The sequence below is a fragment of the Cloacibacterium rupense genome, from assembly GCF_014645495.1.
In the GTDB taxonomy this organism is placed as follows: Bacteria; Bacteroidota; Bacteroidia; order Flavobacteriales; family Weeksellaceae; genus Cloacibacterium; species Cloacibacterium rupense.
Genome location: NZ_BMLV01000004.1, coordinates 1 through 115,343 on the forward strand (window position 1 = coordinate 1; position 115,343 = coordinate 115,343).

General features: G+C 33.6%; 81 protein-coding genes and 1 tRNA gene (1 of these 82 running past the window's edge). 44 read left to right on the forward strand and 38 right to left on the reverse strand.

Going from position 1 to position 115,343, the window contains the following annotated elements; translation table 11 throughout:
* Positions 1-629 precede the first annotated feature (629 nt).
* The 25 genes from IEW40_RS09305 to IEW40_RS09425 all read left to right on the forward strand — a co-directional run bounded on the left by IEW40_RS09305 (position 630) and on the right by IEW40_RS09425 (position 48,352).
* Positions 630-1,355: an NUDIX hydrolase gene (locus IEW40_RS09305; protein WP_188617825.1), complete on the forward strand. Its 726-nt coding sequence runs from the start codon at positions 630-632 to the stop codon at positions 1,353-1,355.
* A 13-nt stretch (positions 1,356-1,368) separates the two neighbouring features.
* Complete coding sequence (locus tag IEW40_RS09310; protein ID WP_188617826.1) at positions 1,369-2,853, forward strand: xylulokinase; 1,485 nt, start codon at positions 1,369-1,371, stop codon at positions 2,851-2,853.
* A 122-nt stretch (positions 2,854-2,975) separates the two neighbouring features.
* Positions 2,976-4,304: a xylose isomerase gene (gene xylA / locus IEW40_RS09315; protein WP_188617827.1), complete on the forward strand. Its 1,329-nt coding sequence runs from the start codon at positions 2,976-2,978 to the stop codon at positions 4,302-4,304.
* Between the two features lie 61 nt (positions 4,305-4,365).
* On the forward strand, positions 4,366-7,227 hold the full coding sequence (locus tag IEW40_RS09320; protein WP_188617828.1) for a SusC/RagA family TonB-linked outer membrane protein: 2,862 nt from the start codon (positions 4,366-4,368) through the stop codon (positions 7,225-7,227).
* A gap of 12 nt (positions 7,228-7,239) precedes the next feature.
* Complete coding sequence (locus tag IEW40_RS09325; RefSeq protein ID WP_188617829.1) at positions 7,240-9,186, forward strand: RagB/SusD family nutrient uptake outer membrane protein; 1,947 nt, start codon at positions 7,240-7,242, stop codon at positions 9,184-9,186.
* A gap of 235 nt (positions 9,187-9,421) precedes the next feature.
* Positions 9,422-11,896 carry a glycoside hydrolase family 95 protein gene (locus tag IEW40_RS09330; RefSeq protein WP_188617830.1) on the forward strand — a complete coding sequence of 825 codons (2,475 nt, stop codon included), beginning with the start codon at positions 9,422-9,424 and terminating at the stop codon, positions 11,894-11,896.
* A gap of 12 nt (positions 11,897-11,908) precedes the next feature.
* Positions 11,909-13,654 (forward strand): glycoside hydrolase family 43 protein, encoded by a 1,746-nt coding sequence (locus IEW40_RS09335; RefSeq protein ID WP_188617831.1) that lies wholly within the window; start codon positions 11,909-11,911, stop codon positions 13,652-13,654.
* A 65-nt stretch (positions 13,655-13,719) separates the two neighbouring features.
* Positions 13,720-15,291 carry a glycoside hydrolase family 43 protein gene (locus IEW40_RS09340; protein WP_229663421.1) on the forward strand — a complete coding sequence of 524 codons (1,572 nt, stop codon included), beginning with the start codon at positions 13,720-13,722 and terminating at the stop codon, positions 15,289-15,291.
* A 71-nt stretch (positions 15,292-15,362) separates the two neighbouring features.
* Positions 15,363-17,288: an alpha/beta hydrolase-fold protein gene (locus IEW40_RS09345; RefSeq protein ID WP_188617833.1), complete on the forward strand. Its 1,926-nt coding sequence runs from the start codon at positions 15,363-15,365 to the stop codon at positions 17,286-17,288.
* Between the two features lie 49 nt (positions 17,289-17,337).
* The gene (locus IEW40_RS09350) at positions 17,338-19,782 is read left to right on the forward strand and encodes a glycoside hydrolase family 31 protein (RefSeq protein WP_188617834.1); all 2,445 of its coding nucleotides are present in this window, start codon (positions 17,338-17,340) and stop codon (positions 19,780-19,782) included.
* A 15-nt stretch (positions 19,783-19,797) separates the two neighbouring features.
* On the forward strand, positions 19,798-21,165 hold the full coding sequence (locus IEW40_RS09355; protein ID WP_188617835.1) for a glycoside hydrolase family 43 protein: 1,368 nt from the start codon (positions 19,798-19,800) through the stop codon (positions 21,163-21,165).
* 15 nt (positions 21,166-21,180) lie between these two features.
* Positions 21,181-23,202 (forward strand): NPCBM/NEW2 domain-containing protein, encoded by a 2,022-nt coding sequence (locus tag IEW40_RS09360; RefSeq protein WP_188617836.1) that lies wholly within the window; start codon positions 21,181-21,183, stop codon positions 23,200-23,202.
* 25 nt (positions 23,203-23,227) lie between these two features.
* The gene (locus tag IEW40_RS09365) at positions 23,228-25,183 is read left to right on the forward strand and encodes a glycoside hydrolase family 97 protein (RefSeq protein ID WP_188617837.1); all 1,956 of its coding nucleotides are present in this window, start codon (positions 23,228-23,230) and stop codon (positions 25,181-25,183) included.
* Positions 25,184-25,193: 10 nt separating this feature from the next.
* Positions 25,194-27,776 (forward strand): glycoside hydrolase family 31 protein, encoded by a 2,583-nt coding sequence (locus IEW40_RS09370; RefSeq protein ID WP_188617838.1) that lies wholly within the window; start codon positions 25,194-25,196, stop codon positions 27,774-27,776.
* Positions 27,777-27,788: 12 nt separating this feature from the next.
* The gene (locus tag IEW40_RS09375; protein ID WP_188617839.1) at positions 27,789-29,186 is read left to right on the forward strand and encodes a glycoside hydrolase family 43 protein; all 1,398 of its coding nucleotides are present in this window, start codon (positions 27,789-27,791) and stop codon (positions 29,184-29,186) included.
* Between the two features lie 38 nt (positions 29,187-29,224).
* Positions 29,225-31,168: a glycoside hydrolase family 97 protein gene (locus IEW40_RS09380; protein WP_188617840.1), complete on the forward strand. Its 1,944-nt coding sequence runs from the start codon at positions 29,225-29,227 to the stop codon at positions 31,166-31,168.
* Positions 31,169-31,231: 63 nt separating this feature from the next.
* Positions 31,232-33,754, forward strand: a complete 2,523-nt coding sequence (locus tag IEW40_RS09385; protein ID WP_188617841.1) for a glycosyl hydrolase 115 family protein — start codon at positions 31,232-31,234, stop codon at positions 33,752-33,754.
* Positions 33,755-33,952: 198 nt separating this feature from the next.
* Positions 33,953-36,667, forward strand: coding sequence for a T9SS type A sorting domain-containing protein (locus IEW40_RS09390; RefSeq protein WP_188617842.1), 2,715 nt, complete (start codon positions 33,953-33,955; stop codon positions 36,665-36,667).
* A 106-nt stretch (positions 36,668-36,773) separates the two neighbouring features.
* Positions 36,774-39,401: a glycoside hydrolase family 3 C-terminal domain-containing protein gene (locus IEW40_RS09395; RefSeq protein ID WP_188617843.1), complete on the forward strand. Its 2,628-nt coding sequence runs from the start codon at positions 36,774-36,776 to the stop codon at positions 39,399-39,401.
* Positions 39,402-39,457: 56 nt separating this feature from the next.
* A complete protein-coding gene (locus IEW40_RS09400) occupies positions 39,458-41,446 on the forward strand; it encodes an alpha-L-arabinofuranosidase family protein (RefSeq protein ID WP_188617844.1) in 1,989 nt (662 codons plus the stop codon).
* A gap of 127 nt (positions 41,447-41,573) precedes the next feature.
* On the forward strand, positions 41,574-43,256 hold the full coding sequence (locus IEW40_RS09405; protein ID WP_188617845.1) for a ribulokinase: 1,683 nt from the start codon (positions 41,574-41,576) through the stop codon (positions 43,254-43,256).
* The gene (locus IEW40_RS09410) at positions 43,249-43,950 is read left to right on the forward strand and encodes an L-ribulose-5-phosphate 4-epimerase (RefSeq protein WP_188617846.1); all 702 of its coding nucleotides are present in this window, start codon (positions 43,249-43,251) and stop codon (positions 43,948-43,950) included. Before IEW40_RS09405 ends, IEW40_RS09410 begins: the two co-directional genes overlap by 8 nt.
* 36 nt (positions 43,951-43,986) lie before the next feature.
* A complete protein-coding gene (gene araA, locus IEW40_RS09415) occupies positions 43,987-45,483 on the forward strand; it encodes an L-arabinose isomerase (RefSeq protein ID WP_188617847.1) in 1,497 nt (498 codons plus the stop codon).
* A gap of 12 nt (positions 45,484-45,495) precedes the next feature.
* Entirely contained in the window at positions 45,496-46,659 is a 1,164-nt protein-coding gene (locus IEW40_RS09420; RefSeq protein ID WP_188617848.1) for an aldose epimerase family protein, read from the forward strand.
* A gap of 4 nt (positions 46,660-46,663) precedes the next feature.
* The gene (locus IEW40_RS09425; RefSeq protein ID WP_188617849.1) at positions 46,664-48,352 is read left to right on the forward strand and encodes a sodium:solute symporter; all 1,689 of its coding nucleotides are present in this window, start codon (positions 46,664-46,666) and stop codon (positions 48,350-48,352) included.
* Between the two features lie 73 nt (positions 48,353-48,425).
* On the opposite strand, the gene IEW40_RS09430 is transcribed toward IEW40_RS09425, so the two are convergent.
* The 8 genes from IEW40_RS09430 to IEW40_RS09465 all read right to left on the reverse strand — a co-directional run bounded on the left by IEW40_RS09430 (position 48,426) and on the right by IEW40_RS09465 (position 58,699).
* Positions 48,426-49,223 (reverse strand): Cof-type HAD-IIB family hydrolase, encoded by a 798-nt coding sequence (locus IEW40_RS09430; protein WP_188617850.1) that lies wholly within the window; start codon positions 49,221-49,223, stop codon positions 48,426-48,428.
* Positions 49,224-49,364: 141 nt separating this feature from the next.
* Complete coding sequence (locus IEW40_RS09435; protein ID WP_188617851.1) at positions 49,365-50,318, reverse strand: transketolase family protein; 954 nt, start codon at positions 50,316-50,318, stop codon at positions 49,365-49,367.
* Between the two features lie 13 nt (positions 50,319-50,331).
* Positions 50,332-51,180, reverse strand: a complete 849-nt coding sequence (locus IEW40_RS09440) for a transketolase (RefSeq protein WP_188617852.1) — start codon at positions 51,178-51,180, stop codon at positions 50,332-50,334.
* A 14-nt stretch (positions 51,181-51,194) separates the two neighbouring features.
* Positions 51,195-51,848, reverse strand: a complete 654-nt coding sequence (gene fsa / locus IEW40_RS09445; RefSeq protein WP_188617853.1) for a fructose-6-phosphate aldolase — start codon at positions 51,846-51,848, stop codon at positions 51,195-51,197.
* Positions 51,849-51,897: 49 nt separating this feature from the next.
* Positions 51,898-53,256: a glycoside hydrolase family 43 protein gene (locus IEW40_RS09450; RefSeq protein ID WP_188617854.1), complete on the reverse strand. Its 1,359-nt coding sequence runs from the start codon at positions 53,254-53,256 to the stop codon at positions 51,898-51,900.
* A 7-nt stretch (positions 53,257-53,263) separates the two neighbouring features.
* The gene (locus IEW40_RS09455; protein ID WP_188617855.1) at positions 53,264-54,382 is read right to left on the reverse strand and encodes an endo-1,4-beta-xylanase; all 1,119 of its coding nucleotides are present in this window, start codon (positions 54,380-54,382) and stop codon (positions 53,264-53,266) included.
* A 14-nt stretch (positions 54,383-54,396) separates the two neighbouring features.
* A complete protein-coding gene (locus IEW40_RS09460) occupies positions 54,397-56,316 on the reverse strand; it encodes a sialate O-acetylesterase (protein WP_188617856.1) in 1,920 nt (639 codons plus the stop codon).
* Positions 56,317-56,332: 16 nt separating this feature from the next.
* A complete protein-coding gene (locus tag IEW40_RS09465) occupies positions 56,333-58,699 on the reverse strand; it encodes a glycoside hydrolase family 127 protein (RefSeq protein WP_188617857.1) in 2,367 nt (788 codons plus the stop codon).
* Between the two features lie 631 nt (positions 58,700-59,330).
* On the opposite strand from IEW40_RS09465, the gene IEW40_RS09470 reads away from it, so the two are divergent.
* On the forward strand, positions 59,331-60,017 hold the full coding sequence (locus tag IEW40_RS09470; protein WP_188618061.1) for an NUDIX hydrolase: 687 nt from the start codon (positions 59,331-59,333) through the stop codon (positions 60,015-60,017).
* A gap of 82 nt (positions 60,018-60,099) precedes the next feature.
* On the opposite strand, the gene IEW40_RS09475 is transcribed toward IEW40_RS09470, so the two are convergent.
* Positions 60,100-62,256, reverse strand: a complete 2,157-nt coding sequence (locus IEW40_RS09475) for an alpha-glucuronidase family glycosyl hydrolase (protein WP_188617858.1) — start codon at positions 62,254-62,256, stop codon at positions 60,100-60,102.
* Positions 62,257-62,310: 54 nt separating this feature from the next.
* Positions 62,311-63,345: a LacI family DNA-binding transcriptional regulator gene (locus IEW40_RS09480; RefSeq protein WP_188617859.1), complete on the reverse strand. Its 1,035-nt coding sequence runs from the start codon at positions 63,343-63,345 to the stop codon at positions 62,311-62,313.
* Positions 63,346-63,491: 146 nt separating this feature from the next.
* Between IEW40_RS09480 and IEW40_RS09485 the strand changes: the two genes are divergently transcribed.
* From IEW40_RS09485 to IEW40_RS09495, 3 genes are all read left to right on the forward strand, one after another.
* Positions 63,492-64,940, forward strand: a complete 1,449-nt coding sequence (locus IEW40_RS09485; protein ID WP_188617860.1) for an MFS transporter — start codon at positions 63,492-63,494, stop codon at positions 64,938-64,940.
* Positions 64,941-64,970: 30 nt separating this feature from the next.
* On the forward strand, positions 64,971-65,942 hold the full coding sequence (locus IEW40_RS09490) for a glycoside hydrolase family 43 protein (RefSeq protein WP_188617861.1): 972 nt from the start codon (positions 64,971-64,973) through the stop codon (positions 65,940-65,942).
* Positions 65,943-66,103: 161 nt separating this feature from the next.
* A complete protein-coding gene (locus tag IEW40_RS09495) occupies positions 66,104-66,994 on the forward strand; it encodes a L,D-transpeptidase (RefSeq protein ID WP_188617862.1) in 891 nt (296 codons plus the stop codon).
* Here the strand turns inward: IEW40_RS09495 and IEW40_RS09500 are convergent.
* From IEW40_RS09500 to IEW40_RS09535, 8 genes are all read right to left on the reverse strand, one after another.
* Complete coding sequence (locus IEW40_RS09500) at positions 66,991-67,500, reverse strand: hypothetical protein (protein WP_188617863.1); 510 nt, start codon at positions 67,498-67,500, stop codon at positions 66,991-66,993. The genes IEW40_RS09495 and IEW40_RS09500 overlap by 4 nt on opposite strands.
* Entirely contained in the window at positions 67,500-68,837 is a 1,338-nt protein-coding gene (locus IEW40_RS09505; protein ID WP_188617864.1) for an aspartyl protease family protein, read from the reverse strand. The genes IEW40_RS09500 and IEW40_RS09505 overlap by 1 nt, the downstream gene beginning before the upstream one ends.
* Before the next feature lie 90 nt (positions 68,838-68,927).
* Positions 68,928-69,506 carry a TMEM175 family protein gene (locus IEW40_RS09510; protein WP_188617865.1) on the reverse strand — a complete coding sequence of 193 codons (579 nt, stop codon included), beginning with the start codon at positions 69,504-69,506 and terminating at the stop codon, positions 68,928-68,930.
* Positions 69,507-69,629: 123 nt separating this feature from the next.
* Positions 69,630-70,943, reverse strand: a complete 1,314-nt coding sequence (gene ahcY / locus IEW40_RS09515; RefSeq protein WP_188617866.1) for an adenosylhomocysteinase — start codon at positions 70,941-70,943, stop codon at positions 69,630-69,632.
* 144 nt (positions 70,944-71,087) lie between these two features.
* On the reverse strand, positions 71,088-72,527 hold the full coding sequence (locus IEW40_RS09520) for a TolC family protein (protein ID WP_188617867.1): 1,440 nt from the start codon (positions 72,525-72,527) through the stop codon (positions 71,088-71,090).
* Complete coding sequence (locus tag IEW40_RS09525) at positions 72,511-75,687, reverse strand: efflux RND transporter permease subunit (RefSeq protein ID WP_188617868.1); 3,177 nt, start codon at positions 75,685-75,687, stop codon at positions 72,511-72,513. Before IEW40_RS09525 ends, IEW40_RS09520 begins: the two co-directional genes overlap by 17 nt.
* A 21-nt stretch (positions 75,688-75,708) precedes the next feature.
* Positions 75,709-76,797 (reverse strand): efflux RND transporter periplasmic adaptor subunit, encoded by a 1,089-nt coding sequence (locus IEW40_RS09530; protein ID WP_373283791.1) that lies wholly within the window; start codon positions 76,795-76,797, stop codon positions 75,709-75,711.
* Between the two features lie 119 nt (positions 76,798-76,916).
* Positions 76,917-77,294 carry a hypothetical protein gene (locus tag IEW40_RS09535; RefSeq protein ID WP_188617869.1) on the reverse strand — a complete coding sequence of 126 codons (378 nt, stop codon included), beginning with the start codon at positions 77,292-77,294 and terminating at the stop codon, positions 76,917-76,919.
* A gap of 143 nt (positions 77,295-77,437) precedes the next feature.
* On the opposite strand from IEW40_RS09535, the gene IEW40_RS09540 reads away from it, so the two are divergent.
* Positions 77,438-78,079, forward strand: coding sequence for a 4'-phosphopantetheinyl transferase family protein (locus IEW40_RS09540; RefSeq protein WP_188617870.1), 642 nt, complete (start codon positions 77,438-77,440; stop codon positions 78,077-78,079).
* Here the strand turns inward: IEW40_RS09540 and IEW40_RS09545 are convergent.
* From IEW40_RS09545 to porU, 4 genes are all read right to left on the reverse strand, one after another.
* On the reverse strand, positions 78,076-80,307 hold the full coding sequence (locus IEW40_RS09545) for an FUSC family protein (RefSeq protein WP_188617871.1): 2,232 nt from the start codon (positions 80,305-80,307) through the stop codon (positions 78,076-78,078). The genes IEW40_RS09540 and IEW40_RS09545 overlap by 4 nt on opposite strands.
* A gap of 80 nt (positions 80,308-80,387) precedes the next feature.
* Positions 80,388-80,711, reverse strand: coding sequence for a YegP family protein (locus tag IEW40_RS09550; protein ID WP_188617872.1), 324 nt, complete (start codon positions 80,709-80,711; stop codon positions 80,388-80,390).
* Between the two features lie 44 nt (positions 80,712-80,755).
* Positions 80,756-81,919 (reverse strand): type IX secretion system outer membrane channel protein PorV, encoded by a 1,164-nt coding sequence (porV, locus tag IEW40_RS09555; RefSeq protein ID WP_188617873.1) that lies wholly within the window; start codon positions 81,917-81,919, stop codon positions 80,756-80,758.
* Positions 81,920-81,938: 19 nt separating this feature from the next.
* Positions 81,939-85,874: a type IX secretion system sortase PorU gene (gene porU, locus IEW40_RS09560; RefSeq protein WP_188617874.1), complete on the reverse strand. Its 3,936-nt coding sequence runs from the start codon at positions 85,872-85,874 to the stop codon at positions 81,939-81,941.
* Positions 85,875-86,036: 162 nt separating this feature from the next.
* On the opposite strand from porU, the gene gldJ reads away from it, so the two are divergent.
* Positions 86,037-87,653, forward strand: a complete 1,617-nt coding sequence (gene gldJ, locus IEW40_RS09565) for a gliding motility lipoprotein GldJ (protein ID WP_188617875.1) — start codon at positions 86,037-86,039, stop codon at positions 87,651-87,653.
* Between the two features lie 63 nt (positions 87,654-87,716).
* Positions 87,717-88,991, forward strand: coding sequence for a UDP-N-acetylmuramoyl-tripeptide--D-alanyl-D-alanine ligase (locus tag IEW40_RS09570; protein WP_188617876.1), 1,275 nt, complete (start codon positions 87,717-87,719; stop codon positions 88,989-88,991).
* A gap of 41 nt (positions 88,992-89,032) precedes the next feature.
* Here IEW40_RS09570 and IEW40_RS09575 read toward each other — a convergent pair whose 3' ends face one another.
* The 6 genes from IEW40_RS09575 to IEW40_RS09600 all read right to left on the reverse strand — a co-directional run bounded on the left by IEW40_RS09575 (position 89,033) and on the right by IEW40_RS09600 (position 94,766).
* Entirely contained in the window at positions 89,033-89,671 is a 639-nt protein-coding gene (locus IEW40_RS09575) for a Mur ligase domain-containing protein (protein ID WP_188617877.1), read from the reverse strand.
* Between the two features lie 74 nt (positions 89,672-89,745).
* Entirely contained in the window at positions 89,746-90,561 is an 816-nt protein-coding gene (locus IEW40_RS09580) for a lysophospholipid acyltransferase family protein (RefSeq protein ID WP_188617878.1), read from the reverse strand.
* Between the two features lie 93 nt (positions 90,562-90,654).
* Positions 90,655-91,284, reverse strand: coding sequence for an NUDIX hydrolase (locus tag IEW40_RS09585; protein ID WP_188617879.1), 630 nt, complete (start codon positions 91,282-91,284; stop codon positions 90,655-90,657).
* A 132-nt stretch (positions 91,285-91,416) separates the two neighbouring features.
* Positions 91,417-92,490 carry a hypothetical protein gene (locus IEW40_RS09590; RefSeq protein WP_188617880.1) on the reverse strand — a complete coding sequence of 358 codons (1,074 nt, stop codon included), beginning with the start codon at positions 92,488-92,490 and terminating at the stop codon, positions 91,417-91,419.
* 199 nt (positions 92,491-92,689) lie between these two features.
* Positions 92,690-94,240, reverse strand: coding sequence for an Rne/Rng family ribonuclease (locus IEW40_RS09595; protein ID WP_188617881.1), 1,551 nt, complete (start codon positions 94,238-94,240; stop codon positions 92,690-92,692).
* Positions 94,241-94,475: 235 nt separating this feature from the next.
* Positions 94,476-94,766, reverse strand: a complete 291-nt coding sequence (locus IEW40_RS09600; protein ID WP_188617882.1) for an HU family DNA-binding protein — start codon at positions 94,764-94,766, stop codon at positions 94,476-94,478.
* A 98-nt stretch (positions 94,767-94,864) separates the two neighbouring features.
* Between IEW40_RS09600 and mutY the strand changes: the two genes are divergently transcribed.
* The 6 genes from mutY to IEW40_RS09630 all read left to right on the forward strand — a co-directional run bounded on the left by mutY (position 94,865) and on the right by IEW40_RS09630 (position 101,936).
* The gene (gene mutY / locus IEW40_RS09605; RefSeq protein WP_188617883.1) at positions 94,865-95,854 is read left to right on the forward strand and encodes an A/G-specific adenine glycosylase; all 990 of its coding nucleotides are present in this window, start codon (positions 94,865-94,867) and stop codon (positions 95,852-95,854) included.
* A gap of 125 nt (positions 95,855-95,979) precedes the next feature.
* Entirely contained in the window at positions 95,980-96,537 is a 558-nt protein-coding gene (gldD, locus tag IEW40_RS09610; protein ID WP_188617884.1) for a gliding motility lipoprotein GldD, read from the forward strand.
* A gap of 48 nt (positions 96,538-96,585) precedes the next feature.
* The gene (locus IEW40_RS09615; RefSeq protein ID WP_188617885.1) at positions 96,586-97,506 is read left to right on the forward strand and encodes a PfkB family carbohydrate kinase; all 921 of its coding nucleotides are present in this window, start codon (positions 96,586-96,588) and stop codon (positions 97,504-97,506) included.
* A 113-nt stretch (positions 97,507-97,619) separates the two neighbouring features.
* Positions 97,620-99,440 (forward strand): peptidylprolyl isomerase, encoded by a 1,821-nt coding sequence (locus IEW40_RS09620; RefSeq protein WP_188617886.1) that lies wholly within the window; start codon positions 97,620-97,622, stop codon positions 99,438-99,440.
* Between the two features lie 66 nt (positions 99,441-99,506).
* Positions 99,507-100,874, forward strand: a complete 1,368-nt coding sequence (locus IEW40_RS09625) for a peptidylprolyl isomerase (RefSeq protein WP_188617887.1) — start codon at positions 99,507-99,509, stop codon at positions 100,872-100,874.
* Between the two features lie 129 nt (positions 100,875-101,003).
* The gene (locus IEW40_RS09630) at positions 101,004-101,936 is read left to right on the forward strand and encodes an NAD(P)H-dependent flavin oxidoreductase (RefSeq protein WP_188617888.1); all 933 of its coding nucleotides are present in this window, start codon (positions 101,004-101,006) and stop codon (positions 101,934-101,936) included.
* 59 nt (positions 101,937-101,995) lie between these two features.
* Here IEW40_RS09630 and IEW40_RS09635 read toward each other — a convergent pair whose 3' ends face one another.
* Positions 101,996-102,286, reverse strand: a complete 291-nt coding sequence (locus IEW40_RS09635) for a rhodanese-like domain-containing protein (RefSeq protein WP_188617889.1) — start codon at positions 102,284-102,286, stop codon at positions 101,996-101,998.
* Positions 102,287-102,409: 123 nt separating this feature from the next.
* Between IEW40_RS09635 and queG the strand changes: the two genes are divergently transcribed.
* A complete protein-coding gene (gene queG / locus IEW40_RS09640; RefSeq protein WP_188617890.1) occupies positions 102,410-103,342 on the forward strand; it encodes a tRNA epoxyqueuosine(34) reductase QueG in 933 nt (310 codons plus the stop codon).
* A 215-nt stretch (positions 103,343-103,557) separates the two neighbouring features.
* Positions 103,558-104,241, forward strand: a complete 684-nt coding sequence (locus IEW40_RS09645) for a TIGR02117 family protein (RefSeq protein ID WP_188617891.1) — start codon at positions 103,558-103,560, stop codon at positions 104,239-104,241.
* Here IEW40_RS09645 and IEW40_RS09650 read toward each other — a convergent pair.
* The 5 genes from IEW40_RS09650 to IEW40_RS09670 form a co-directional block, all read right to left on the reverse strand.
* Positions 104,238-104,642: a YceI family protein gene (locus tag IEW40_RS09650; protein ID WP_188617892.1), complete on the reverse strand. Its 405-nt coding sequence runs from the start codon at positions 104,640-104,642 to the stop codon at positions 104,238-104,240. The two genes, IEW40_RS09645 and IEW40_RS09650, sit on opposite strands and share 4 nt — an antisense overlap.
* Before the next feature lie 156 nt (positions 104,643-104,798).
* Positions 104,799-106,106, reverse strand: a complete 1,308-nt coding sequence (locus tag IEW40_RS09655; RefSeq protein ID WP_188617893.1) for a hypothetical protein — start codon at positions 106,104-106,106, stop codon at positions 104,799-104,801.
* Between the two features lie 41 nt (positions 106,107-106,147).
* A complete protein-coding gene (locus tag IEW40_RS09660) occupies positions 106,148-106,684 on the reverse strand; it encodes a YceI family protein (RefSeq protein WP_188617894.1) in 537 nt (178 codons plus the stop codon).
* A 331-nt stretch (positions 106,685-107,015) separates the two neighbouring features.
* A tRNA-Leu gene (locus IEW40_RS09665) sits at positions 107,016-107,095 on the reverse strand.
* Between the two features lie 67 nt (positions 107,096-107,162).
* On the reverse strand, positions 107,163-107,930 hold the full coding sequence (locus IEW40_RS09670) for an MBL fold metallo-hydrolase (RefSeq protein WP_188617895.1): 768 nt from the start codon (positions 107,928-107,930) through the stop codon (positions 107,163-107,165).
* A gap of 46 nt (positions 107,931-107,976) precedes the next feature.
* Between IEW40_RS09670 and IEW40_RS09675 the strand changes: the two genes are divergently transcribed.
* Complete coding sequence (locus tag IEW40_RS09675; protein WP_188617896.1) at positions 107,977-109,410, forward strand: TonB-dependent receptor; 1,434 nt, start codon at positions 107,977-107,979, stop codon at positions 109,408-109,410.
* Between the two features lie 15 nt (positions 109,411-109,425).
* Positions 109,426-109,872: an XrtF-associated fRMsr-like GAF protein gene (locus IEW40_RS09680; RefSeq protein WP_373283792.1), complete on the forward strand. Its 447-nt coding sequence runs from the start codon at positions 109,426-109,428 to the stop codon at positions 109,870-109,872.
* 12 nt (positions 109,873-109,884) lie between these two features.
* On the opposite strand, the gene IEW40_RS09685 is transcribed toward IEW40_RS09680, so the two are convergent.
* The gene (locus IEW40_RS09685; RefSeq protein WP_188617897.1) at positions 109,885-110,454 is read right to left on the reverse strand and encodes a pyruvate decarboxylase; all 570 of its coding nucleotides are present in this window, start codon (positions 110,452-110,454) and stop codon (positions 109,885-109,887) included.
* Positions 110,455-110,630: 176 nt separating this feature from the next.
* Here IEW40_RS09685 and rpsO point away from each other — a divergent pair, with 176 nt between their 5' ends.
* Positions 110,631-110,900 (forward strand): 30S ribosomal protein S15, encoded by a 270-nt coding sequence (gene rpsO / locus IEW40_RS09690; protein WP_188617898.1) that lies wholly within the window; start codon positions 110,631-110,633, stop codon positions 110,898-110,900.
* A gap of 229 nt (positions 110,901-111,129) precedes the next feature.
* Positions 111,130-113,316, forward strand: a complete 2,187-nt coding sequence (locus tag IEW40_RS09695) for a polyribonucleotide nucleotidyltransferase (RefSeq protein ID WP_188617899.1) — start codon at positions 111,130-111,132, stop codon at positions 113,314-113,316.
* Positions 113,317-113,349: 33 nt separating this feature from the next.
* Here IEW40_RS09695 and IEW40_RS09700 read toward each other — a convergent pair whose 3' ends face one another.
* The 3 genes in view from IEW40_RS09700 to IEW40_RS09710 are tightly spaced (at most 7 nt apart) and all read right to left on the reverse strand, a layout consistent with a single transcriptional unit that may run on beyond the window.
* On the reverse strand, positions 113,350-114,411 hold the full coding sequence (locus tag IEW40_RS09700; RefSeq protein ID WP_188617900.1) for a DNA polymerase beta superfamily protein: 1,062 nt from the start codon (positions 114,409-114,411) through the stop codon (positions 113,350-113,352).
* A 2-nt stretch (positions 114,412-114,413) separates the two neighbouring features.
* Positions 114,414-115,163 (reverse strand): nucleotidyltransferase domain-containing protein, encoded by a 750-nt coding sequence (locus IEW40_RS09705; protein ID WP_188617901.1) that lies wholly within the window; start codon positions 115,161-115,163, stop codon positions 114,414-114,416.
* Positions 115,164-115,170: 7 nt separating this feature from the next.
* Positions 115,171-115,343, reverse strand: partial view of an RtcB family protein gene (locus IEW40_RS09710; protein WP_188617902.1) — the 3' portion only. The gene runs 1,204 nt beyond the window's last position; 173 of the gene's 1,377 nt are visible here — the last part of the coding sequence; its start codon lies off the right edge, out of view; its stop codon occupies positions 115,171-115,173.

A 115,343-nucleotide genomic window follows, 5' to 3' on the forward strand; every position in this document is an offset into this window, starting at 1 on the left:
TAATTCTTTTGTGTTTTTTATCAAAAAGGTACATTTTTTTATTGTCTAAATTTAAGGGGTGTTTTATTTTTTTTAATAATCAATTAGTTAAGGTATAGTTTTCGATATGGGAATGTTTTTATTATTATTTCTCATTTTTTTCATGTTTTTTTGTTTTGAATTTTGTTTATGAAATCTCAATTTTTTTATTTTTTTAGACATATAAACATATTCATTATTTTATTTTTTTGTGTTAGTAATGATTTTTGGATTCTAGACGCAAAAAAAGGGAGTTTTTTATCGTGTATTTTAACTAAAAATTAGCTCTATAAAGCCTTTTTTTTCCCATTATATGAAGAATTAGAAAAAAAATACAAAAAAAAGTGTAAAAAAAACATTTATACTTATCATTTTTTTAGGGATAAGGATTCAATGTCATTGATGTTAATTTTTCTTAAATAAACTCTAAATTTTAATGTTTTTTAGTTGAAAAAGGTTTTTTTGGGGGTGGGCTTATCATTAAATTTAAGTAATACTAATCATAGACTGTAGATAACTAAAGTATTGATATGCAGTACATCATGTCAAAAATATTTTTTTATTTCATTTAGATTTTTATATTTGTTGTGTTACGTTAATGTTAACTAATTATGAGTCCTAATTTTATACATACTTATTTATCTGTAGATTGTGTTGTTTTTGGCTTTGATCATGATAATAAACTTAATATTTTACTAGTAAAAAGACGTTTAGATGATGTTCCAAAAGAGATGCAAAGTAAACTACCTGGAAGTTTAATTTTTAGTAACGAAGATGTAGATGTAGCAGCACAGAGAGTGCTTTTTGAACTTACTGGAATTAAAAAAATGGTGCTTAAGCAATTTAAATGTTTTGCAGATCCTTTACGTGCAAGTAGCCCAGATGATATTAAATGGATGAGCAAAGAGTACAAGCCTAATATAGACAGAATTGTTACAGTAGCTTATTTATCTCTTTGCAAAATAGATCATAAAATTAATAGTGTAAAATATGTAACTGTAGATTGGTGTCCTATTGATAAAATACCATCGCTTCCTTTTGATCATAATAAAATTATTAATGAGTCATTTCTAGAAATTAGAAGATGGATTGAAACAGATTTCTCAATCGTTTTTGAACTTCTTCCAAAAAAATTCACCATCAGGCAATTGTATCAATTGTACAGTGCAATAAGTGAGAAGAAAATTGATAAAAAGAATTTTCACAAAAAAATATCTTCATTTAATTATATCATTCCATTAGATGAAATAGAATCAAACGTAGCGCACAGAGCTGCGAGATATTATAAGTTTGATAGTAAATTATTTAAAAAAAGTAATACAAAATTGTTAAAATAAATTAAAGAATATTATGTATTTGTTAGGTTATGACATAGGAAGTTCTTCAGTTAAAGTTTGTTTGATAGAAGCATCAAGCGGAAAGATTATTGCATCTGATTTTTCGCCTAAAAAGGAAATGAAGATTACAGCAGATCAACCAGGTTGGGCAGAACAAAATCCACTAGAGTGGTGGATCAACCTAAAACTTGCTAATGAATCTGTACTACAAAAATCTGGAGTAAATGCTGAGGATATAAAAGGAATAGGAATTACTTGGCAAATGCACGGTCTTATTTTAGTAGATAAAGATCAAAATCTTTTAAGACCATCTATTATCTGGTGTGATAGCAGAGCAGTTCCTTATGGCGAAAAAGCTTTTACCACAATTGGTGAAGAAAAATGTTTATCACACTTATTAAATTCTCCGGGAAATTTTACCGCTTCTAAACTAGCTTGGGTAAAAGAAAATGAACCAGAAATTTTCGAAAAGATAGATAAAATAATGTTGCCAGGTGATTATATTGCAATGAAATTGTCTGGCGAAATAGGAATTACCATAGAAGGTTTATCAGAAGGTATTTTCTGGGATTTTAAAAATAATTGTATTTCAGAAGATGTAATCGATTATTATGGCATCCCAAAAAGTTTCTTTCCAGAAATTGTACCTACATTTGGAATACAAGCCACTGTTTCCGCTTCTGCAGCAGCCGAACTAGGTTTAAAAGAAGGTACCCCTATTTCTTACAGAGCAGGAGATCAACCTAATAACGCACTTTCTCTCAATGTATTTAATCCAGGAGAGATTGCTTCTACCGCAGGTACGTCTGGTGTGGTTTACGGCGTACTAGATACCTTAGATTATGACAAACGCTCTAGAGTAAACACTTTTGCCCACGTAAATTATACACCAGAGCAAATAAGATTAGGTGTTTTGCTTTGCATCAATGGTACAGGAATTCTCAATTCTTGGTTGAAAAATAATTTTGCCACTTCACTGTCTTCTTATGGTGATATGAATGAATTGGCATCGCTTTCTCCTATTGGTTCTAAAGGATTAAGCATTATTCCTTTCGGAAATGGCGCCGAAAGAGTTTTAGAAAACAAAGAAGTTAATTGTTCTATCCAAGGCATTAACTTTAATATACATACAAAAGGAGACGTATTACGTGCGGCTCAAGAAGGAATAGTATTTTCTTACGAATACGGAATGGATATTATGAGAAATATGGGAATGGACATTCAGGTAATTCGTGCAGGAGATGCCAATATGTTTTTAAGTTCTATTTTCCGCCAGACATTATCCAGTGTTAGCAATGCTGTAATAGAACTTTATGATACAGATGGTGCTGCAGGTGCTGCCAGAGCTGCAGGTATGGGAGTAGGTTTTTATGCAGATTCTAAAGAAGCATTTTCGGCATTAGAAAAAATAGCGGTTATAGAACCAGAGTTTGATAAAAAAGAACAGTATTTAGAAGCTTATGAGAGATGGAAAAGTCGTCTTAATCTACTAATGTAATCCCCATTTATAATAAGTTAAATTTTAATTAGCCTGCTATCAAAAAATATAGTGGGGAAGGGATTTCTTATTCTGTAATTAAACAAAAAAATAAAATATAATATATTAAATCTAAAAAAATTATGAACGTTTTAAAAGGAACTAAAGAGTTTTTTCCTAGTGTAGAGGAAATAAAATTTGAAGGAAAAGCAAGTACCAATCCTTTGGCATTTAGGTATTATGAAGCAGACAGAGTAGTTATGGGGAAACCTATGAAAGATTGGTTGCGTTTTGCGATGGCATGGTGGCATACACTATGTGCAAATGGTAGCGATCCTTTCGGAGGAGCTACAATTCACCATCCTTGGGATATTGGTAGTGATGCTGTTTCTAGAGCAAAATATAAGTTAGATGCTGGTTTTGAATTTATGAATAAAATAGGTTTTGAATACTATTGTTTTCATGATGTAGATCTAGTAGAACCAGGTAATAGTTGGGTAGAATACGAAAGTAACCTACAAGCTGCTGTAGAATATGCAAAAGAAAAACAAGCAGAATCTGGTATTAAACTACTTTGGGGAACTGCCAATGTTTTCACTCACGAAAGATATATGAACGGAGCTTCTACCAACCCTAATTTTGATGTATTAGCTTGCGCTGGTACTCAGGTTAAAAATGCAATTGATGCTACCATAGCTCTAGGTGGAGAAAACTACGTATTCTGGGGAGGAAGAGAAGGTTATATGAGCTTACTAAACACCGATATGAAACGTGAAAAAGAACATCTTGCACGTTTTCTTACTATGGCAAGAGATTATGCTCGTCAACAAGGTTTCAAAGGGACTTTCTTAATAGAGCCAAAACCTATGGAGCCAACCAAACATCAGTATGATTATGATGCTGAAACGGTAATAGGATTTTTAAGAAACTACGGTTTAGATAAAGATTTTAAATTAAATCTAGAAGTTAACCATGGTACATTAGCAGGTCATACTTTCGAACACGAATTACAAGCCGCTGTAGATGCAGGATTATTAGGAAGTATAGATGCAAACAGAGGAGATTACCAAAATGGTTGGGATACAGACCAATTCCCAATAGATTATTATGACCTTGCTCAGGCTTGGCTAGTTATTTTACAAGGTGGAGGTCTAGGAACTGGTGGAGTAAATTTTGATGCAAAAATCAGAAGAAATTCTACTGACCCAGAAGATTTATTTATCGCACACGTATCTGGTATGGATGTATTTGCAAAAGGACTATTGGTAGCTGCAGACATCTTAGAAAAATCAGATTACAAAAAGTTAAGAACAGAAAGATATGCATCTTTTGATGCAGGAAACGGAAAAGCTTTCGAACAAGGTTTACTTACATTAGAAGATTTAAGAAAAATCGCTCACGAAGTAGGAGAACCACAAGCTAAGAGCGGAAAACAAGAATTGTTTGAGGCTATTGTAAATATGTATATCTAATTTATAATAGATTCAAATTAAAATAATCAATGAAATTATTACCCATTAATGAATGTAAATTATGAGAAACTTTGCTTTAACAAAGAATAAAGCTGCGATATTTTTCGCAATGACTTTATTACCTTCAGGCTTTATGTACTCACAGGCTAAAAAAGATACTGTGAAACAGAAGAATATTGAAGAAGTTGTTTTGATTGGTTACGGCCAACAGAAAAAAGAAGCTGTAACGGGTTCTGTGGCATCTGTAAGTGGTAAGGCTTTGAAAGAAGTGCCAGCTGCTAACATTACTGATGCATTACAAGGGCGTGCTGCTGGTATTGATATTGGTAGAACATCTACTAAACCAGGGGCGTCATTGCAAATACGTATTAGAGGTGCTAGATCTCTATCAGGAGATAATGATCCTTTGGTAGTACTAGATGGAATTCCATTTGCAGGTTCTATTGGTGATATTAGCCCGAATGATATTAAGAGTTTAGATATCTTAAAAGATGCTTCTGCTACTGCTATTTATGGTTCTAGAGGAGCTAATGGTGTTATCTTAATAACTACAAATAGAGGAACTAAAGGACAAAAAGCTAAGCTTTCTTATAATGGATTTACAGGTATTCAGACATTATTTTCTGAATATCCATTGATGGATGGGCCTCAATTCGTGGCATTGCGTAAAGCAGCCAACCAATATACAAATGGTACAGATGAATTTGATAATATAAATACCAATTGGCAAAAATTATATTACAAACCAGCGATGATGACAAGTCATGATGTCGGTTTAACTGGTGGTAGCCAAGGAGGTAACTATAGCGTAGGTTTAGCGTATTTTAAACAAGATGCTTTAATTCCGTTACAAAGTTATGAAAGATTGTCTTTCAGAACATCTGTTGATCAACAATTAGGAGAAAGATTTAAAGTAGGATTTACATCTAATAATAACTTTGCCACTACTAATGCTAATGGTATGAGTGCAGCTCCTATTTTAGGATATTCACCAATTATAGATCCTTATACAGCAGATGGCAATTTTAAAAGAGTAGTTTATAGTGCAATAGACCAAACTTGGATTTATACTAGAAATGGTATTGAGAATTTAGGAAATAAATATGTAGATAAGACTAGAGCTTTTAGTTCATATAACAATTTTTATGGTGAATTAAGTATTTTAAATGGACTGAAATACAAACTTAACGTAGGTTTAACCTATCGTACTTCTAATAGTGGTAATTATACAGGTGTAGGTGTGTTTTCTACTAATGATGCTGCTCCTTCATCTGCTGGCATTGGTAATAATCAAACATACCAATGGGTATTAGAAAATTTATTAACCTACGATCGTACTTTTGGAAAACATAAAATTAATGCCACTGCGTTATATTCTTCTGAGCAAACTACTTTTAATAGCTCATACATAAGTGCAAAAAATATCCCAGCAGATTCTTTCCAATTTTACAATTTAGGTCAAGCTCCGCAAACAGATATTACTATTGATCCTAATAATCAGAATTATTTTAAAACTGGTCTTATTTCTTGGATGGGACGTGCAATGTACACATTTGACAATAAGTATATGATTACTGCTACAGTGCGTTCAGATGCTTCATCTAGATTAGCGCCAGGTAATAAATGGCATACCTATCCTGCAGTTTCATTAGGTTGGAACATTACCAATGAATCATTTATGGATAATTTGAAATTTATTAATTTATTAAAATTGAGAGCAGGTATTGGTCAGACATCTAACCAAGCAGTAACTCCATATTCTACACTTGGTAGATTATCAGTAGTACCATACAATTTTGGTAATAATGGTAATAATTCTTATGCAGTAGGTAATTATGTAACTTTGTTACCAAACCCTAATCTCGGTTGGGAATTCTCAAATACACAAAACTATGGGGTAGATTTTGGATTCTTTAATAATAGATTAACTGGTACTGTTGAGGTTTATAAAACCACTACAAAAGATATCTTATTATCTAAAAACCTTCCATCTACAAGTGGTGTAAGTAGTGTAGTTGTAAATGCAGGAAAATCAGAAAATAAAGGTATAGAATTTACTTTGAATGGAGTAATTATCGAAAACAAAGACGGATTTACTTGGGAAGCGGGTGTAAACGTTTATGCTAATAGAAATAAAATTTTAGCATTAAATTCTGGACAGCTAAGAGATGAAGGTAACCAGTGGTTTGTAGGACATAGTATGAATTCTATCTATGATTATCAATATATGGGATTATGGCAGCAAGGTGATCCATACTTAAATATCCTAGAACCGGGAGGAAATGTAGGTATGATTAAAGTGCTTTATACCGGCGAATATAATGCAGATGGTAGCCCAAAGAGAGCTATTGGACCGGCTGATAGACAAATTATAGAAACTGATCCTAAATGGCAAGGTGGTTTCAATACTCGTTTAGCGTACAAAAATTTTGATTTAAGTGTAGTTGGTGCTTTCCAAAATGGTGGAGTATTAATTAGTACCATCTACGGATCTGCAGGTTATCTTAATAGATTAACAGGTAGAGGTAATAACGTAGATGTAGATTATTGGACACCAGATAATACAGATGCTAGATATCCAAAACCAGGTGGAATTCAAAGTGGTGATAACCCAAAATATGGTTCCACACTTGGGTATTTTGATGCTTCTTATCTTAAAGTACGTACAATTACATTAGGGTATAGTTTTGAGAAAGATTTACTAGATAATCTTAAATTAAGCGCAGCTAAGATTTATTTTACAGTTCAAAATCCTTTCGTAATGTTTTCTCCATATTACAAAGAAACAGGAATGGATCCAGAACCAAACTCACGTGGTAATGAAAATCAAGCGGTTAACTCTTACCAAGGTCGTCAGTTGATTATTGGTACTAATAATCCAACTACAAGAAATTACTTAATGGGTATTAATTTAACTTTCTAAAAATTTAAAGTCATGATAAAATTTAATAAAAAATTTATTATAGGGGCCATACTACTTTCTTTATCTCTATCAAGTTGTAATGAGATTCTAGAAGAGGAGCCAAGACACATATATACTCCGAGTTCTTTTAATACTGAGCAAGGTGTTAAGCAGGGTGTAACTGCATTATACAGACATTTACGTTTGTTATATGGGAATGGTTATTTTATGAGTAATTGTGTAAACGGGACAGATGAATCTACATATGCTCAAAGTGCAGATGGAAACTTCAAAGAAATGGATTTTTCTGGAAACGGGAATCTTACTCCTACTACATTTCCTCCTAGTATGGTTTGGGGAAGCGTATTTCCATACATTAATACTGCCAATGGAATTATTCAAAATGGTGCTTCTGTTGGGGTTGCAGAATCTTTAATCTCAGAAGCAAGATTCTTTAGAGCATTTGATTATTTTCTATTGGTACAGACTTATGGTGGAGTGCCACTAGATTTAGGCTCAGGAGATTTAGCATTTAATACCTCTGCTTCTACTGTCTCTAAAAGAAATACAGTACCAGAAGTTTACACTAAAGCTATTTTCCCTGATTTGTTAAAAGCAATAGATAATCTTCCTAGCTCACCTAGAGTTACTGGTGGAGTGACCAAGAATGTTGCACGTTTGTTTTTAGCAAAAGCATATCTTACTTATGGTTGGTGGTTACAAAACCCAAACGGTATTCCTACTTATCCAGATACACCTAGAACTGATTTAGATGGCAAGACAGCACAATGGTATTTCCAAAAAGCTTATGACATTGCTATGGAAGGAATTAACAATCCTGGTCCTTATGCTCTTCAACCAACTTATTATGATGTAAATGTAGGTTCTAATGATAGAAATAATGAGTGTATGTTATATGCAGATCACACACAAGCTAGTGCTTACTATAACGAAAGTGATCCTGTAGGTTTTGGTTCTGGTTGGTCACCTGATAACTTTGCAGCTTGGATGCAAACTTGGAACTATACCAATATTAGAAGTAGTTCTTCTGCCACTACTTGGTCAGCAGTAAGTTCTGTTCAGCGTGCTGCTACACAACCATTAGGAAGACCTTGGACTCGTATGTGTCCTACTATCGGAGTTATAAAAAATACTTTTGCTGATAAAACTCTCGATTCTAGATATGACGGTACATTTGTAACTAAATATAGAGGAAACTGGGACAAAGCTGGTCTTAAAAATGCAGAACTTTATAATGCTAATAATCTACCAATTAAACCAAATGATGTAGTATTATCTTTCTTAGATGATGATTCTCAGCTTTCAAGTATTACTTATCCTTCAGGAGCAGGTAAAAGTAATATCGGTGCTGGTGAGATGCCAGGTAGAGCAGATTATGTAATCACTCCAAGTGGAATTAGTAGAATTGTATATCCTGGATTATGGAAAATTGGTACTTATCGTACAGATGATCCAAATGGATTAGGATATCCAAACGCAGGTCTTACTCGTCCTTTTAACGTTGCAAAATTCTCAGAATTTTACTTTATTGCTGCAGAAGCTGCTGTAAAAGGGGCTACAGGTTCTATGAGTGCTAGAGACTTAATTAATGTAATCAGAGCCAGAGCAGGTAAATGGAGATGGGATAACAATGGTAATGTTGCTAAAATTCAAGACAATAGTGCAGCTATGATTGCTGCTACACCAGCTACAATTACTGTTGATTATCTTCTTGCAGAAAGATCGCGTGAATATTACGGAGAATTTTACAGATGGTATGATTTAGTAAGAACTCAGAAATGGGCTGAATATGCGGGATCTTATCAAATAGGAAGCGCTAGTTATGGTGATCATACGGCTAAAACGTACACCCGTAATATCCAGCCATTCCATTATTTAAGACCAATTCCTCAAGGACAATTAGACTTAATGGAAATTACTGCAGAAGAAAAAGCAAAATTCCAAAACCCTGGATACTAATCTAGAAATTGGAATGAAAATTATAGAATTTTAATATACATTAAGAAATCTTATAAGAATAAAAATATTAATTGAAGAATTTTCTTAATTCCTATGATAAACTCTATAATTATAAGAAATGAAATTAGTTTCTTTCACATAAAATAGATATTTTAGGAGATTGGCTTCACAGGTTAATCTGTGGAGCCTTCTTTTAAAATAAATCAATACAGAATACAAACCCCAAAGGAATCATATGAAGCTCAGGAATACTTTTATAAAGTTATTATTCAGTTTTGTACTCTGTAATCTTAGCTTTGCACAGCAGAGTGATAAAAGATTAAAATTATGGTATAACCAACCTGCAAAACAATGGGTAGAAGCTCTGCCAATAGGAAACGGCAGAATCGCAGCCATGATTTTTGGTAATCCTTCTAAAGAAAAACTTCAACTTAATGAGAGCACATTCTGGTCAGGTAGTCCTTCCAGAAATGATAATCCAGATGGTGCCAAAGTGCTAGACTCTGTTCGTTATTATATTTTTGAAAAAAATTATAAAAAAGCCGAAAATCTAGCCAATAGAGGTCTTACCGCAAAAAAACTACACGGTTCTAAATTTCAAAGCATAGGAAATCTTAATATTGATTTCGAAAATGCAAATAATTTTACCAACTTTTACAGAGAATTAGATATCGAAAAAGCTCTTGCAACTACTACATTTACAGCAAATGGAGTAACTTACAAAAGAGAAGTATTCGCATCAGAACCAGATCAAGTAATTGTAATAAGACTTACAGCTAGCCAAAAAGGCAAGCTATCTTTTACCACATATTTTGATGGAGAATTACAAAAAATATCAAAAGCTTTAGATAATCATACTTTAGAAATGACGGGGATTTCTAGCTCACACGAAGGAGTTTCAGGACAAGTAAAATACAATGCCACAGCCAATATTATTACCTTCGGCGGTATAAAAACTGTCAAAGAAAATGGTATCAATGTAAGCCACGCAAACGAAGCGCTTATTTTGGTTTCTATGGCAACCAATTTTACAAATTACAAAACTCTCGATACTAATGAGACTTTAAAATCCAATAATTTTCTAGCTAAAGCCTCCAAAAAAACTTATCAATCGCTCTTAGAAAATCATATCAAAACTTATCAAAAATATTTCAAAAGAGTGGATTTTGATTTAGGAACTTCTGAAGCTGCAAAATTACCAACAGACCAAAGAGTTAAAAATTTTGCTACATCTTACGATCCGGCTTTGGTTAGTCTTTATTATCAATTTGGACGTTATCTTCTCATCAGTTCTTCTCAACCAGATGGTCAAGTTGCCAATTTGCAAGGAATTTGGAACGGTAGCATAAATCCAGTTTGGGATAGTAAATACACCATCAATATTAACACGGAGATGAATTACTGGCCTGCCGAAAAAACCAATCTCCCTGAAATGCACCAACCTTTAATTCAAATGGTTAAAGAATTAAGCGAAACAGGAGCTGAAACTGCAAAAGTAATGTACAAAAGCAGAGGTTGGGTAGCACATCATAATACAGATATTTGGAGAATTACAGGTGTTGTAGATTTTGCCAATGCAGGACTTTGGCCTATGGGCGGAGCTTGGCTTTCCCAGCATCTTTGGGAAAAATATTTATATAACGGAGATAAAAATTATTTGAAATCTATTTATCCTATTTTGAAATCTGCTAGTATTTTTTACGAAGATTTTTTAATAGAAGAGCCAACTCATAAATGGTTAGTAGTAAGTCCTTCTATGTCTCCCGAAAATATTCCGCAAGACCACCGAGGAAGTGCTCTAGCAGCAGGAAATACAATGGATAATCAACTGGTTTTTGACCTTTTAACTAAGACTATTCTTGCTGCAAAAATTTTAAATCAAGACCAAGAAAAAATCGTAAAATGGGAGAAAATTATAGACCGTCTTCCGCCAATGCAAATTGGTAAATATGGTCAGTTGCAAGAATGGATAGAAGATTGGGATAATCAGAATGATAAACACAGACACGTTTCTCATTTGTATGGTTTGTTTCCTAGTAATCAAATTAATCCAATTACTACACCAGAACTTTTTGATGCTTCTAAAACGGTTCTAATTCACCGTGGTGACGTTTCTACTGGTTGGAGTATGGGCTGGAAAGTCAATCTTTGGGCAAAATTATTAGACGGAAATCACGCTTACAAATTAATTAAAGACCAATTATCTTTGGTAGAAAAAGACGGTTGGGGCGAAAAAGGTGGCACGTATGCCAATTTGTTTGATGCACATCCACCATTCCAAATTGATGGTAATTTTGGTTGTACTTCTGGTATTATAGAAATGCTTCTTCAAACGCAAAATGGTAGCATCGATATTTTACCAGCTCTTCCTGATGAATGGAAAAAAGGGAAAATTACTGGATTAAGAACTTATGGTGGCTTTGAAGTGAATTTAGTTTGGAAAGATAATCAAATTACAAAGATTACCATTACATCAAATTTAGGAGAAAATTGTAGAATTCGTGTTCCTAATGAAGTAGAACTTCTCGGAAAATTAAAATTGAAAAATGCAAAAGGAGATAATCCTAATCCATTTTTTAAAATACCAAAAATTAAGAAACCTATCATTTCTGCTGAAGCTAAGCTGAATGAAGTGATATTAAAACCTACATTTTTGTATGATTTTGATACAGAAGCTGGTAAAACTTATACTTTAATAATTAAGAAATAAAATATTTTTAAAATGAAATTTAAAATAGAAAAACCAAATTTTTTAAAAGCAAAAACTGTTGCTTTAACGATGTCTGCATTGCTTTCATTTAATTACGCATCTTCACAAAAAATTACAAAAAATGTAAAAGATGCGCCTGTTTTTTCCAATTTTACATACAAAGGAAATGATAATATTTATAATGAAAATCCATTAAAACCAGACGAGTTTTACACACCTATTCTTCAGGGGTGTTATCCAGATCCTAGTATTACCAGAAAAGGAGAAGATTATTATTTGGTGAATTCTTCGTTTTCTATGTTTCCAGGTGTGCCTATTTTTACTTCTAAAGACTTAGTAAATTGGAAACAAATTGGTCACGTTTTAGACAGACCCTCTCAGTTATTAGTAGAAAAGTCTGGTGTTTCTCACGGGATTTATGCTCCGGATATTAAATACAATAAAAATAACGATACTTTTTATATGATTACCACTCAGTTTGCTGGTGGAATCGGGAATATGGTGGTAAAAACCAAAGATCCTGCGAAAGGTTGGAGTGAAGTTCAAAAACTTAATTTTGACGGAATTGACCCTTCACTTTTCTTTGATGATGATGGGAAAGCGTATGTAGTTCATAACGATGCTCCGCCAAAAGGAACTGAATTGTATAATGGTCACCGTGTGATTAAAATTTGGGATTATGATTTAGAAAAAGACCAAATAGTAGCAGGTTCTGATAAAATTATTGTGAATGGTGGTGTAGATCTTTCTCAAAAACCAATTTGGATTGAAGGGCCACATATTTACAAGAAAAATGGAAAATATTATCTAATGTGTGCAGAAGGTGGAACTGGAGATTGGCACAGCGAAGTTGTTTTTGTGAGCAATAGTCCGAAAGGTCCATTTATTCCAGCAGCTAATAATCCTATTCTTACGCAACGTTATTTTCCGAAAGACCGAAAAAATAAAATGGATTGGACTGGTCATGCTGATTTGGTAGAAACTCCAGACGGAAAATATTACGGTGTATTTTTAGGAATTCGTCCTAACGAAAAAAATCGTGTGAATTCTGGTAGAGAAACTTTTATGCTGCCTGTAGATTGGAGTGGAGAATTCCCAGTTTTTGAAAACGGTTTGGTTCCTTTAAAACCAAAATTGAAACTGCCAAATGGTGTTACCAATCAGACTGGACAAAACGGATTCTTCCCGAACGGAAATTTCACTTTCTCAGACCCTTTAAACAAACCGAATCTTGATTATAGATGGATTGCAATGAGAGGGCCAAGAGAAGAATTTGTTTCCGTGTCAAAAGATGGGACAAAAGTAATCCCTTTTGAAAACAATGTTAAAGCATTAGCACCAATTTCTGCATTATTCCATAGACAACAGCATTCGTCGTTTGACGCTTCCGTTACAATGAAATATAAACCAAAATCCGAAAAAGATTTGGCAGGAATTACTTGCTACCAAAGCGAAAGATTTAATTATGTATTAGGAATTACCAAAAAAGATAAAGATTTTTATGCTGTTTTGGAGAGAACCGAAAAAGGAAACTCAACCATTATTGCCAGCGAAAAATTACCATCTTACACAGCAATTCAATTGCAAGTAATTGCTAAAGGAGATGAATATACTTTTGCCTATTCGCTAGACGGTAAAAATTATAAAAATATCGGTGGAACCGTATCTGGGGATATTTTATCTACCAATGTAGCAGGCGGTTTCACAGGAAGTCTTATTGGTTTGTATTCTACATCATCTAATGATATTAAACCTTAAGAAATTTTAAAATGAAGTGTTTTTCAGTACTATTTATTTGTATCATTTTTACAAGTTTTACTGGGTTGCAAAATTGTGCAGCCCAGATAAAACCTGTAAATAAAGAAAACGTTACCACAAAATTTACCAATCCCATAATTTGGGCAGATGTTCCAGATTTATCTATTACCAGAAATGGAGATGATTTTTATCTCATCAGTACTACTATGCATTTAATGCCAGGAGCTCCAATAATGCATTCTAAAGATTTGGTGCATTGGGAAATGGTGAGTTATGTTTTTGATACTTTAAATGACAATTCTAAATATGATTTATTAGACGGAACGGTATATGGTCGCGGACAATGGGCTTCGTCTATTCGTTATCACAAAGGGAAATATTATGTGCTTTTTTCGCCTAATGATGAACCTTTCAAATCATACATCTACGTAACAGAAAATCCTGAAAAAGGAAATTGGAAACTGATTACCAGAACCAGACATTTTCATGATGCTTCTTTGTTTTTTGATGAAGATGATAGAGTGTATGTCTATACTTCTAATAAAGTTTTTGAATTAAGTTCAGATTTTAAAAATGTTATCGGCAATCAGGAAGGTACAGAAATTTTTCAACGAGATGCAGAAGAAACAGGTCTTTTAGAAGGAAATCAAGTGATAAAAAAAGACGGTAAATATTATCTGATGATGATTTCTTGGCCTCAAAAAGGAAAGAGAAGACAACTAGTTTACAGAGCAGATAAAATAACGGGGCCTTATGAAAAGAAGGTTTTAATTGAAGATAATTTTCTAAATTTTCCGTATGTAGGTCAAGGTGCTTTAATTGATGATAAAAATAACAATTGGTATTCTTTGATTTTTCAAGATAGAAATGGAGTAGGTCGTGTTCCTATTTTGTTGCCTGTAAAATGGAAAAATGATTGGCCTGTTTTAGGAGAAAATGGTAAAGTTCCACTTCATGCTGAGGTTTTGCTTCCGCCATTTAAAGCTAAAAATCATTTGGTGGAAAGTGATCATTTTTCTTCTGACCAACTCAAAATTCAATGGCAATGGAATCACAATCCTGTTAAAAATGCTTGGTCTTTATCAGAAAGAAAAGGTTTTATGAGATTAAAAACCAGCAGAATAGTAGATAATCTATATGCTGCTCCCAATACTTTGACTCAAAGAATGGAAGGTCCTAAATCCAGAGGAGTTGTAGCTATAGATTTAAAAGGAATGAAAGATGGTGATGTTGCTGGTTTCAGTGCATTCAATGGTGATTCTGGAGTTTTGTCTGTGGTGAAAGAAGGCAAGAAAAAGTACATTGTTTTTTCTACAAATTCGGTGAGTTTAGATAATAAAACCAAAACCATTACTGAGGTGAAAAAAGAAGAAAAAAAACGCATTCTTTTGAGTGCTGATAAAGTTTTTCTTCGCATAGAAGCAGATTTTAACTTGGGTAAAGATTTGGCTAGTTTCTCTTACAGTACAGACCAAAAAAACTGGACGGAAATGGCGAAAGATTACAAAATGATTTTCGATTATAGAAGATTTTTTATGGGATCTAAATTTGCAATATTCAACTATGCTACTAAGAATTTGGGTGGTTATATAGATGTCGATTTTTTCGATTATAAAAGAATTGATGTAGAAGATTAATTCTTTAAATTTTAGAAAATAATATTTTTTTTATCCTAAACAATAAGTGTAAAAAATACAAATAAAAAATTATGAAAAATTTATTTCTTTTAGCTTTAGCTTTTTCTTGTGTAGGAATTTTAGCTTCTGCGCAGAATTTTCAAAAACAAGCTCCACAAGGTTTTGATGTTCTTAAAAAGGAGATTCCTCATGGTAAAATTGATAGCATTCAATATCCTTCTAAAACGGTAGGAACGGTAAGAAAAGCTTTGATTTATACACCTCCAGGATTTAATAAAAGTAAAAAATATCCTGTTTTATATCTTCTTCACGGGATTGGTGGTGATGAAAAAGAGTGGTACAAAAACGGAACACCTCAAATTATTTTAGATAATCTCTATTCCGAAGGAAAAATAGCTCCTATGATTGTCGTTTTACCGAATGGTAGAGCCATGAAAGATGATAGAGCTACTGGTAATATTATGGCGAAAGATAAAGTAGAAGCTTTCGCAACCTTCGAAAAAGATTTATTAAATGACCTGATTCCTTTTGTAGAAAAGAAATTTCCTGTAAAAAAAGATAGAGAAAACCGCGCCATTGCAGGATTGTCTATGGGAGGCGGACAAACCCTTAATTTCGGACTAGGAAACATCGATAAATTTGCTTGGGTAGGTGGTTTTTCTTCAGCACCCAATACCAAAGAACCTCAGCAATTGCTTCCTAATCCTAAAAAAGCTCTTGATTTAAAACTTCTTTGGATTTCTTGTGGTGATGCAGATGGATTGATGTCTTTTAGCAAAAGAACTAGCGATTATCTTAATCAAAATAAAATCCCACATATTTTCTACATAGAACCAGGTGGTCACGATTTCAAAGTTTGGAAAAACGATTTGTATATTTTCTCTCAGTTGATTTTTAAACCTGTTGATAAAACTACTTTTTCAGATTTTACTGTTTACGGAACGCCAGCAGAATCTAATATCAGAAATGCTCAATTTCCTCAGATTTTATCTAATGGAAAAGCTATTTTTAGAGTAAAAGCACCTGAAGCACAAAGAGTTCAGATAGATTTAGGCAAAAAATATGACCTTAAAAAAGAATTAGATGGCGTTTGGACTGCCACTACAGATTCCTTGAGCGAAGGATTTCATTATTACTCTTTATTGATTGATAATGTACCAGTTGCAGACCCTTCTAGCAAAACTTTTTATGGAATGGGAAGATATGCCAGTGGAGTTGAAGTTCCGTTTTCGGGAGATGAATATTATGCTCTAAGAGATGTACCTCACGGTGATATTAGAATTCAGAATTTTTTCTCAAAAGTGACTAATTCTTGGCGAAGAGTTTTCATCTATACACCACCCAGTTACGACAAAAATTTGAGTGAATCTTATCCTGTTTTATACATTTTGCACGGTGGCGGCGAAGACGAAAGTGGTTGGGCTACCCAAGGAAAAACCAATTTAATCTTAGATAATTTAATTGCAGATGGTAAGGCAAAACCAATGGTGATTGTGATGCCAGATGCTAATATAGGGCCAGCTGGTTTAGGAAGTTTCGGAGCTAGAAATCTTCAAATGTTCGAAAAAGAATTGAAAGAATCTGTAATTCCTTTTACAGAAAACCAGTTCAGAGTGAAAAAAGATGCTGCAAACAGAGCTTTGGCAGGGCTTTCAATGGGCGGAATTTACACCCTTTACACAGGAGTGCATAATTCTGAAATGTTCTCTTCTTTGGGCGTTTTCAGTTCCGGATGGATGCTTCCTTTGTTACAAAATGTAGCAGATAATGAGTATAAAATTCTAAACGAAAACCCATCTAAATTTAATTCAAATATCAAAAATTTTTGGATTTCAATGGGCGGAAAAGAAGATATTGCTTACAAAAACTGTCAAATTATGATCAAAAAATTAGACGAATTAGGCATTAAATACTCTTATTCTGAATATCCTGGTGGTCATACTTGGCCAGTTTGGAGAAATAATTTGTATCAGTTTGCACAGTTGCTTTTTAAATAAGAAATTGAGCTAAACAGACTGTCAGCTTTCTAATTCAAAATCATACACAATGAATTTCAATAAAATAAAAATCAAAACGCTTATTATAACGATTGTAATTGTATCAGGAAAAATCTATGCGCAATCGTATCAGAAGACAGATTCAGGATTGAAATTTTCTACGGATAATCTGAATGTTGAAGTGAAATTGTACGGTGAAAATACGATTAGAATTATTAAATATCCTTCAGGAAAATCATTTGAGAAAAACAGTCTTTCGGTTATTAAAAAAGAAGAGAAATCCAAATTCTCGGTTTCAGAAAGCAAGAATATTATTTCATTAAAAACGAATGATTTAAATGTTTTTATTGACGCTAAAAATGGAACGATTACTTATAAATCATTCTCGGGAAAAGAATTGTTGAAGGAAGTTGGAAGCAATTTCCAACCTTTTAATGATGCCGGAAATCAAACCTATTCTGTTTCACAATCTTTTCAGTTGGAAAAAGACGAGCCAATTTATGGTTTAGGAATTCTACAAAACGGAAAAATGTCTCAGCGAAATACAGATGTTAAAATGATTCAAAATAACACTTGGGATTTTGTACCTTTTTTTCAGTCTGTGAAAGGTTATGGTATTTTTTGGGATAATTATTCTCCTACACAATTTACAGACACGCCGCAGAAAACATCTTTTTCTTCTGAAGTAGGAGATATTGTAGATTATTATTTTATCTACGGAAAAAATGCAGATGGTGTGGTAACCGGAATGCGAAATTTGACAGGAAAAGTACCGATGATTCCGTTGTGGACTTATGGTTTTTGGCAAAGCAAAGAACGCTATAAAAGTCAAGATGAATTGGTAGATGTCGTTAAAAAATACCGTGATTTACAAGTTCCTTTAGACGGAATTATTCAGGATTGGCAATATTGGGGAAATAATTATCAGTGGAATGCAATGGATTTTATCAGTCCAGATTTTCCCGATGCCAAAAAAATGATTCAGAATATTCACGATATGAATGCACATCTTTCCGTTTCTATTTGGTCTTCTTTCGGACCAATGACCAATCAATATCGTGAAATGGATAAAAAAGGAATGCTATTCAATATCAATACCTGGCCAGAATCAGGTAGAGAAGTTTGGCCTCCTGATATGAATTATCCTTCAGGCGTGCGTGTTTATGATGCCTACAATCCCGAAGCGAGAAATATTTATTGGAAATATTTGAGTAAAGGTGTTTTTAGCCTTGGCATAGATTCTTGGTGGATGGATTCTACAGAACCAGACCATCTCAGCCAAAAACCAAAAGATTTAGATACCAAAACCTACCTTGGTTCTTTCAGAAAAGTGAGAAATGCGTATCCATTAATGACGGTTGGCGGGGTTTATGACCATCAGCGCGAAACTACCAATGATAAAAGAGTTTTTATTCTTACAAGGTCTGCTTTTGCTGGTCAACAGAGGTATGCAGCCAACACGTGGTCGGGAGACGTTAATTCTTCTTGGGAATCTTTACGAAATCAAATTCCTGCTGGTTTGAATTTTAGTTTAACTGGTAACCCAAATTTTAATTCAGATATCGGCGGTTTCTTTGCTGGCGTTTATAAAAGAAATGGTGGTGCCAAAAATCCGATGTTCCAAGAATTGTACGTTCGATGGTTGCAATACGGAACTTTCACACCAATGATGCGTTCGCACGGAACGGATGTGCCAAGGGAAATTTACCAATTTGGGAATAAAGGTGATGTGGTTTATGATGCGATAGAGAAATTCATCAAATTGCGTTACAGTATGTTGCCTTACATTTATTCTACTTCTTGGGATGTTTCTAAAAATAATTCGAGTTTTTTGAGAGCACTTTCGATGGATTTTTCATCAGACAAAAAAACTTGGGATGTCAATAATGAATACCTTTTCGGGAAATCATTCTTAGTGGTTCCGATTCTCAATCCTCAATATACTCCAGAAAAAATTGTAAAAACCGATGAAAATGAAGGTTGGGACAAAACTGACGCTAGTAAAAAAGAAAATTCACTTTCCGATATAGATTTTACCCAAAACAAAACTGTAAAAGTTTATCTTCCAACAGGTTCAGACTGGTTTGACTTCTGGACAAATGAGAAATTTAATGGCGGTCAGGAAATTCAAAAAAACGTTAATCTTCAAAGTATTCCGTTGTATGTGAAAGCAGGAAGTATCATTCCGTTTGGTTCAGATGTGCAGTACGCAACCGAAAAAAAATGGGACAATCTCACATTGAAAATTTATCCTGGAGCTGATGCAGATTTTGTTTTATACGAAGATGAATTTGATAATTATAATTATGAAAAAGGAGATTATACCGAAATCCCTTTCCATTGGAACGAAAAATCAAAAACCTTGACAATAAATTCTCGAAAAGGAAATTTTAAAGGAATGATTGATAAACGAAATTTCAATCTGATTCTTCCTGATGGTCAACCAAAATCGGTGAGTTATTCAGGAAAAAAAGTGACTATTAATTTTAAATAATCTTAAAATCAGACGATGAAATTTTTAAGTTTAATAATCATTTTAGGATTTTTTCAGATTTCCTTCGCTCAAAATCCAATCATCCAGACCAAATTCACAGCCGATCCTGCGCCGATGGTTTATAAAGACACGGTTTTTCTATATACCAGTCACGATGAGGACGATGCTTTCGGATTTAAAATGAAAAACTGGCTGCTGTACACTTCCACAGATATGGTCAACTGGACTGACCACGGAATCGTAGCTTCCCTAAAAGACTTTAAGTGGACCGACCCGGAAAACGGAGCGTGGGCGCCACAAGTCATCGAAAGAAATGGCAAATTTTATATGTATTGTCCGATGCCTGGACAAAGAGGAATAGGCGTTTTGGTGGCGGACAGTCCGTATGGACCTTTCAAAGATCCTATCGGAAAACCTTTGGTAAAAAATTCCAGCGATGATATTGACCCGACTGTTTTCATTGATGATGATGGACAAGCCTATCTCTACTGGGGAAATCCAAATTTATGGTATGTGAAACTGAATGAAGATATGATTTCCGTAAATGGTGAAGTAACAAAAGACGCTTCAATTGCCAAAGTGAAGGATTCACCCGACCCGTTTCATTATCAAGAAGGACCTTGGGTTTGGAAAAAAAACGGGAATTATTATCTGGCTTATGCATCTACTTGCTGTCCAGAAGGAATCGGTTATGCAATGGCAAAATCCGCAACCGGACCTTGGGAATTCAAAGGAATGATTATGGACAGCGACAAACGTTCTAACGGAAATCATCCCGGAATTATTGATTATAAAGGAAAATCTTACGTTTTCGGATTCAATTATAACATTGGTAAACAGACGATGAGCAAACATTATGAGCGCCGTTCTGTTTGTGTAAGCGAAATGAAATATAATGCTGACAGAACTATCCAGAAGCTCCCTTTTTGGAATCCTGATGGTGTAAAAAGAATCGAAACTCTTAATCCGTACAAGAGAGTAGAAGCCGAAACCATCGCTTTTAGTGAAGGCTTGAAAACCGAAAAAATGACGGAATGGGAAAGAAATAATCCTTACGATACAGGCAAAAAAATTACAGACAGAATCGTTGTTTCATCCATCAACAACGGTGATTATATCAAAGTTCAGGGTGTAGATTTTTCTAAAGGAACACAATCTATAGAAGTATCTGTAGCAGCTTTGTACGGTGGAAATATAGAAATCAGAACTGATTCTTTGGAAGGACAGCTTTTAGGAACTGTAAAAGTCATCGGAAAAGCAGAAGGCGATATTTTTAAAACCATTACAACTCCAGTAAAAAATATCAAAGGCATTCACGATTTGTATTTTGTTTTCAAAGGCGAAAAAGACCTTTTCTATTTTGATTGGTGGAAGTTTAATTAAAATTTAAAGAAGAAAATGTTGAAGCATCAATTACTTTTAATCACCGTATTATTTGCCTTATCATCGAATATTTATAAAGCGCAATCTGTGGTTTGGCTGGATAAATTAGACTTGAGCGTTGCCACGCAAGGAAACGGAAAACCTGGCGTAAATACCTCTGTTGATGGTAGAAAAATAACAATTGCAGGTGAAACATTCGACAGAGGTTTCGGGACACACGCCGAAAGTTCTTTATTAATTAAATTAAATGGAAAAGCTAAGAGTTTTTCCGCATTTATTGGATTAGATGATGAAATGAAAGGACAAAATCCAGCCGTTGAATTTGAAATTTATGGAGATAATAAAAAACTTTGGTCAAGCGGAATAATGAAATTGGGAGACAAAGCAAAACCCGTAAATATTTCTTTGCAAGGAATCAAACAATTGGAATTAATTGTTACAGATGGTGGAAATGGGCCATATTATGACCACGCAGATTGGGCAGACGCTAAGTTTGAAACTTCAGAAGGTACAAAATTGATAACATTTAATCCTATTTCATCAATACCTTACATTTTAACTCCAAAACCAAGTGATAAACCTAAAATAAATTCAGCGAGTGTTTATGGCGGTCGCCCAAATTCACCTTTTTTGTTTAGAGTTGCCGCAACAGGAGAAAGACCGATGACTTTTTCTGCAAAAAATCTTCCAGATGGTTTAACAATAGATTCTAAAACAGGAATCATTATTGGAAAAGTTGATACGAAAGGAACTTATGAAGTTGTGTTGAATGCTAAAAATGCAAAAGGTTCAGCCTCAAAAAAATTAAAGATAGAAATAGGAGACAGAATCGCGCTTACACCAACGATGGGTTGGAACAGTTGGAACTGTTTTGGGCACGAAGTTTCTGCCGATAAAGTGAAACGTGCTGCCGATGCTTTAGTGAAATCTGGACTGGTAAATCACGGCTGGAATTACATCAATATTGATGATTCTTGGCAATACAATAGAGACGGAAAAGACCCTTCTTATACTGGCAAAATGCGTGATGAGAAAGGTTATATTTTAACAAATTCCAAATTTCCAGATATGAAAACTCTTGGAGATTATATTCACGGAAATGGTCTTAAAATGGGTATTTATTCTTCGCCTGGTCCTTGGACTTGTGGTGGATGCGCAGGAAGCTATGGTTACGAAAAACAAGATGCTGAAAGCTACGCAAAATGGGGCGTTGATTATCTGAAATATGACTGGTGCAGCTATGGTGGCGTATTGGATGGTCTTCCAGAAAATGACCCAAACAAAGTTTCTTCACTCAATTTTCAGGGTGGTGGAGATTTAGATAAAGGCGTGAAACCATTCAAATTAATGGGAAATCTTTTGAAACAGCAATCAAGAGATATTGTGTATAATCTTTGTCAATACGGAATGGGCGATGTTTGGAAATGGGGTGATGAATCTGATGCTCAGTCTTGGCGAACTACCAATGATATTACGGATACTTGGGCAAGTGTAAAAAGTATTGCATTGGCTCAGGACAAAGCTGCTCCTTATGCAAAACCTGGAAATTGGAACGATCCCGATATGTTGGTGGTAGGTGTTGTAGGCTGGGGAAATCCGCATCAAAGCAAATTGAAACCAGACGAACAATATCTGCACATCAGTCTTTGGAGCATCTTTTCAGCACCGTTATTAATTGGCTGCGATCTTGAAAAACTAGATGATTTTACCTTAAATCTTTTAACGAATGATGAGATAATTGCTGTAAATCAGGATGCTTTAGGAAAACAAGGTGTTTGTTTACAAACCATTGGCGAACTTAGAATTTATGTCAAAGAATTAGAAGACGGAGGAAAAGCAGTTGCTTTTGCCAATTTCGGGAGAGAGAAAGTAAAAATGTCTTACAAAGATTTCAAAAAATTAGGAATTACTGGTAAACAGATAGTGAGAGATCTTTGGAGACAAAAAGATATAGCAAAAATTAATTCAGATAAAGGAAATTTAGCGTTGGATATTCCTGCACACGGCGTTTCTTTTTATAAATTCATGTCAAAATAATTCAGTTAGAAAGTTCCAAGTCAAAATGAATAATATCAAAAATCATATCAAAACATATATTTTATCAAAAGCAATTTTGATAATTGTTTTGTTGAGTTTTTCTAATTGGTTTTTAGCAAAAAATTTGATGGTAAAATCTCCCAACGAGAAAATTGTAGTTGGTATTTTCAATTCAAATAATACCGAAAAAGGGAAATGGTTTTTGAATGTAAAATTGAATAATAATGGTATAATTACAAATACCATTTCTGCAATCGATTTGGGATTAATGCTTTCGGAAGGTGTTTCTTTTGATGAAATGAAATTAATGAAAACTTCTAAACCATTGTTAATAAAGGAAAATTATTCAATGCCTCACGGAAAATCTTCTCAGAGACAAAATATAGGGAATGAAGTGGTTTTTACTTTTGAAAATAATGAAAACAGAAAACTAAATTTGATTGTACGGGTTTATAATGATGGAATTGCTTTTAGATATTCTTTATCTGGAAAAGGAAATTTAACGGTTCAAGATGAATTAACTTCTTACACCATCGATAAAGAAACCACACGCTGGAAAGAAAAATGGAATCCCGCGAATGAAGGACTCTATTCTTCAATGGTTGGCGAAAAAATCCAGCAGGAAGAATGGTGCTATCCTGCATTATTTCAGACTAAAGATAATTGCTGGTTTTTATTGCACGAATCTGCTGTTGATGGTAATTATTGTGGTTCTAAACTGAGCAATAAATCAGATAAAAATAAATATAAAATTACTTTTCCAAACCCGAAAGATGGTCGCGGAAAAGGAGAATCATTGCCAAAAATTGCATTACCTTGGATGTCTCCTAGGAGAGTGATTATCCTCGGAAATCTTAATGATATTGTGGCTTCCACTTTGGTAGAAGACGTTGCACCGCCTTCCGTTATAAAAAATACGGATTGGATAAAACCTGGCGCAGTTTCCTGGAATTATTGGTCTGATAACCACGGAACAAAAGATTTTAAAACCATTTGTGAATTTGCTGATTTGGCTGTTAAGATGAATTGGCCATATACTTTACTAGATTGGGAATGGGATGCCATGGGAAATGGTGGAAATCTGGAAGATGCCTTGAAATATATTCATTCTAAAGGAATAAAACCACTGATCTGGTATAATTCGGGTGGTGATCATACTTGGGTTGCTTCTACACCGAAAGACAGAATGCTTACCCACGAAAATCGAGTAGAAGAATTTTCTAAACTTAAAAAACTCGGCGTTGCAGGGGTAAAAGTAGATTTTTTCGAGAGCGAGAAACAGAATATGATTCAATATTATATTGATATTCTGGAGGATGCTGCCCAATTTAATATGATGGTCTATTTCCACGGCTGTCTAGTTCCGAGAGGTTGGTCTAGAACTTACCCAAATCTGATGACTTATGAAGCGGTTCGTGGTGCAGAATGGTACAACAACGGTCCAGAATTTACAACAACTGCACCTATTCATAATACCATTCTTCCATTTACCAGAAATGTAGTCGGTTCTATGGATTATACGCCAGTTACATTTACCAATTCACAGTTTCCGCATCTTACTTCTTATGGTCACGAATTGGCTTTAAGTGTGGTATTTGAATCTGCATTGCAACATTTTGCAGATAGGCCAGAAGGTTATGATGAATTGCCAGATGAGCCGAAGAATTTTTTAAAAGAAATTCCTACTCATTGGGAAAAAACAATTTTGTTGCAAGGTTTTCCTGGGAAAGATGTAGTTATAGCAAGAAACAAAAATTCGAAATGGTATGTTGGAGGAATTAATGGAGAAAATATTGAAAAAAACATCAAAATTAATTTCGATTTTTTAGATAAAAACAAAAAATATAAGCTAAGATTAATAAAAGACGGAAAACACGATAAACAAATTTTAACCCAAGATTCTGTGATAGAAAGTACAGATTCTGTCGAGGTAAAAGTTTTGAGAAGAGGAGGTTTTGTAGCAGTAATTTCTCCATTATAAGAGTTTAATTATGAAATTTAAAATATTAACATATTGGCTTACCATATTTCCCATTTTAGTTTTTGGGCAACACTATATATCCTACAGCAAGAATGCTGAAGAGGTTTCTATGAAGCTCTCTGATGGTTATTTAGTCCTAAGACCTTTAAACGAAAATGCGGTAAGAATAAAATTCATAAAAGAGCTAAAACCAGAAGAAAATCAGTTTGTTTTTGTCAATGAAAAAAGTTATTTAGATTTTAAATTCGAAGAAAATGCTTCTTCTTTAAAACTAAAAACTAAAAATTATGCTGTTCTATTCAACAAAAAAACGGCTCAGCTTAGCTTTCTAAAAAGCAATGGTAAAGTTTTACTTTCAGAAGCTGCAAATAGTAGAAAACTTATAGAAAGTACCGTGTCTTCACAGCCTTGTTATATTGTAGAACAAAGTTTTATCAATGATAAAGATGAGCAACTTTTTGGGTTAGGTCAGTTTCAGGATGGTCATTATAATTTAAAAAATATCAGCAGAAAACTGATTCAGGTCAACAGTCAGATTGCTTTGCCTTTTTTGTATTCTTCAAAAGGATATGGAATTTTGTGGAATCAGTTTGGATTAACTTGGTATAATCCAGCAGATGAATCCGTTCCTTTAGAAAAAGAATCTATTAAAAATGATGAAGAGAGGGAAGTAACAGGTACTTCGGGAACCATAAAAGTTTCTCAGCAACAAGCTTTGTATAAAGGTAAAATTTCAATTAAAAAGAGTGGAGAATATACTTTTATGCTAGATTTGGGAAATATGGATAACCGTCATTTTCTTACCATTGATGGAAAACCAGTAATAGACCAGTCTAATCTGTGGCTTCCTCCTGCTGTGAGTACTAAAGTTTTTCTTACCAAAGGGGAACATCATTTTGAAGTAGTTTGTAGAGCGACCAACACGCCTTCTTTACAATATAAATTTGCAGAAGATATTACTACATTTCGTTCACCGCACAGTAAGTCATTAGATTATGTTCTTTTTGTAGGAAATAATGCAGATGAGGTTATTTCTTCTTACCTAGAAATCACGGGTAAAGTACCAATGCTGCCAAAATGGGCTTTTGGATATTGGCAATGCAGAGAAAGATATACTTCTGCCGAACATTTAGTAAAAACTGTAGAAGAATTTAGAAAGCGCAATTTGCCTGTAGATGTTATTGTTCAGGATTGGCAATATTGGGGCAAATACGGCTGGGGTGTACCTAAATTTGATGAACAAAATTATCCTGAACCCGAAAAATTTATTGAAAAATTACATCAGCTTCATTTCAAATTTTCAGTATCGGTTTGGGAAAATTTAGATAAAAAATCTGAAGTTGCCAAAGATTATGAAGGTCTGTACCTACCAAATAGTCCTTGGATTGATATTTTTAATCCGAAAACACAAAAAATACATTGGAATGCTTTAAACAAAAATCTTTTCCAGAATGGAGTAGATTCTTGGTGGATGGATGCTACGGAACCGGAAAATGATGCATTGGTTGGCAAAAATACTTTCTTGGGAATTGGAGAATTTTACAGACTAACGTACCCGTTTTTCGTAAGCAAAGCAGTTTACGAGGGACAGAGAGCAACTAATCCTGATAAAAGAGTAGTCATTTTAACCAGATCCGCTTTTCCTGGGCAACAGAGATTCGGGACGATTAATTGGTCTGGTGATATTGGCTGGGATTGGGATGCTTACAGAAGGCAAATTGTAGCGGGACTTAATTATTCCATCTCTGGAATGCCTTATTGGACAACCGACATTGGCGGATTTTTCCGTCCTGGTTCTTCCCAATATTCTGACCCGAAATATCACGATATTTTAATGAGATGGTTTCAATGGGGTGTTTTCAGCCCGATTTTTAGAATGCACGGTTACCAAACCGAAACAGAACCTTGGAAATTTGGCGAAAAAATAGAAAGCAATATGCGTGATTTGATGAATCTTAGATATCAATTATTGCCTTACATCTATTCTCAGTCTTGGGAAATTTCAAAAAATAATTCTACGATGATGCGACCTTTGGTAATGGATTTTAAAAACGATAAAAAAGCAATTGAACAATCTTATCAATATATGTTTGGAAAATCTATATTGGTTGCTCCTGTGGTAAAACCAAACAAGGAAAATTGGGAGGTTTATCTTCCTATAGGTTATTTCTGGTACGATTTCTACACCAACCAAAAAAATAATGGTGGAACAATCGTTTTAGCAGATGCTACTTACAATAAAATTCCACTTTTTATAAAATCAGGTTCTATAATTCCTTTTGGTGAAGTAATGCAATACACTTCGGAAAAATCTAATCAAGAACTTACCATAAAAGTATATGCTGGCAATGATGGCGATTTTACACTTTACGAAGATGAAGGAGATAATTATAATTATGAAAAGGGAAATTATACGCTTATTTTTTTTAAATGGAAGGATAAAGAAAAAAAATTACAAATTGATAAACGTATAGGTAATTACATTGGACAAAACAATCACAGAATTTTTAATATCCAAATTATAGGAATCAATAAGGAAATCATTACCCAAAAAGCCTCATATGAAGGAAATGAATTGACCATTAAATTTTAAAATAAAAAGAAAATGAAAAAAATATTAATTACACTTAGTCTGTTATATGGTGGTTTAGGTACTTTATTTGCCCAAAATCCAGTAATTCAAACTCAATTTACACCAGATCCTGCACCTATGATTTATAAAAATAAGTTGTATGTTTTTACAGGAGACGATCAGCCTGGATTTGATTTTTATACAATGACCAAATGGCGCATTCACTCATCAGACGATATGGTAAACTGGACAGACCACGGTTCGCCGATTTCTTTAGAATCTTTTTCTTGGGCTAGAGATAGAGCTTGGGCAGCACAATGTATCGAAAGAAACGGTAAATTTTATTGGTATATCTGCGCTCAAACGGTTGATAACAATATGGCAATTGGAGTTGCGGTTTCAGACAGTCCAACTGGTCCATACAAAGATGCTTTAGGCCAACCTTTAATTTCTACAGGAAGTTGGGATAATATAGACCCTACCGTTTTTATTGATGATGATGGACAAGCTTATTTGTATTGGGGAAACGGTCATCTTTTTTATGTAAAACTCAATAAAGATATGACTTCTTACGAAGGAAAAGTTACAGAAGTACAACAATCTGTAGAAGCTTTCGGCGGATTAAGACGTCCCGGAAAGAGTGAAGAAGTTTTACAAAAACAAGAAAAATTTGAAGATGTATATGTGGAAGGACCTTGGTTTTACAAAAGAAATAATCTCTATTATCTGATGTATGCAGGGATGACTAATAGAACAGAATGTCTTTCTTATGCAACAAGTCCGTCTCCAATCGGGCCTTGGAAATATCAAGGAAAAATAATGACCGACCAACCTACCAATAGTTTTACCAATCACGGTGGAATTATAGATTATAAAGGAAAATCTTATCTATTTTACCATACAGGTCTATTGCCAAAAGGTGGAAGTTATGGACGTTCTACTGCTATTGAAGAATTCAAATATAATGCAGATGGAAGCATCCCGAAAATAACAATGACCAAAGAAGGCGTAAATGCTGTTGGAACCTTAAATCCTTACCAAAGAACTGAAGCCGAAACAATGGCGTGGTCTGAGAAATGCAACACCAAAGAAAATAAAAAAGTAGGAGTGTATGTGTCAGATATTAGAGTTGGCGGACATATAAAAGTTCGCGCAGTAGATTTTGGAAAGGGAGCTTCAGAATTTTCAGCTTCTGTGGCAGCAGGAGTAGATGGCGGAATTTTAGAAGTGAGATTAGATAAAATTGATGGAACTAAAATCGTCCAAATTGAAATCCCAAGAACTGGCGGTTGGGAAGAATTTAAAACTCTAACTACAAAAATTTCAGAATCTGTTTCAGGTGTTCACGATGTGTATTTTGTGTTTCAAGGGAAAAATATTACCGCCGGAAGACAACTTTTCAACTTTGATTTCTGGAAGTTTAATCCATAATTTTTTAATCTAAATCTTAACTCAAATAATTAAAAATAATGAGAAGCTTACATAAAATAATATTTTCAATTTCGATTTTACTATCCGTTATTTTACAAGCGCAAGTTGCTGAATTGGTAAGTCCAGATGGTCAATTGAAGCTCAGCGTTTTTTCGGAAGATGGTAAAGCATTTTATTCTGTAGCATTTTCAGGAAAGACCGTTTTAGAGAAGTCGCCTTTAGGTTTGGTGACCAATGAAACTGATTTTTCTAAAAACTTGAAATTCATCAATGCCGAAAAAGGAAAAACTGAAAAAAAGTACACCAATCAGAAAATTAAAAAATCTGAAGTAAATTATAACGCCAATACATTGATTTGCACTTTTGAAAATGCTCAGAAAAATAAAATTTCAGTAGAATTTCAAGTTAGTAATTATAACATTGCGTTGAGGTATCAGATTGCTCCTATCGGAGAAAGAATGAGTGCTGTAGTGCAATCAGAAGTAACAGGATATCAATTTCCGAAATCTACCACTACTTTTCTTTCGCCGATGATGAGTCCAATGAAAGGTTTTGCACGTACCGCACCAAGCTATGAAAGCGGTTATGAAGCAGATGCACCTTTAGGAAAACCCGCTTCTAACAAAGAAGGTTACGTATTTCCTGGATTGTTTAATATTGGTAATGAAGCTTGGGTTTTACTTTCAGAAACTGGCGTAAACAGTCAGTTTTGCGCATCACATTTAAGCAACGGAACATCAGACGGACTTTATACCGTAGAATATCCAAATCCAGCTCAGAACAACGGTTTCGGAAGTTCTGGTGCCGCTATTTCTCTGCCTGGGAAAACACCTTGGCGAACCATTACTGTAGCAAATTCCCTGAAACCAATTGTAGAAACTACCATTCCTTTTGATGTGGTAGAACCACTTTATGAACCATCTCAGAATTATAAATTTGGGCGTTCTACTTGGAGCTGGATTGTTTGGCAAGACCCAAGTATGAACTATGAAGACCAAGTAAAATTTGTAGATCTTGCATCTTCTCTTCGATATGAATTTATTTTAATTGATGCACTTTGGGATGCCAATATTGGTAAAGAAAGAATGAAAGAACTCGTTCAATATGCCAAATCCAAAAATGTGGAAGTAATGCTTTGGTACAATTCCAATGGTGCTGCGAATGATTCACCAATGGGACCAAGAAATAAAATGAGCTCTTCCATCGAACGCAAAAAAGAAATGAAATGGCTGAAAGAAATTGGTGTAAAAGGATTAAAGGTAGATTTTTTTGGTGGAGACAAGCAAGAGACGATGCGTTTGTACGAAGATATTTTGTCTGATGCCAATGATTTTGGCTTGACCATTATTTTCCACGGAGCAACTTTGCCTAGAGGTTGGGAAGTAATGTATCCTAATTACGCAGGAAGCGAAGCCGTTTTAGCCTCAGAAATGCTTATTTTTTCTCAGGATGTCAGAAATTCTGAAGCTTTTTTTGCTACACTTCATCCGTTCATCAGAAATTCTGTAGGTAGTATGGAATTTGGCGGCGTTTTGTTGAACAAATATTTAACAAAATCTAATCAAAACAAAAACAAGAGATTAACCACTGATGCTTTTCAGTTGGCTACAGCCGTTTTGTTTCAAAATCCTATCCAAATGTTTGGTATTACTCCTAATAATCTAACAGATGTTCCCGCTTTTGAAATCGATTTTATGAAAGAAATTCCTGCACTTTGGGATGAGACGGTTTTCATAGACGGTTATCCTGGGAAATATGCCATTATTGCAAGAAGACATCAGGATCAATGGTATGTAGCAGGCGTAAATGCCGAAAAAGAAGTTTTGAAAAAGAAATTGAAGCTCCCCATGTTAACAGGAAAAACCGTAAAATTTTATAATGACGATAAAAATAGAGAAATCAATTCTAAAGATTTGAAAATCAATAAAAACGGAGAGCTAGAAATAGAAATTCAGCCTAATGGTGGATTTGTATTGAAGTAAATTTCAATAATCAACAGAATTTAAAAAGATTTTAAATTTTTCAAAATTAAAAATAATCTAACAATGAGACTTTTTTCAAGAATTATCACAACTGTACTCGTTTTCTTTGTTTTTACAGTGGAAATATCTGCTAAACAACCCTTTATTACTACAGAAAAAAATTCTGATGTACTTGTACTCAAAGAAAAATCTGTAAATCTTTCTATTTTTACCAATGCAGGGATAGATGCAGGAATCATGAGAGCTGTTAAAAATTTACAGTCAGATTTTCAAAAAGTTACAGGGAATCAACCAACGATTTTAAATCAAATTTCGGGAAATAATACACCTTTGATTATCATAGGAACGGTCGGAACAAAATCTGTGATAGATGATTTGATTAAGCAGAAAAAAATTGATGGAAAAGCTTTAACAGGTAAAAACGAAAAATTTATCATCCAAAACATCAGTAATCCTTTTCCGGGAGTTTCTGAAGCGATTGTGATTGCTGGAAGCGATAAAAGAGGTACTATTTACGGAATTTATGAAGTTTCGCAGCAAATTGGTGTTTCGCCGTGGTATTATATGGCAGATGTTCCTGTAAAAGTGAAAGAAAATATTTATTTCAGAAAAGGAATTTATACTGATGGAGAACCTGCTGTAAAATACCGAGGAATTTTCTTAAATGACGAAGAACCTTCGCTAGGAGGTTGGGCTAGAGCTACTTTTGGCGGAGTAAATTCTAAATTTTACGAGAAAGTTTTCGAATTAATTTTACGTATGAAAGGCAATTACATTTGGCCTGCAATGTGGGGAAAAGCGTTCTATGACGATGATGCTTTAAGCGGACCATTAGCTAATGAAATGGGTATTATAATGGGAACTTCTCACCACGAACCAATGGCGCAAGCTCAGGAAGACTGGCACAGATATATTAAGAAAAATAATCTACCAAATGTTTGGGATTATTCTAAAAATGCCGAAGTTTTGCAAAAATTCTGGAAATCTGGTATTGAAAGAAGTGAAAATTGGGAAAAATTAGTAACTGTAGGAATGCGTGGTGATGGTGATGAAGCAATGGGAGAAGGAACTAATATTGCTTTGCTGGAAAATATAGTAAAAGATCAGAGAAAAATTATAGAACAAGTTACAGGCAAAAAAGCTGAAAAAACTCCTCAGGTTTGGGCTTTGTATAAGGAAGTTCAAGATTATTATGACAAAGGAATGAGAGTTCCGGATGATGTAATTTTGCTGTTTTGCGATGACAATTGGGGAAATGTAAGAAAATTACCAGATCTTACAAAACCATTACACAAAGGCGGCTACGGAATTTATTATCATTTCGATTATGTAGGAGGCCCTAGAAATTCTAAATGGATTAATATCAGCCCGATACAGAGAATTTGGGAACAGATGAATCTTTCTTACGAGCATAAAGTAGATCAACTTTGGGTAGTAAACGTTGGCGATTTAAAACCAATGGAATTCCCGATTAGTTTTTTCTTAGAAATGGCTTGGAATCCGAAACAATTTAATTCTAAAAACCTTTTAGAATATACCGAGAAATGGTCTGCGCAGCAATTTGGTGGAAAATATGCCAAAGAAATTGCCAGAATGATTAATCTCTACACCAAATACAACCGAAGAGTTACACCAGAAACGTTAGATAGCAAAACTTTTAGCCTAAATAATTACCACGAATTTGAAACGGTCTTGAATGATTATAGAGCTTTGGCTATTGATGCATTACGTTTAAAAGAACGTATTCCTGCTGAATATCAAGATGCTTATTATCAGTTGGTTCTATATCCTATTGATGCGTGTAGTAATTTGTATGAAATGTATTATGCGGTTGCTAAAAATAGAGAATTAGCCGCTAAATATGACCTTAAAGCTAATTATTATGCAGACAGAGTAAAAGAATGTTTTGAGAGAAATGCATATCTAGACCATAAATATAATAATGAAATTGCTGGTGGAAAATGGGTAAATATGATGGACCAGATGAAGATAGGATACAAAGCTTGGTTTGACGGAAAAGTAAATGTAATGCCAGAGGTAACCTATGTATATGATGATAATGCTTCAAAAGAAAAAGTATTTAAAGAAAAAGACGGTTATGTTTCTATAGAAGCTGAGAATTTTGCAAGAATGAATAATTCTGACCGAATTCATTGGGAGGTGATTCCTGATTTTGGCAAAACCAAATCTGGAGTAACTACTTTTCCGCAAAGTGCTGACCCTAAAACCAGCGAAAACATCTATCTAGAATACGATATTAATTTTGAATCTAAAGGAGAGTTCGAAGTTCAACTGCTTTTAGCTCCTACTTTAAATTATAATCACAATAAAGGATTGCGATACGAAATTTCCTTTGATGGAGGAACTCCACAAATCATCAATTTTAATGGCCATTATAAAGGTGAATTGGGAAGATGGCAATCAGAACATATCATTAAATCTATCACAAAACATCAGATTTCACAACCCGGTAAACACACTTTACGTTTCAGAGTTTTAGAAGCTGGTATTGTCTTAGAAAAGATTTTAATAGATACAGGTGGACTTAAACCAAGTTATCTGGGCGCGCCAGAGAGTAATTTTTAAACAAACAAATCCCAAAAATTAAACTTCACTATGAAAAAAAACAACAGTCTTTAAACATTTTCTTAAACTTTAGTCAGATTTATTTTTAACAGATTTAAGAAAAAATTATACGATGATTTCAATGCATTTTTTAATGTATTGAATGAGTTTTATGCTTAAAAAATAACCAATTGTCCCCCCCCAAAAAAAAAAAAAATTATGTTTAATCTTAGAAAAATATTAGCATTGTTTTCGGTGCTTCTTTTTATAGCTCAATTCAATGCTCAATCCTCAAAAGTTAGAATTGATAATACCACTCCAAGGCAAAAAATTACTGGTTTCGGTGGTTTTGTTTGTAGTCCTCAGTTTGCTTATAACCATATGACAACTGCTGAAATACAAAAAATGTGGGGAGCAAATAGCGAAGCAGGCTATAATATCATGAGACTATACATCCCTACAAGTAGAGATAATTGGAATTTGGTTCTAGAAACTGCTCAATTAGCCAAATCTTTAGGTCTTATCATTTTTGCGAGCCCTTGGTCGCCACCTGCAGAATGGAAAACCAATGGCAATGATGCTGGAACTTATAACGGAGTAGAAGGTTTTTTAAAACAAGAAAATTATGCAGATTTTGCCAATTATTTGAATGATTTTGTGGTATATCTCAGAAATAACGGAGTAGAATTAGATGCTATTTCGCTTCAAAATGAGCCAGATTATGTGGTTACTTATGCAGGATGCTCTTATACGCCAGCTCAAATGACCAATTTTCTCAAAAATTATTCAGATGTAATTTCTTGTAAAATTATAGCGCCAGAAACAGTAGGGATGTCTAATACTTTTGCCACTGCATTACAAGCTGCTGATGTATTACCCAAATTCGAAATTTATGCTGGGCATCAGTACGGAGGAATTGGTTCTACTTATAAAGGTTTTCAAAATACGGATAAAGAAATTTGGATGACCGAATTCTTAATCAATTGGAATTCTAGTGGCGGTAGCAGAAATTTCACTTGGAATACAGATGCTTTTGATTTTGCAAAAAGTATCAATGATGTAATGGTAGGCGGAGGAAATGCTTGGATTCATTATGCTACAAAAAGATACTACGGAATGCTAGGTGATGGGCAATACGGAACTACCACAGGTGAAATTACCAAAAGAGGTTATATTCTTTCTCATTTCGCTAAATATACTACAGGTTACAGAAGATTAGATGCTATCTGGAGTGATCAAGGTTCAATGCAAGGTTCTGCTTATATAAATAATACGGGCGATAAAGTAACGCTTATGGTTTTCAATTCTTCTGCAAATACATATAATCTTAAAGCAGATTTGCCTTTTTATACTACTTCGGCTCAGAAAATTTTGACTAATGAGACTACTAATATGAGCTCTTCTAGCCTTAGTTTTACGGAAACATTTCGCCCAACTATCCAGATTGCACCATATAGTGTAATTACCTATGTTTTTGATAAAAGTAAAACGAGAGAGGTTTCTAATATGACTGGTCAAGATGTAAATTATAATAAAATAGAATCGCAAACTACTACAAATGCTGCATTTGGAACGGCTTATCAGTTGAGTGGTAAAACAGCTACTTTATATAATCCAACTCCATTAATCAGTGCTAATACTACAGCAGCAAATGGATATTTAAGTTTAGATGACCGTTATAATAAATTAGTTTTCCATGTAAACAGCTATACTACGAGTAATTTACCTACTTCTTCTAATACAACTCTTTATTATGTAGATAATGCAGGAGTAGTGAAATCTTACAATTACGGAACGCTAAATTTACCATCATCTGGTTCTAGTAATTTTGATTTGGTTTTTGATATTTCTAGAGCGGTACTTTCCACAGGTTGTAAAGGGATTTTAGGACTTAGAAATGGTAATTACAGTTCAGTTCTTACCTTTAATTTTGGAGATGTTTATTTCAGTATTTCTAATGAAAAAGCGATGAAATTTGCTGGTGTTTATTCTGATGGTGATAGCAATCTAATGGATGTTTATGAAAACAGTTATTATACCACATTAGATTTTACCAATACTACCAATATCAATACCAGTGCAAATTGGATTGATAAAGTACTCAACAAAAACAGTATTTTTTATGTAAGTAATGGTTCTGGTTTCCGTAGTAGTTCAGCAAATTCTACTGTAAATGCTAATGTAGTTTCTGGTAGTACATGTGCCAGCTTAGAATTATCTGATCAAGGCGGAGATTTTAATGCACCAGTTAATTTCACGGCTACTACAGCTTCTTATACCAAAACAATTACTAGTTACACCGTTCTTGTTCTTCCTTTTGAGGCAGATATACCAAGTGGAATTGAAGCATATACTATGTTGCCTTCTGCTACCAAGGTAGTTTGTACACCTATTGCAAACGGAAAAATCCCAGCTAATACACCTGTATTAATAAACGGAAATGGTACTTTTACATTTACAGGTTCAGGAAATGTATCAACTCCAAAAGCAATTACAGTCAATCAATTCAACGCAGATTATAGTTCTGTTAAAGCATACACTGGTGGCTATGTATTGAAAACTGTAGGAGGAACTACTGGGCTTTATAAAATAACTAGTGGCAGTGAGGTAGTGCCTGCTTTCAGTGCTTATATCTCTGAAGAAAATATGTATTCAGCTACAATGTTACCAATTGAATTCCAAACATTAGCAGTAAAAGATTTTTCTGGTTCAAAAATACAGTTATATCCAAATCCAGCTAAAGATGAAATTTTCGTAACCGTAGGAAATGGAGCGGATTATAGAATTTTTGATGCAAAAGGAAGCTTAATACTTAACGGAAAATTTTCTTCAGGTAAAAACAGAGTTGATGTTTCTAAATTAGCATTAGGAGTTTATTTCATAGAAGTAGGAAACTCACAAAAAATAGAAAAAAGTAAATTTATCAAAAACTAAAAACTTGTTTTTTGATTTATTGCATAAAAGTTATAAACTAAGCATAGCTATCATTCATTTGATAGCTGTGCTTTTCCACTCAAAAGATTTAAAATAAATTGAGCTTATGAAAAAAATATTATCAGGAATTTTAATTTTAGTTTGTGCTTTTTCTCTTGCGCAGAATTATAAATATCCTTTCCAAAATCCAAAAATATCAGTAGAACAGAGAATTGAAAATCTTCTCGGATTATTGACGGTTGATGAAAAAATAGGAATGATGATGGATAATTCCAAAGCAGTACCTCGTTTAGAAATTCCAGCTTATGGATGGTGGAATGAGGCACTTCACGGAGTCGCAAGAGCTGGAACAGCTACTGTTTTTCCTCAGGCAATTGGAATGGCAGCAACTTGGGATGCACCAGAACACCTCAAAACTTTTGAAATGATTTCTGATGAAGCCAGAGCAAAATACAATAAATCTTTTGATGAAGCCAATAAAACTGGGCGCTATGAAGGTCTCACGTTTTGGACTCCTAATATCAATATTTTTCGTGATCCAAGATGGGGAAGAGGTCAAGAAACTTATGGTGAAGATCCATATTTAACCTCAGTTCTAGGAGTAGCAGCTGTGAAAGGTTTGCAAGGTGATGATCCACAATATTTTAAAACCCACGCTTGTGCCAAACATTTTGCCGTACACAGCGGTCCAGAATGGAATAGACATTCTTATAATGCAGAAATTTCTAAAAGAGATTTATACGAAACTTATCTTCCAGCCTTCAAAGCATTGGTTTTAGAAGGAAATGTAAGAGAGGTAATGTGTGCTTATAACGCTTTTGAAGGACAACCGTGCTGTGCTAATAATACTTTGCTTAATGACATCCTTCGTGGTAAATGGAAATATTACGGAATGGTGGTTTCTGATTGTTGGGCCTTGGCAGATTTTTATCAAGAAAAATACCACGGAACGCATCCCGACGAAAAAAGTGCTGCCACAGATGCTCTGAAACATTCTACAGATTTAGAATGTGGAGATACATATAATAATCTCAATAAAGCTCTTGCAAGTGGATTAATTACAGAAAAAGATTTAGATATTTCGATGCGCAGAATATTGAAAGGGTGGTTTGAACTAGGTATGCTAGACCCGAAATCTTCTGTCCATTGGAATAAAATACCTTATTCTGTAGTAGATTCTGATGAGCATAAAAAGCAAGCGCTAAAAATGGCACAAAAATCAATAGTGCTGATGAAAAATGAGAAGAATATTCTTCCTTTAAATAAAAATATTAAAAAAATTGCAGTGGTAGGCCCAAATGCTGATGACGGATTGATGCAATTGGGAAATTACAACGGAACACCTTCTTCTACAGTCACTATTTTAGACGGAATTAAAACTAAATTTCCAAACGCCGAAATCATCTTCGAAAAAGGTTGCGAAGTAGCAGATCCTTCTTCCAAAACTTCTCTTTATCAGAATTTTATGAGCCAAAAAAATGGCGAAAAAGGTATGAAAGTGGAGTTTTTCAACAATAATGAATTTAAAGGTAAACCAGTAAATATATCTGTTAATAAAACGGGAATTAATTACAATAGTTTTGGCGGAACTCAGTTAGCTCCAGGTGTAGCAAGAGAAAATACATCGGCAATAATTTCAGGAATTTTTAAAAGCAGCTATTCTGGCGATGTGGTATTTTCTGCTTTTGCATCTGATATTTACACGCTTTTTGTTGACGGAAAAGAAATTGCTACCAGAAAAGGGCCAGATGCCAGACATCCTTCTGAATTTCCTATAAAAGTAGAGAAAGGCAAAGAATATCTAGTAGAGTTACACCACAGTCAAAAAGGAAAATACGTAAACATCGGCTTTGAAGTCTATAGAAAAGACCTCGTAAATTTTGTATCAGTAAAAGAAAAAGTGAAAGATGCTGATGTTATTATTTTCGCTGGAGGATTATCACCTAGTTTAGAAGGCGAAGAAATGTTGGTAAATGCTGATGGTTTTAAAGGTGGTGATAAAACCACGATAGAACTTCCGAAAGTTCAGCGTGAATTGTTAGCAGAATTAAGAAATACAGGGAAACCTGTTGTTTTTGTGTTATGTACAGGCAGTGCACTTGGTTTAGAGCAAGACGAGAAAAATTATGATGCTTTGCTCAATGCTTGGTATGGCGGACAATCTAGCGGAACTGCCGTAGCAGACGTTTTAGCAGGAGATTACAATCCTTCAGGAAGATTACCGATTACATTTTACAAAAATTTGGAACAATTGGATAATGCTCTTTCTAAAACCAGCAAGCATCAAGGTTTTGAAAATTATGATATGCAAGGCAGAACCTATCGTTATATGATAGAAAATCCTTTGTACGCTTTCGGGCATGGTTTAAGTTATTCCAAATTTACTTATGGAGATGCTCAATTGAGCAAAAATATCATCAATTCTAATGAAAAAATCACCATAACCGTTCCTGTTACCAATATTTCTAATAAAGATGGAGAAGAAGTAGTGCAGATTTATGTGAAAAGAAATAACGATGTTTTAGCTCCAGTAAAGACATTAAGGGCTTTTGAAAGGGTTTTAATTGCATCAAAAGAAACAAAAAATATTCAATTGACGATTTCTGAAGATTCATTCAAATTTTATGATGAAAAAACCGATGATTTGGTTTCAAAATCAGGAGATTATACTATTTTCTACGGAGGTACTTCAGAAAATTCTGGTTTAAAAAGTTTACCAATAAAAGTGAAATAGTCTTGTTAAAATTTTAAAATAATTAAAATTCAATTAATCATAAATATCATTAGTATATGAGAACAAAAAATAAAATTTACGCTGCTTTTTTCACCGTTTGCACTACGTTTTTGTTGGCGCAATCTGGCATTCAATCTAAGCATATACTTGATTTAGATGGCGCTTCTACTCATATCAAAATTCAGCCTACGATGTACGGAATTTTTTTCGAAGACATCAATTTTGCGGCTGATGGAGGTTTATATGCAGAACTTATTAAAAATCGAAGTTTTGAGTTTGATGAACCTTTAACTGGATGGAAACAACCCAATACAAAAACACTTTCGCCTAATTTAGATTCTGGTTTTTTAATCATTCATACAGACGCTTCCAAAACCAATAAAAATTACGCCAGAATTACTGTACTTAATGATAAAAACTATCTTTTAGAAAACGAAGGTTTCAGAGGAATAGGAATTCATCAAGGCGAAAAATACGATTTTAGTTTTTATTTAGAAAATGTTTCTGGGAATATAAAAGAAATGAAGGCGGAGCTAATTGATGAAAAAGGACAATCAATAGTTGCGGTTAGCATTCCTGTTTCGGGTAAAGGATGGCAGAAATATGCTGCGGTATTTTCTCCGAAAAGAACGGTTGAAAAAGCCAAATTGCAAATTACTTTTGTTGGTAATGGTGTTGTAAATATGGATATGATTTCACTCTTTCCACAAGATACTTGGAAAGGCAGAAAAGGCGGTTTGCGCAAAGATTTAGTTCAAAAATTATATGATTTGAAGCCTGGTTTTTTACGTTTTCCGGGCGGTTGTATTGTAGAAGGAAGAACTCTTGCGGAACGCTATCAATGGAAAAAAACTATAGGTAAAGTGGAAGACAGAGAAAATCTTATCAACAAATGGAATAATGGTTTTGCTCATCGTCTCACACCTGATTATTGGCAGTCTTTTGGTTTAGGATTTTTTGAATATTTTCAACTTTCAGAGGATTTAGGAGCAGAACCGTTGCCAATTTTGAGTTGTGGAATGGCGTGTCAATTCAACACCGCCGAACTCGTGAAAATGGAAGATTTAGACCCTTATGTTCAAGATGCTTTAGATTTAATTGAATTTGCTAATGGCGATATTTCGACACCTTGGGGAAAAGTGAGAGCAGAAATGGGACATCCGAAACCATTTAACTTAAAATTTATTGGTATAGGGAACGAACAATGGGGAGAAGATTACATAGAAAGATATAAAGTTTTTGAAAAAGCTATTCACGCTAAATATCCAAAAATTACCATCGTTTCTGGAAGTGGACCATCACCTGATGGAGAATTCTTTGAATACGGATGGAAAGAACTCAAAAAACTAAACGCACAAATTGTAGATGAACATTATTATAATTCACCAGAATGGTTTTTAGAGAATGCTACCAGATATGACAAATATGATAGAAAAGGACCAAAAGTTTTTGCAGGAGAATATGCTGCTCAGTCTGTAGGTGTTGTAAAACCAGAAAATAAAAACAATTGGTTAACCGCTCTTTCTGAAGCAGCTTTTATGACGGGGCTAGAACGTAATGCAGATGTGGTGACTATGACTTCTTATGCGCCGCTTTTAGCTCACGCAGATGGTTGGCAATGGACTCCAGATTTAATTTGGTTTAATAATCTTAGTACTTACGCTACGCCTAATTATTATGTTCAAAAATTATTTTCGAATAATAAAGGAACAGATTTACTTAAAATTACTGAAAATGGTAAAGCATTAACAGGACAGAAAAAATTATATTCTTCGGCAGTTTTTGATGAAAAATCCAAAGAAATAATTATCAAAATTGTAAATGCAGATATACAACCAAAAGAAATGAATTTGAATACCAAAAACCTTCGTTTTGGCGATAAAATGATTAAAATCATATTGTCTGCAGATACCTTAGATACTGAGAATAGTTTCACTTCTGAGCCCATTCAACCAAAAGAGAATTCTGAAAGCATAAAAAGGGGAAAAATTTCTACCGAAATACCTCCAAAATCAGTGGTAATCCTTAAAATTAATAAGCTGTAAGCCCCATCAATAAAGGAAAAATAAAAATTAAGTGTAATTTATACATTTATTTAAAATAGTATGTTATATTTGTTATATACAATATGAATAAATTGTTAACTATTCTTAAAATTAAATTTCAAGCGAAATGAAAAAATACGTCATCGGACTAGATTACGGAACAGATTCGGTAAGAGCAGTCCTAATTGATACAGAAAACGGTTCTGAACTAGCAGCGAATGTTCATTATTACCAAAGATGGAAAGAAGGGAAGTATTGTAATCCGGGCGAGAATAGGTTTCGTCAGCATCCATTAGATCATTTAGAAGGTCTAGAAAATACCATCAAATCTGTGGTTGCTACAAGCAGTGTAAATCCAGAGCAAGTAGTGGGAATTTGTATAGATACTACTGGTTCATCTCCAATTCCAGTGAATAAAGAAGGAGTTCCTTTGAGCTTAACTTCTGGTTTTGAAGAAAATTCTAATGCAATGATGGTTCTTTGGAAAGATCATACTGCTATTGCTGAAGCCGAAGAAATTAATAGACTTGCCAGAACATGGGGTGGTGTAGATTACACAAAATTTGAAGGAGGAATTTATTCATCAGAATGGTTTTGGGCAAAAATTCTTCACATCAATAGAGAAGATGAACTTATAAAAAATGCAGCTTACAGTTGGATAGAACATTGTGATTATATCACCTTTGTATTATCAGACCACAAAGATTTGGCAACATTCAAAAGAAGCCGTTGTGCAGCAGGTCATAAAGCAATGTGGCATGAAAGCTGGGGCGGACTTCCATCTAAAGATTTTCTCAACAGATTAGATCCTTCTTTAGCAGAACTTAGAGACAGACTCTATGAAAAGACTTATACTTCTGATGAGGTTGCAGGAAATCTGAATGAAGAATGGGCTGCTAAACTAGGTTTAACTACCAATACTGTGATTACAGTAGGAACTTTTGATGCACATTCTGGTGCAGTAGGTGCCAAAGTAGAAGAAAATACACTCATCAGAATTATGGGAACTTCTACCTGTGATATTATGATTGCGCCAAGCGAAATTATAGAAGAAAGAACAGTTAAAGGAATTTGTGGACAAGTAAACGGTTCAGTAATTCCTGGATTTATAGGTTTAGAAGCTGGGCAATCTGCTTTTGGTGATGTATTGGCTTGGTACAAAGATATTTTGATGTGGCCAGTTCATCAATTATTGATGAAATCTACGGTAATAAACGATGAACAAAAAGCTCTGCTGAAAGAAGAAATCGAAAATAATATGATTCGTACGCTTACTTTAGAAGCAGAGAATATTCCACTTTCAGATGCAGTTCCAGTTGCATTAGATTGGATTAATGGTAGAAGAACTCCAGATGCTAATCAAGAATTAAAAAGTGCAATTACCAATTTATCTTTAGGAACCAAAGCTCCTCATATTTTTAAAAGTTTGGTCAATGCCATTTGTTTTGGGTCTAAAAAAATTGTAGATCGTTTCGAAGAAGAAGGTGTTAAAATAAACAAAGTAATCGGAATTGGTGGAGTTGCCAGAAAATCTCCTTTCATAATGCAGACTTTGGCAAATGTTCTCAATATGCCAATTGTAGTAGCAGATTCTGACCAAGCTCCCGCTTTAGGTGCAGCTATTTATGCAGCAGTTGCAGCTGGAGTGTATTCTAATGTAATAGAAGCCAGCCAGAAAATGGGTTCTAATTTCGAGGCAGAATATTTCCCACAGGCTGACAAAGTAGAGAAATATGCAGAATTTATGGAGCAATACCAGAATATTGCAGATTTTGTAGAAAATAACATTAAAGCTAGAAAAAATGAGTAATCATTATAAAGAATTACAAAGAGAATGCTACGAAGCCAATATGCAATTAGATGCATTAAAATTGGTAGTTTACACCTTCGGAAATGTAAGCGCAGTAGATAGAGATAAAGGAGTTTTTGCGATTAAACCAAGCGGAGTACCTTATGCAGAATTAAAACCAGAAGATATGGTAATTCTGGATTTTGATGCCAATATCATCGAAGGAAAACTAAGACCTTCTTCAGATACCAAAACCCACGCTTTTCTTTACAAAAGCTGGGAAAAAGTAGGCGGAATTTCTCATACTCACGCTATTTATTCGGTAGCTTGGGCGCAATCTCAGTTAGATATTCCTATTTTCGGGACTACACACGCAGATCATTTAACCTCAGATATTCCTTGTGCGCCACCAATGCGAGATGATTTAATTGAAGGAAATTATGAATACAACACCGGAATCCAGATTCTAGATTGTTTCAAAGAAAAAGAATTGTCTTACGAGGAAGTAGAAATGGTTTTGGTAGGCAATCACGGGCCATTTACTTGGGGTAAAAACGCAGATAAAGCGGTTTACAACAGTAAGGTTCTGGAAACCATCGCAGAAATGGCGTATCTCACCAGACAAATCAATCCGAATGCCCCTCGTCTTAAAGATTCACTCATCAAAAAACATTATGAACGTAAACACGGCAAAAATGCATATTACGGACAATAAAAATCATTCCAAAAAATAACAAATAATCTTATCACAATGTTAGTAAATTTAAATACAAAAGAAATTTGGTTCGTTACAGGAAGTCAACATTTATATGGACCTGAAACTTTGGCTCAGGTAGCAGAACATTCTGGGAAAATAGTAGAAGCGCTTAATGCATCTTCTTTAATTCCTGTAAAAGTGGTGTATAAACCAACCGTAAAAACTACAGACGAAATATATGATACTTTAACGGCTGCCAATCAAAATCCAGATTGTATAGGTGTAGTAACTTGGATGCATACTTTTTCGCCAGCTAAAATGTGGATTCGTGGGCTTACAGCTTTGCAAAAACCATTGCTTCATCTTCATACTCAGTTTAATCAAGATATTCCTTGGTCAACGATGGATATGGATTTTATGAATCTGAATCAAGCTGCACACGGAGACAGAGAATTCGGGTTTATGGTAAGTCGTCTTCGCAAAAATAGAAAAGTAGTAGTAGGACATTGGTCTGATGAGCGAGTGCAAAAACAAATTGGCGAATGGTCTAGAGTAGCTGCAGGTTGGGACGATTGGCAAGGTGCTAAATTTGCTCGTTTTGGCGATAATATGAGATTTGTAGCCGTAACAGATGGTGATAAAGTGGAAGCAGAAACTAAATTCGGATTTTCTGTAAATACTTGGGGAATTGGTGATTTGGTTGGTGTAATAGATTCTATTGGCGAAGGAGACGTAAAAACTTTAATTGAAGAATATGAAGCTTCTTACACTATGGCAGCTTCTTTATTGGCAGGTGGCGAAAATCGTAAATCTCTAGAAGTAGCAGCAAAAATTGAATTAGGTTTAGAGAAATTTTTGAAAGAAGGAAATTTCAAAGGTTTTACTGATACATTCGAAGACCTTCACGGTATGGAACAACTCCCAGGAATTGCAGTTCAGAGATTAATGCAAAAAGGATACGGTTTTGCAGGAGAAGGCGATTGGAAAACCACAGCACTTGTTCGTGCGATGAAAACAATGGGGCAAGGTCTAGAAGGCGGAAACGCTTTTATGGAAGATTATACCTATCATCTTAATCCTTCTAATCCTTCTATTTTAGGTTCACATATGTTAGAAGTTGACCCCGTTTTAGCAGTAGGAAAACCATCTTGTGAAATTCATCCTTTAGGAATTGGAGGCAAAGCAGATCCAGTTCGTTTGGTGTTTAATTCTAGAGGAAATATAGATTCTCTTAATGCAGCTTTAATGGATTTTGGCAATCATTTCAGATTATTGATTAATAAGACCAGAGCATTAGAAATTACAGAAGAATTACCAAAACTTCCTGTAGCACGTGTTCTTTGGAAGCCGCTTCCAGACCTTTATACCGCAGCACAAGCTTGGATTTTGGCTGGTGGAGCTCACCACACTTGTTATAGTGAAAACATCAGTGTAGAGCAGTTAGAAGATTTTGCAGAAATGGCAGGTATAGAATCATTAGTTATAGACGAAGATACTAAAATCCGTGATTTTAAAAATACACTTCGCTGGAACGAAACCTATTATAAATAAACACTAATTAATATGAAAAAAATTATTAATTATTTAGGTTTTGCTCTTTTAACAGCCTTACTTTTTGTGGGTTGTAAAAAAGAAAATCAATCAGAAAAAGCTCAATCAACTCAGATGGAAAATATTCAAGTTTCAGATTACGGAGTTACTGCTAAAGGTGATTCTATCAAAAAATACACTTTGACCAATAAAAACGGAATGAAAGTGGAAGTCATCAATTTTGGTGGCATTATTACTTCTCTTACTGCCCCTGATAAAGATGGTAAATACGAAGATGTAGTTCTAGGTTTTACAAAACCTGAAGGTTATTTTAACGGTAATCCTTATTATTTTGGAGCTTTAATCGGAAGATTTGGAAACAGAATAGCCAATGCAAAATTTATATTGGATGGTAAAACGTATGATATTGATAAAAATGATGGACCAAATAGTCTTCACGGCGGGAAAGAAGGTTTTCATACCAAAATTTGGACGATAGAGCCTATCGGAAATGCTGAAGCTCCTTCTTTGAAACTTACTTATGTAAGCAATGACGGAGAAGAAGGCTATCCCGGAAAATTAACCACCACAGTAGTTTATACTTTAACAAAAGATAATGCCTTGGAAATCGCTTATGAAGCTACCACAGATAAAACGACCGTTGTAAATCTTACGCAGCATTCTTATTTCAACCTTTCAGGGAAATTTACTCAACCAATTACAGATCACGAATTACAATTAGATGCAGACCAATTTTTACCTGTAAACGGCACTTTAATTCCAACAGGTGAGCGTAGAAATGTGGCAGGAACTCCATTTGATTTTAAAACTCCGAAATTAATTGGCAAAGACATCAATTCTGATGACGAACAAGTAAAATTAGGAAAAGGTTTTGACCATAATTGGATTCTAAACGGAACAGGTTTAAGAAAAATAGCTACCGTTTATCATTCAGGTACTGGCAGAGTGATGGAAGTAAGTACAGACCAACCTGGAGTTCAATTCTATTCTGGGAATTTCTTAGATGGTAAATTTGATACCAAAACAGGAGGTAAAAACGAACACCGAACAGGATTTTGTTTAGAAACTCAGCATTTCCCAGATTCGCCCAACGAAACATCTTTTCCTACAGTGGTTTTAAAACCAGGAGAAAAGTTTCAGTCTAAAACGATTTATAAATTTTCAGTAAAAAAATAAAGATATGAATTGGAATTCACACGAGTTTATTTGGCTAGATTGGGCCATAATAGGCATAGGTATAGCCATGATTACCTATTTTGTATGGCGTGCAGTAAGCAAGCAAAAGAAACTAGCTGGGGAATCTAGCCGAGATTATTTCTTGGGAGGAGAACCTTGGTATGTAATGGGAGCTGCCATTTTTGCAGCCAACATTGGTTCAGAGCATTTAGTAGGATTAGCAGGTGCAGGTGCAGAAACAGGAATGGGAATGGCACACTGGGAAATGCAAGGCTGGATGATTCTGGTTTTAGGATGGCTTTTTGTACCATTTTATAAACACAGTGGCGTATTTACAATGCCAGAATTTTTGAATAGAAGATATACTCGTAAAACCAGTTCTTGGCTTTCAGTAATTACTTTAATTTCTTATGTATTAACCAAAGTAAGTGTAACCGCATTTACAGGAGGAATTTTTATGGAAAGTTTATTAGGACTTCCTTTTTGGTATGGTGCTATTGGTTTGGTATTATTAACTGGGGTTTTTACCGTTTTTGGTGGAATGAAAGGCGTAATGACACTTTCTAAAATCCAAACACCTATTTTGATTGTAGGTTCTTTTATGGTACTGCTTTTAGGATTAATAGCCTTGGGCGAAGGTTCTATGGCACAAGGTTGGACTAACATGATGGAACATGCCAAAAGTATGAATAATGGTTTCGGAACCAATCACTTAATGCATTTTGATAAAAATGATCCATTATATGATAAATTCCCAGGACTTTGGGTGTTTTTAGGAGCGGCTATTATTGGTTTTTGGTATTGGTGTACAGACCAGCACATTGTACAAAGAGTACTAGGAGGTAAAAATATGAATGAAATGAGAAAAGGAACCATCCTTGCCAGCTATTTTAAAATTTTACCTGTATTTATGTTCTTAATTCCGGGGATGATTGCAGTAGCATTGGCAGCAAAACCAGAATCTGGATTTGTGATGGGTTCTACTGATGAAGCTTTTGGTTCTATGGTAAAATTTGTTTTGCCAGCAGGCGTAAAAGGAATAGTAACAGTCGGTTTTATAAGTGCTTTGGTAGCATCATTAGCAGCATTTTTTAACTCTTGTGCTACCTTATATACCGTAGATTTTTATAAACCAAAACATCCTGAAGCTAGTGAAGAAAAGTTAGTTTGGGTAGGTAGAATTGCAACTTGGGTAGTTGTCGTTTTAGGGCTAATCTGGATCCCTGTAATGATGGGATTAGGTAGTTTATACGCTTATCTGCAAGATGTACAATCATTATTAGCTCCGTCTATTGTAGCGGTATTTTTATTGGGAATTTTCTCCAAAAAAATTACACCAAAAGCTGGTGAATATGGTATTGTAATAGGCTTTATTATAGGAATGGTGAGATTATTCTGTAATATTTTTAAAGATAATTTAAACGCTATAGATTCTTTGAAAGGAATTAGCTGGTTTTGGCAAACCAACTGGCTTATTTTCGAGATTTTCCTTTTGTTATTCATCATTGTAATGATGATTTTAGTAAGCTTCTTCACGCCACAAGCTACAGAAGAAAGCTTAAAAGGAATTACTTTCTCTACTCAAAGTGAGGAGCAGAAAGCAGAGACAAGATCAAGCTGGACTTGGGTAGATGTAGTTGCATCTCTAGGTGTAGTGTTGTTCTGTGCTTTATTCTATTGGTATTTCTGGTAAGAAATTAAGATACAAAGTTTGTTTTTCATGTAAGAGAGGTGCTTTTTAATAAAAGTATCTCTCTTCTTTTTTGTTATTTATTCAAATAATTTTTAATGACTTCTATTACCCCAAAATCATTGTGAGAAGGAGCTTCATAATGAGCGATTTTTTTCACCGAAGGATGCGCGTTTTCCATTGCAAAACTATATTTTGCATTTTCTAGCATTTCTATATCATTCATATAATCGCCAAAAGCCATTGTTTGTTCTGGTGTGATTTTTAATTCTTTTTGAAGTATGCTTAATGCTTTTCCTTTATTGATATTTTTATTCATAATATCCATCCAAAATTCACCAGAAACTACTACTTCCAGCCCATATTTTTCAAAATGTTTCAGAAAAGGATAAAGATTTTTTTCTGAACCTTCGGGATGATAAATCGCTATTTTGAAAGCACTATCATCTACCATTTCGGTAAGGTCTTTCATTTTCTTATTTTTGGTGTAATATCTGGTGAAAAAATCTACAAAATTTTGGTCTTCTGTCTCGTAATAAGCATATTTTTTAGCAGAAAGTACAGCTCTAGCTCCAGAAATTTCTCTTACTGCTTTTATGATTTCTGAGATATGAGAATGCTCCATTTTATCAGCAAAAAGTTCTTGACCTTGATACACCACATAACCGCCATTTTCCGCGATAAAACCAATCTCGTGTTCTATTTCTTCAAAATATTTTGTAATTCCGGGCATTTGTCTTCCGCTTGCTGGTACAAATAAGATGTTTCTTCTTTTTAATTCTGTATAAATTTCTTTAAAATCTGAGCTTACTTCGTAATTAGAATTTAGAAATGTACCGTCCATATCGGTTACAATTAGTTTAATGTCTGTCATAAAAATATTTTCTTTAGAAGAGATTTTTTGAGATTGCAAATTTAGCTACTTTTATATTCATAATAAAGCACCAGCAAAAAAGCTGATGCTTTGGGGTAAATGACAATAATGTATTGAAAATATGAATTGTTTTTATTGATTTTATTTTCTTGCCATCACTTTTTTTACGGCATTTACAATGGCTTGTGCATTTAATCCGTATTTTTCCATTAATTGTTCTGGTGTACCACTTTCTCCGAAACTATCGTTTACTGCCACATATTCTTGCGGAGTAGGAAGTTCTGTAATCAAAAGTTGCGCTATACTATCTCCTAAACCACCTAATCTATTGTGTTCTTCGGCAGTTACCACACAACCCGTTTTCTTCACAGAATTTAAAATAGCTTCTTTGTCTAAAGGTTTAATGGTGTGAATATTGATTATTTCTGCATCTATGCCTTGTTCTTCTAAAATTTCTCCTGCTTTTATAGCCTCCCAAACCAGGTGACCAGTTGCTACAATGGTTACATCTTTGCCTTCGTTTACCATCCAAGCTTTTCCGATTTCAAATTTTTGATTTTCATCTGTAAAAACAGGAATTACAGGTCTTCCGAAACGAAGATAAACTGGGCCGTGATGGTCTGCAATGGCGATGGTAGCTGCTTTGGTCTGATTGTAATCGCAAGTGTTAATTACCGTCATCCCTGGTAGCATTTTCATTAAACCAATATCTTCTAAAATCTGGTGAGTAGCCCCATCTTCGCCCAAAGTAAGACCAGCGTGAGAAGCACAAATTTTTACATTTTTATCAGAATAAGCTACAGATTGGCGAATCTGATCATACACTCTTCCTGTAGAAAAGTTAGCAAAAGTACCTGTAAAAGGAATTTTACCATCGATGGCAAGACCAGCAGCAATCCCAATCATATTGGCTTCGGCAATCCCAATTTGGAAAAAACGGTTAGGGTTTTCTTCAATAAATTTCTCCATTTTAAGAGAACCGATTAAATCTGCACATAATGCCACCACATTTTCATTGGTTCTACCCAATTCTGCCAATCCTGCTCCAAAACCAGATCTGGTATCTTTTTTTTCTGTATAAGTATATTTTTTCATAATCGAGTTCGTATTAATAGTCTCCTAAAGTTTCTTCTAATTGGTCTAAAGCACGTTGCAATTGTTCATCATTAGGCGCTTTTCCGTGCCAAGCGTGTGTACCCATCATATAATCTACACCAGCTCCCATTTGAGATTTTAGCAAAATACAAATTGGTTGACCTTGATGTGCTAATGATTTAGCTTCGTCTAAAGTTTTTAGAATTTGTTCCATATCATTACCATTTTCTACTTCAAGAACCTTCCATCCAAATGCTTCGAATTTTCCTTTTAAATTTCCTAAAGAAAGAACTTTGGAAGTAGGCCCATCTATTTGTTGACCATTATAATCTACGGTTGCAATTAAATTATCTACTTTATTATGAGCAGCAAACATTAATGCTTCCCAGATTTGTCCTTCTTGTAATTCGCCATCACCGTGAAGCGTAAAAACTAAGTTAGAATCATTATCTAGTTTTTTTCCTAAAGCGTGACCAATAGCTACAGAAAGACCTTGACCAAGAGAACCAGAAGCCACTCTTACCCCAGGTAAACCTTCGTGTGTGGTAGGATGCCCTTGTAATCTAGAATTTAATTTTCTGAAAGTTGCCAATTCGCTTTTATCAAAATATCCTGCATGTGCTAAAACACTGTAGAATACTGGCGAAATGTGACCGTTTGAAAGATAGAAAACATCTTCTCCTTTTCCTTTCATATCAAATCCGGGATTTCTTTTCATTTCATCAAAATAGAGGGCAACCAAGAAATCTGTACAGCCTAATGAACCACCAGGATGCCCAGATTGACAAGCGTGTACCATTCTTACAATATCTCTTCTTACCTGTGAAGCAACATTTTTTAGTTTTGTAATATCGTGTGACATAATTTTTTTCTTGATTAAATCATTTTTTGAGAATCTTTGATAAACTGCTCTAAACCGCTATCAGTAAGAGGATGTTTGAGCAGAGATAAAATAGGCTGTAACGGACAAGTTACCACGTCTGCACCAATTTTAGCACAATTAATGATGTGCATGCTGTGTCTTACCGAAGCTGCTAAAATCTGAGTAGAGTAGTCATAATTGTCGAAAATTAGTCTTATTTCTTCAATCAGATTGAGACTATCAGTAGAAATGTCATCTAATCTTCCTAAGAATGGTGAAACATAAGTTGCACCAGCTTTTGCAGCCAAAAGAGCTTGGCCAGCAGAGAAAATTAATGTACAATTGGTTTTGATTCCTTTGTCTGAAAAATATTTTAAAGCTTTTACACCGTCTTTAATCATCGGTATTTTTACCACAATATTGGGATGAATTTTCGCAAGAGTTTCGCCTTCTGCAATCATTTCTTCATACGTAGTAGAAAGAACTTCTGCCGAAATATCACCATCTACAATGTCACAAATGTCTTTATAATGTTGAAGAATTGCCTCGTTTCCGCTGATGCCTTCTTTTGCCATTAAAGATGGATTGGTTGTTACACCATCCAAAATTCCCAAATCATTGGCTTCTCTTATCTGCTCTAGATTAGCAGTGTCTATAAAAAATTTCATATAAGTTATATTAGTTAAATTATTTAAGTTTTTCTAAAAATTGATTTTATTATTCAAATTTCCAATAATCAAAGAAGGCTAAATCTTCGGTAATGGTATCTTTACCTTTAAAAATAAAATACAAATCGTGAACCTCCGTAATTGGACTTATTTCTGTGGTTTTTATACTCCATCTATCACTGCCACCAGTTCTAGGTATGGTCATAGTTCCTAGAAGTTTTCCGTTTACACCATCAATTCTTATCTCAAGAGAGACATCATTATGTACTGTTCCTACTCTGGCGGTGAATTTTTTAGCTCCTTTTTTCTGAAAATCTACTCCTTTAATTTTGGTATAGCTTCCATTTTTGTTGGCTTTAATAAAAACACCTACTTGATTATTTTGTTGAGATTTTATTCCTTCAGACCAAGCGATGGTTTCTCCTTCATTTTTAAGGAAAGGATTGATATTACTAATTCCTTGAGCAATTCCGTTGCCCATTTTCATAGGAGAAATAGAGCCATCTTTATTAAATTTGAGTTCATCTACACAGACAGAACGTGTAAAACCACTACCACCAGGAAGCGCACCATTATGATAAAAAAGATAGGTTTTTCCTTTGAAATCTAGAATTCCGGGATGGTTGGTAAAACTTCTTCCTTCGGTTGGCATTAGTGTTCCGCTGTATTTCCAAGGTCCAGTTGCACTGCTGCTTGTAGAATATCCTAAATGCTCAGGAATAGGACCGCCTGCCCAAAAAAGATAATACAATTTATTGCGTTTGTAGAGCCAAGGTCCTTCTTCATATAATGTAGCACGCTGAGGATTATTTTCTCTTTTAGCAAAAGATGTTTCAGTCATGGGAATACTTGTAATTTCTCCACTAAAAGAAATCATATCTTCATTCAATTTTATGTAATAGCAATTAGGATTTCCCCAGTACAAATAGGCTTGTCCGTCATCATCAATAAAAACTGTAGGGTCTATATCTCCCAAACCACTTTGTGCCAATGGTTTTCCTAAAGGGTCATAAAAAGGACCATAAGGACTGTCTGCTACTGCTACACCAATGGCAGGTTTATTATTTTCTGAACTTATTACAGGACAATAGATATAAAATTTTCCGTTTCTCTCTACACATTGTGCAGCCCAAGCATCTGCCTTAGCCCAAGAAAAAGTTTTGTAAGAAAGTGGAGAAGGATGTTCTGTCCAGTTTACCATATCTTTGGTCGTGTATAGTTTCCAATCATTCATTGTAAACCAAGTAGAATTATCCTCGTCATGACCTGTGAAGAGAAATACTTGATCATTATATACCAGTGGAGCAGGATCTGCAGTATAAGCTGTTTGTATAATCGGATTTTGTCCGAATATATAAGCAGATAAAAATACAAAAGAAAAAATAGCGGTTTTAAATGAATTTCTCATTCTCTTATTATTTAGTGAGGTCTATTAACTTTTGTACAACAGGTTTAGCTTTGTAGTTTCTGTCAAAAAGCAAAGGATAATCTGTTCTGCCTCTTACAGGAAAGTCGTTTTTCCAAGATTGTAAATCGGTAACGCCCCAAAGTGTCACTCTTCTGATTCTGTCTTGATGTTTAAGATATAGTTTGAATAAATCTAAGTAACGGTTTTCCCATACTTTTTCAGCTTCTGGAGTAAGACCAGTTTTATAAGGATCTAATTCTTTTTTGTATTTATTTACATCAGAAATATTGGCGCTGGTTCCCCAAGGTGAAGGCAAAGCACTTACATCAAGCTCAGTAATACTTGCTTTAAGTCCTAAATCTGAGTAAGTAATAATTGCTTTTTCATATTCTTCTAAAGAAGGGGTTTCTATGCCAAGGTGAGATTGCATTCCTATACCATCTATTCTTAAACCTCTTTCTTTCAATGTTTTTACTAATTTTACAATAGCTTCTCTTTTGCCAGGAAACCATTCGTTATAATCGTTATAATAAAGCTCTGCATCAGGATCAGCTTCGTGGGCGTACTGAAATGCCAATGGAATGAATTCTTCTCCTAAAATTTCGTAGAATTTACTTTTTCTGTATTGTCCGTCATCCAAAATGGCTTCATTTACAACATCCCAACCCTGAATTCTTCCTTTGTAATGAGTAACAATGGTAGTAATATGATTTTTTATACGCTCTTTCAAAACTTCTGGAGTTACATTTTTACCGTCTTTATCTGTAAAAAACCATCTCGGAGCTTGTGAATGCCAAAGTAAGTTATGCCCAATAATGAACATTTTATTTTTCTCGCCAAACTCTACAAATTTGTCTGCATCATCAAAGAAAAATTTACCTTCTTCTGGCTGCAGATACATACTTTTCATGCAGTTTTCAGCGACAATAGAACTGAACTGAGATTTAACAATCTCTACAGATTGTACATCTTTACCATGAATTTGGTCTAAATTTAATGCAGTTCCTATGAAAAATTTGTCTTTGTAAGCATCTTTCAATGTTGTATTTTTAGATTTTTGTGCAGTACAAGAAAAAAGGGCTAATAATAGCGTGGGTAATAAAAGTAATAATTTGTATGTTCTCATTTTAATGTTCTTTTTTAATTTTCTGTACTGAAAGATGAAGATGGTAAACCACTTTTATTTTTTAGGTTTCCATCAGGATTATCTGCCCAATCGTATCTTACAGCAATTGGTTCTTTTATTTCATTGTTCCAAACAACAACTTTATTGCCTTCAATTTTAGCTTTTGCCCATTCGTATTTTCCATCTTTTCCTTTTATTGAAAAGCCTTTTAAATCAGTAGTTGGTTGTAAATTATCTGTTCCTTTTTTGAAAGTAAGAATAATTTTGTTGCCTTCAATTTTCATAGATTCATAGACTGGTCCGTCTGCAATTACATTTTGTTTGTAAGCAATTTTTTCCGCTTGTAGTGCTAATCGGTCTCCTACAGATTTTTTGTTGAGCGGATGAATGTCATTCCATTCTCCTAAGTCTATGGTTACGGCAAGTCCTACATTGGGTACATTTTTAGAAACTAATCTTTGTTGATCTCTTAATTCTGCCCAATTGCTTTCTAAAGGCAATTTTCTAGCTTCCATAAAATTTGCCAATTGTACAATTAAGAAAGGCATTTCTTTTTGATTCCATTTATTTCTCCAATCCAGAATCATTTTGGTTAATAAATCTCCATATTCTTTAGGTTTTCCGGTATTGCTTTCACCTTGATACCAAAGTGCACCTTTCACATTATAATTAATTAAAGGATGAATCATAGCGTTATAAAGTCCAGTTGGTTTCCAACGAATAAATGTTTGTCCGGGAGCCATTTTTTCCATTTTAGCCCCTATTTTATACTTCCATTCACCTTTTAAATCTATTTTTTGTCCGTCAATTTCCAAATAATAAGGTTTATCTGCTATGAATTGACCTTTTCCGCTTCCGTTAGAAACCCTAACAGCGATGATGTTTTTTCCTTCTCTCAAAACACCAGCAGGAATATCATACCAACGTGGAGGATACTCATACGTTACATTTCCTACTTTAGTTCCGTTAATATAAGTTACATCTGCATCTTTTATTCTTCCTAAATTAAGAAATGCTGCTTTTTTGTCTGCATCTTTTGGTAGTGTAATTTCTCTTCTAAGCCATGCAGAACCGTCAAAGAAGCCTTCTTTGTCTTCCCAAGAACCTGGGATTTGCATGGTTTTCCAATCAGAATCATCTAGTTCATAATTTTGCCAATGTTGATTAAGACCGATATCACTTTGGTCTAGCTCTGCATACCAAGCTTTGCTTAGGGCAAATTCTGTAGATTCTGTAGATTTTATTAAAGCATCATCTTGCCATTTTTTAGCTTCTTCTAGATATTCTGGATAATTTTTTAGAGAATTTTCATCCATCCAGGCTTGTACTGGTGAACCACCTAAACTGGTGTGGATAATACCAACAGGAACATTATTTTTCTTGCTTATTTCTTTAGCGAAAAAATACGCAACACCAGAAAAATTAAGAATCGTTTCAGGGTTGGTAGCTTCCCATTTTCCTCCGTCTAATTCTGTTTGAGGAGCTTTAAAATTGTATTTCTGAGGAACGGTAAAGAATCTGATATTTTGATTATTAGCATTTTTGATTTCATCTTCGTATAATGGTTTTAGTCTTCGCATAGGCAATTCCATGTTAGATTGTCCAGATGCAATCCATACATCACCAATTAAAATATTCTTGATGGTAATTTCGTTAATCACCATTTCAAAAGGACCGCCAGCTTTCATTGGCGCAAGCTTTATTTTCCAATTTCCGCTGTTATCAGCAATGGTTTGGTATTTTTTATTCAGAAATTTTAAATTTACTTTTTCTCCAGAATCTGCACTTCCCCAAATGGTAATATTTTGGTTTCTTTGAAGAATCATTCCATCCGTAATTAGCGTTGGGAGTTTTACTTTTGCCTCAATAATTATACTGCTTATCAGTATTATGAATAAGGTGAAAACAATTTTGAATTTCTTTAAATTTTTCATTTTTATGATGGGATTTTTATTTGAATTCTTTGTTTAATAGTCTAACTTCTACAATTTGAGCAGTGGTAGATTTTTCTGAAGCAGTAAACTTAACCGTTAAAATTTCTTTATCTTTTTCGGTTTCTGGTATTGGTATTACAGCGTATTGAAGATTTGCTCCCGAATTTCCTTCTAATGTTTTTGAAAAGATGTTTTTATCATTCAATTCAATAGTTAGATTTCTATTTTTTTGAGTATCAAAATAAGTAACATAAATGTATTTTGAGGATTTATTTTTATTGATTAATTGATAGCTGAACCATCCTTTTGCATCTCTGAAATGAAGATCTTCTGCATATCCTGTATTAGAATCTTTACTTTGAACAAAATGGTCAGATTCTGGTTGTTGTTCTCCAGATTTTACTTTATCTGTGGTTATGGTGTCTAGTGCTCTGGTTTTTTCTTCTTCTAAAGTTTTAGCTTTTTGGATGGTTTCAATTTTATTGGCATCTGCCTGAGGAAAATATAAAATATAGCGTTGTTCTTCAATTTTATAAAAAGGCATCATTTGAAGTCCGTTCTTGTAATTTTTTTCGGGATAAAGCCCTGATATTTTGAAATTTAGTGGTGTGTTTTCATCTTTTTTAATATGTTCTAAAATAGACGAAGCATCTCCTAAAATGGTAGGGATTTCATTCAAAGGAATTTGAGGGCCATGCGCAATATGTCCGCCTCTGCTAGAATCTGCGTAAAGTCCTGTTTGGTTTTCATTTCCGAAAGGTGCTGCCAAAACGATAGGACCATATTTGAAGGAATAATAATCTGATTGATCTGGCAATTGTTCTACCGTAATGTGCATTGGCAATTTCATTATAATAACATCACCTTTTTTCCATTTTTTTTGAATGATAAAGTATCCTTCAGCGTCTTTTTTTGTAAAAATTTCTTTACCATTGATAAGAATTTTCACTTCATTAGCATTTGTCCAATTAGGACATCTTAACTTGATTGAAAAAGGTAATTTACCAATTGAGTTGATTATTAATTTGGTTTCAGGAACTTCTGGGAAATTATTTTCTTGAGTTAAAACTACTTTTTTCTCTGCCCAAGTTACTTTAGAAGGAATGAAAAGATTAATATACAAATCATTATTGCTGTGTGCATAAATCATTTCGCCATATTTAGAATGATTTTCCATTCCAGAACCTACACAACACCAAAAACTGGTTTCTGGCTGAGAATAAACTCTGTAATGACCAGGTCTCATTGGTGTAAAATAAACGTAACCGCCAGTTTTGCTATTTTGAGATGATAAAATATGGTTATAGAGCGCCTTTTCGTAATAATCTATGTAAGAAGAATTTGGCGAATCTGCATAAATTTCTTTGGTAAGCTTCAGCATATTGTATGTATTGCAGGTTTCGGGACCTTCTATACTTTTAATCATTCCACTGAAATCATTTACTGCATTAAAATGTTCGCTCACACTGTTTCCGCCAATAGAAACTGACCTATTTTCGGTAACTGTATGCCAAAAAAAATCTGCGGCATCGCTCCATTTTTGATTATGTTCTACCTCTGCAATTTTCTTAAAACCAATCACTTTTGGGATTTGTGTATTGGCGTGGATACCAGTCAATTTATCTTGCTTTTCTAAAAGTGGGTCTAGAATTACACGATGTGAGAATTTATGGGCAAGGTCTAAGTATTTTTTATTTCCTGTAATTTCGTAAACATCAGCAAAAATTTCGTTGAGACCACCGTGTTCACTTCTCAGCATTTCCTGAATTTGCGCATCAGATAAACCAGAAACTTCGTTGCTCATCCAATCGGTAAGTTTTATGAGCATTTTTTTTGCTTTTTCACTTTTCGTATAATAATAAGCATCTCGCAAACCAGCATAAGTTTTGTGTATATTGTACAAAGGAACCCAACGATTATTAAGTCCGAAACTATTGGCTTTTATATTTCCTTCGGCTATTTCTTTCCAGATTTGTTTTCCGTTTGGTACTCCAGTGAGATAGCCATTTCCAGACGCATTTTGACAAATTTCTAATTCATCAATCATATAATCTAGCTTTTTTTTGATAGCCAAATCGCCTGTAGAAGCATACATAAGAGCAAGAGCAGAAACATAATGTCCGCCAATATGACCATCAAGTCCTGTGTTTTCCCAATTGGGATAATTTTCGGCTTTTGGTTGTAGCCCAGCTTCTTTCATGTAAGGGGAGAGTAGTCTATCGGCATTTATAGACAATAGATACTTTTTATTGGTATCTGTAGCATTACTAAATATGCTATTAGAGAGTTTTACAATTTCAAGAGGGAAAAAACTCACTTTCTGCTTCACCTGAGCAAGTGAAAAAGTGGATATACACAGAAAAAGTATTGTAAATTTATTCATTTACAAAATTTAGGTTATAATTATTTATACAACAATATCGCTTAACATTTAATCTTTTAGATTCTTAAGAAAAGTATTCAAAAGATTTAATAAGTGTTGTTTTTACATTTATAAAGTTACTCTAAAGATTTGAAATATGAAATACCTTTTTCTATAATTGCTAAAAATGACGATTTTATTGTTATGTAAACATATGAATATGGTATTAAAAATGAGTTTACTTATCATAAAAATTATGCTATTTTATATCACTTTTGCAATTATATATAAGCATAGAGTAGTTTTACAAATTATGTAATCTTAGATATTTTTGTATCTGTTAGATTTTAAGACTGTTTTAAGTTATCGTATTTATTATGCAAAGCAAGTAAAATAAACGCATCTATAAATGTACGATAAGTACTTTTAATTTTAACATAACATTAACATTTTATTAACAAATATCACTTCTGTTTTAACAAAAATTTCAGAATCAAATGCTGCAAAACCCCCCAAAAATTTATACTTAGGGTTATTAATTTTATAGGAAAGTTAATTTTAGATAAATAAGTGTGTTTGTAACATTTATTTTATAATTATGATTATTTCAATGCATAAAAGAATTATATTTGTAATTACTTATGAACTTATGATGAAAAAAAACTACTCACAATATCCTAAACATCTTCTGGCAGTAGATTGTATTATTTTTGGATTTGATGGCAATAACCTAAAAATTCTACTCATAAAAAGAAATTTTGAACCTAAAAAGGGAGAATGGTCTTTGATGGGAGGTTTTATTGGTGATAATGAAACTCTGGATAGTGCAGCAAATAGAGTATTAATTTCTCTTACAGGCTTAGAAAATATTTATCTAGAGCAATTGAGAGTTTACAGTGAGGTAGAAAGAGAACCTACTGCAAGAATTATTTCTGTTTCTTATTATGCCTTGATTAATATTGAGAATAATTTTGAAATTAATGAAAAATACAATGCGCAGTGGTTTGATTTGAATGATTTTCCAGAATTGATTTTTGACCATAATTTAATGGTTAATCATGCAGTAGCTAGACTTAGATATAGAGCTTCTACGCAACCTATTGGTTTTGAGTTGCTTCCAGTTAAATTCACCATGAGAGAATTGCAAAGTCTTTATGAAGCTATTTTTGATGAAACTTATGACAAGAGAAATTTTATCAGTAAAATCAATAGTTTGGATATTTTGATAAAAACGAATGAAAAAGATATGAGATCTTCAAAAAAAGGCTCTTTTCTCTATCGATTTGATGAAAAAAAATACCGCAATAAAATAGCGAAAGGATATATTTTTAAAATTTAAAATTAAAAAAACAGATAGTGGAAAACGCTATCCGTTTTTTTTTTAAGAAAAGAGTAGATTTAATTTTTTCTACATTCCTTAATTACCAATGTGGTTTAATACCTGGTGCAAAAGGAAATTGAAGAGATTTATAATATTCTAAATCGTGTTTTGGGGTTTCCATTTCTTTTGGGAATGGTAGATTAGAAAATGTCTGGAAATAAGTCATACAAGCGTCTTTCCACCAGATAGCTTCTTTTAATTGAATGGTCAATAACTGGGCAACTTCTTGATGTCTTTCGGCATCTATGTATGGTTTTGCAGATTCCCAAGTGGTAATCATATTTTTTACTTCGTTTACACCTTCTTGGTATTTAATCCCAAGATTATCCCAAAGGATTTTTCCGTTTTTCATTTTATAATCCCAAGGTAAATGATGAAACCATAAAAGATATTCTTCTGGACAGGTTTTTAAATCACCATAATATTGAGCAATTTCTGGTGAATATTGTGCTAGAGCATTGCTTCCTGTTGCAGTTCTATCAAAACCAATTCCGTTTTTATCTGCTTTATGATAGTAAACAGGATTCCATTCTGGTCTTGCTAAATCATTTACCCAAGGTCCAGGACCATAATGATGATTGGTCGCCATAATATGATGTAAACCAAGCGGTGTCATATATTTTACAACGCTTTCTCTAGATTGAAGCATTATTTTTGAAATCGTTTTCACAAAATTAGAATCTTTAGAAAATGTTTGTTGAAGCCATTCTTCAGCTATTTTTTCTGAACTAAGTTCGGGATTCCATGCTAATCTGCCGAAACCATACCAATTGGCTTGAGCAAATGGATGTCCTGTCCAATTCAAATCACTCCCAATATTGGCTACACCAGCCATTCCGCTTAATTCATTAGGTTTTCCTTCAATAATTTTGGCAACGGTGCTCCCTTTTCCTTGTTTATAAGTGTCAGATTCTAGAACTTCTTCATACAATTTCGGTAGAAAAACCAGATGCGAACTAAATCCTAAATATTCTTGAGTAATCTGATATTCCATCATTAATTTAGATTTTGGCATTGCCCCAAACATTGGGTGAAACGGTTCTCTTGGCTGAAAATCTATCGCTCCGTTTTTTACTTGTACCAAAACATTATCTTCAAATTTCCCATCATAAGGTACAAATTCACTGTAGGCTTGTTTTGCTCTGTCGCTAGAATCGGTTTCAGAATATACAAAAGCGCGCCACAATACAATTCCGTGGTGAGGTTGTAGTGCTTTCGCCATCATATTAGCTCCATCTACGTGGTTTCTTCCATAATTCTGAGGGCCAGGTTGTCCTTCGGAATTGGCTTTAACCAAAAAACCGCCAAAATCTGGTATAAATTTGTAGATTTCATTTACTTTATTATTCCACCATTGTTGCACTTCTTGGTTTAAAGGATCTGCGGTTTTAAGTCCTCCAATTTCAATGGGAGCAGAAAATCGAGCGGTAAGATAAACCTTGATTCCATAAGGTCTAAAAGCTTTTGCCAATGCACTTACTTTTTCCAAATATTGAGGAGTGAGGATAAGTGCGTTAGAATTTACATTAATTAATGCAACTCCGTTTATCCCGACAGAAGCATTAGCACGAGCGTAGTCTATGTATTTTTTATCGATAAAATCAGGAAGTTTCTGCCAATTCCAGATAGAACTTCCTGCGTAGCCGCGTTCTACTGTTCCGTCTAGATTATCCCAATGATTGAGCATTCTTACTTTTAATTTAGGCTCATCAGCTATGCTAAAATGTTTTTTAGAAGGATCGATTTGTAGTTCTCTCAAAAGTCTAAACGTTCCGTATAATAATCCCAAAGAATTTTTAGCGGTAATTAAAACTGTCTTTTTTCCTTTATTTTGAATGGTTTCTATGGCAAAACCTTCATCATTCAATGCGTTTGCTTTGTTAATGATATTTTTTTGAGTAGGTTCTAATTCTGAAAACTTCTTGATGATTAAAGTAGCATTTCCTGAATTTGAAAAAGTAGGAGAGTACTGAAACATTCTTTCTGAAGCGGTTTTCAATTCATCTTGTATGGCTTTATTGGTTTCGTCTTTAGTATTTAAAGCAATGTTTTTGAAAATATCATTAGCAACAGATGATTTTTGATATTGAAGCCAAAGGTCATAATCTTTTGTAATTTGCGCACTTGCTGTAAAACTGTTACATAGCAAAAGCACGGTAAAAAGTGGTAATATTAGCTTTTTATAGAAGTAATTCATGAGGTAATGATTTATATGAAATCGATTGTAGATTTTAACGCAAAATAGCCAGAACTATCTTGTAGAATCTCTTTCAATTAAACTGGTTTTTAATATGGTAATTTCAGATACATCTGTATCCATTTCTGTATTTTTATTGAGGTGTTGTAATATTTTTTCGGCAGCAATAATTCCCATTTTTTCGGCTGGATGTGCAATAGTGGAAAGCGATGGCTCTACAATGGTGGAAATATAATCATTGTTGAATCCTATGATTTTCAATTGCTTAGGAATACTAAAGCCTATTTTTTTTGCGGTAATAATTGCAGCAGCGGCAGCAGTGTCATTGGTAGAGAAAATTCCATCAGGTGGATTAGGAAGACTCAATAGTTTTTTGGTAGCCTTTTCACTTTCTTCTGTGCTTAGTGTTTTTAGCATTAATATTAGGGATTCATCTACAGGTAAATTATTGTCTAATAAAGCTTGTACATAGCCATTTTTACGATCAGAATATACGTTTCTTTGCAATGAGCCTACCAATAATGCAATTCTCTTGCAGCCTTTTTTTATAAGATGTTGCGTGGCATTATAACCAGCTCTGAAATCATCAGCAACTACTTTATGAGAATCTAAATTAGGCACTCTATCAACAAAAACCACTGGTGTTTTAGCATCAAAAAAAGATTGAAAATGATCAAAATTTTCGGTTTCCATACTTAATGAAGCTATTAAACCAACTACTCTGCTTGATAAGAGAGCTTCTGCTCCTGTAACTTCGTTTTCGTAAGAATCATTTGATTGACAAATAATTACATTGTAGCCAGCTTGTCTGGCAGTTTTTTCTACCCCACTAATTAAAACAGAATTAAATGGTCTATTGATTCTAGAAATTAAAATTCCAATGGTGTTACTTTGGTTGTTTCGAAGCCCTACCGCAAAAGAATTAGGTTTATATCCTAATTTTTCGGCCTCATCTTTTACCAATTTTTTGGTGACTTTGTTTACGTATTTTGCGTTGTTTAGTGCACGAGAAACAGTAGAAGGAGATATTTTCAACTTCGCAGCAATGTCGTAAATGGTAACTTGTTTATCGTTTTCAGCAGGTTTCACTTTTAATTTTTTTTATAAAGGTATATGATTTTTTCACAACAAATATAAAAAAAATAAGAAATCGATTGCAGAAAAAATTGTTTTTTCTAACTTAGCGCCACAAAATTAATTCACAAAATATTATTAATAACTCTAAACCCAAAATAATGGAACAAGGTAATCAAAAAATTTCAGTCATTGAAAAAATCGGCTATAGCTTAGGAGATTTAGCTGCTAATCTCGTTTTTCAAACACTCGTAACATATCTGGCTTATTTTTACACTGATATTTATGGATTAAAGCCGGAAGATGCGTCTATCATTACGCTTATTGTAGGTTTAATTGCTGGTTTTGGTTTCAATCCTATTATTGGAGCTATTGCAGACAGAACGCATTCTAGATGGGGTAAATTCCGTCCGTGGATTTTATTTACGGCTGTTCCACTTGGTGTTTGTGCTTTATTAGCTTTTAGTACGCCAGATTTTTCTTACAAAGGGAAAATGGTCTATGCTGCGGTTACTTATTCTCTATTATTGTTACTTTATGCTGCTAATAATTTACCATATTCGGCATTAAGTGGAGTAATTACTGGTGATATGGGACAGCGTAACAGTATTTCTTCTTATCGTTTTGTAGCGGTAATGTTTGCGCAGTTTTTTGTGCAAGTATTTATGTTACCTATCATTTTGTCTGTAGGACACGGTGACAAAGCTGTAGGTATAGAAACCGTGATGACTTGGCTGGCGATTATAGGAACAATAATGTTGTTGATTACATTTTTTACTACCAAAGAAAGAGTAATACCAACTGCGGAACAAGAATCTAGCTTAAAAGAAGATTTGAAAGATTTATTCCAAAATAGACCATGGATTATAATGTTGGTGGTTACTACTTTGATTTTTATTACTTTGGCAATGAAAGGAGGTTCTTATGTTTATTATTTTAATAATTATGTAGATGCAGAAAGTCTAAAAAGTTTTATTTCTCCTATTACCGGATTTTTTAATTCTATTGGAATGAATTTCTTTGGTGAAGATCCTAAATCTGCAGGTTTTGGACTTTTTAATGCTGGCGGAATTATTATGATGATTGTGGGAATTACTTTTTCTAAAAGATTTGCAGATAAATATGGGAAAAGAGATGTTTTTTTTGCATCACTATTTATTTCTACGCTTTTTGTGCTGTTCTTTATATTTTATCCGTCTAAATCTGTAGGATTAATGTTTACTTCACAAATTTTGCACGGTTTTTTCTATGGAATTAGCACCCCAATTCTATGGGCAATGATTGCAGATGTAGCAGACTACTCTGAATGGAAAAACAACCGAAGAGCTACTGCTATTATTTTCTCTGCAATGATGGTAGGATTAAAAGTAGGATTAAGCGTTGGTAGTGCTCTCGTTTCATCTATTATCGGGCATTATGGTTATATCTCAACAGAAGGAACTCAAAATGTAGTGCAACCAGAAACGGTAGCAGCAGGTGCTAAAATGCTGGTAAGTATTTTTCCAGCTATTCCATTTTTCATTTCTTGTGGTTTATTATTTTTATATAAAATTGATAAAAAAATGGAACTTCAGATTGAAAAAGACTTAAATGAAAGAAGAAAAAAATAAAATAAAAATTTAATTCAAATATATTATTAGATGAAAGAGCCAAGATATTTAGTAGATGATTTGTATATGGCAGATCCTTCAGCTCATGTTTTTAATGGGAAAATATACATTTATCCTTCTCATGATTATGATTCTGGGCAACCAGAAAATGACAACGGAGACCATTTTGATATGAAAGATTATCACGTATATTCTCTTGACAATATAGAAAATGGCAAAGCGGTAGATCATGGTAAGGTTTTAGAAGTAAATGATATTCCGTGGGGAGGAAGACAACTTTGGGATTCTGATTGTGCCGAAAAAAATGGTAAATATTATCTGTACTTTTCTTTGAAAGACAAAACGGATATTTTTAGAATAGGAGTGGCAGTAAGTGATAAACCAGAAGGTCCTTTTATCCCAGAGAAACATCCTATAATAGGAAGCTATAGTATAGATCCTTGTGCTTTTGAAGATAATGGAGAATACTATCTATATTTTGGCGGAATTTGGGGCGGACAATTACAAAGATATAGGAATAATAGAGCTCAAGAAGTAGGCGTTTTACCTGCTGATAATGAACCAGCATTATGTGCTAAAGTAGCTAAACTTTCTGGGGATATGTTAGAATTTGAAGAAACTCCGAAAGATGTAATTATTTTAGACGAAAACGGGGAACCTTTGAAACAAGGTGACACAGAAAGGCGCTTCTTCGAAGCTTCTTGGATACATAAATACAATGGGAAATACTATTTTTCTTATTCTACCGGTGATACACATTTGCTATGTTATGCAGTAGGTGATAATCCTTATGGCCCGTTTACGTATCAAGGCGTAATTTTAACTCCCGTTGTAGGCTGGACAACTCACCATTCAATCGTAGAATTTGAAGGGAAATGGTACTTATTTCATCACGACTGTGTACCTTCTAACGATATTACCTGGCTTAGAAGTATGAAAGTAGTGGAGTTAGAATATGATGAGAATGGTAAAATTATAACCATAGAAGGAACTGCGAAATAATAGAAAAGTATAGATATATCTAGTAAAAAGTTTAATTGAATGTGAAAATCCCAACTTGGGATTGTAAAAAGCTTTACAAATTTTTGTAAAGCTTTTTTGTTTTTCTTATCATTGCATAATAAAATCATTAACCAAAAATGCGTCCTACTCAATTTTTTCTTATGTTTTTAACACTCTTTTTAATTATTCAGTGTGATAAAATTACACCTGAGGAAGTGAAAGAACCTTTACGAGAAAAAAAATCGGATTCTTTAATAAAGAGTGAAGAAAATAAAAAAGAAATTTCTTATCACGCTGAAATTATCAATCATCAAGATTCTGCACTTTCGGTTTTTGAAAAAAAATATTCTGATGAGGAAGTTCATAATATATTGGCAATTAATAGACTAGATTTTAAAAACAGATGGCGCGCAGATACTTTGGTAGTTCCAGATAAGATGGAAAAGGATTTTAAAGCATACAGTCCATTTCCTAGTAATATATCTTTGGCAAAAGACATTCATAAACTTGCTCTTTTCAGTTATCCTATTCACGCTTATGCATTGTACGAAAACGGAAATCTCATCAAATGGGGGCCTACAAGTATGGGTAAAAAAAGTTCGCCAACTAGAATTGGACTTGGATTTACCAATTGGAAGAAAAAATTGGCCATAAGTACCTCTAATTCAGAATGGAAACTCAGATGGAATTTTAATGTTTTTAATTTTCAAGGGATAGGGTGGCATCAATATGACTTACCAGGATACCATGCATCACATTCTTGTATGAGACTTTTAGAAGAAGATGCAGAGTGGATGTACAATTGGGGAGAACAATGGATTTTAGACGAAAAAGGGATTAAAATATTAGCCAAAGGAACGCCTGTAATTATTTTTGGTGAGTCTAATTTTAAAACAAAACCGTGGAAAGAGCTGCTGAAATCTCCCAAAGCGAATGACTATTCTGAAGCTCAAATAAATAACGAAATAAAACCTTTTTTAGAGGAAATTCTGACTCAACAAAAGAGAAGAACAGAATATTTACAAACTAAAAAAGATTCTCTTAAAAATTAACTTTTTAAATTTTCTAGCGTACTTTCTGCAAAATTTCTCAATTCTTCCATTTCTTTTTTTGCTTTCTGCTGACCAATTTTTGTGGCAATAAAGGTTAGTGCCAAGCAAATAGCTGAAGAAATCGCAAGATAAATAGCATAAGGAAAATCACTGCTTTTTATTTGTTTAGTGATTAACCAAAGAGTGATGAAAACCATGAAAATAATCCCAAAAATAAAATACAAAAACATAAAAAACGTCCAAACAGCAGAGCTAGGACCGAAAATTCCTCTTATAACGGTTTGGTCTTCTTCTTTTTCGATTCTAAGTGAGAGATAAGGTTTCCAATATTCATTATGCTGGGTTTTCACCCAAATATTGGCAACTTCAGTATTGATGTTTCCTTGGAAAATCTGGTTCTCAACTTTTAGTTGAGATTTTAATTTTTCGGCACAAGTATTTGGTTCTAAATCTGTGTAGATTTTGAATCTTGGGCGAGTTCTTATAGGATTTAGTCTTTCAGGCATTAGTTTTCTTGATAAGGAATAGGGTCTTTTAAAATAAATTCTTTGATGAGAGTTTCTGAGTTTCTAACCAAGCTGAGCTTTATTTTTCTGTTTTCTTGAGACGCAAAAATTTCATTGATTTGCTGTAAGTTCATATCCGAGGTTTTCTTTCCATTGATTTCGATTAATTTATCCCCTTTTCTAATGTCTACTAAAAATGCAGGAGAGTTCTCTCTAACACCTACAATAGAATATTCAGGTTTTAGTATAAATTTATACTGAAAATCACTTTGTGCAGTGTATACCGTGTTTTCATTATTTGCGTTTTCTTTTGGCTTTGGAAGGTCCACTTTTACCAAGTCACTTTCCCATTTCATACCGTCATGTTTTATATCTAGTCCGCTCATATTAAATTTAAAAGCGTCATTGACGGTTTTCGTTTTTTTGATGTAAAAGTTTGAAGCTTTATAGTCTAAAATCACAGTGAATCTTTTCAAAATATCAGAACCTATAGAACCAATTCTGTCTTTTACAAAATTCATAGATTGTACAGATTCATTACTTGGCATAGAAACTATGGGTTCTTTTAGAGTGTTTTGGCCTAGTTTTATGGTGTTTATTCTGCTTCTTTTTCCGTAGATATCACCATTGAATCCTCTGCCTAAAAAATCGTCTATATTAGGCCTGTTGTAATTAAAATTAGGGATTCTATTAGGAAATAACCATAATGCATCACTATTTCCTAAATCGATTAACATTTTTGCTGGAAAAATTTCTTTGGTTTGTTGGATGTCTGTAATGATATAAGGTTTTTGATTTTCAATGGAAATTGGGAGTTTTTCGAAGTTTTTAAACTTTTTTTTGTTGAAATAATTTTCGTTATAAACCGTAATCAGATGATGTGTAAAATCTATTTTAATAGGATGATTTTTAAAAAAATGATATCCTAAAATACCGTTTACAGGGATGCCTACATGTGACGAGAAATTGAATTCTTCATCTAGAATAATATAGATTGTATGGTTTTTGTCTTCTAGATGATTATGAATATTTATTTTGTTTTTAGATGACTTTATTCCTTCTACAAAAGTGCTACCTCCTAAGCCTGTAAATTTTACTTTTTCTATATTTTCAAATGAAATTTCTTTATTGTCAAGACTAAATAATAAAGTCTCTGAGACTCCGGTATCAAGCAAAAAAGTAAGGTCTACATTATTAATTTTTAAATCAATAAAGACCAAATTATTAATCTGCCTAAATGGAATGTCAATTTTTTTCTTATTATTCAAAAGTTGAAATCCGTCTTGAGCATTGATTAATACAGCAAAAAACAAAAAAAGTAATTTCAAATACTTCATTTTCTGAATTTACAAAGAATTTAAATATCAATGCTAAAATCTTTTATAAATTTCTATAAAAATGAAAAATTTAGTTTATGAATTAGAGTGTTATTCTTTATATAATTTTTCAATTCTTTTATCAGGAATAAGCCACATCAATGCTACAATGGCATACATTAAAATCCCTAAACCAGAGTGGAAGAAAGAAAAAATGATTCCTAAAATATAGAAAACAATTGATATTTTTCCTTTAATATCCTTACCAATTGCTTTTGCAAAGTGAGAATCTTTTCCTTCGTTTTTGATAATTAAATTTGCCAAAATCCAATAACTGATGGCATTCATTAGTAAGACAAAACCGTATAGAATAACAGGATTTTTTTCAAAATTATGTTCCCCCATCCAAGCTGTTGCAACAGGGATTAAGGATAACCAAAATAGTAAAGTAAGATTACTCCAAAGTATATTTCCTTTCACTCCTTTTTTCACTGCTTGAAACATATGATGATGATTGTTCCAATAGATGCCAACATAAGCAAAACTGAGAATATAACTTAAAAATTTGGGTAATAATTCTAATAATGAATGCCATTCTGTAGATTCTGGAGGTTTTATTTCTAATATCATAATAGTAATGATAATGGCAAGAACTCCGTCTGAAAATGCTTCAAGTCTAGATTTCGTCATGTTTGTGTTTTTTTCAAATTTAATAAAAAATAGTATAATAAAAACTCCCCAGAATTTTCTGAGGAGCTTTGTATAAATTTTTAGTCATCTAACTTCCGTCTTCTGACTTCTGTCTTCCGACTTTTAGTATCTGTAATATTCAGGTTTGAAAGGTCCTTCTACTTCTACGCCAATATATTTAGCTTGGTCAGGAGAAAGAGTTTCTAGTTCTACACCAATTTTTTTAAGGTGAAGAGCTGCTACTTTTTCGTCTAATTTTTTAGGAAGCATATATACTTTGTTTTCGTAAGCTTCAGAATTAGTCCAAAGTTCTATTTGAGCTAAAGTTTGATTAGAGAAAGAGTTAGACATTACGAAACTTGGGTGTCCAGTTGCGCAACCTAAGTTTACCAATCTACCTTCTGCAAGGATGATAATATCGTTACCATCAATGTTATAGATGTCAACTTGAGGCTTAACTTCAGTTTTAGTGTGACCGTAATTTTCGTTTAACCAAGCCATATCAATCTCGTTGTCGAAATGCCCAATGTTACAAACGATGGTTTTATCTTTCATTTTTTTGAAATGCTCAGCTCTTACGATATTGAAGTTACCAGTTGTAGTAATTACAATATCAGCATTTTCGATTACGGTGTCTAATTTTTTTACTTCATAACCTTCCATTGCAGCTTGTAAAGCACAGATTGGATCAATTTCTGTAACGGTTACAATAGAACCAGCTCCTCTGAAAGAAGCAGCAGTACCTTTACCAACATCACCAAAACCACAAACTACCACTCTTTTTCCAGCCAACATTACGTCAGTTGCTCTTCTAATCGCATCTACTGCAGATTCTCTACAACCGTATTTGTTATCGAATTTAGATTTAGTAACAGAATCATTTACGTTAATTGCAGGCATTACTAGAGTTCCGTTTGCCATTCTTTCGTACAATCTGTGTACGCCAGTAGTAGTTTCTTCTGATAAACCTTTGATTCCTGCAGTTAATTCTGGAAATTTATCAAAAACCATATTTGTTAAATCACCACCATCATCTAAAATCATGTTCAATGGTTTTCTATCTTCTCCGAAGAAAATAGTTTGTTCGATACACCAATCGAATTCTTCTGCATTCATACCTTTCCACGCATAAACTGGGATTCCAGCAGCAGCAATAGCCGCAGCAGCGTGATCTTGAGTAGAGAAAATATTACAAGAACTCCAAGTAACTTCAGCACCTAAAGCTACCAAAGTTTCGATAAGAACAGCAGTTTGAATCGTCATGTGAAGACAACCAGCAATTCTAGCACCTTTCAATGGTTGTGATGGTCCGTATTCTTCTCTAATTGCCATTAAACCTGGCATTTCTGCTTCTGCAAGCATAATTTCTTTTCGTCCCCATTCTGCTAGGGAAATGTCCTTAACTTTATAAGGAATGTATTGAGTTTTAGTTTCCATCTATTGATAAAATTTTTGCAAAAATACAATATATTTTTCTAAAAAAAATTCAAAATTAATAAGTTATAATCTATGATGATGATAAAAAAGCTCCACTACAAAAAAAGATTGTAGCAGAGCTAAGTTAAAAAGAAAAAAATGATGTTATTTCCAGCCACCACCTAGACTTTTGTAGATATCTACTACGGTTCCTAGTTGGTTTTTCTTAGCTTCTATCAATTCCATTTTAGCATCTAATAAATCTCTGTTGTTCATTAAAACTTCTAGATAATCTGCTCTAGAGTTTTTGAACAAAAGATTGGCAATATCTATAGATTTTTCTAAGGCTTGGGTTTCCTGATATTTTAAACCATAATATTGGTCTAGATTTTTAATTTTAGACATCAGATTGCTTACTTCTAAATAAGAATTAATGATGGTTTTGTCGTATTCATACAAAGCTTCTATTTGCTTGGCATCGGCAGCTTTGAAATTAGCTTGTATGGCACTTTTGTTAATTAAAGGTCCTGCAATTTCTCCTGCTAAATTGTAAGCTACAGATTCTGGCATTTTTACCAAATAATTCGGTTTGAAGGCTTCTAAACCTAAAGTAGCAGAAATACCAAGTGAAGGGTAAAATTCTTTTCGTGCAGCTTCTACATCTAATTTTGCAGATTTTAGTTCGAATTCTGCTGCTCTAATATCTGGTCTATTTTCTAGCAACTGAGAAGGAATGCCGAAATATACATTCTGTGGAATGATAGATGTGTAGTTATCCTTGGTTCTTTCAATAGGTTGAGGAAATCTACCAAGAAGAGCATTGATAATGTTTTCTTTTTCAGCAATTTCTTGTTTTACATTGTATTCTTCGGCTTTAGATTTTGCTAATTCAGCTTCAAATTTTTTCACGGCCAATTCTGTAGTTGCTGCAGCTTCTTTCTGAATTTTTGCGATTTCTAACGCCTTTTCATTAATTTTAATGTATTGATGAATAATATCTAACTTATTATCAAGTGATAGCAATTCATAATAATTATTAGCGATTTCTGCAATTAGGTTAGAAAGGATAAAGTTTTTTCCTTCAACAGTAGAAAGATAATGTGCAACTGCTGCATCTTTTTCGTTGCGAAGTTTTTTCCAAATATCAATTTCCCAGCTTGCATTGAGTCCGCCTTCGAAATTCATCAAAGGATCAGGAATTGGCTTGTTGTTTTCCATGTTAGTACTAGCATCACCAGCTCCTTCACTGGTGTATCTTCCTGCTTTTTTTACGCCGATAGAACCACCAGCATTTATAGTAGGAGTTAGCATTCCTTTTTTGTAGAGAACATTACTTTTTGCAATTTCAATTTCTTGAAAAGTCTTCATTAATTCTTGATTATTTGCTAAAGCAATCTCTATCAATTTTTGAAGTTGAACATCCGTAAAAAACTGTTTCCAAGGCGTAGTTCCAGTATTTTGAGTCACATTATTATCTTGATTTTCAAAATTTTTCGGAACGTTTTCTTTTATTTCGTCTTTAATAATTGTTGGCATTGGTGCTTTACAACCCATCAAAAACAAGGCGAAAGTTGCCAAATAAAAATATTTATAAAATCGGTGCATTGTTGTCAATTTCTTCGGTTAAAGGATTTTCAGATTCGTGTTCAGCCATTCTTAATTTATCGGAAATAGTCCCGAAAATATAATATAATCCAGGGATGATAATTAGCCCGAAAACAGTACCAATAAGCATTCCTCCTGCTGCTGCAGTTCCTATGGTTCTGTTGCCAATGGCGCCTGGTCCTGTGGCGATTGCTAAAGGAATTAAGCCTGCAATAAATGCAAAAGAAGTCATTAAAATAGGCCTAAAACGGAGTGACGCAGCTTCTATACCTGCTTTGTAGATTGGTACGCCTGCTGCTCTTCTGTGAACTGCAAATTCTACAATTAATACTGCATTTTTACCTAATAAACCAATGAGCATAATCATGGCAATTTGTGCGTAAATATTGTTTTCTAAACCAAATAATTTAAGGCTTAAGAATGCTCCACAGATCCCAATAGGTAATGATAAAATAATTGGAAGCGGTAGCACAAAACTTTCGTATTGAGCTGATAAAATAAGGTAAACAAACCCAAGACAAACTAAGAAAATGTAGATTGCTTCGTTACCACGGCTTACTTCGTCTTTAGAAATACCTGCCCAATCAATATCAAAACCTCTAGGTAAAGTTTTTTCTGCAACTTCTTTTATGGCATCTATAGCTTCACCACTGCTATATCCTTCTGCAGGATTACCACTTACTTCCGAAGAATTATAGAGATTATGTCTTGTAATTTCTGATAGACCATACACTTTTTCTAAGTGCATAAAATCTGAATAAGGCACCATTTGATCTTTATCGTTTTTGGTGTAAAGCTTTAATAAATCTTGTGGTAAAGCTCTATATTTAGGATCTGCTTGTACAATTACTTTGTAAGGTCTATCAAATCTAATAAAACCTGTTTCGTAATTAGAACCAATGAGTGTAGAAAGGTTGTCCATCGCTTTTCCTACACTTACTCCTTTTTGTTCTGCAATTTCGTTGTCAACTCTCATCATATATTGTGGAAAACTAGCAGAATAAAAAGAAAAAGCATTTCCTAATTCTGGTCTTTTTTTGAGTTCATCTACAAATTGCTTGCTCACTTCTTCCATTTTATGGTAATCTCCGCTTCCTGCTTTGTCTAGTAATCTCAGTTCAAAACCGCCAGCAGCACCATAGCCAGGTATAGAAGGTGGTTGGAAGAATTCTATATTAGCACCAGGGATTTGTTTCGCTTTTTGTTCTAGCTCTTCTATGATTTCTGTAGCAGAATGTTTTCTTTCGTCCCAATTTTTTAGATTGATGAGACAAGTACCCGTGTTAGAACCTGTACCTTCCGTTAAAATTTCGTAACCAGCTAAAGATGAAACAGATTCCACTCCATCAATGTCTTCGCAGTGTTTTTGTAAATCTAATGCTATTTTATTGGTTCTCTCTAAAGTAGAACCTGGTGGAGTTTGTATGATGGCATAGATCATCCCCTGATCTTCACTTGGGATAAATCCTGAAGGTATCTTATTGCTCAAGAAAAAAGTGCCTAAACAGAAGATTAACAATAATGGTAAGGTTATCATTTTTTTAGTGATAAACCTATTGAGCATACCTTCGTATTTCAGAGAGCCCCTATTAAATAATGCATTGAATTTATCTAAAAATCGATTAATAGGAGTTCTTTTTCTAGGTTTTCCATGATTGTTTTTCAGAATAAGTGCACAAAGAGCAGGTGTTAAAGTAAGCGCTACTAAACCAGAAAGGATGATAGACGAAACCATGGTAATTGAAAATTGTCTGTAAAATATACCAACAGGTCCAGACATAAATGCAATTGGGATAAATACAGATGCCATTACTAAGGTAATTGCGATAATTGCTCCGCTGATTTCATGCATTGCTTCTTCTGTGGCTTTAAGTGGAGAGAGATTTTTTTCTTCCATTTTGGCGTGTACGGCTTCTATTACCACAATTGCATCATCTACTACTACACCAATTGCCATTACCAAAGCAAACAAAGATATAAGGTTTAAGGTAATGCCGAATGCAGACATTACAGCGAAAGCTCCAATTAATGAAACGGGTACTGCAATGGTAGGAATAATGGTAGAGCGTAAATCTCCTAAGAAGATAAATACAACAATAGATACCAAGATAAAAGCTTCAAATAAGGTATGAACCACTTTCTCCATTGATGCATCTAAAAATCTAGACACGTCATAGCTTATTTCGTAGTGCATTCCTTTTGGGAAATCTTTTTTCTCTAATTCTGCCATTAAAGATTTAATGTCTTTTATTACTTGACTTGCATTAGAACCATAAGATTGCTTAATGGTAATGGCTGCAGAAGGTTTACCGTTTAGCGTAGAGTAGATATCGTACATCATACTGCCAAATTCTATATTGGCAATATCTTTCAGTCTAACAAATTCTCCGTTAGCATTAGCTTTTACAATAATGTTTTTATACTCTTCTTCTTTGTTGAATCTGCCAGGATATTTAATAACATACTCGAAACTTTGAGAAATTTTACCAGAACTTTCACCAGTTCTACCAGGAGATGCTTCTAAGCTTTGTTCGTTTAGTGCTTCCATTACTTCGTCAGCAGAAATATTGTAAGCAGTCATTCTATCTGGTTTTAACCAAATTCTCATGGCGTATTGTCTGTCTCCTAAAATATCTGCAAAACCTACACCATCTATTCTTTTTAATTCGGGTAAAATATTGATATCAGCATAATTAAATAAGAATTTTTGGTCGGCTTTTTTATCATCACTGTATAAATTTACATAAAGCAACATATTTGGCTCTTCTCTGGTAATTTTTACCCCTTCTCTTATTACAATGGGGGGTAGTTTGTTAACCGCCGAAGAAACTCTATTTTGTACATTCACCGCAGCAATGTTAGGGTCTGTACCGAGGTTAAAAACTAATTGTATTGAACCTTCTCCGTCGTTTCCAGCATCAGAAGTCATATATTTAAGTCCTTGAATTCCATTGAGTGATTGTTCTAGAGGAATAATCACAGACTTAATCATCAATTCATTATTAGCACCAGGGTATTCTACTGTAATATTTACTTTGGGTGGTGAGATTGAAGGAAATTGAGTGACGGGTAATTCTACAAGCGCTAGCAATCCTAAGAATACTACGATCAAAGAAATAACGATAGAAAGTACAGGTCTTTTTATAAAACTATTAAACATAAATTTTCAAATTTTAAAAAATTAGTTGGCTTTGAATTTTAAATTTTTCATCACCACTTCAGGGTTTTGCATTTTCACATTCACCTTTTGGTTATCCTTTACTTTTTGTATACCATCTACCAAAAATTTTTCATTAGCTTGTAAACCACTTGCTATAATATAGATGTCTTCTAATTCTTGTGCTACGGTAATTTCTCTAGATTTAGTTACGCCATTTTTATCGACTACAAAGACATATTTTTTGTCTTGAATTTCGTAAGTAGATTTTTGAGGTATTTCTAAAACATTATAGAGCGGTATTCTCATTTTTATTTTACCCGTTTCTCCGTTTCTAAGCAATTGATTAGGATTAGGAAACTTAGCTCTGAAAGCGATATTGCCTGTTTCGTTATCAAATTCACCTTCTATATTTTGGATAACTCCCTTTTCAGGAAACAACTCACCATTTGCCATCACTAGAGCAACTTGTTGGTCTCCTCTTTCAGCAAGATGGGTTTGGTAGTTAAGATATTCTGGTTCAGAAAGATTGAAATAAGCATAGATTCCTGAATTATCAGAAAGAGATGTCAATAATTCTCCCTCATCTACCAAGCTTCCTAATTTTAAAGGAATTCTATTGATAATTCCTGAAAAAGGAGCTCTAATTGTGGTAAAAGAAAGTTTGGTCTGCGCCAATTTCAACTCTGCTCTTGCTGCATCTAGTTTGGCTTTAGCCATTCTTTGCTCATTTCTAGAAACCACGTTGTTGGTAGATAATTTAGTGGCATTTTCTAATTCTATTAAAGATTGATCTACTTCTGCCTTGGCCTTCATTACCTCGGCTTGTAAAATTTGTGGCATAATTTGGAACATTGGCTGTCCTGCCCTTACAAATTGCCCTTCATCTATATATATTTTTTGTAGAAAACCTTTCTCTTGAGCTCTAATTTCAATATTCTTAGCAGATTGAATTTGAGCTACATAATCTTTAGTAATTTCAGTATTGGTTTTGTATGGTGTAGTTACCGGATACACCGTATTTCCGATTTTTTCTTCTTTTTTTTCTGAGCAACTTAATGCCAGCAAAACTATCATTAGACTAGCTAATGATGCTAATTTTTTGATCATCATTTTTTCTTAAAAATAGTTTGAATTAAACAATAGAATGCACATTTTCATAGAAAAGCGCAAAAAAGAATGTTCATCTCTTACTTAATAAAAGATGTTTACAAAATGTTGAAATCGAGAAATCAAATTCTGAGATTACGATTTAAAATAAAGATTTTATTCTTTAGAGTACCTAATTGTAGGTTTTTGAACGCAATTTTTTGCCACAAAAACGACTCAACTAACTTAGAATAAGTTGAATAGAAGTTGTTTTCAAATGAAAAATCAGAGAAATGATGAGATTGAGAAAAATCTTCTTCATCTAATTCTACTAGAATTTCTTCAGAGTCCGCTGCTTGGTCTATATTTAGAATAAGACTTTTGTCTTCAGCTTTATTTTTTAATGTTTTTTTTGCCGAAGAAAGATTCAAAGAATTAAATGAAGGTTCAGAATGAAATCTACCACTCACTAAAATAATTAGTGAGAGACTTAGAAGTAAATATTTTAACCAATTCTTCATCGATAATTAATGCGCAAATTTATATTTATATTTTATGAATCAATAATGATTAACAAAAATTAACATTCATCTGTTTTTAAAATCATCTTATTCTAAGCTTTTAAAATAAAAAATTATTAGTAATTTTATCATAAATTATTTGTATGCCATTTTACAAGGATTATTCTGATAAAAATGCAACCATTCTTTATTGGAAGTATAGCGAAGAAGACCATTTCGATGCTGAGGAATTGATAGAACCTGAAAATCTGGAAAAAGCTAAAGATTATCATCCTAAAAAGTTAATTGAGCACTTAATGGTAAGGAAATTGCTGAAAATGGTGCTTCCAGACCGAAAAATTCTTTATAAAACAGCTGGGGAGCCCTATCTTTGGCCTCCTGCAGCTCAGATTTCTATAACTCATTCTTTTCCTTTTGCAGCTCTAGCAATTTCTAAAAATAGAGTAGGGATAGATTTAGAAAAAGTAAGTGATAAGATTCTAAGAATCAAGAAAAAGTTTCTACATCCTAATGAAATAGCATGGACAGAAGGCCAAGAAAACGAGGTGGAACTTATTACCATCATTTGGGTGATTAAGGAAAGTCTCTACAAAGTACACCTTTCTAAATATTGGTCTCTAAAGGATTATTATGAAGTTTATCCTTTTGATGTCAATAATATAGGAGAAGTGAAATGCAGGGTTTTTGATGATTTTTTTAATCATGAATTTACCGCTAAAGTAACTAAAGTTGAAGATTTTTACTTTGCAATAGTAGAAGAAACCAGAGATTTAAATGATGTTTAAACTAGTTTTTTAGCAATTTTTCTCTGTTCTCTAGCTTCATTGTAGATTAATTCTAGCAGTTCTTTTATGTTTTTTAGTTCGGTAAGATGGCTTATTGCTTTCGGGTCTCTTCTGTCTAAAAACTCTTCTTCTTTGATTTCTTTTTTTCTTTTTTCTAAAAGCTCATCTACAGTATCATGTGTTACAATCGATTTAGATTCTAGTGTCAATTGATTGTTTTGTTCTATTTCTAAAATAGATGTAGCAAGATTTACTTCATGATTAATTTTTTGTTTCCAGCCCTGAAGGTCAATTTCTGAATAGTTTTCTCTTTTCTGAGCGTACTGAGAAAGCGATGCTACATAGGCTGTAAATAGATGTGAAGTCGTTACAAAAAGATGTATGTTTTCTAAATTTTTTTGTTGGTCTTTGGGGTCAGAAAGCATTTTTTGGAAATTATCAGAAAGATTGGCCAAAGAGATAATGGCGTTTTTTCGACTCATTTTGTATTCTTGAATTTCTACATTTTCTGAATTTAGAATATCTATCACTTTGTTGAAATATTCTTGGTTGGCTTTTAAATAATTAAGAATTAAAGTTTTATTTTTTTGATGTTCCCAAACAGGTAAAACCAAATAAGAAACTAAAAAAACAATAATCGCTGCCAAGAAAGTATCATAAAGTCTTTCGAAGAAAATATCTTGAAAATTGCCAGGTTTCAGAAAATCAAAAATCAGGAAAATATAGATGGTCATAAAAAAAACAGCCCAAGCATACTTGTCTTTCAAAAGACTAAAAGTAAGCATGAGACAAACTAAAAATATAATCAATAAGACAAGAGGATTAGAGATGTAATTAACAATTAAAAAACCTACGATAGCACCAGCTACAGTGCCGTAAATTCTGAGAATATTTCTGCGTTTGGTAATGCTGTATGCTGGTCTCATAATAGCCAAAATGGTAATGAGAATCCAATAAACTTTATGAATTTCTAGAAACGAAAACTTAGAAATGGTATACCCAATTAGCATAGCCAGAGTAATTCTAATGGCATGTCTGAAATGGTTAGATTTTAATGAGAAATTATTAATAAAAACTTTGTAATTAAGCTTTTCTTCTTTGGTGACAAATTTTTCTAAATCTAAACCAGATGAAAGACTTTTTACAAGTTTTATGTCTTGAGCTTTTATTTTATAAATAGTTTGTAATTCTTCAGAAATTTCTGTTATTCTCAAGAATATTTGTCTTAGAATCATAAAATTTTCTAAAGTTTCTGCATTCATTTCTTTGTTTCTGAGTTCAAAATAGTCTTCATGAAGCTGGTGAAGTTCATCACTAATGTTAATGATAGGCGCGGCCTTCATGCCTCCTTGTATAGATATACCTATGTTTATAAGTTCATTAGAGAGTTTGTTTAGATAAATATTTATTTTTTCTAGAATTTCTTTGTCACCGAATGATTTTTGTAGTTTTCTGTAATCATTGGTAGAGAGAATGAGCATCTCATGAAGGTCAAAACTATTAAGGAATAACTGCATCAAAAGTCTACTAGTAGAGGTAGATTCTTTTACCATTTGTCTGGTTTTGAAAACTACTTCTCTTGTGGCTTCTTGGTGTTCCTTAATTCTCACTTCAAGCCCGAAGATTTCTTTATAAATTCCTTCAAAATCTGGATTTTTGAGGTAAAATTTAGATTTTATTCGGAGATATTTACCGAGTTCTATATAGTTTTCACCAATCATCTGTTCTGCTAATTTGTAAGGTTTCAAAACAGTAACAAGTAAAAAAACGATGAAAAACCAAGTGGCTCCTAGCGTAAATATTCCTGCATTCCAGATGGCCGAATGGAAGCCGGGTGCCCCATCAATAAAAATGGCAAACACCACTAATGTGAGAGAACCTACAATATCTAGACGTTTTCCGTAAATGCCCAGCATGGTAAAGAACAGCCCGAAAATGATGATTTCTAGAAAAATGAGGATAGGGAAGTCTTTGAGTAATCCCGCAATTAAGGCTACGAAAAAATAGAAAAAGAGAGCAAGGATAAGAGAATTTCTTCTTCTGTGAAATGGGCCTGGCATATCTGTTAGTGCCAAGAAAATAGTACCTAGTGGAAATAAGAAATATTGTTTAAGTACCCCTAAATAGGCTAGTATAATACTTGGTATTACTACTGCTAGAGCAATTCTTACACCAGAATAAATATATTGACTGGTTACAAATTTCTTAAGTTCTGAGGTATAATTCATTTTGCAAAGTTATGCATAAGCATTTAAATAAAAAACCACCGAAAAATTTCGGTGGTTTCTGTTTTTTGTTTTTTTGAAAATTATTCTTCTACTATTTCAGCTTCAGGTGCATTTTTCTTTACAGATTCTATGCCATTTTCTCTAGCTGCTACAGATTCGTATAATTCACTAGTTCCTATGATTTGACCATTAGTAGCTTTTAAATTAAACATTGGTTTACCATTGGTAGATTCTTTTCTTTCGTATTTAGAATCATCTGGTGCATTTTTCTTTACAGAATCTATACCGTTTTGGCAAGCAGCTTTGGTGGTATATACCTCACTGGTTAAAATTACTTGTCCATTACTAGCTTTTAAGTCAAATTTAACTCCTGTAGCGGTGTTTTTGATTACAAATTTTCCCATTGTGTAGATTGATTTAATTGTCTATCAAATATATAGAATTATTTTTAATAATCATCATTGTTGTAAGATTCTTCTCCAATATTCCATGTAAGACCAAATCTAAGAGTATTGTCTAAAGCAGAATTAACTTTTGAGGTGTTGATTAAGTAGGATAAATCTAAGCCAAAAGATTGGTATTTAAGACCTAGCCCTACAGTAGCAAATTGGCGGCCTCCTTGTTCTGGACTTTCAAAAAAATACCCACTTCTGATAGCAAAAGTATTGTCATAAGAATACTCTAATGAGCCACTATACATTAAGCTTTTTTCGTTTTTAAAAGACTTGCCAATTCCCGAGATTACTCCCACATTTGGTACATCGTAAATAGGGTTGTTGTTTGTGTCATAACCTGTAATTTCTGGTCCAGGAACCAATAGTTTTGAAACTTCTGCAGTTACTCCCACTTTATTAGCATCATCTAAAAATAAATCATATCCTGCACCTACTCTAAGAGAAGTTGGGAGATATGAACGAGATTCTTCGTCACCTGTATAATCTAGTCTAGGTCCTAAATTTTGGATAGCCCAACCTGCTCTTACCCTGCCTTCATAATCCCCAAAACTTTGATGTTTATAAGTTTGTAAAAATCCTGAAACGTCTACAGCAAATGAATTGGCTGGTTTCAGTGAACTGTCTGTATTGAATCCGCCAGATAAATCTGACCTTATAAATCTACCTGTTACCGCCATAGAATAGGTGTCAGAAAGTTTTAGAGCATAAGAAACATCTAATGAAAATTCATTGGGTTTCGCTGTTCCTTCAGAAACTACTTCGGTTCCTACCAATTTAGTAAGATCTACCGAACCCATATTGAAATAGTAAAGACTTACCCCAAGAGAAGAACGGCCTTCTTCGCCTAAAGCGGTATTAAAAGCTCCATATAAAAGAAATACATCATTGGTTAACTTGCTCATGTAAGGGGTGTAGTTTACAGCCACCGAAGAGGTATTTAAACTAAATGGATATTTAGAAGCGTTCCAAAATTGAGAAAAAGCATCTGCCGAAGTGGCTACCCCTTGGTCTCCCATACCTCCAGCTCTGGCGTCTGGGGAGATTCTGAGAAAAGGTGCACCAGTAAGTACAGGCCTTATATTTGATAAATCTTGAGCGTAGTTTAAAATTCCTAATCCTAATCCTAGTCCTAGGGCAATTTTTTTAGTTATATTCATGTTTTGTTTTTATTTCTTTTTATTTTAAGATGACTAATTTTTCTACTAATGAAGCAGTTCCTTTGCATTTTTCTTGGTTTTGGCTTCTTACCAAAACTTTGTAGATGTAAGTTCCTTTTCCTACTGGAGACCCAAAGTCATCATTTCCATCCCATTCAATTGCTGTTCTATTGGTTCTGTAGCCTTCTAAAAAAGGGTCAGAGGTTACCGTTGTACTTATTGTTCTTACTAATTTTCCTGTAATGGTAAAAATCTGAACATTAACATCTAAAATGTCATCACAGTTATGCTCGAACTGTACAAATGTTTTGTTGGTAAAAGGATTGGGCCAATTTAATAATTTTTTTATTACTAAATTTTCTGTATTTGGATCTTTTACTATAAAGTTTAACGTTTGAGTTGTAGAATTATTATTAATGTCCCAAACTTTAAATGTTAATTGATGTTCGCCTGGTGTCAAATTTTGAAAAGGATATAGTACAGACCCTTTTTGATAGTCTAAAAATGATGAGTTAATACATCCATTTCCACTTCCAGGAGCATAAAAATCATTCAGAACAGTGGTGTTTACCACTTCACCATCTAAGATTACCGTAATGTCGTGACCAATACCAGACCCTGTAGAGTTAATTCCTGTATTATCTGTTACACATGCCAATAGATTTGGGTTTGTATTGGTGATTCCTCCATCTACAAAATTGGTGTTATTTAGGTATAATTGTACTTTTGGTGCTTCGTTATCATTAATTCCTGTAGGGTTGATATCTCCAATTTTTTGAGTTTTATTATTAAATACATCAAATACATTATTATCTGCATAAATTAATATTCTTCCGTCTCCTAAGGTGTAATTGATGTCTTTTGGCATGTAAAACTCTATAGTAAATGTTCCATTGGTAACTGTTCCAGATGATTTTACAATAGGGCTTCCTTCTTCTGAGTAATTTAAAATTGGGGTTAATCCACCGTCATTATTTAAGGTTTTTTTGTTTAATCTTTTGTCAAAAATATTGATTACCACTTTTCCATTAAAGGTATTGTCAACCGTTCCTCCGCTGTTATTAATATGCCCTGTGATTTTAATAAAATCTAATGCTCTTAGTTGCCCAGTAACAGGAGACTCTATATTGTCAATAATTACTAGGTTTTTAGGCCTGCTCAATTTAAGAGCAGGGTCGCCCAATAGGTTTACTTTCAGGTGATTAGAGTCTGTTCCGTATTCTCTCTTTGCAGCTAAAAATGCATCTCCAATTGTAGAAAAATCATTATTACTATTTAATTTAAAAAAATTAGAGGTAAAGGTGTTAGAGAAGAGCCTTCCGTAAACTGTGGCAATTGCTCTACTAGAAGTAATCATAGCATTTGCACCGCCTTGTGGTAATTTTAACAATTGTTCACCAGCAGATGTGGTATTATGATCGTCCCACAAAGTAAATTCACAAGTAATAGTGGTTACAAAAGGGAATCTACTGTAGGCGTTATTAAAATTATTAAATGAGTTGATTTCTTGTAAAGTAAGTACTCTCTCTTGTGACCATCCGTTAATGCCACCATGCCCGAAGTATGATAAGTAGAGGCTATTACTCATAGCATTAGTAATTCCTTGGTTTACCTGTGGATATCTTTGTCCACCAGCAGTGCTTTGTGCAGGGAATGAGTCTAAATACAGTTTTTTTATGTTGTATTCAGGTTTATTGGTATTTCCTTCGAAGTTATTGGCAATTACAAGATTCATCACGTCATGAAAAGCTCCTCTCATATATGGGTTACTACTTGCATCAACTCTACTATCAGCGTCGTCATCTACCACAAAATTCATCTTCATTCTCCAATCTCCAAAAGGTGATGCTTGCCCTGGGATTGCATTGTAATAAGAAAGGGTTTTATCTACCAATAATTTGGCCTCTTGTATATTTTGAGCGGGCAATCTACCAATGGGAACATCTGGAAATAACGCGTAAATATAAGAGCTATTCTGTGGAGCGGTCATTGCTATGTAATCATCTGTTACAAAAGACGTTTCGAAGTTTTCGCTGTAATCACTTTCATAGCTTGGGATTAAATTTTTATTATTGGTGGTTTTATTTCTAAAATCAAAAGAAGTGTCTCCTAAAATTAAAATATATTTGAGGCTTCCAGAAGGCGTGTTTAGTTTTCTTGCAAAATCTCTGAGTGCGGTTAAATCTTGTCCACCAGAACTAAATTCATTATAAATTTTTCTTACATCTACCACTTCTGCTTTGTAATTTTTGGCTGTTCGGTAGTAGTTCGCAATTCTCTCGGCTTGGCTAGAAAAATCTTTGGTGGTAAGAATTAGATAATCAATATTTTGAAGTGAAGATAAATCTTGATTTTCAGTTTTTTCTACAAAATTAGGCTCATATGCCGCACTTGCTTTGAACGCTACAAATTCATTATTGAACACAAAACTATCTGCCAAATATCCAAAACTAAATTCTGAGCCACTAGATTTATTAGTTACTTTTTTAGCATTGGTGATATCAGAAACATCCCATATTTGCTCTAGCTCAGAGATATTGTTTAAAGTGAAACCGTAGTTGTCACCTGTACCTTCATAAATATCAAAAACTCTAAAATTCATCTGTGAATTATTGAATTTTAAGTCTTGTTTATATTGTAATTCTACATAATCTAAATTATATGATACCAGAGGATTAGTACCCGTAGGATTGAAATCAAACTTTAAAGTGCTTCCGCTAATATTTTGCACATCGGTTTGCAAAGAAATTTCTCTAATTTTATTATCTACAGTGTTTGATACGGTATAATTTCCTATTTCTTGCCCATTAAGATTAATTTGTATTTTGTCATTGTTGGCATTTTGTACATACAGCGAAGTTTTTAATTTGATGTTATCACTTGCTAAAATAGGAGTGTTGGTAGTAAAACTAACAGATTTTGCTGAGTTAAAAGGTTCGCCTACCCAAAGTCTTCCAATATTTAAGAAATTAATTTTTTCTTCATTTAAGAATTGATAGTCATCATAACTAGTAAAAATATTAGAATTATCTGACGGAAGATCGATGTCAGAACTTTGAACTCTTTTTCCTGGTCCTTTATCAAAATTGATAAAGTAATATGAATAGTCTTCATATACATTCACGTAGTTTTGACTAATATGAGAAATTCTAGTTTCTTGTCTTTTGTTTCCATTTCCGTTACTATTGTCAAATAGATTGTATCCATGCGGACCTTGAGCATAGAAAAGAGCATAATCAGCATCATCCCATTTTCCGTCATCTTCGCCTACTACTTGTATTGCATTTTCTTGTAGTGCAGAGTATCTAGGGTCTTGATTAAATTCAGGCAACATTATTCCGCCATTTCCGTAGATTCTAAAATTTTTAGGATTAATACTAGAAGGATTAATGCCATTATCTCTAAGGAATTTTGTGGTAATCCTAAAAACTCCCGACTTATCTACTTTAATTTTATAAAAAGTACCAGATTTCAATGGGTTTTCGGTATCTCCCATCGTAGTTCTGCTGCCAAAAGAATTTCTCTTAGATGTGCTGCTCTTTTTTACAATATCGAAAGAAATTAATTTATAAACCCCTTTATTGTCTTTTTTGAAGGCAGAAACTACCACATTGCTGAGGAAAAAACCGTCTATTGGTTGATTAGAAGTATTAATTTCTGAGACTTCTCTTTGTGGAATAAAATCTGAATTGAGTTCAAAAAGCTCTTTTGAGTTAATTTTTTCCCAAACTAAATTTTTAATTTCTAATGATAAAAATTCTTTATCCTTTTGTGTAAAGGTGAAAAACGGACTTCCGCTAATTACAGAATAGTTGCCATTTTTAAAAAAAGGCAAGTTCTTTTTATAACTACCGTAATCAAATTCCTTGCTGTTATCCCACTCTAGAGTTACCTTTTGTGAATATACACTACCGAAACAGAATAAAAATAAAAGAAAAAATCTAAATGTCTTCATAATTTGTATTGAGCTACAAAATAAACGAAAAAAATAAAATTTTCATATCAAACAATAAAATTTATTATAGAACGTTAAGAAAATCATAAAAACTTAATAGTAGAATTTTGTTAGGTAAAATAAATTATTTTTCTTTGTAGCTTGAAATTATCTAGATTAATTATGAAAAAACTAAAGTTTATTTCATTGCTTTCACTAGGCGCGGCACTTGTACTTACAAGTTGCGGTGGTGGTGGCGGTCATGTAAAGAGTGGCGGTGGTACCAAAAAATTTACCAGTAAGACCGGTTGGAAACCAAATGACCAAAAAGGTTGGTTCTTTACAGGTAAAAAACAAAAACCAAAAGGTTGGCCAGGTATGGTCTATGTAGAAGGTGGTACTTTTACTATGGGATTGGTAAAGGATGATGTAATGCATGACTGGAACAATACTCCTAGAAGAATGCAAGTAAGTTCATTCTTTATTGGTGAAACCGAAATTACCAACTATGAATATAGAGAATATGTAACTTGGTTGAAATTTGTATTTCCTCCATCAGACCCAAGCTATAAAAATATCTACAATGGTGCATTGCCTGATACACTAGTTTGGAATAACAAACTCTCTAGAAATGATTATGCCGAAACTTATTTCCGCTCACCAGAGTTTGACTATTATCCGGTAGTTGGGGTTTCTTGGCAACAAGCTTCTAGATATTGTGATTGGTTGACAGACAGAGCCAATGAAAGAGAATTAATGAATCAAGGGTTGATCAATAAAGATTTTTATACCAATGATGCCAATAATCAAGGCCCTAATTCTTTTAACTTAGATAAGTATAAAGCTAACGATCCAGAAATGGAAAGCTACCTTAATAAGCAGAGAATGCAACAAAAATCTGGTATCAGAACTTCTAATGCTAGAATACAAGCTGCCAATAGAAATGCTACAGCTGGTTTAGTGACCAAGTTCCGTCTTCCTACAGAAGTAGAATGGGAATATGCAGCTTTGGGCGTTCAAAAAAATAGAAATTACAATGCTATTCTTGGTAAAGACCCTCAAATTGAAAAACTAAGAGGTAAAAAAGGTAGTCAAAAAGGAATGTACCTTGAGAACTTTAAACAAGGTAGAGGTGATTACTCAGGTGTTGGCGGTTGGAAGAATGACGGTTCACCTACCACTGCAGATGTTAGACAATATCCTTCTAATGACCTTGGCGTTTATGGTATGTTTGGTAACGTAGCAGAATGGACTGCAGATGTTTACAGACCAATCATAGATGATGAAGCTAGTGATTTTAACTATTACAGAGGCAATATGCCACAACAAACTGTTAAAAATGCTGACGGCACTTATAAAAAAGTAGACCCTAAAGACATGAAGTTTGATAGACTTGCAGACGGAAGAGAAGTTTATAAAGGATTGCCTGGTACTTACGAAAAAAATACAGTGGCCGACCAAAGAAACTTCAGAGATGGTGATTTTATGTCTTCTTTAGAAGCAGGTTACGGAAAAGAAATTGATAGTTCAGCTACAGATTACAGTATTTATAATTCTCCTAGAAATCAATTTATAGTAGATGATAAAGGAAGAGTAATCTTACAAAAAGATAACAAATCTAGAACTACCAGAGTGTCTAATACGGTAAGAGTTATCAAAGGTGGCTCATGGTTAGATACAGCTTATTGGTTAGACCCAGGGCAAAGAAGATATCGCGAAGAATCAAAATCTTTCGGTTGGGTAGGCTTCCGTGTAGCACAAGATGCTAAAAACAATGGAACCAAAAGAACAAAAAGATAAATTAATTTAGAAATATTTTATAATCCTTTCCTTTTTTGGAAAGGATTTTTTTATTTTTGACCCATGAATATTTCAGATTTTTATACTCTTTATTTAACCTCAAATAAAGTAACCATAGACAGCCGAAAAATTGAAAAAAACGATATCTTTTTCGCTTTTTCTGGTGATAATTTTAATGCAGCTACCTTAGCTGAAGATGCCATTAACAAAGGGGCCAAAGCAGTAATAGTAGAGGATAAAAACTACGAAAATAGCAACAAAAACATCTTTTTCGTAGAATCTACATTGTTTTTTTTGCAAGAATTAGCAAAATATCACAGAGCACAACTTAATATCCCTATTATTGCACTTACAGGCAGCAACGGAAAAACAACTACTAAAGAACTAATTCACGCGGTCCTTTCTCAAAAATTTAATGTACAATATACTTTTGGGAATCTCAATAATCACATTGGGGTACCACTTACACTTCTTTCTATAAAGCCAGAACATGAAATGGCAGTGATAGAAATGGGGGCCAACCATCAAAAAGAAATAGAATTTTTAAGCCAAATTGCTAGACCTAATTTCGGGTATATTACCAATTTTGGTAAGGCTCATTTAGAAGGATTTGGTGGGGTAGAAGGCGTAATTAAAGGAAAATCTGAACTCTATGATTTTTTAAAATCTAATGACCAATTTATAGTGGTTAATGAAAACGACCCTATCCAAGTTCAGAAAACCGACGGTTATGATTTGGTAATCCCTTTCGGAAGAAGAGATTCTGAATTTTATTTCGAAAAAATTGTAGAAAATAATTGTGTAGGACTTATTTATAATCAAATAGAGGCGGTTTCTAACCTGACAGGAGAGTACAATTTTACCAACCTTTGTGCTGCGGCAACATTTGGGTTGTATTTCGGGGTAGAATTCACTTTAATTAAAAAAGCGATTGAAGACTACACTCCAACCAATATGAGGTCTCAGATTGTGAAAAAAGGAGAAATAACTTTGGTTCTAGACACTTATAATGCCAACCCTAGTTCTATGAAAGTTTCTCTAGAGAATTTTAATCATTTTGAAGGTTCTAAGACCATTATCATTGGTGATATGCTAGAGCTAGGAGAGGAAAGTGCAACCGAACATCTACAAATTTTAGATTTGGCAAAATCTTTAAATTTTGATGAAATTATTACCGTAGGCCCACATTTTAAAAATGCTGAAGCTGGTGTTACTTCTTTTTTAACTACAGAAGATTTAATTGCATTTCTAAAAGAAACTAAAATTAACTCCCAAAACATTCTCCTAAAAGCATCTAGAGGAATAGCACTAGAAAAAGCACTAGAGTTTATCAACTAAAATTTAAAATAGACTTTTCTGAAATCGGAAAAGTCTATTTTTTATAATGTAAGTAGAGCCTCGAAAAAGTTTTCTTCTAAAATGCCCAGTTGTTGGCAAATATACCTAGCACCTTCTAGATGATTGACCAATTCTAAATCAGTGTGTTTTAGTGGAATTTCTCCCAATTCAGTATCAAGGTAGATTTTTTCGTTTTTGATTGTGGTAGAAGGCCTTTGGTAAGGGAACTTTCTGAAGTAATTTTCGGAGTTGTCTGCTAAATTTTTTAAGGTGCTATTTTCTTCATTAAAAACTAAAACACCACCTGCAGTTATTTTACGGATGAAGTTTCTATAGTTTTCTTCATTTTCGTCGTTTGTAATATCTGTGATTAAAGCAATATTGGCATGTAAATACTGTAAATTTTCGTTGGGATTTGCTTCTATAATTACAAAATCATTTTCTGTACTAAGACTGGCGTTTTCAAAATTTTCTCCGAAAATTATATCTGTTTGAATATCATGAAAATTGAGAACATGAAGAATCAGAGACGTAATTTCACTTCTTTTTTGGTCACCAGAAATGACCACTCTGGTTTTATTTTTCGTAGCATCGGAAATGGTCTTTTCTGTGTTTTCTGAATCTTTTGAATATTGAATTCCTAATTCTAATAGCGCATCTGCTAAATTTTTAAATGCCATTTTTATTCGAAAATTGGGTTAGCATAAAACTAATTGAAATCTAAAATCGTAAATCAAAAATCTGAAATCTCAAATTAATATTGAGATTCTTCGTCTTTTGCTTGTTGTTTTTTTCTTTCTTGGTATTCTTTATCGTAGTCGTGTAATACGTTGTGCTCTGGGGTTTGCTCTATAGCATTCATGATTTTATCTAGAATCTCTTGCGCAGATTCATTATCATAATCTATATCTAGAGCGGGTTTGAAACACAAAGTTGGTTCTACACCAGTCACTTTTACCCTGAGACCTTTTTTATCAAATGCTCTACGGAAACCATTTATTTTAATAGGAATTACAATAGAGCGCTGCTGTTGAATTAATTTTGCGGTACCTTTTCTACCTTGCGCAAATGCAGAAGTAGTGCCTTGCGGAAAAGATATTACCCAACCATTATCTAGCGCTTTTAGAATGTTTTCCACCTCTTTTAGGTCTACTTTTCTATTTACATTTTTGCCTTCTGCACGCCAAGTTCTTTTTACGGTAACAGCACCTGCTAATTTGAAAATTCTAGCCAAAATCCCTTTATTCATAGTTTCTTCTGCAGCTACGTAGTAGAAATCTACTTTGGGATTGAGAAGGTAAACTGGGTTTTTGATGGTGTTGAGGTAGCCGTTGTTTACCGCGCAAAAAACGTGGTACATAGCAGCTACATCTGCAAAATAGGTTTGGTGGTTAGATACAAAAAGTACATTGGTTTTCGGGAGATTAACCAAGTTTTCACTTCCAGTAATTTTTAATTTGTTAAAGCCATTAAATCTTCTATAAGATATTAATCCTAAAACAAAAATGATGAATCTTTTTAAAAAATAAATATTACCAAAAGAATCCGTAAAAATGCTTTTCTTCGCCATTTTTCAGTCAGCTATAAGCCGAATTATATTAAACACAAATGATTGAAATTTTCCATTTCATTTTCTTACAATAAGATGAAACGGTTTGCAAAGTTAAACATTTTTTAACAATTGATTCAGCTCACTTAAAATCATAGAGGTGGCACCCCAAATTTTATGTTGATTGAAATCTAAATAAGGAACTTGGTAGCCTTTGCTTTTGGGGAGTTCCATAATTTCTGGAGGATTGGGCATATTTTGTATCACTGAAAGTGGAATTTCTAATATTTCTTGAACTTCTGTTTCTTGGAATTTAAAAACCGGAGTTTCTTCTAAATACGATAAAAATGCATAAACAAAAAAGTTGCTTGGCGGAATGTAAATAGGAGAAAGCTCTCTCAGAATTTTGATATCAGTTTTTTCTACGCCTATTTCTTCCCAAGTTTCTCTAATAGCGGTATCTGAGAAATCTTCGTCTGTGTCATCTTTTTTACCACCAGGAAGCGAAATTTGCCCAGAATGTCTATCATTTTCATTATGTGTTCTGTGGATGAGTGGTAGGTGCCACTTTCCGTTTTTGAGATAGAGTAGAATGTTTACAGCAGCATATTTAGGATTTCTGGCCAATATTTCTTCATCTGAAAGTAACGAACGATAAGGTGGCGCATAGATTTTTTGCGCATCGAAACCGCCTAATTCTGCTTCCTGCAATTGCTGCAATAATATTTCTGCTGAAATCTTCATCTCTCAAAAGTAATGATTTTTTGGGAGAGATTTTTTTAAGGATGTGTTAAATGTTGTGTGTTTGATTGACCAAAAACTTGGCGCAATCCTTTTTGTTTGTTTTATTTTTTTATTAAATATAAGCTAATACGATTATCTGATTGGAAGTGTAAATTGAATTTTATCATTGCTATTTCCTGTATGAGCCTGAATGTCAAATAAGATTTGGATGAGATAAAGAACATTTTGTGAACTGATATCTTCATTTTTAATATAAAACCAATTGTTGTACAGATAGACTGCGGTATTAGCATCATTAGGGGCTGTTTTGCTATTGTAAATATGTAAATACCCACTTTCTGGTGAAATGTTGCTTTTCCAGACTCTTTCTTGGTGCTCTTTTGGGACTTCTACATAGTTTGATAAATAATTAATCAATGCCAAAAAAGAACGGGTGTTCACTCCAAATACATTTTGGGTGTTATTAAAACCAATTTTTATTTCAAAGGTTTCTGTTTTAGGTTTCAAATCTAGTTCTTTTATCAAAAGTTTGTATTCTTCGGTTTCGAAGGCTTCTTTACTGATGTCTATTAATATTTTTGGCTCAATATCGGGGGAAGATTCTTTTGTTGTGGATAGATTTATGAGCCTTCTTTTATATAGATTGTTAAGTGAACGAACTATTATTTTAAATTCATTTCTAGAACTTTCATTGGCGTTTCTGCTGTTGGTTTTTCCATTGATATTGATAATCATCAAATCAGCGATAACTTCTAAATCAAATCCATTGTTTAACATTAAGAAAAGATTGATAATTCCCATGGGCATCAATAATTGCTTTGAATAATCTGTTCCCATCAATGGTGAGTATATAATGTTTGGGGATTCTCTGTAAACTAATCTTGGGGTAATGGCAGAATAGCCAGCATCTTTCAGATTGAAAGAAGTGTCTTCTGTACCGAATTCTAAAGTAGGATTAGCACTTATGGTTTTTATTTTTAAAAATACTGGTGGGTCATTGTATTTTGATCTGATGATGTTTGCCAGCATTTCTTCTTTATCAGTTTGTGATAGAGCTTCCATATACGCTCCTCTGTTAGATTTAATAGAATTGGGCCCAAGAGATTTACAACTTATAATCAATAGACATAAAGATACATAAAAAATGCCCTTAATTACTTTTTTTTGATTGATGAAATTTTTTTCTAAGAATAATTTTGTTTTCATAGAATATCTGTAGTTAATTAGAAATCAGTTGTAAATTGATAGCCGAAAAATAGAGCTTAATAGTCTTACTAATTTTACACTAAATTAATAAAAACTTTTATTATGTTAAATTTTATTTGCAGTTCTTAAAGTAAATAAAAAAATCGTTGCATCACTGCAACGATTTTGTACTTTTCAATTTTCTACTCTTCATTTTCAATTAATTAGAGTAGTTCATCAGTTCTTCTCTATCAGCATTGTAGATTTTAAACTCTAAATACTTAAAAGAATCTCTTGGGATTATGGTAACCCATTTTTTGTACTTCATAAACCATTTCATTTGATGGCTCATAAGACCTTTGGTAAGGTATGCTTCTACAAACGGATGCGTGTGTAGGTATAATTTGCCCTTGTGTTTGGTCAGTAATGCTTTTATGTGTTCTTCCATACGTTCTACCACAAAAATAGGGGCCAAGATTTCGCCGTCTTTATTCGGGTTTTCTTCGGTGGTGTCTATTTGTTTTTCGGGTCTTACACGTTGTCTGGTAATTTGTATCAATCCAAATTTACTAGGAGGAAGAATTTTGTGCTTTGCTTTATCGCGTTTCATCTCTTCGCGCAGATGTTCGTAGAGGTCTTTCCTGTGGTCAGGATTGGGCATATCTATAAAATCTACTACGATAATGCCACCCATATCTCTCAATCTAAGTTGTCTTGCAATTTCTGTAGATGCCATTTTGTTCACGTTTAGGGCGTGTTCTTTAGAGGCAGAGGAAATGTTGTTTCCAGAGTTTACGTCTATCACGTGTAGGGCTTCTGTGTGTTCTATCACCAGATAAGCACCTTTAGAACTTGGGATGTTCACGTGTTTCCCGAAGGATTGTTTCAGCTGTTTTTCTACATTGTAATATTCCAGAAGCGGAATGTGAGAGTCATAAAATTGTACAATGTTTTTTCTTTCAGGAGCTATTACTTCTAGATAGTTTTTCATATCGTTTACCATTTGCTCATTATCACAAATGATAGAAACGAAATCCTGATTGAAATTGTCTCTTAGAATGGCTGATGCTTTGTCTTCTTCGCTTAGAGCTTTGGCAGGTACTTTATTTTTTTGGATATTTTTGAAGCAAACATTCCATTTGTCAACCAATTGGTTCATATCATTATGGAGTTCTGCTACCTTTTTACCTTCTGCCACTGTTCTAATGATTACCCCGAAGCCTTCTGGTTTTATGCTTTCAATTAAAGTCTTTAACCTGGCTTTTTCTTCGGTGGTTTTAATTTTTTTAGAAATAGAAACCTTATTGTCAAAAGGAATTAATACCAAGAATCTACCAGTAAGAGAAATCTGGGTAGAGATTCTAGGACCTTTAGTAGAAATAGGTTCTTTGGTAATTTGTAATAAAACTTCGTCACCCGCAGACATTACTTTGTCTATGGTGCCATTTTTATGAATTTCTGGCTGTATGCTGAAGTTTTTTAACGAAGAAGTTTGTTGTTTTTTAGACGTAGTGTCGTACAGAAATTTTTTGTACGTAAGATATTGCGGACCTAGGTCCTGATAATGCAAAAAAGCATCTTTTTCGTAACCGATGTTTACGAAAGCAGCATTAAGATTAGGAGCTAATTTTTTAATTTTTCCCACGAAAATATCACCTACCACAAAATCGGTTTTCTGTTCTATTTCGTGTAGCTCAAATAATCTACCTTCTTCAATAAGGGCAATTTTAGAAGCATCCTCTTCATAGGAAATCAAAAGTTCTTTCTTCATTTTTTCTAAAATTATTCTTTTTAAAGTTAACTAATCTAAACAAAAATATAGTTAGTGAAATTTATCAAGATAAAAACACCAACTATATTGTATTGTATTTCAACAGAGAAAATTATTTTTTCTTATGTCTGTTTGCTCTTCTTCTTTTCTTTCTTTTGTGGGTAGCCACCTTGTGTCTTTTTCTTTTCTTTCCGCTTGGCATAGTTAGAAATTTTTAATAGTTAATATTCTTTAATTATTTTACAGCAACTTTAGTTTTTACTTTCTCTACGAAAGTTTTAGATGGTTTAAAAGCTGGAATGTTGTGAGCAGGGATTTCAATTGCAGTGTTTTTAGAAATGTTTCTACCTGTTTTTGCTGCTCTAGTTTTAATGATAAAAGATCCAAAACCTCTTAGATACACATTATCACCATTATACATAGATGTTCTGATTTCTTGCATAAATGCTTCGATAACTTTTTGAGTATCATTTTTTTCGATCCCTAGTTTGTTTGATATTGTGTTTACCAATTCTGCCTTTGTCATTTCCTTTTTTGTTTATAATTTTGGTGTGCAAATATAAAAAATATTTTTTGAATAAAACGAATACAAAAACTGATTTTCTAAACATTGGTTTAAAAATCATGAAATGGTACGATTTGAATGCTAGAGAATTACCTTGGCGAAGCACTAAAAATCCGTATCATATCTGGATTTGCGAAATCGTACTTCAGCAGACCAGAGTAGAACAAGGTAAAAATCATTATCTCAACTTTATAGAGCGGTTTCCAGAGGTGAAATCTCTAGCCTACGCGCATACAGATGAGGTTTTACTCTATTGGAAAGGTCTAGGATATTATTCCAGAGCCATTAATCTACACACTGCGGCTCAACAAATAATGACTGATTTTAATGGAATTTTTCCCAATCATTTTGAGGAGATTCTAAAATTAAAAGGAGTAGGCAAATATACTGCGGCAGCAGTGGCAAGTATCTGTTTTGATGAGAAAATTCCTGCAATTGACGGCAATTTCTATAGAGTGCTGAGCAGAATTTTTGCTGATGATTTTGATATTTCTTCTTCTAAAGCATATCAATATTTCTATAATTTGGCATTATTAATTATGCCAGATGAAAGACCAGGTGACTTCAATCAGGCTATAATGGATATCGGCTCTGAAGTTTGCAAACCTAAAAATCCAAACTGTGAAGTGTGTCCTGTTAGAGATAATTGTCTGGCTTTTGGGATAGGAAATGTTCAAGATTTCCCTCTAAAGTCTAAAAAAGTGAAAGCTCAAGATTTAAAACTTCACTATTATCATATAAGATATAGAGAAGAGTTTCTCATTAAACAAAGAGATGATTCTTTTATTTGGAAAAAATTGTATGATTTTCCTGAAAAAATTCCTTCACATTTCGAAAAATGGATTACTCACGAAAAAACAATCCATCATAAACTTACTCATAAGAATTTAGAAATTGTGATTTCTGAAGTAGTATTAGATAATAAAAAAGAGTTTCAAAAGTTTTCAGAAGAGAATCATTTTATAATCACCAATTATGAAGAGTCTCACCTAAAGTCTTTCCCAAAACCGTTAGAGAATTTTCTGAAAAAAGAATTTGAGGAATCGTAAAGCGAGAAAATGATAAACGATTCAAAACATATCAAACGAAATCAAACATTCAAACAAAATCAAACCACTTCAAACAAAATCACTCTCAGATAATTTTCTTCATATAAAATTCATATTTTTGCAAAATGTTTAAGAACCTAGCTTTTACACTTTTAGCGCTTTTGGCAGTGGCTTGTAGTGATGATGTAAAACCGAAACCCAAAGGTGAATTGCGTTTAGAATATCCTACACCAAATTATCAGGCATTCAAAAACAATTGTGCCTATACCTTTGAGTATTCTGATTTTGCACAAATTCACGATGCTAAAAACGCATGTTGGTACAATCTTACTTATCCAAAAATGAAAGCCAATGTTTTTATTACTTATTTTAAAATAAATAATGATTTTGACTTGCATGTAAAAGAAGTAGAAAAAATGGTGTATGAGCATACCATAAAAGCTTCTGCCATAGAAACCAAAACTTTTTCCTATCCTCAGAATAGAGTTTATGGCAATATGTACGAACTAAAAGGCGAAACCGCTTCTAACATTCAGATTTTTGTTACCGACAGCACCAAGCATTTTGTAACAGCTAATTTGTACTTCAATACCAGACCAAAGCCAGATTCTCTAGCGCCCGCGGTCAATTACATAAAACAAGATTTAATGAAAATGATAGAGACTTTTCGCTGGAAAAACTAGTTTTGGAAAGTTTTAGAGTTTGAAAAATAAAAAAATAAATATCTACATATGAAATTACTTGCAGTAGGAACTGTAGCATTTGATGCAATTGAAACACCTTTTGGTAAAACAGATAAGATTTTGGGCGGTGCCGCTACTTATATTGGTTTAGCAGCTTCTGTTATGAAAACAGATGTTGGTTTGGTTTCTGTAATCGGGGGCGATTTTCCTCAAGAATATTTGGATATGATGACCACTAAGGGAATCAATATCGATGGAGTGGAAATGATAAAAGATGGTAAAACCTTTTTTTGGAGTGGTAAATATCATAATGATTTGAACTCTAGAGATACATTGGTTACCGAACTAAATGTTTTAGAAAACTTCGACCCAAAAATACCAGCTTCTGTAGCAGACGCTGAGGTTCTTTTGCTAGGAAACTTGCATCCTGCAGTGCAATTGGCTGTTTTGGAAAGGATGAGTTCTAGACCAAAATTAGTCATTCTAGATACCATGAATTTTTGGATGGATCATACTTGGGATTTATTAATGGAAGTTATCGCAAAAACAGACGTTATTACCATTAATGATGAAGAAGCTCGTCAACTTTCTGGGGAATATTCTCTGGTAAAGGCTGCTCAGAAAATTCATACCATGGGCCCAGAATATGTTATCATCAAAAAAGGTGAACACGGTGCTTTGCTTTTTAATGATGGGAAAATTTTTGCCATTCCTGCATTGCCTCTAGAAGAAGTTTTTGACCCAACTGGTGCTGGTGATACCTTTGCAGGTGGCTTTGCTTCTCATATTGCAAAATCAGAAAATATCTCTTTCGAAAACATGAAAGCTGCCATCATCGTAGGTTCTGCCATGGCCAGTTTTACGGTAGAAGAATTCGGGACACAAAGATTAGAAAAAGTGACCCAAGATGAATTAAAAGAAAGAATTAATCAATTTAAGGATTTAACTACTTTCGAGGTAGAACTTTAATAAAACTTTAACTCCCTTTTAGATATATTTTAAAAGGGATTTTTTATAGTTTTGAACTTTGGTTTTTCAAATCGGAAAGCCGTTACAAATCAAATTAAATACATCATATTTAGATGAAAATAAAATTAACATTCCTTCTTTTTTTAGCATTTCTTAATTACCAATCACAATATTTAATCATAGGAAAAGACAGTATTTCTGTTCAGAAATTCAAAGAAGACAACAAATACGGATTAGAAACTGTAGGAGTTCAGGGTACGATTAAAACTTACACCGATTTCAAATTATTACAGCACTTCGCTTTAGAGAGAAAAGCAGATACATTGAGCTATTTCAGAGCTAAAATGGCAGAAAAAGACCAGCAACTGAGAGAAGAAAGTTTCTATCCGAAACCTATTTTACAAGCAGCTCTCAATGAATATCTTTCAGCTAATTTAGTAGAGAATAAAATTCAAGTTTTTTATGTCCAAAAAACAGAGAATGACCCTACTGATTATAAAAAAATATATGATGAGGTGAAAAATGGAACCTTGAAAATAGAAGATGCCATTTTAAAATATTCTAAACTAAAAGCAGAACCTTTTTTTGTGAAAGCAGGAACGGTAGATATAGAACTAGAAAAAGAACTTCAGTCGATACAATCTGGCAATTATACCAAATTAATCAATACGCCTACCATAGCTGCTTTTGCGAAGTTGGTAGAGAGAAGACCTTCTCTTGGTTACCTTATTTTTGGTACAATTTCTTATCCGAAATCTGATGCAGATAAAATGAAAACTCAAATATATGAGGCTTTAAAATCGGGTAAAAAATTCGAAGAAGTTGCCAAATTATACGGTTCTACAGACGCAGAAAAAAATAGTGCTGGCGTGGTGATGGGCTCGCCTATTCTTCCTGATGAAGTGTATGCCGCCATCAAAGGTAAAAAAGAAGGGGAGTATACAGAACCTGTATTGCTAGGAGATAAGTATTATATTTTTAACGTTTATTCTCTCATCCCATATCAAGATTCTGAAAAACATCATAAAATGCTAGTGCAAGAATTGATGCGCTCGCAGTATGCTGATGTAGCTTATGAAAAATTGGTGAACGCAATTGCTAAATCATCTAAATACAAAGAAACTCCTGATTTTGAAAAAATAAAAAAATCATATCAAGATTTCCTAAATTTTAAAAATCCAAAAGCTATTTTATATCAATACGGAAAAACCAATTTTACTTTTGAAAATTTCAAAAAAGTATTGGTAGAGAATTTTAAAAATGCAGACCAATTGCCAGCAGACCAATGGAAATATTTTGTAGAATCAAAAAGAAATAATGATATTTTCGTAGCCTACAGTAAAGATTTTTCTGAATTACCTACTATAAAATCTGAAATGAATAAACTAAAGCAAAACCTTTTGGCAGATTATATATTTAGTTATTATATTGAAAATGAGTTGAAAAAGCCAAAGGTTTTAGACGATTATTATCAAAAAAATAAAGAAAAATACATTCTAGAAAGCAGAGCAGATGGTAGAGTAGCGATTCTTACAGACCTTTCTGTAGAAAAAGACATTGCCAAAAAAATGGCAAATCCTAAAAACTGGGAAAGTCTTAAAAAAGAATATTATGGTAAGCTAGATGGAACTCAACAAATACAAGTTCATTTCGAAGAAGGTGAAATGTCTGAAAATGCAGATATTTTCAAAGTCAATAAAGTACCTTATCAAAAAGGGGTGCACCAAGTGAAAATGGATAAAAAATTACTCATCATCGCCATAGACGAAATTTTACCTCCTTCGCAAATGTCTAGACAAGATGCAGAACAGCAATTAAAAACAGATGCTACAGAAGAAATTTTGTCCAAAACCATACAAGAACAAAGAAATAAAACCAAAATTATACTAGAACCAGCTTTTGTAGCAGACCTAGAAAAGAATTTTAAGAAATAATTAGTAAAAAAAATGTTTGAAATCTCGTAGAGAATTCTAATTTTGCAACTTAATAAAATTTTAATAATGATTAAAAATTTAAAATATCTACTTACACTTAGTTTTTTAGTAAGTTTATTTTCATTCAATGCCAATGCTCAGGTTAAAAAAGGTGACTTAGTAGATGGGATTTCTGCTGTGGTAGGTAACGAGATTATCTTAGAATCTGAAGTTCTAGAGCAACAAAATTATGCACAACAACAAGGTGCTGCACAAACCAATAAATGTGAATTTATGGATGGTATTCTTAGTAATAAATTGTTGATTTATAAAGCTAAAAAAGATACCTTAATCCAAGATAGATCTGCTGCCATAAGAGAACAAGCTGCTGATAAATATAGCCAAATCGTAAGCCAATTTCCTTCTGAAAAAGCAATGCTAGATGCCTATAAATTCCGTACTTCTTACGAAATGAAAAATGCCATCGAAAAAATGGATATCGACAACTACTATGGTCAACAAAAATATGCATTGGTTACAGAAAAAGTAAATATCACACCCAATGAAGTTACTGATTTTTACAATGCCTATAAGTATCAATTGCCTCAGGTTAAAGATGAAATAGTGCTTTCTAAAATTGCCATGTATCCTAAATTGACAGAAGCTCATAAAGATGAAATCATCAATAAGTTAAAGAAAATCAAACAAGATATTTTAGCCGGAGACTCTTTTGATAACAAAGCTAGAATTTACTCAGAAGACCCAGGCTCTGCTGCTAATGGTGGTTTGTATACCAATATTAATAGAGGGAAAATGGTGAAAATTTTCGAAGCTACAGCACTTAATCTTCAAGAAGGTGAAATTTCTGAACCTGTAGAATCTGAATTTGGGTTCCATATTATTCAATTGGTTAAGAAAAGCGGAAAACAATATGATGCTAGACATATATTATTAAAAGCTGAACCTAATGCTGAAGAAATTGCCACCGCAAAAGCTGAAATGGAAAAAATAAAAGAAGATATTAAAAGTGGTAAATTAACTTTCAAAGAAGCTGCTTTTAAATATTCTGATGATAAAAACACCAAATTTAATGCGGGTGTTATGCCAGGAGAAGATGGCTCAGACAGATTAGAAAAAGCCAACCTAAATGCCACAGTTGCTTACCAAATTGCTGGACTTAACAAAGGGGATCTAACAGATGTTTTTGTTTTTGAAGAACCTAACCAAAAGAAAGCGGTGACCATTATGAAAGTGAATGAAGTAATTCCTATGCACGCGCTAGATTTGGCAACAGATTTTGAAAGAATCAAAGGTTTTGCCCTAAACAAAAAGAAAGGTGAAGTACTAGAAAAATGGGTGAAAGAACAATTGCCAGATACTTTTATCTCTATTAATAATCGTTATAAAGATTGTAATTTTAAAGAAGATTGGAGCAAGTCTGCCATCATTAAATAATAAATAAAAACCTTCGATATTTCGAAGGTTTTTTATTTTAAACGGAAATTTCGAAATAGATATCGTTAGAGTTTGTATTGTTTATATTTGCGAACTTTTGTGACTATTCTTATCTTTAAAACAAAAAACATGAACAGAATCACTCAGTTATTCAATATAAAATATCCAATCATACAAGGTGGGATGATTTGGCACAGTGGCTACAAATTGGCTTCCGCAGTTTCTAATGCGGGTGGTTTAGGTTTAATAGGCGCTGGTAGTATGTATCCAGATGTATTGAGAGACCATATCCAAAAATGTAAAAAAGCTACCAATCAACCTTTCGGTGTTAATGTGCCAATGTTATACCCAAACATCGAAGAAATTATTCAAATTATTATAGAAGAAAAAGTTCCCATTATTTTTACTTCTGCTGGTAATCCTAAAACTTATACCGAATTGCTAAAAAAAGAAGGCAGAAAAGTAGCTCATGTGGTTTCTAGTGTCAAGTTTGCAGTAAAATGCCAAGAAGCTGGCGTAGATGCTGTAGTGGCAGAAGGTTTCGAAGCGGGTGGACACAACGGTAGAGAAGAAACCACCACGCTTTCTTTAATTCCCAACGTTCGTAGAAATATAGAAATTCCACTCATTGCAGCTGGAGGAATTGCTCTAGGTTCTCAGATGAAGGCTGCCATGATTTTAGGAGCAGACGGAGTACAAATTGGTTCTAGATTTGCCGCTACTGTAGAAGCCAGCGCTCATGACAATTGGAAACAAAAAATTGTAGATACCAAAGAAGGGGACACCCAATTAACTTTAAAAGAACTAGCACCTGTTCGTCTCGTGAAAAATAAGTTTTTTTATGAATTAGAAGAAATCTACAAAAACGGAAAAAGCATAGAATTGCTTACCGAAAAACTAGGGAAACGCCGCGCAAAACGTGGGATGTTCGAAGGTGATTTAGAAGAAGGCGAATTAGAAATTGGGCAATCTTCTGCTCTAATTGATGAAATTCTTACCGTAGAACAAGTTTTTCAGAAATTATTGAGAGAATTTGAAGAAGCGGATTTTTCTAAATTTTAAGTCAAAATAAAAGCTCATCGTTTGATGAGCTTTCTTTGCAAAAAAATATGAACTTTATTTTACTTTACTTGTTCCAGAGCCATGTGCACTTGCATAAAACCACCTCCGTTATAGATTTCTTCCAAACCGTTTTGAGCTAAAAATTGACAAGCTTGTCCGCTTCTTCCTCCACTTCTGCAGAAAACGATTTTTGGACCTTTCATCTCTTTTATTTCGTCAATTCTCAACGGTACAGTTGCCAAAGGAATGTTTACAGCACCGTCTATTTTCCCTTCCATTACTAGTTCTTCTGGTTGTCTTACATCTATTAAATGATAATTACCTGAGTTTAAAATTTCGTCAAATGTCATTTTTATTATTTTTTAAATTGTAATTTGTGAGGCAAAAGTATAAAAAAACTTACCTTCGCACTGTGATTTTTGTTACAATGATGGTGCCTTTTATTCAAAAATCTGTTTTTTTAAGAAAAATTTATGATTTCTAAGGAAAAATATAGTCAATTAATCAAAGAAAAAGCATTGAAATTTGGATTTCAATCTTGTGGAATTTCCAAAGCTGGTTTCTTGGAAGAGGAAGCTCCACGCTTAGAACATTGGCTTAAAAATCATTACCACGGCGAAATGAAATATATGGAAAATCATTTCGATAAAAGGCTAAACCCTAAACTTTTGGTAGATGGTGCCCAATCTGTAATTTCTCTTTCTTATAACTACTATCCAACTTTGGAAATAACTCAAGATAATAATTTTAAAATATCTAAATACGCCTATGGTGAAGATTATCACGAAGTAATTAAGGATATCTTAAAAAATCTGGTACTAGAACTTCAAGAGGAAATAGGCGAGTTTGGTTTTAGGATTTTTGTAGATTCTGCACCAGTTCTAGAGAAGGCATGGGCTAGAAAATCAGGATTAGGTTGGGTAGGTAAGAATGCAAATCTAATTACCAAAAAATACGGTTCTTTTTATTTTTTAGCAGAAATTATCTGTGATTTAGATTTGATGCAAGATTTAGAAACAACTGACCACTGTGGCACTTGTAGAAAATGCATAGAGGCCTGTCCTACTCAAGCTATCGTCTCTGATAAAATCGTAGATGGCAGCAAATGTATTTCTTATGCTACAATAGAATTGAAAAACGAAATTCCAGATTATTTTGACGGAAAGATGGATGATTGGATTTTTGGGTGTGATGTCTGCCAAGACGTCTGCCCTTGGAATCGCTTTTCTGCACCTAGTTTAGAAAGTAAATTTAAACCTAATGTAGAAAAACTTAATTTCAGAAAAGAAGAGTGGAAAGACTTAACTCAGGAAATTTTTTCTGAGATTTTTAGAAAGTCTGCCGTTAAACGCACCAAATTTACCGGATTGATGCGAAATATAAAGTTGGCGTCAAAAGAAAACTGACTTTTTTAATTGAAGGTTGTTCAATCAAAAAAATCAGTAATGTTTTTTCTGAGTTCTTTTTGGGGCAACTTTTACTCTGATGGTAATTCTTTTTTGAGATTTTGGCTTTTTGTGCATAGAAATCAAATTTTCGTTATTAAATTTACAGAAAAAATTTTATATTTCTTTAATGTTAACAAAAATTAATTTTGACCAATAAAAACAAATAACTTTTTATGAATCTAAAAAAAACCTTCCTTTTTCTTTTAAAATCTGTAGGAGCAGTGCTTTCAATTGTCATTTTTTATCTGCTCTGTGGTTACCTTATCCCTTTTATAGAAGTTCCGGCCGAAAAAACAAACGAACCAAAAGTAATTGAAATTTATATTTTAACCAATGGGGTGCATACCGATTTGGTGATGCCTATTAAAAATGAGGAAATGGATTGGGGAAAAGAACTTCCATTCGAAAATACCATTTCTAGAAGGTCAGATTTTAATTATCTTTCTGTAGGTTGGGGAGACAAAGGTTTTTATCTAGATACGCCTACTTGGGCAGAACTGAAGCCTTCTACTGCCTTGAAGGCGGCCTTTTGGATGAGTGAATCGGCCATGCATTGTACGTATTATTTCGAGATGACTGAAGGTAAAGATTGTAAAAAATTATTGCTCACCAAAAAACAATATCAGAATTTGGTAAAATACATCAAAGATAAATTTGATAGAGATGTTAATGGTAATGTGGTTTTTATTGAAACCGATGCGGTCTACGGAATACATGATGCATTCTATGATGCTAAAGGAAAATATAGTTTTCTAGAAACTTGCAATACTTGGGCGAATAATGGTCTAAAGGCTGCAGGTCAAAAAGCTGCGCTTTGGACACCTTCTGATATGGGAATATTTCAACACTATAATTAATTAGACTGAAAACTAAATGATAAGTCCATTTCGTCTTTGGTGACTATCATACCTCCCATTTTTTTTGGTGGAACAATCCCGAAGTCACTGAATTTTACCTGTTGTTTACCAGATAATATTTTTCCGTTTTCAGAAATTTCTACATTATATATTTTTGTCTTATTCATCAGGGTTACTTCTGCTGCAGATAGATAAGTCCCGTTGTTGTTCTTTTTTAATTTTCCGAAATTGATGTGAATCTGAGGGAATTTATCAGCATTGAGTGTTTTTCTAAAGTCCTTGGTTATGAAATCATATTTACAGTCGAAATCCTTTACATTTAATACGATTTTGTTGCTGTTCTGAGATACAAATTGTGCTGGTGCTGTAAAGTTCTTATCAATACATTTAAAACTCTTCATGTTAGTTTTTCCCAAGATTGTGAAGTTGTTTTCTTGAGAGAATCCTAAAACGGAAAGGCTTAAAAAATATAAAATAATAAGATGTTTCATGAGAATCAAAGTTATTAAAAAAAGGGGCTTGTTTGCCCCTTTTTTGTTTATTTAGAATTTCTAAGATTAGAATCCAATAGTAGCTTCTAGTACAAATCCGTTAAATTTACCACCGTAAAGAGCAGTGTTTGTTCCCCATGCTGCGCTTTCGTTGTATTTTTGGTTTACATATTCTACTTTAGCTAAAATGTTTTTAGTCATAAACCAACCGCCAGCGATGTTAAATCTGTCGATTTTTCTTTCAGCTGCTCCGTCATAATCTTTACCACTTACAGCGTTATATTTACCTCCTAAATAGAATTGTTCTTTTCCTCCGAATCTGTAAAGCAATTCTGCTGCATATTGGTTATAAGAACCATCTGTACTTCTTGGGGTAGTAGCATTTACAATTTTGTTGCCACTAGCGTGTTCATAAGTTCCGAAGAATTCTAAACCTTGATATTTTACAAATGGATTGATTTGAATAGCGGTCATTTTTTGGAAACCAGGGTTAAATCTACCTGTTGATGGGTTAGAAGTTCCCATAGCATCTGCAGTGGTTAATAATACATAGTAGTATCTAGAACCTGCTCTATCATCTCCATATAGTTTACCGTTAGTGTTAAGACCATTGGTTTTAATGATAGAACCAGAAAGTCTTACTCTTAAGTCAGGATTTATTTGTTTGTCATAAGCAAGTTTAGCATATACAGAAGGGCTGTTGTCACTAGTTCCTTTTACTGCACTTTGGTTTAATTTACCATTTGAAACCCCTAGCATTCCCATGAAGCCATTAGAATAATAGTAAGCTTCACCAAATGCTTGAGTAGTAAATGAGTCCATAATGTTGTTTTCAACGAATGGATTATTGATGGCTTCAGCATTATCTGTTCTTCTAAAGTGAGAATCGCCATAGTTGATTTCGTCCATACCTACTTTTACTCTCGCGTTTTTCATTAATCCGCTTAAGAATCCTTGAGAAATGAAATCTAAATTATCAATTTGAATATAACCACCTTTTACCCAAGCTTCATTATGGTGTCTTGCAGATAAGTAAGTTCTTAAGTGCATTTTCACGCCTTTAGCTAGATAAGCATTGATGTCTAGGTTTGCTGTAGGTAAGTTAAAGTCAGAACCCATTTTGTTTAGAGAAACGCCAGATGCTAAAGTCCCTTTTGTACTGTGGTCTAAAGATTGAAATTGTAAAGCGAAATCACCACCTACCACTACTTTTACACCATCATATTCTGGAGCTTCACCTTTTGGGTCTTCGAATACGTTTCTGGTAGTTTTTTCTGGAGCTAGGTAGTCTCTCATTGTAGTTTCTTGTGCATAGAATGCTGTGCTTGCTAATACTGTAGATAATACAGCTGCTTTAATCCATAAAGTTTTCATACTTTTCTTATTTGTTTGTTATTTTTATATAAAAAATTGTTTTAGTTGGCTGTAATGTTTACGGTTACTGTAACTGCATCACCAGTATGTACACCTAAGAAACCTGGAGTTTCCATTCCGAAATCAGACATTTTAAGATTTATAGAACCACTTACATTGTATGAGCTTCCACTTTTAACCACGCTTACCGGGAAGGTAACGGTTTTTGTAACGCCTGCTATTGTCAATTTTCCGCTTACATTGGTTTTACCAACGGGTAGAGAAGCTGCGGTAAAAGTAATGTTGGGTTGCTTGTCAGATTTCAAAGCTTTATAAGCTTTATTGTCCATCATGCTTCCTTTTGTACTTTTTAAAGTTTTTCCAGCAATTACAAATTTTGCATTTTCAATGGCGTTTCCACTTACAGTCCCTACGAAAGTAGAGGTGCCAGAAGTCATTACCCAATCGTGCATTGGTGAGGTCCCATTAACTGCAGTTTTTGAAGATTTTCCTGTAATTGTTTGACCGTTTACTAACCCGATTGTTAATAACGAAAGTAAAACGAGAACTTGATTGATTTTTTTGCTTAAAGTTTTCATATTTTTATTTATTTATCATTTATTATTCTTTTATATTGAATTTTATGGTACAAATTTATAATAAGTTTTTTATATATTTTATATTTTTTTTATATTTTTTTTATGATTAATATCAATATGTTTGGTTAAATGTGATTATATTGTAATTGAAATGGGATTTTAATTGGATTCAAGTGTCGTAATTTGACTGATGTGTTGTTAAATAATTAACACAATTTAATATTGTTTGAATAATTGGTAATTATTATTTGGAAAATGGTGAAATTTATATTTTACCTCTGGCTAAGGCAAAAAAAAACCGAGAACTTAAGATTAAGTTCTCGGTTTGTAGTACCCGGAGTGGGAATCGAACCCACACACCTAAGTACACGAGTTTGAGTCGTGCGCGTCTACCAATTCCGCCATCCGGGCTTGCGAATTTTGTGAGTGCAAATATAGAATTTTTTGTTTTAAAAAAAGAAATTTTCAATAAAATATTTTAGAACTCTATTTCTAGACCATCATATGCTGGGCGAATGTGCTCTGGAAGCTCATCTTCTAATTCTTTATGAAAACCCAATCTATTGCTAATATGCGTAAGGTATGTCATTTTGGGCTGAAGTTCTTCTACCAATTCCAGTACCTCAGGCAAAATGTAGTGAGCAATGTGTGGCTCAGTTTTTCGTAAGCAGTTAATGATTAGAAAATCTAGATTTTTAAGTTTCTCCTTTTCTTCACTTGTAATATCACTGGCATCTGTAATGTAAACTAAATTCTTGAACTTAAAACCTAAAATCGGCAATTGGTGATGAAGAACCTTTATTGGTAAAATTTCAGTATGGCCAATTCTAAAAATCTCATCATTTATATAATGCAACTGGAAACTTGGCGCACCAGGATACCTGATTTCTGAAAATGCATAGTGAAATCTATTCTTAATTTCGTTTCCTACTCTTGGCATACAATAGATAGAAACATCTTGCTTTTTTTGAAAAATAATAGGCCTCAAATCATCTAGCCCTATCACATGGTCGTTGTGCTCATGGGTTAATAATAGGGCATCTACTGTTGTTTCGTTGTTCATTAACATCTGTTGACGGAAATCTGGACCACAATCTATTAAGATTTTTTTTCCACCTTCATCTGTAATCATCACAGATGACCTTAATCTTTTGTCTTTTGGGTCTGTAGATAAGCAAACAGGATGCGTAGATCCTATCACCGGAATGCCTTGCGAAGTGCCAGTTCCAAGAAATTTCAACTTCATTTTTGGATTTTGTGATATTTTGGTAAATTTACGCAAAAAATATCAGATGCCTCAAATTAAACAGTATCTCACACCCAAACAAAAAGCTTTAGTCGTCAACTTAGATCCCAATATTTATGGAACCTTCGCAGAAATTGGAGCTGGACAAGAAACGGTGCGCCATTTTTTCAGAGCAGGTGGGGCGTCTGGAACTATAGCCAAAGCAATGTCTGCTTATGACAAAGACTATAGTGATGCCATCTACGGGAAAGAAGACCGCAACAGATATGTTACTCAGAATAGATTGAGAAAAATGCTTCATTATGAAGTGAAATTAATCGAAGAGAGATTAACAAAACCTGAAAATTCTAACAAAAAATTCTTCTCATTTGCCAATACGGTTACTACCATCAACTATGAAAAAACTTTCAAGGGTCACGGCTGGGTAGGTATTATGTTTCAAGCAAAACCTGGCGAAGAATACAGCGAAATCGTTTTGCACGTAAAATTTAATGAAAATGATGCTACACTACAACAAGAAACTCTTGGTAGCCTCGGCGTAAATTTGGTTTACGGTGCTTTTTACCTTAATGATAATCCTAGAAGATTAATTAAAAGCCTCTATGATGAAATTTCAATTGACAAAGTTGAAATTGATATGATTGATTTCCGTGGACCAGCTTTTGAATATGTTGATAATAGATTAATGAGCCTTCAGTTAATTAAAAATGGAATGACGGATGCTGTAATCTTTAATTCTGAAGGTGATAATATGCTTCCAGCTGATTTACTCTATAAGAAAGATGTTTTCGCAGTTAGAGGTAGCTTCAGACCTGTTACTTTGGTTAATGTAGATATGTTTGAAAACGGCCTCGAAATGTTCCTAAAAGATACCGGTGGTAAACCCGAAGACACGGTAATCTTATTTGAAATTACCATTGCCAACCTAAAAGCGTCTGGTGATATAGACGAAAGAGATTTTCTAGATAGGGTAGATGTGCTAGCAAAATTAGGCTATACAGTCATGATTTCTATTTTCTCAGAATATTACAGATTGGTAGAATATTTCACTTCCTATAAAGTAAGATACATAGGTGTAGCAATGGGGGTTAATAATCTGGTCATGGTTTTTGATGAAGATTACTATAAAAATCTCTCTGGTGGCATCTTAGAAGCCTTTGGTAAATTCTTTAGAAAAGATATGAGGGTTTACCTCTATCCTTACAAAGACCCACAGACCCACGAGTTGCTCTCTTCAGAAAATTTAATCATTAGCGAAAATCTAAAAGAATTATTCAAATATTTTAAATTAAATAAGAGAATTGTAGATATTAAAAACTATAATCCAGACCACGCCGAAATTTATTCTAGAGAAATCCTTAATAAAATTGCCAATCAAGAAAATGGTTGGGAAAATCAACTTCCTGAAGGGGTAGCAGAAATGATTAAAGAACGAGGAATGTTTGGTTACAAAGAAGATATAGAATTCGAAGAATACTAAAAACTAAAGAAAATTATGGAAATTAAAAAAAGACTTTCGTCTATTCTAGAAAGTCCTAGCAATCATATTGATGAAAAATTATTGAAAATCTGTCAGTTATTAGACCAAGAGTACTCTTATTTTAACTGGACGGGTTTCTACTTCCGAAATGGGGATAAAGAAGAATTAATTCTAGGACCTTATGTAGGTGCCGCTACAGACCACACCGTAATACCTTTCGGAAAAGGAATTTGTGGACAAGTGGCTGTTTCTAACGAAACTTTTGTAGTGCCTGATGTTTGGGAGCAAGACAATTATTTGGCTTGTTCGCTTGATACCAAAGCCGAAATTGTAGTGCCAATCATCAAAGAGGGTAAAAACATCGGTCAAATAGATATAGATTCACATACACATGACCCATTTACTGCAGAAGATAGAGAAATGCTAGAATGGTTGTGCAACGAGATTGCTAAAAAAATGTAAAAATAAAGACAGTTACTGTTGAGCAGTCATTTTATTTCTGCTCTTCAGGGCTGCTACCAAATTCCTAATAACGTTGCTAGTGCCTATATTTACAGAATTTTCAGCACTTCCTAGCAATCTTCCTTTTCCTTTGTAGGTGTCAAAAGAATTTTCCATCACCAATTCACCATTGCTATTATACAGTTTCATACTGATGATAACTTGGTTAGAAAATACATATTTCCCAATTCCTACTTTAAAATATTTTACTTTAGGTACTACAGCTACCTCGGCATTATTGAATTGGCAGTAATCTTTTATGCTCTGTACATCTACACTGTCATAGGCAATAGGAGTATCTACACGTAAGATTTTATAATCTCCATATTGTCGCAATTCATTAGTAACGGTATTGAAAAAAGCCTTGTTGGTAGGTTCTCTTATCCCTTCGTAATTAGGGAAAACTTCTGGATTGAAATAGATAATCCTATGTACTTTTTTTAATTTTATCGTGTCATCTCCGCTCAATAATGAACTTCCCCAGCTTCTACAGCTCAGAAGAATAAGACCCGCGGCAATCGCCAAAAAAACTGTTTTTTTCATTTCATTTGTTCGGTACAAAGTTACTGAGAATTTCAGGAAGCTTAATATAAATTTTAAGAAAATTTTAACAACTTTATCTATCAGGTATCATTAATGTTTTCGATTATAGTTTGTATTTCGAAAAATTATTGTACTTTTGCACCTCGTTACATAATAATCATTTAAATAATATTGGAATGTACTTAACATCAGAAAAAAAATCAGAAATCTTCGCTAAACACGGAGGAAATGCAGCTAACACAGGTTCTGCAGAAGGACAAATCGCATTATTCACTTTCAGAATTAACCATTTGTCTGGTCACTTAAAATCTAACCACAAAGATTACGCTACAGAAAAATCTCTAGTGAAATTGGTAGGTAAAAGAAAAAGACTCTTAGATTATCTTAAAAACAAAGACATCAATAGATACAGAGCTATCATTGCTGAACTTGGAATCAGAAAATAATCAGATACAAGAAACTTTATGAAAAGCAACTCAATTATGGGTTGCTTTTTTTTATATCGATATGATATATGTAAGCTAAAATTTTGAGGTTTAAATCTTTAAATCCAATTAAATACACTAACTTTGTGCGAAATTTAAAAAGAGTATTAACAATCAATCTGCCTAAAGAAGTTTCGCAGATTACTGAAAGAGTGGTTCTTTCAGATTTTTTTAAAATTATTTTATTTATATGAGTAAACCTCAAGCTATTACAGAAACCATCATTCTTAAAGATGGTAGAGAAATTACTTTAGAAACCGGTAAATTAGCCAAGCAAGCCAACGGTTCAGTAGTAGTAAAATGTGGTGGAACTATGCTTCTTGCAACAGTTGTAGCCAATAAAGATGCCAATCCTGGTGTAGATTTTCTTCCTTTAACTGTAGATTACAGAGAAAAATACTACGCAGGTGGTAAAATCCCTGGGAATTTTTTCCGTAGAGAAACCAAACCTTCTGATGATGAAGTTCTTACCATGAGATTGGTAGACAGAGTACTTCGTCCACTTTTCCCAGAAGATTTCCACGCAGAAGTTCAGGTAATGATTTCCCTAATTTCTTATGACAAAGAAGTAATGCCAGAAGCTTTAGCTGGTTTGGCAGCTTCAGCAGCTATTGCCATTACAGATATTCCTTTCAACGGGCCTATGTCTGAAGTAAGAGTAGTAAGAATAGATGGCGAATTGTCTATCAACCCAAGTATCGAAAATCTGAAAAAAGCAGATTTAGATATCATGGTAGGAGCTACCAAAGATTCTATCGTAATGGTAGAAGGCGAAATGAAAGAAATTTCTGAAGCAGAAATGTTAGATGCTATCAAATATGCACACGAAGAAATTAAAGTGCAAATTGAAGCACAAGAAAGATTAGCAGCTAAAGTACCTGCATCTCAAACCAAAAGAGAATATTGCCACGAAACACACAACGAAGAAATCAGAGAAAAAGTGTGGGCAGAGTGTTATGATAAAGTATATAACGTAGCAAAAGTACCTTCTGGAAAAGAAGAAAGACACGAAAAATTTGCTGCCGTTTTAGAAGAATTTCTTTCTCAATATTCTGAAGAAGAAAGAGCAGAGGTAGAACCATTTGCTAAAATTTACTACCACGATGTAGAAAAAGAAGCAATGCGCCAAATGATTCTTAACGAAAAAATAAGATTAGACGGTAGAGACCCTCAAACCATCAGACCAATTTGGAGCGAGATCGATTATTTACCAGGAGCTCATGGTTCTGCTATCTTTACAAGAGGTGAAACTCAGTCTCTTACTGCCGTAACTTTAGGCTCTGTAAAAGATGCCAATATGGTAGATTCTGTGGCTATAAATTATGACGAAAAATTCTTCCTTCACTATAATTTCCCTCCATTCTCTACAGGTGAAGCTAGACCTCTTAGAGGTACTTCTAGAAGAGAAGTTGGTCACGGAAACTTAGCGCAAAGAGCTTTAGCAGGGATGATTCCTGCAGAAAATCCTTATACCATCCGTGTTGTTTCAGATATTTTAGAATCTAACGGTTCTTCTTCTATGGCAACAGTTTGTGCAGGAACATTAGCGTTAATGGATGCTGGTGTACAAATCAAAAAACCAGTTTCTGGTATTGCAATGGGATTAATTACCGACCCTAAATCTGGAAAATTCACCGTACTTTCTGATATTTTAGGAGATGAAGACCACCTTGGGGATATGGATTTCAAAGTAACAGGTTCTGCAGACGGAATCACTGCTTGTCAAATGGATATCAAAATCCAAGGTTTGACTATGGATATCATGGAAACAGCTCTTAACCAAGCTAGAGAAGGTAGATTACATATTTTAGGTGAAATCTTGAAAACCATCGATAAACCAAGAGAAGATGTGAAACCACACGCTCCGAAAATGGAAGTTTTAGAAATTTCTAAAGATTTCATTGGTGCAGTTATCGGACCTGGTGGTAAAGTTATTCAACAAATGCAGAAAGATACTGATACGGTAATCTCAATTGAAGAATTAGGAGAAATTGGTAGAATTGAAATCTCAGGTACAGACCGTGAGAAAATCAATGCTGCAATTGATAAAATTAAAGAAATTACTTTCGTACCAGTAGTTGGTGAAGTGTATAAAGGTAAAGTAGTAAAAGTAATGGATTTCGGTGCTTTTGTTGCAATTGCCAAAGGAACAGAAGGTTTACTTCACATCTCTGAAATTGAGTGGAGAAGACTAGACAAAGTTCCTTATGCAGAAGGTGATGAAGTAGAAGTGAAATTTATGGGCTACGATGACCGTAAGAAAATGAGACTTTCTAGAAAAGTTCTTTTACCAAGACCACCTAGACCAGAACAAAAGCCTAGAACTGAAGGTGATGCTCCAAAACCACAAGGAGAACAACCAACAGAACAAGCATAAAAATAGAAACTCCCGAAATTTTTCGGGAGTTTTTTATTGGTATAGACTGTTTCGAATATTTAACAGAATTTTAGTGGTCTTTTCTGAATTAGGAAAATCAGGAAGTTTTGAAATAGAATAGTAATATTCTATTAATTTTATAAGGCTTTCTGCTTTTTTTATCACAGCTTCATAAGACCAATTTCCAGCCTTAATATCGATTAATTCATCACGATTTTCCACACGAACCTGCATAGTATTGTTTTTGAAGATACTTTCGCAAGATTGCAGTAATCTAATGGTATGCATCATATTCTTACTGTCGTAGTTTTGACCGTGCTTTTGGTTTACATTGTAGCGTTCCTCATTACGTTCTTCCACCCATTTCCAATATTCGCGGTAAGTTTTACAGTAATTAGAATATGAATCTAAATTACAGTATAAATAAGCTTCCATTTTTTCTCCTTTCGGGATGGAGGAATGAGAAACTTGGTTGGCATCTTCGTTTTGCAAAATACCTTTATAGCCAAAAGTATCTGTTTCATCATAAAAAAGAGCAAACATACCTTTGGTATTTGGAATACTAACTAAGCCACACTTTTCCTGAATTTTTTTGGTTTTTACTAACCATTCTTTTGCAGAAACAGAGCCATAATCACTAAGGATGAAACAAAAATCGAGCAGTGATTTTCGTTCTTTTTCTACTGGATTTAAGATTTTCTTGTTCAGTCCTTTTGCTTTTTTGATTTGTGAAATAGCATATCCTGCAAAAGTATCTTTGCATAATTTGGAAAGAAAATCTTCGGGATTTAATAAATCCATCAAAGGATTTTTGTGCAAAATGCAATCCTCTGGAGTCGCTAAAATTTCTAAAATATTAGGATTGTTTTTTTGTAACAATTCTACAAATCGCCCAATTTCATAATACACAATGTCATTGGTTTCATTGGCTATTTGAGGAATATAATTCAATCCAAAAAATTCATTTTTTGGCAAAAAATATACTCCTTTTATATCGGTATCCGAAGTTTCTGTAGCCAAACCAAAAGACTTGCTTCCCGCAATAGCTTCGAAGAGGATGAGATTATTTTGTTTTAAAAATTCTATATTTAACATTTCTATAATTTTAATATCTCTAAAAAAACTTTTTCTGCTTCCTTTTTGTTAAAATTTCCCGATTGTAAAGTTTTAGCTACTTCAGAGAGTTTTTCGATTTCTGATTTCAAATAATCAAAAAGTTCCCAATCTTGAGTATGATGATACTTTTCACCTTTTTCAGATTTTAAATTTAATAAAAAGTAAATTTTATTTAAAATATTTTTTGGTAGCAAATCTAGCATTTCGTGAAATATCACTGGTGGAAAAGTACCTTTTTCAACTACCCATTTTGAAGCTAAAGTTGTTCTCATACAATAGAAAATATCTTTTAGTTTAACTTCTTCTTTGTTACAAGCTTCCAAGTATTTTTTGCTCATGCTCAAATAATGATAAACCACAGAAACAGGCGAAAAAGCTAGTTCAGCCAAAGGTTTCATTAATTCTAAAAATTTGTCGTTTTTCACATAGAAAATATGAGAATACAAGTGCTCTAGATTCGGAACATTCGATTTGTTGAGTAAATGAAAAACTTTTTTCAAATCCCAACCAGAACCGTCCAAATCATCTTCGGTCATAAATTCTATCGTATCACGTTTTTCCCAAGGCGAAAGATACCAATCTATAGGATGTTTGTAGATAAATCGTATATCATAATCACTGTCTGGAGAAGCAAATCCCCAAGAACGACTCCCAGATTCTATCGCCAAAAGTATCTCTATCTTCTTCTCTTTTTCTAGAGTTTTTAGTTGTTCTACTATTTTTGTTTTCATTGTTTCACTATTTTCTAAGTTTCTTTTTCTTCCATGGCGCATTTTTCTTCCAATCTCCTGCCATAATACAACCGTAAGGTAAAACTTCATCTATTACCTCGCCTAAACCGAATTCTTTCATTTGATTTCTTACATTTTGTGCATTTTTATAAGCACTTGGTAATTCAGAAATATCAATTT

Bases quoted from the DNA above. Each gene is read 5' to 3' on its own strand.
- gldJ (WP_188617875.1), top strand. From the start codon at position 86,037: ATGAAAAAACTAAAGTTTATTTCATTGCTTTCACTAGGCGCGGCACTT.
- IEW40_RS09575 (WP_188617877.1), bottom strand. From the start codon at position 89,671: ATGGCATTTAAAAATTTAGCAGATGCGCTATTAGAATTAGGAATTCAA.
- IEW40_RS09490 (WP_188617861.1), top strand. From the start codon at position 64,971: ATGAAAGAGCCAAGATATTTAGTAGATGATTTGTATATGGCAGATCCT.
- IEW40_RS09580 (WP_188617878.1), bottom strand. From the start codon at position 90,561: ATGGCGAAGAAAAGCATTTTTACGGATTCTTTTGGTAATATTTATTTT.
- IEW40_RS09540 (WP_188617870.1), top strand. From the start codon at position 77,438: ATGCCATTTTACAAGGATTATTCTGATAAAAATGCAACCATTCTTTAT.
- IEW40_RS09615 (WP_188617885.1), top strand. From the start codon at position 96,586: ATGAAATTACTTGCAGTAGGAACTGTAGCATTTGATGCAATTGAAACA.
- IEW40_RS09470 (WP_188618061.1), top strand. From the start codon at position 59,331: ATGAAAAAAAACTACTCACAATATCCTAAACATCTTCTGGCAGTAGAT.
- IEW40_RS09530 (WP_373283791.1), bottom strand. From the start codon at position 76,797: ATGATGATCAAAAAATTAGCATCATTAGCTAGTCTAATGATAGTTTTG.
- IEW40_RS09585 (WP_188617879.1), bottom strand. From the start codon at position 91,284: ATGAAGATTTCAGCAGAAATATTATTGCAGCAATTGCAGGAAGCAGAA.
- IEW40_RS09475 (WP_188617858.1), bottom strand. From the start codon at position 62,256: ATGAATTACTTCTATAAAAAGCTAATATTACCACTTTTTACCGTGCTT.
- IEW40_RS09360 (WP_188617836.1), top strand. From the start codon at position 21,181: ATGTTGAAGCATCAATTACTTTTAATCACCGTATTATTTGCCTTATCA.
- IEW40_RS09595 (WP_188617881.1), bottom strand. From the start codon at position 94,240: ATGAAGAAAGAACTTTTGATTTCCTATGAAGAGGATGCTTCTAAAATT.
- IEW40_RS09545 (WP_188617871.1), bottom strand. From the start codon at position 80,307: ATGAATTATACCTCAGAACTTAAGAAATTTGTAACCAGTCAATATATT.
- IEW40_RS09385 (WP_188617841.1), top strand. From the start codon at position 31,232: ATGAGACTTTTTTCAAGAATTATCACAACTGTACTCGTTTTCTTTGTT.
- IEW40_RS09395 (WP_188617843.1), top strand. From the start codon at position 36,774: ATGAAAAAAATATTATCAGGAATTTTAATTTTAGTTTGTGCTTTTTCT.
- IEW40_RS09325 (WP_188617829.1), top strand. From the start codon at position 7,240: ATGATAAAATTTAATAAAAAATTTATTATAGGGGCCATACTACTTTCT.
- gldD (WP_188617884.1), top strand. From the start codon at position 95,980: ATGTTTAAGAACCTAGCTTTTACACTTTTAGCGCTTTTGGCAGTGGCT.
- IEW40_RS09635 (WP_188617889.1), bottom strand. From the start codon at position 102,286: ATGACATTTGACGAAATTTTAAACTCAGGTAATTATCATTTAATAGAT.
- IEW40_RS09535 (WP_188617869.1), bottom strand. From the start codon at position 77,294: ATGAAGAATTGGTTAAAATATTTACTTCTAAGTCTCTCACTAATTATT.
- IEW40_RS09430 (WP_188617850.1), bottom strand. From the start codon at position 49,223: ATGACAGACATTAAACTAATTGTAACCGATATGGACGGTACATTTCTA.
- IEW40_RS09650 (WP_188617892.1), bottom strand. From the start codon at position 104,642: ATGAAGAGTTTTAAATGTATTGATAAGAACTTTACAGCACCAGCACAA.
- IEW40_RS09630 (WP_188617888.1), top strand. From the start codon at position 101,004: ATGAACAGAATCACTCAGTTATTCAATATAAAATATCCAATCATACAA.
- IEW40_RS09330 (WP_188617830.1), top strand. From the start codon at position 9,422: ATGAAGCTCAGGAATACTTTTATAAAGTTATTATTCAGTTTTGTACTC.
- fsa (WP_188617853.1), bottom strand. From the start codon at position 51,848: ATGAAATTTTTTATAGACACTGCTAATCTAGAGCAGATAAGAGAAGCC.
- mutY (WP_188617883.1), top strand. From the start codon at position 94,865: ATGAAATGGTACGATTTGAATGCTAGAGAATTACCTTGGCGAAGCACT.
- IEW40_RS09645 (WP_188617891.1), top strand. From the start codon at position 103,558: ATGAATCTAAAAAAAACCTTCCTTTTTCTTTTAAAATCTGTAGGAGCA.
- IEW40_RS09350 (WP_188617834.1), top strand. From the start codon at position 17,338: ATGAATTTCAATAAAATAAAAATCAAAACGCTTATTATAACGATTGTA.
- IEW40_RS09400 (WP_188617844.1), top strand. From the start codon at position 39,458: ATGAGAACAAAAAATAAAATTTACGCTGCTTTTTTCACCGTTTGCACT.
- queG (WP_188617890.1), top strand. From the start codon at position 102,410: ATGATTTCTAAGGAAAAATATAGTCAATTAATCAAAGAAAAAGCATTG.
- IEW40_RS09450 (WP_188617854.1), bottom strand. From the start codon at position 53,256: ATGAGAAATTCATTTAAAACCGCTATTTTTTCTTTTGTATTTTTATCT.
- IEW40_RS09405 (WP_188617845.1), top strand. From the start codon at position 41,574: ATGAAAAAATACGTCATCGGACTAGATTACGGAACAGATTCGGTAAGA.
- IEW40_RS09365 (WP_188617837.1), top strand. From the start codon at position 23,228: ATGAATAATATCAAAAATCATATCAAAACATATATTTTATCAAAAGCA.
- IEW40_RS09705 (WP_188617901.1), bottom strand. From the start codon at position 115,163: ATGAAAACAAAAATAGTAGAACAACTAAAAACTCTAGAAAAAGAGAAG.
- IEW40_RS09485 (WP_188617860.1), top strand. From the start codon at position 63,492: ATGGAACAAGGTAATCAAAAAATTTCAGTCATTGAAAAAATCGGCTAT.
- porV (WP_188617873.1), bottom strand. From the start codon at position 81,919: ATGAATATAACTAAAAAAATTGCCCTAGGACTAGGATTAGGATTAGGA.
- IEW40_RS09465 (WP_188617857.1), bottom strand. From the start codon at position 58,699: ATGAATAAATTTACAATACTTTTTCTGTGTATATCCACTTTTTCACTT.
- IEW40_RS09700 (WP_188617900.1), bottom strand. From the start codon at position 114,411: ATGTTAAATATAGAATTTTTAAAACAAAATAATCTCATCCTCTTCGAA.
- IEW40_RS09625 (WP_188617887.1), top strand. From the start codon at position 99,507: ATGATTAAAAATTTAAAATATCTACTTACACTTAGTTTTTTAGTAAGT.
- IEW40_RS09570 (WP_188617876.1), top strand. From the start codon at position 87,717: ATGAATATTTCAGATTTTTATACTCTTTATTTAACCTCAAATAAAGTA.
- IEW40_RS09510 (WP_188617865.1), bottom strand. From the start codon at position 69,506: ATGACGAAATCTAGACTTGAAGCATTTTCAGACGGAGTTCTTGCCATT.
- ahcY (WP_188617866.1), bottom strand. From the start codon at position 70,943: ATGGAAACTAAAACTCAATACATTCCTTATAAAGTTAAGGACATTTCC.
- IEW40_RS09320 (WP_188617828.1), top strand. From the start codon at position 4,366: ATGAGAAACTTTGCTTTAACAAAGAATAAAGCTGCGATATTTTTCGCA.
- IEW40_RS09435 (WP_188617851.1), bottom strand. From the start codon at position 50,318: ATGAAAAAATATACTTATACAGAAAAAAAAGATACCAGATCTGGTTTT.
- xylA (WP_188617827.1), top strand. From the start codon at position 2,976: ATGAACGTTTTAAAAGGAACTAAAGAGTTTTTTCCTAGTGTAGAGGAA.
- IEW40_RS09695 (WP_188617899.1), top strand. From the start codon at position 111,130: ATGAGTAAACCTCAAGCTATTACAGAAACCATCATTCTTAAAGATGGT.
- rpsO (WP_188617898.1), top strand. From the start codon at position 110,631: ATGTACTTAACATCAGAAAAAAAATCAGAAATCTTCGCTAAACACGGA.
- IEW40_RS09380 (WP_188617840.1), top strand. From the start codon at position 29,225: ATGAGAAGCTTACATAAAATAATATTTTCAATTTCGATTTTACTATCC.
- porU (WP_188617874.1), bottom strand. From the start codon at position 85,874: ATGAAGACATTTAGATTTTTTCTTTTATTTTTATTCTGTTTCGGTAGT.
- IEW40_RS09390 (WP_188617842.1), top strand. From the start codon at position 33,953: ATGTTTAATCTTAGAAAAATATTAGCATTGTTTTCGGTGCTTCTTTTT.
- IEW40_RS09600 (WP_188617882.1), bottom strand. From the start codon at position 94,766: ATGACAAAGGCAGAATTGGTAAACACAATATCAAACAAACTAGGGATC.
- IEW40_RS09675 (WP_188617896.1), top strand. From the start codon at position 107,977: ATGCCTCAAATTAAACAGTATCTCACACCCAAACAAAAAGCTTTAGTC.
- IEW40_RS09455 (WP_188617855.1), bottom strand. From the start codon at position 54,382: ATGAGAACATACAAATTATTACTTTTATTACCCACGCTATTATTAGCC.
- IEW40_RS09425 (WP_188617849.1), top strand. From the start codon at position 46,664: ATGAATTGGAATTCACACGAGTTTATTTGGCTAGATTGGGCCATAATA.
- IEW40_RS09670 (WP_188617895.1), bottom strand. From the start codon at position 107,930: ATGAAGTTGAAATTTCTTGGAACTGGCACTTCGCAAGGCATTCCGGTG.
- IEW40_RS09520 (WP_188617867.1), bottom strand. From the start codon at position 72,527: ATGCACCGATTTTATAAATATTTTTATTTGGCAACTTTCGCCTTGTTT.
- IEW40_RS09440 (WP_188617852.1), bottom strand. From the start codon at position 51,180: ATGTCACACGATATTACAAAACTAAAAAATGTTGCTTCACAGGTAAGA.
- IEW40_RS09460 (WP_188617856.1), bottom strand. From the start codon at position 56,316: ATGAAAAATTTAAAGAAATTCAAAATTGTTTTCACCTTATTCATAATA.
- IEW40_RS09375 (WP_188617839.1), top strand. From the start codon at position 27,789: ATGAAAAAAATATTAATTACACTTAGTCTGTTATATGGTGGTTTAGGT.
- IEW40_RS09685 (WP_188617897.1), bottom strand. From the start codon at position 110,454: ATGAAAAAAACAGTTTTTTTGGCGATTGCCGCGGGTCTTATTCTTCTG.
- araA (WP_188617847.1), top strand. From the start codon at position 43,987: ATGTTAGTAAATTTAAATACAAAAGAAATTTGGTTCGTTACAGGAAGT.
- IEW40_RS09680 (WP_373283792.1), top strand. From the start codon at position 109,426: ATGGAAATTAAAAAAAGACTTTCGTCTATTCTAGAAAGTCCTAGCAAT.
- IEW40_RS09370 (WP_188617838.1), top strand. From the start codon at position 25,194: ATGAAATTTAAAATATTAACATATTGGCTTACCATATTTCCCATTTTA.
- IEW40_RS09655 (WP_188617893.1), bottom strand. From the start codon at position 106,106: ATGAAAACTTTATGGATTAAAGCAGCTGTATTATCTACAGTATTAGCA.
- IEW40_RS09335 (WP_188617831.1), top strand. From the start codon at position 11,909: ATGAAATTTAAAATAGAAAAACCAAATTTTTTAAAAGCAAAAACTGTT.
- IEW40_RS09305 (WP_188617825.1), top strand. From the start codon at position 630: ATGAGTCCTAATTTTATACATACTTATTTATCTGTAGATTGTGTTGTT.
- IEW40_RS09525 (WP_188617868.1), bottom strand. From the start codon at position 75,687: ATGTTTAATAGTTTTATAAAAAGACCTGTACTTTCTATCGTTATTTCT.
- IEW40_RS09660 (WP_188617894.1), bottom strand. From the start codon at position 106,684: ATGAAAACTTTAAGCAAAAAAATCAATCAAGTTCTCGTTTTACTTTCG.
- IEW40_RS09500 (WP_188617863.1), bottom strand. From the start codon at position 67,500: ATGCCTGAAAGACTAAATCCTATAAGAACTCGCCCAAGATTCAAAATC.
- IEW40_RS09495 (WP_188617862.1), top strand. From the start codon at position 66,104: ATGTTTTTAACACTCTTTTTAATTATTCAGTGTGATAAAATTACACCT.
- IEW40_RS09345 (WP_188617833.1), top strand. From the start codon at position 15,363: ATGAAAAATTTATTTCTTTTAGCTTTAGCTTTTTCTTGTGTAGGAATT.
- IEW40_RS09310 (WP_188617826.1), top strand. From the start codon at position 1,369: ATGTATTTGTTAGGTTATGACATAGGAAGTTCTTCAGTTAAAGTTTGT.
- IEW40_RS09590 (WP_188617880.1), bottom strand. From the start codon at position 92,490: ATGAAAACAAAATTATTCTTAGAAAAAAATTTCATCAATCAAAAAAAA.
- IEW40_RS09505 (WP_188617864.1), bottom strand. From the start codon at position 68,837: ATGAAGTATTTGAAATTACTTTTTTTGTTTTTTGCTGTATTAATCAAT.
- IEW40_RS09620 (WP_188617886.1), top strand. From the start codon at position 97,620: ATGAAAATAAAATTAACATTCCTTCTTTTTTTAGCATTTCTTAATTAC.
- IEW40_RS09550 (WP_188617872.1), bottom strand. From the start codon at position 80,711: ATGGGAAAATTTGTAATCAAAAACACCGCTACAGGAGTTAAATTTGAC.
- IEW40_RS09410 (WP_188617846.1), top strand. From the start codon at position 43,249: ATGAGTAATCATTATAAAGAATTACAAAGAGAATGCTACGAAGCCAAT.
- IEW40_RS09355 (WP_188617835.1), top strand. From the start codon at position 19,798: ATGAAATTTTTAAGTTTAATAATCATTTTAGGATTTTTTCAGATTTCC.
- IEW40_RS09420 (WP_188617848.1), top strand. From the start codon at position 45,496: ATGAAAAAAATTATTAATTATTTAGGTTTTGCTCTTTTAACAGCCTTA.